Source organism: Coleofasciculus sp. B1-GNL1-01 (assembly GCF_040220235.1).
Lineage (GTDB): Bacteria > Cyanobacteriota > Cyanobacteriia > Cyanobacteriales > Coleofasciculaceae > Coleofasciculus.
In genome coordinates this window covers 1-83,480 of the sequence record NZ_JAVJTO010000075.1, presented here as the reverse complement: position 1 = coordinate 83,480, position 83,480 = coordinate 1, and the positions used below count along the sequence as shown (strand labels likewise).

Genomic DNA, 83,480 nt, shown 5'->3' with positions numbered 1-83,480 from the left:
GACGAATTGGAAAGAGTTATTAATTCTCTCCAGTCAAGTTATTTAGATGTTTGTTTTGGAGGAGAAACTGAGCCGGATATCTCTGGGGAAAATGAGGGAGTTAAAGACGAGTAAAACTTTTCGGTCATAGTCCAATTAATTGCTCTTCATTAACTTCAAATTATATTTGCGTAAAAGTTACGCAAATGCATTTTTTTTGTCCAAAGTCCAATAACTTAGAAAACTATGAGCATTCTTCTTGTCTCATTTGAAAACGCTATATTCGTTATTTGTCCTTTGGTTGATTAGGCAACCGCCTCGTATTGTTGGGACTCCGTCTCAACTTGCTGGAGAATCTCCATGGCTTCGGGTAGAGTCTCACAGCTATAATTCGCTTTGAAGTGAAAGGGTCGAACACGAGAGTCGGTCAGCACAGCCGATTCCCAGATGCACAGTTTGATCGGTTTTTTGGGATTGTTGGTGGCACTAATGGAGTATTGAACCATGGCAGTGCTTTTTTCTACAAAAGGTCGATAGTATCGCAGTACAAACTCAGGAGACTTTTTCTCTCCTTACTAAATTATGAAGGATAACCCAGCTTAAAGGTTCCTTCTGGCGAAGGATTTGCCAGAAAAAACAGTAAGGATGAAGGCAAACCTGAGTTTTATCCTTCATCCTTGTCCAATCTTGCCAAAACCCCTAGTTTCTGGCGTTACTGAACTGGACTTAACTCCCGTTCTGCCACCGCATCGGGATTGGCTTCGCGGGTATCCTCCTCCGAGGGTGGCACGACTTGCCAGAATTTACCGATGAAGTCCGACCAATTTGCCAGAATTGTCTTGGCTTTATCACTTCCGGTGCGGTCAACATGGGCTTGTATCAGGGCTTTTAGCTGCTGTTCCCCAGCCGATGTGGTTACCCGTTGCATCTTTACAATTTCAGGGTTGACTTTGGCTGGGAAGTTGCCATCTTCATCCAAGAAGTAGGCTAAACCACCTGTCATCCCTGCACCCACATTGCGCCCAACATGACCTAAAACGACAATCACACCACCTGTCATGTATTCACAGCAGTGATCACCAGCGCCTTCAATCACCGCTTGACCTTTAGAATTGCGGACGCCGAATCGTTCACCCGCCCAGCCATTGGCAAATAACGTACCGCCTGTGGCACCGTAGAGGCAGGTATTGCCGACAATTACGTTTTCGGCGGGGTTGTAGGTGGCTTCTGGGGGAGGCGTGATAATAATTTCACCCCCATGCATTCCTTTACCCACATAATCATTGGCTTCCCCAACTAGACGCAGAGTCATTCCGGGCAGATTGAAGGCACCAAAGCTTTGTCCGGCTGCACCTTTGAAGTTGAGGGTAATTTCGCCTTCAAAGCCAGTATCGCTGTATTTTTTAGCGATCGCACCCGCTAGACGTGCGCCAACTCCTCGGTCGGTATTCAGAACCGCGACATCTTTGGTGAGTGAGGTTTGGTTGGCGATGCAAGCTTGAATCTCTGGATCAGCCAGGAGTTGATCATCGAGAACGGGTCCATTACTATGAACCTCCTCATGGTTGAGGAATGACCGATCGCGACTTGTATCCGGTAAATCAGTTAAGCATTTCACCGATACGGTGGATGTCTTCGTTAACGCGATATCCTCGCGTTGTTTGAGTAAATCTGCCCGACCAATTACCTCATCTAACTTACGATAGCCTAACCGTGCCAAGAGCGATCGCACTTCTTCGGCGACAAAGTAGAAGAAGTTGACCACATGATCGGGGATTCCGGTAAACCGCTTGCGTAAATGGTCTTGCTGTGTCGCTACACCAACGGGACAGTTATTCGTGTGGCAAATCCGCGCCATGATACAGCCTTCCGCAATCATCGACACCGAACCAAAGCCATATTCTTCCGCGCCCATTAACGCCGCCATAACGACATCCCAGCCGGTTTTGAAGCCACCATCTGCCCGTAAAATCACGCGATCGCGTAGTTGATTGGTCATCAGCGCCCGATGCACTTCAGTGACACCCAACTCCCAAGACACACCCGCGTGTTTAATCGAACTCAGAGGCGATGCGCCCGTTCCGCCATCATGACCGGAAATCTGGATCACATCAGCATTTGCCTTCGCCACACCTGCGGCGATCGTACCAATGCCAATTTCCGCCACTAATTTTACCGACACCTTCGCCTCTGGATTAATTTGATGCAGGTCAAAAATTAACTGGGCAAGGTCTTCAATCGAATAGATATCGTGGTGAGGCGGTGGGGAAATCAGGGGTACACCAGCCTTAGACCGCCGCAACATGGCAATATAAGGACTTACCTTTTTCCCCGGTAACTGTCCCCCTTCTCCCGGTTTCGCACCTTGGGCGATTTTAATTTCCAATTGTTTGCCACTGATCAGGTACTCTGGCGTCACCCCAAAGCGCCCGGATGCGACTTGCTTCGTGGCGGAACTCGCCGTATCTCCATTCCGTAGTCCCTTGAGATGGGGCAATGTGGGCGAATTCCCCTGATTATCCACATCATCTAAGACTTTAAACCGAACTGGGTCTTCGCCCCCTTCACCGGAATTGGATTTCCCACCAATCCGATTCATGGCAATGGCTAAGGTTTCATGTGCCTCTCGCGACAGGGAACCCAAGGACATCGCCCCGGTACAGAAACGCTGGACAATCTCCGCCACAGGTTCTACATCCTCAATCGGAATCGGGGTGCGATCGCTCTTGAAGTCTAACAAATCCCGTAACGCCGTGACCGGGCGGTCTTCCAGGTATTTCTTATAGACATCATAGTGGTCATAAGCGGTCTTTTCCTCGTCAGTTTTGCCGTTTCCGTTTTTAACCGACGCATCCTGACCATTACCATTAAAAGATGCCACGGCTTTATGCAACGCCTTTGCCATCTCCGGGCTATTCATGTGATATTCCCCACCGGGACGGTATTGGATAAAGCCAAAGTTTTCCAGTTTCTTACCTGTCAACTCTGGGAACGCCCGTTGATGGAAGGCAATCACTTCCTGTGCCAATTCTGCCAGATTCAAACCACCCAAGCGGGAGGTTGTACCGCAGAAGGCTAAGTCTAATACCTCTGCACCAATTCCCAAGGCTTCAAAAATCTGCGCCCCTTGGTAAGACGAGAGTAGAGAAATCCCCATTTTGGACAGGATTTTCAATAACCCGGCTTCCACCGCCTTACGGTAATTTTTCTGGGCTTCTTCAATGGTTAAGGGTTCAATTTTACCCCGATCCATCAATTTCTGGGTCTTGGGATTCGACCACCACTGACGCACAGATTCCAATGCCAAATAGGGATGAATTGCTGAAGCCCCATAACCAATCAAACAAGCAAAATGATGGGTACTCCAACATTGCGCCGTTTCTACAACCAGAGAGGCTTTCATCCGCAACCCTTCGCGAATCAGGTGATGGTGAACCGCCCCCACTGCCAATAGGGGTGGAATATAACTGGTGTTTTCTCCTACACTCCCACCAATTTTATCGCTCAAAATCAGCACTTTTGAGCCAGATTTCACCGCTTGGTCGGCTTGGTCACATAATCGGTCAATGGCATCTTTTAACCCATCCGGACCCGCGCTAATCTCAAATAATGTGGAGAGTTCAGTCGTAGCAAACCCAGACGCTTTTACCGCATTTAACTCGGCTTCATTCAGAACCGGGGTTTTCAGTTTCAGCAATTGGGCATACTCGGGTTTAGCCTCTAGCAGATTCCCCCGTTGACCCAGTTCCATACTTAAGGACATCACCAGACTTTCCCGCAAGGGGTCAATTGGTGGATTGGTGACTTGGGCAAACCGTTGTTTGAAATAGTCATACAGCAGGCGCGGCTTATCGGAGAGGATGGCTAAGGGAATATCATCCCCCATACAAAATGTTGGTTCTTTCCCTTGACTCACCATCGGTTCCAGGATCATATCCAAATCCTCAGCCGTATACCCAAAGGCGGTTTGCTGCTGGAGTAAGGTTTGGGCGTCGAGTTGAGTTGAATCGGTAAACCCTTGAGGGGATAAAACCTGACGATGCTGTTTCAGCCAGTCGCCGTAGGGTAGCCGTTGGGAAACTCGCTGTTTGATGTCCCAATTTTTGAGAATTTCGTGGTTGGCTAAATCCACAGCAATCATCTGTCCGGGTCCAAGTCTACCCTTTTCCACAATATCTGCTTCGGGTAAATCTACGACACCCGCTTCTGATCCAACCACCACGTAGCCATTCCGGGTGATACTATAACGGGCAGGTCGCAATCCATTGCGGTCAAGGGTTGCACCAACGACTTGACCATCACTAAAGACTAACAGCGCCGGACCATCCCAAGGTTCTTGAATGCCGCTGTAATATTCGTAAAAATCAACAATTTCCGGATGATCCTGCAAATCGGGCTGATTCTTATAGGCTTCGGGCACCATAATCATCAAGGCTTCCAAAGGACTACGACGCGATCGCACGAGTAACTCGAATATATTATCCAGGGTAGCGGAGTCACTATTATCCGGAGCAACCGTGGGCTTGAGGTCTTCGATGTCGTTCCCCCAGACTGGATGGGATAAATCGGCTTCCCTTGCCTTCATCCAGTTAATATTGCCCAGCAGCGTATTAATTTCCCCATTATGTCCCAACAACCGCATCGGTTGGGCGAGGGGCCATTTGGGTAGGGTATTGGTGCTAAAACGGCGATGATAAACGGCAAAAGGGCTTTGATACTCCGGCTGTTTTAGGTCAAGATAAAATTCACCCAGTACCGCCGAACGCACCATGCCTTTATAGACAATTGTGCGACTTGAGAGGGAGCAAATGTATAAATCATCCGACCAATGAAGCGTACCATCGGCTTCTAAGGCGTTACCAATGCGACGGCGGGTTTTATAGAGAAGACGTTCCCGATCATCCCCAGCTTGATTGGGGCAGCTAACAATAACTTGCTCAATGTGTGGTTGATTGTCCAGGGCTTGAGGTCCCACAACTGACTCGTTTAGGGGAACGACACGCCAACCCAATACGGTGAAACCGTCGTGTTCAAAGACTCCGCCAACAATTTCCCGAACTTTAGCTGCTTTTGTCCCATCTTGGGGTAAAAATACCATACCCACCGCCAACTGATCGGTTGGTGGCATGGTGATTCCTTGTTCCTCAAACCAAGATGTAAACAATCCCCAAGGAATCGTCGTCATCAAGCCAGCGCCATCACCCGAATCTCGGTCAGCGCTACAACCACCGCGATGTTCTAAACAGGTTAATGCCGAAAGTGCCTGTTCAATCAGTTCATGGCTAGCGACACCTGCGACTGAGGCGATAAAGCCAACACCGCAAGCATCTCGTTCTTCCACCAACCATCGTTGTCCTGGATAGGCTACATCGTCTCGACTCCAAGATTGATGCTGTTGATTTGGGTTGATGCTCCTGTTTGTCATAAGATAGTTCCTAGTGTTATTGGTCATTGGTCACTGGTCATTCGTCACTAGAGGTAGGGGGGCAAGGGGTATAAACCTTGAAACCCTTGTCTGATCGTTAGTTGTTATCGCCCACCTTACGGTAACTAGAAATTGATTACCAGTGCGGTAAAATCTCAGTTCTATCCAAGTCGGCTACGTCATCGCCAGTTCCATTGAAAAACTGAAAAATAGAGAAATAATTGACGTTAATTCGCTCTCTAGTGATCATTGTGTGAGTCATCTCGTGTCCAGTTGGCGTGGTTGTCCTAATATTTTTATATATACGGTTGGCAGACGGAGTAGCATCAGCCACTAAACTACAGACCCAGAAGGGTCAGCCACTTTGGTTCTCAAATGAAGCTCTTTAGATGGGGAGATTGATCCTAGCGAAAATACTTGACTCTGGCAATCCCTTATGCCATGAGTTTAAACTATTAACCGATTAATCGACCTAGCTGCAAACAATTTTATCTGGAGGAGCCAAGAGCCTTGGTGTTTCCTTGCTCACTCTGGAGTAATGCCACATTTTACAATCCGTGGCATAGAATGAATAATGTGACACAAATAAAGCAGATGAGCGAACTATCCAAATCCGTAGAAGTACATTTGGGTCGTCAGGGGCGGTTAGTCATTCCGGCAGCGTTGCGGCGGTTGTTGGGGTTTGAGGAAGGGGATAAGCTAGTTGCCCGTGAGGAGGCGGGGCGGTTGGTGTTGGAAAAGCCAGAGGCGATTAAGCAAAAGTTGAAGGCACGGTTCGCACAGATACCCAAAAATCGCAGTTTGGTCGATGAGTTGATCGCTGAACGTCGCCAAGCCGCGAGAAAGGAAGAGACTGAATGACGGTAGTGTTGGATGCTTCGGCGTTGCTGGCTTATCTGAAGGGTGAGTCGGGAGAAGAGATTGTAGATGGCGTGTTAACCGAGTCAGTGATATCCAGTGTGAACTGGGCGGAAGTCGTGCAGAAGGCGATCGCGGGAAATCTACCCAAGCAAAACTTATAAATCTAAATAATCCCAAAGCGATAAACCAGGCTACGCGGTTCCCTGGTATGACGCTGGACTTGAAAAGGCTGAAAGTGTTGTTAAACCGTTGTTTCGTGGTTAAAAGTAGCTGTCACCGGGGAAAAATTACTCAAAAGTGATAATCCGTGAAAAATCCGAGAGTGATTGCGACTCAATCACTAAATCGTCCCCAAGTGAAACTCCCAACGGGTAAGAATTACAATAGCGCCAGGACTTGAGACTATCGCTTAAAAGTTATTAGCCGAAAGAATTGAACAAGGGGAACGCGATCGCTACCTAACCAGAAACCTGAAACGCTGTCGGGGGTAAAGGCGACAGATTCACCAGCTGGGCAGAACTGGCACAGTCAGATGATGATTGTGAGGATATGAGAGAAGTTGCTCAAACGACCATTTATAGCAAGTCGCTAGGCGTGTATTTACAACTCCCTTCTCTGAAGCTAAGTCCAGATGGGATGTTCGTACAAACAAAGTGTAACTAGACCAGCGCGAAGCGCTATAACAAAGAGCCAGCCGGGGAGAGTTCACATCCGATTCTGCCAATCCCCACCGAAAGCTTTAATCAATTCTCTTTCCAGCATCAGGTAATGGATATTTCCCCGGCTCAGTCCAATATGGTTGAGAAGGCGATCGCACTTTGGCGGAGTAGGCAGGCGAAAATATAGGGTTCGTGTCACCGGACGCAACCTAGTAAAACTGTTAGTACTGAAGAATGGAAACAGATGCACTTAATCTTATATCTGATTTAAGGATTTTATAATTTGTACTGTGCGGCAGGTGTATTATCCAAGAAACAGCGTTGCTAAAAACACAATGTATACCACTAAAGCTGCGTAACCAATATAGTCGGCATTGTTGAATGACTTGTGTTTAAGCATAAAGAATACTGATAAGAGCAACCATGTTATCCCATGGAAATATGCTAAAACAAAAAATTGCCAGCCGGTTGTGCCTGCACCTTGACTTGTTCCGTCACCGATTATCAAAAACACTAATCCAACAACTACAGAGATAATTGAAGCTGGCAGATACCACTTTTTCATAGCAAGTTGTCCCGAAAGCCAATCCGTTGAGCCTGTTCCGACTTCAGTTTTAATTGTACTTGGAATAATTGTTGCTATAGCAGTGATTAACATTGTAGTCCCAGTAAGCAGACCCAATATCAAACTGATTCTCAAACTGTTCCTGAACCCTTAACTATTATTGGTTCAGCCACAGCCCTTTGCATTGGAGCCTTACTCAAACGGGAGTCTTCCAAAAAATTGAACTAATTTTTTGAATAGACCTACAATACAGGAATTAGTTTATCGGTATGGTTAAACGTTAAGTCATCTCACACCAAAGCCAAGATTATGACCAAGGTCTTCTCACGGAATAAAGCCCAAATTGTGATAGGAATCTTAGCAATTTGCGCTTCATGTCTAGGTTTAGCCGCTCAACGTGTTAATTCTACAGAATCCCTAGTAATAGAAAGTCTAACCATGGGGGAAATTCTGCAACGTTTAGTCGTTCAGTCAACCCTTGAACTCGATCGCGAATTAGTAGAAGCTGAAGCCGTTACTTCCTCGTCTCAGACTCATAGATTCGCTCAAACCCCAACTCAAGTCGTTGGCGGGGGGACAAAACTCTCCTTAAATGGTCGAATCGTACCCCTTGCTTGGAAACAGTGGCAGGTTGGGGAAGTTATACGCACGGGTATCAGTGATGTAGGAGTTCAACACCTCTTCGGACTAGAATTGTTGAGTACCCGCAATTGGACACAACAACCGATACAGTGGTTCTCTAATCCCCTGACTACGCCCCTCTTTTTCGTGGCTCACCATCGTGATGCTTATCGCTATTTAGATGTTACAGAGTTGGCTCAACAGGTGGGATGGCAATTTCAAGGTCAAGGAGATACACTCGCGCTAACGTCTATACCTGCACAACTAGACAGTATTCAACAAGAGACGCTGCTATGGGGATTTAGAATTGTCCTTGATTTAGATCGTCCCACACCTTGGCAAGTGAGCAGAAGCCCTGGTGAAGGAGCAATTATTTTAGAAGCGATCGCGAATCCATCCCTGATTGAACAGTTTACCCCGCCCCCGGTCGTGGAAGATGAGGAGGATGAGGAAGTTGAGGAAGTTGAGGGAGATGAGGAAGATAATGAAGCCTTAGACAATCAACCGACTATCCAAGTTGAAACCAATCAGACTAAAACCACTATCGGGGTTTCGATTCCAGATGGTCTACAGTTACACGTTTTTAGTTTACCCAACCCCAATCGCTTAGTCATCGAACTTCGTCCCAATGCCATGGTGGAAAAAGATATTCTGTGGGCGCCAGGTATTTGGTGGCGTCAGCGGACTGTGACTCTGGGTGATACTCGATTTCCTTTGGTGTGGCTAGAGGTTGATCCCAAAAATCCGCAAGTTAATCTGAAACCGATGTGGAGTAATCCCACGACTCAAGTGGGAACCGCCCCCCTGATTAAAACCGCGCAGTTATGGAAAGCTGCTGCTGCCATCAATGGTGGCTTTTTTAACCGCAATAATCAACTGCCCTTAGGTGCAATCCGCCGGGATGGACGCTGGTATTCTGGACCCATTCTCAACCGAGGTGCGATCGCCTGGACGGATCAGCATCAATTTAAATTTGGACGCCTCAGCCTTCAGGAAACCTTAATTACCGCCAATGGAAAACGTTTCCCAATTCTGTTTCTGAATAGCGGTTATGTGCAAGCCGGGATATCTCGCTATACCCCAGAGTGGGGCGAAACATACACCCCATTAACCGATAATGAAGTGATCTCGGTTGTGCAAAATAACCAGATTACGGCTCAATTACCCGGAGGAGTCGCAGGTGAGGAGTCGTTTTTTATTCCAGTTAATGGCTATCTACTCACGGGTAGAGGCGGTGATTCAAAAGTTGCGGTAAGTACTCTACCGATTGGCACACAAGTCCAGATTGAACAGAAAACCTTGCCGACTGAGTTTAATAATTATCCTCATATCCTGGGTGCAGGTCCCTTGTTACTGCAAAATCGCCAAATTGTGTTAGATGCCACAGCCGAAAAATTTAGTAATGCCTTTGCTCAACAATCTGCCATTCGGAGTGCGATCGGGATCACGGCAAATGGCACGCTAATTATTGCCGCTATCCATAATCGTGTCGGTGGCAGAGGACCTAACTTGACCGAAACGGCACAGTTAATGCAACAACTCGGAGCAGTTGATGCACTCAATCTAGACGGTGGCAGTTCTACTGGACTCTATTTGGGTGGTCATCTTCTAGATCGTTCTCCCTATACAGCCGCCCGTGTTCACAATGGTTTGGGACTCTTCCGACCCTATAAGTAGGTGGACACAATAAAAGCTAACGGTGGAGATTGTCATTTGTCATTCGTCCTGTGTCCTTTGTAAGGGTTTGAGGCTTATTTACAAAACTTAATAAGTGTACCATTCTGTTGTCCGACTCCTTTCTTAAAGTTTCGATAAAGCTCAAGCCTCTAAATGTGAAGACTTCCTACAATTTGACGTATCCAGCCCCTAATGCATGCAAAATATAAGCTGAATTTGCTAATGTTAATTGTGGCTGGCTTTTGTGTTGTTGATAACCGAGCAATAGCTCGATATTCGATAAACTGTTTTTACACGCGATTAACAAAGCCGTAACTATTTTCAGGAGAAATACTATGGTTCAGCAAGCAGTTCCTCAAGATTCGGCGATCACCCTACCCAGATCGTTGACTGCCGAAGGCGCTGCCGCTACAGAACTAAGACCTTGGGGTTCATTTACTGTTCTGGAAGAGGGGCGAGGATACAAAATTAAGCGTATTGAGGTGAAGCCTGGTCATCGCCTCAGTCTGCAAATGCACTACCATCGTAGTGAACACTGGATTGTGGTCAGTGGCATGGCGAAGGTTATTTGCGGGGATAAGGAATTATTGATTCATCAAAATCAGTCCAGCTATGTTCCTCAAGGACATGCTCATCGCCTAGAAAATCCGGGTGTTATTCCGCTGGTATTAATTGAAGTACAGAATGGCGAGTATCTTGGCGAAGATGACATTATTCGCTATGAAGATGACTACGCCCGCAGCGAGTCCACCTCACAATAGGTTGGATTGTCTGAAGTAGCTAGCTAATATAGCACTACGCATTAAGGTTAGGACAATACAATTGGGTGAAAAGGCAACAGGCAACAGGCAACAGGCAACAGGGGAATGTCCTAACGTATCCCCGTAGGGCTATACTGCTGACCTGGGCTTGACTAGCTTGACGCCAAATTTACTCCTCCCTAATACTAGGGGAGGAAATTTTTTTGCCTGTTAAGATGATTTCTGACCCAGGACAAAACCAATGATTACACTGAGTCAAGCGGCGATCGCTGAAATTAGACGCCTACAAACCAAGCGCCAGCAACAGCAAGCTCGATTACGCTTAGGCGTGAAGCCAGGAGGATGTGCCGATTTATACTATACTCTGGAGTTTGATGATGCCGTCGGAGCAAGCGATCGCGTCTATGATTGTCAAGGCGTCGCTGTTGTCGTAGATGAGGCAAGCATCAAGCATTTAACTACCCTCACCTTAGATTATTCCGAAGATCTCATGGGCGGTGGGTTTCGCTTTTATAATCCCAATGCCATTGAAACCTGTGGCTGTGGTAACTCGTTTCGAGTTAAGACGTGAGGAATGATCCTAGGTTGAATGGGTAATTAAAGGACAAAGGACGTAGCTTGCTTCTCAAGGAAGCGAGTATGACCAAGGATTAATGATCAAAAAATTGACATTGTTGCCTAAAAGTCAGTACAATCAGAATTTGTCAATACTTGCAAACGATTCAAGGAATATCACGCGCCTTAACTCATGCCCACTATCCAGCAGCTTATTCGTAGCGAACGTGCCAAAATTAAGGCGAAAACAAAATCGCCTGCACTGAAACAATGTCCACAACGGCGGGGTGTTTGCACCCGCGTCTATACGACAACCCCTAAGAAACCGAACTCAGCCCTGCGGAAAGTGGCAAGGGTGCGTCTGACATCGGGTTTTGAAGTGACGGCGTATATTCCAGGGATTGGTCATAACCTTCAAGAACACTCGGTCGTCATGATTAGAGGAGGACGGGTTAAAGATTTACCCGGAGTTCGATATCACATTATTCGAGGAACTCTAGATACGGCGGGTGTGAAAGATCGCAAGCAGGGTCGTTCCAAGTACGGAACCAAGCGTCCTAAGTAAACCAAGAGAACTTTTCTAAATCTGCCACAACCCTGCTAGACTTACCCATAGCGGTTTGTTTTGGGTAACTTGATCAGGAAAATAGGGAGATGAAGTGGCTTGCTTTTTTCAAGCAAGTCCTAAAGACTGGAGAAAAAATAATCAGTTCCAGGATAAATAGTTAAATTTGCCGTGTATGTATTTTGTAAAGGCTTACTATGTCTCGTCGCACAGTTGTTAAAAAGCGCCCAGTCCCCCCTGACCCGGTTTATAACAGCCGTCTGCTTAGTATGATGGTGCGCCGGATTATGCATCATGGGAAAAAATCAGTAGCATCTCGGATTATCTATGACGCCTTCAAAATTATTGAAGAACGCACCGGAAAGGAACCGCTAGAGGTATTTGAAGAAGCGGTACGGAATGTCACGCCTTTAGTAGAAGTGAAAGCCCGTCGGGTGGGAGGGGCAACCTATCAAGTTCCCATGGAAGTTCGCTCAGAACGCGGAATAACATTAGCCATGCGCTGGCTGATCCAATTTTCCCGAAGTCGTCCAGGGAGAAGTATGGCGAGTAAATTCGCAAATGAGCTGATGGATGCGGCAAATGAAACAGGGAATGCCATTCGTAAGCGGGAAGAAACCCATCGGATGGCAGATGCCAATAAAGCGTTTGCTCATTATCGCTACTAATTCAGTAAGCTGATGACGGACAGCGCCAAGGCAGGGTAAAGGTTAATTTTGGGGATTTCGTGGGCAAAAAATAACGTCGCTGTCTGAGTTTCTGAGGAGCGAGTAGGATAACGAACAAAGGACAAATCCCTAAAAAGTTAAACAAAGTATAGAATTGTAAAGAGATAGTAACGCAACGTGTAAACTTGCGGCACAGACGAAGGAGGTAGCTGTGGCACGTACCATCCCGCTTGAGAAAATACGCAATATCGGGATTGCCGCCCACATTGATGCGGGCAAGACAACAACAACAGAACGAATTCTGTTTTACTCAGGAATCGTTCATAAACTAGGCGAAGTCCATGAAGGGACAGCCGTGACCGACTGGATGGCGCAAGAGCGGGAACGGGGAATTACAATTACTGCTGCTGCCATCAGCACGAACTGGCTGGATCACCGGATTAACATCATTGATACACCGGGTCACGTAGACTTCACGATTGAAGTTGAGCGTTCGATGCGGGTTTTAGATGGTGTAATTGCTGTGTTCTGCTCAGTGGGAGGTGTCCAGCCCCAATCGGAAACCGTGTGGCGTCAAGCCGATCGCTACCGGGTGCCGAGGATTGCCTTTGTCAACAAGATGGATCGCACGGGTGCTAACTTTTTCAAAGTATACGATCAACTCCGCGATCGGCTACGTACCAATGCGGTGGCGATCCAAATTCCCATCGGCAGTGAAAGTGATTTCCACGGGATTGTCGATCTTGTGCAAATGCGTGCCCGGATTTATACCAATGACCTGGGTACGGATATGCAAGACACCGAAATCCCCCAAGAGGTTCAAGAGCTAGCCCAAGAGTACCGAGTCAAGCTGATCGAAGCTGTAGCTGAAACCGATGAAGCGCTCTTAGAAAAATATCTGGCAGAAGAAGAACTCACCGAAGACGAAATTCGCTCTGCCCTGCGTAAAGGTACAATTGCCGGCACGATTGTTCCCGTGCTGTGTGGTTCAGCCTTCAAAAATAGAGGAGTACAGTTACTCCTCGATGCAGTGGTGGACTATCTACCCTCTCCGCCGGAAGTTCCGCCAATTCAGGGACTATTGCCAGATGGGACACCGGACAACCGACCAGCAGATGATGAAGTACCCCTATCGGCGCTGGCATTTAAAATCATGTCAGACCCTTATGGTCGTTTAACCTTCATGCGGGTCTACTCCGGAGTTCTGCAAAAAGGTAGCTATATTCTCAACTCCACCAAAGATCAGAAGGAGCGTATCTCCCGGCTGATTATTTTGAAATCCAACGAACGTATTGAGGTCGATGAGTTACGCGCTGGTGACCTTGGTGCGGCAATTGGTCTCAAGCAAACGACCACGGGTGATACAATTTGTGGCGAAGAAGCCCCGATTATTTTGGAATCGCTTTATATTCCAGAACCGGTGATTTCGGTAGCCGTAGAACCCAAAACCAAGCAAGACATGGAGAAGCTTTCCAAAGCCCTCCAAGCCTTATCGGAAGAAGATCCGACATTCCGGGTCAGTATTGACCCAGAAACCAATCAAACCGTGATTGCGGGAATGGGTGAACTTCACCTAGAAATTCTGGTTGATCGGATGCTGCGGGAATTCCGAGTTGAAGCGAATGTGGGTGCCCCTCAGGTGGCTTACCGAGAAACCATTCGCAAATCCGTGCAAGCTGAAGGCAAGTTCATCCGCCAAAGTGGCGGTAAAGGTCAGTACGGTCATGTCGTCATTGAATTGGAGCCAGGTGAATCCGGTAGTGGGTTTGAATTTGTCTCCAAGATTGTTGGTGGTTCCGTACCGAGAGAATTTATTTCCCCGGCTGAGCAGGGTATGAAAGAAGCCTGCGAATCGGGTATCCTAGCTGGGTATCCCCTCATCGATGTCAAAGCCACATTAGTTGATGGTTCGTACCACGATGTTGATTCTTCGGAAATGGCGTTCAAAATTGCTGGTTCGATGGCAATTAGAAACGGCGTAACGAAGGCTGCACCCGTGTTACTCGAACCGATGATGAAAGTGGAAGTTGAAGTGCCTGAAGACTTTCTCGGAGATGTCATGGGCGATCTCAACTCCCGCCGTGGTCAAATTGAAGGGATGGGTACCGACGAAGGTATTGCCAAAGTTTCTGCTAAAGTTCCATTAGCCGAGATGTTTGGTTATGCTACGGATATCCGGTCAAAAACCCAAGGTCGAGGTATCTTCTCAATGGAGTTTAGCAACTACGATGAAGTGCCTCGTAACGTGGCTGAAGCTATCATTGCTAAGAGCAAAGGGAACGCATAACTAAGAAAAGGAAAACGTAATTCATGGCACGCTCAAAGTTTGAAAGGACTAAACCCCACGTCAACATTGGCACAATTGGTCACGTAGACCACGGTAAAACAACGTTGACGGCTGCCATCACCATGACTCTGGCTTCATCAGGTCAAGCAACCGCCAAGAAGTACGAAGAAATCGATGCGGCACCAGAGGAAAAGGCGCGGGGGATTACCATTAACACCGCTCACGTTGAGTATGAAACGGCGAATCGCCACTACGCTCACGTTGATTGCCCAGGACACGCTGACTACGTGAAAAACATGATCACGGGTGCGGCTCAAATGGATGGGGCGATCCTGGTGGTTTCCGCCGCTGACGGTCCGATGCCGCAAACACGGGAACATATCCTCCTTGCCAAGCAGGTAGGCGTCCCCAACTTGGTGGTCTTTTTGAATAAGAAAGACATGGTGGACGACGAAGAATTACTGGAATTGGTGGAACTGGAAGTCCGCGAACTCCTCAGTGATTATGAATTTGATGGAGATAATATTCCCATCGTGGCAGGTTCGGCGTTAAAGGCGCTTGACTCTCTTACCTCTAACCCAAACATTAAGAAGGGTGATGATGAGTGGGTTGATCAGATCTATGCGTTAATGGATGAGGTCGATGCTTACATTCCTACCCCAGAACGGGATGTGGATAAGCCCTTCCTGATGGCAGTTGAAGATGTCTTCACCATCACCGGTCGGGGGACAGTTGCCACGGGTCGGATCGAGCGCGGTAAGGTCAAGATTGGCGACGAAGTTGAGCTAGTTGGACTCCGGGATACGGTCAAGAAAACCGTCACCGGCATTGAGATGTTTAAGAAGAGTCTCGATGAAGGGATGGCGGGTGACAATGCCGGAATTCTGCTCCGAGGTGTTGAGAAGAAAGATATTGAGCGAGGAATGGTAATTGCCAAGCCCGGTTCGATCACGCCTCATACTCAGTTTGAGTCGGAAGTCTATGTCCTCAAAAAAGAAGAAGGAGGACGTCATACTCCATTCTTTTCCGGTTATCGCCCTCAGTTCTACGTTCGTACCACCGATGTGACGGGAACAATCAGTTCCTACACCGCTGATGATGGTAGCAATGTGGAAATGGTTATGCCGGGAGACCGAGTAAAAATGACCGTGGAGTTAATCAACCCGATCGCGATTGAACAAGGAATGCGCTTTGCCATTCGTGAAGGCGGTCGCACCATCGGTGCAGGTGTTGTCTCCAAAATCCTCAAGTAGCCCTGTTCTCACTCCAAAGAGTAGGAGCAGAGAAGCTGATGCTTTTCTCTGCTCCTTATTCTCTGTGTTGGCAAAACGTTATGAATTCCGAGTGTTGAGTTCTGAGTTCGGGAACATTCATGCAACTCTCAACACTTAAAGCTCCTAATTATTTCAGAACCTAGACAACTCAAAAAAATGGCAACGATTCAGCAGCAAAAAATTCGGATTCGTCTTAAAGCATTTGATCGGCGATTACTAGACACTTCATGCGAAAAGATTGTGGATACAGCAAATCGCACCAATGCTGCCGCCGTCGGTCCAATTCCCTTACCAACCAAACGTCGTATTTATTGTGTCTTGCGATCGCCCCACGTTGATAAAGACTCGCGGGAACATTTTGAAACTCGTACTCATCGGCGACTTATTGACATTTATCAGCCATCGTCCAAAACCATTGACGCCCTGATGAAACTGGATTTACCGGCTGGTGTGGATATTGAAGTGAAGTTATAGGGTGGAAGATGAGAAGGGTAGAAGGGTAATGCTCTTGCCCAAATCAGTACAGGCAATAGACATGCCATAAAACCGGACAAGATATGAGTTAGTACAGCTTTAACGGATTTTGTGGCTTCTTGTCCCCAAAAAATCCGTTAAAGTAGGTAAAGAAGCGCAGTTACCCTTTTCACCAAGGCACAATGGCATCCTCTTCCTCAATTGCTGTTAGAGAACTTCCTTTGTTTCCACTGCCAGAAGTGGTTCTATTTCCGGGACGTCCTCTGCCCCTCCATATCTTTGAATTTCGCTATCGTATCCTGATGAACACGATTTTGGAGAGCGATCGGCGTTTTGGGGTATTAATGTGGGACCCGGTGCAAGGTCAACCCGCCGCCGTTGGCTGCTGCGCTGAAATTATACATTTCCAGCGTCTGCCTGATGATCGGATGAAAGTCTTAACCCTGGGTCAGCAAAGATTTCGGGTTTTAGAATACGTCCGAGAAAAACCCTATCGTGTCGGATTGGTGGAATGGATAGAGGATCAACCCTCTCAAAAAGACTTAAAAGAAATTTCCACATCCGTTGAGCAATTGCTGCGAGATGTTGTCCATCTTTCTGCCAAGCTGACGGATCAGAAAATCGAGCTGCCCGAAGACTTGCCAGACCTTCCCTTAGAACTATCGTATTGGGTAGCGGGCAATCTTTACGGCGTCGCCTCGGAACAACAAGCGTTGTTAGAAATGCAGGATACAGCAGCCCGTTTGGAACGCGAAGCGGAAATACTTACCTCCACGCGCAATCATTTGGCTGCCCGTACAGTTCTTAAAGATGCATTTAATTAAGCTTAATTCTCTAAGCTTAATTCTCAATCAGCGCGGTTGAATCAATGGGTATGACGCTGTAGCTGCCAAAAATTTTCAGAATTTCTGTATGAGAGGCAGCTTCTGAGAGTGCCTCTTGCACCAACGGTGTAGAGGTATCGGCTTCTAAATCAATAAAGAAAAGATACTCACCCAGCGATCGCTTCGTCGGGCGAGACTCAATCCGACTCAGGTTAATCTCTCGCTGGGCAAAGGCTTGCAGGGGTTTAACTAAGGCTCCCGGCACATTGGCGGGCGTGCTAAACGCTAGGGAGGTATGACTACCCCCAGGAGACGATTGCTGACCCACAATCCAAAAACGAGTACAGTTGTCTGGATAATCATTGATAGCCGCCGCCAGGATAGGTAATTGATAAAGCATCGCCGCCCGTTGAGACGCGATCACGCCTGCCGTATAGTCAGTATCCAGATGCTGTAAGGCTTCTGTGGTTGAATTGGTGGGTACGAGTTGTACCAAGGGTAGACTGTTTTCTAGCCACCCTTGACATTGGGCAAGGGCTTGAGGATGAGAATAAACGGTTTGGATTGCCTGAAGACGAGATGCCCGTGATAACAGGGCATGTTGGATTGGCAACACCAATGCCTGTTGAATTTGTAGTTGATCGAGTTGCCACAGCGTATCCAACGTAATCGTGACACTGCCTTCAATGGAATTTTCCACAGGCACCACCGCCAAATCTGCTTGCCCCTTGGCGACGGCGTGCAGAGTTTGGGCAATGCTGGGATAAGGACATAACCAGGCTTTTGAATCACATTCACGGGTAAGAGTGCGACAGTAAGCTAATGCTGCCGCTTCTGCGTAAGTCCCTGGTGGTCCAAGATGGGCAATTGAAATTGACATAAACTGCGTTTTAGTTTATAATTTAATGCTTTATTTGTTTTCAGTAATGAGGTTTAATAATTTCCGTCCTTAGGACTAAATCATTGCTCCGATCGAGGAACTGAAAGTCTTCTATAGGAAGATAACGGTTGGCGAGCATAATTTCTACAATTGGAGTAAGGATTAAGTTACATGCTGTAGTCTCATTTACGAGACTCGCTCATCCCCATAACCTTAAAAAATTCCCCCCAGTTATGTAAATAAACTTTAATTAAAGTAAGATTAACTTTAAGAAACTTAGACAAAACCCAACGTTGCTCTCACCCTATGACCAGCCAGTTTACTGCATCCCAATCCGTAGAACTTGCCGTATCTGAACAACCCATCCCGATTCAGCACTATTTACGTCAACCTCAGCGCCTGGTACACGCGATCGCTGATCCGAATCTGATCGAGCAACTGAGTCCAGAGCAGTTTCGCCTGAAGATGCGTCCATTGCATTTTCTGTCCTTAACCTTTCAACCACGAGTCATTCTCAAAGTTTGGGCAGATAGTGACGGTACAGTTCATCTGCGATCGGTAGATTGTGACATTCCTGGATTAGACTACATCAATCAACGCTTTACCCTGGAGGTCAAAGGAAAACTCTATCCTGAGCAACAGCAAAACACCACTCGGCTTAAAGGTAAGGCTGATTTAAAGGTTCGGGTGGATATTCCCTTTCCTCTCTCGATGACACCCCAACCCATTATTGAAACAACCGGAAATGGATTACTCAAAAGTGTGTTGCTGCGAATTAAGCAGAAATTAATGCATCAACTGCTATTGGATTATCGGCAATGGGCTAACGCGGATCGCCAAACCCTGGCTCAACCTAACTCTCAGCATCTTGCACCCGCTGATAATCCCAGCATTTAGTCATTTGTCAGGGAACAGGGATATGGAACGGGGATATGGAACAGGTAAGGTAGAGTTTTGAGTTAACTTCCTCATTTTCCCATCTCCCAGACGCGCCATGGCACGTCTCTACATGGCTCCCCCTGCTCCTGCGCTCCTGTACACCCCAACTCCCTCATTTTCCATCCTTGAGTTGACAAGGACGAAAGGAACGGCGATGCTGGGGCGAAGGTCCCAACTGTTGGAGGGCTAAACGATGTCGTTGAGTTCCATATCCCTTATTAGCGGCTAAGTCATAATCAGGATACTTCGTCGCTAAACGCCCAACTAAATCATCACGCCAGACTTTCGCCACAATGCTAGCCGCTGCGATTTCCAGCGATCGCTGATCTCCTTTAATCAGACTTTTTTGGGGTACAGGTAAGCCTACCAATGCCTGTCTCCCATCAATCAAACATAAATCAGGCTGCACTTTTAACTTAAGCACAGCCCGTTTCATTGCCAACAGAGAGGCTTGTAAGATATTAATTTGGTCGATTTCAGCACTGGTGGCATAACCAATCCTCCAATCGACGGCTAACTCTTGAATCGCTTGCGCCAATTTCTGGCGTCGTAGACGAGTTAACTGTTTACTATCTTTCATTCCAGAACCAGCCAAATTGGGCAGAGTCGATGCGGGTAAAATAACCGCTGCTGCCACAACCGGACCAAATAAAGCGCCACGCCCAACTTCATCGACTCCGGCGACCAATTTGCGATCGCCTGATAGTTCGGGTAGTTGACAATAGTTAGCCGAATTTTCCATTTTCATGGATTCTTACTATGCTCTGCCGTTACATAAATAAGACCTCCCCCATGGAACAAAAAGCGAAGCATTCTCTGGCTTTCCTGTGCCAAAAAAGCGAAGCATCCTCTGGCTTCCCCCTTTTTAAGGGGGACGGGAGGGGGATCTATAAGGGGGGAATGAGAGGGGCTAGGGGTGAAGCCTAACTTGGGGGGTGATACCCAATCCGCTTTTGAAACCCCTTTATCCCTTACTCATTCTCCATTGCTGAAGAACGGCGGCGGCGACGGCGAATCAAAGGCGGTTTTGTTTCTGATTCGCTGGTTGAGGTTGAATCAGCCGATGATTCTAAATCAGCATCAACGGCTTCTCCAGAAGAAGTAACCAGTACTTTGTCTGAACTCTCTTCTGAGTCTGACTCCTCTGATGGGTGAGACCTATCCTCCCATGAATCGTCAGTGGTGTCATTATCAGTGGTGTCATTGTCAGGAGTGTCATTGTCAGAAGAATCCGATTCAGCTTCTCCAGGAAGCACCACCGAAACCATAACTGATCGGGGATTTCTAATCTCCTGATCTAACCGCACTAATGGTGAAATACCCATCAAAGCATAAACATCCTGTTCTTCCGGCGTCATCTCAACCTGAATAACTTCCGGCGGTTCCATTTCTACCACCGACCGAATGAGCTGGGGTTTGCCCACTCGTTCACTGGAGTCTGACACGATGGGACGTTCAACAGATGTCGTATCGCGCCTCGTCCCCTCTACATCTTCACTCACATCAGAGGAACGTTGAGACAAGGTAATTGGGCGAACATTGCTGCTCTTGGCTACAGGTTCATCCTTGGAGATTACATCCTCCAGGCGGCGACGGCGACGGCGGCGATTAGTGCCATTGGGGATTCCCCGTTCTTGATAACTCGGATGATTGAGTTCAAGTTCATCCGGTTCATTAAAGCCAGGGATATCCAGGGGTTCTGGAAGATCAGAGGTTTCTGGGATGTCAACGCGAGAAATAGGCTCTGGCTCTTGCTGTACTTGAGGTTCTGGCTCACCGGGAAGATGCACCAGATGTCCCAATCCACCACAGCTTGGACAAGTGCGACCAAATAATTCGTAAATATTTTGACCTTGGCGCTTGCGGGTGAGTTCGACTAACCCCAATTCTGACAATTGGGCGATTTGGGGTCTGGCTTTGTCCATTTTCAACGCTTTGTTGAAATGTTCCAGAACTTGTAATTGATCACGCCGCGAGTCCATATCGATAAAGTCCACGATGATTACGCCAGCAATATTACGTAGGCGCAATTGGCGGGCGATTTCTGTCGCGGCTTCGCAGTTAGTCCAGAGGACGGTTTCTCGCGCCGTAGCGGAACGGGTAAAGGAACCGGAGTTTACATCAATAACGGTTAGCGCTTCCGTCGGTTGGATAATAATATAGCCTCCCGATGGCAGATCAACTCGTGGCTTTAAGGCTTCTCGAATCGCCGCATTAATACGGAAATAATCGAGAATTGAGAGGCGATCGCGGTGATGGTCAATTAAAACCCCTTCCGGTGATCGACCGCCACTCCAGCTTACTAACTGCTGTTTTACCCGTTTGACCCCAGTATTGGAATCAACCACAATCCGATTCACATCCGCTGTGTACATATCGCGGAGGACTCGTTGGATAAAATCATCATCGCGATTAAGTAGAGCTGGCGCTCTGGTGGAAGTTGCCTCCTGCTGGATGGCTTCCCACTGGCGTTGCAGCGCCTCCAAATCCTCCATTATCGCTTCTTCCGCTCTGCCCTCGGCTTCTGTGCGAACCAATAATCCCATCCCAGCGGGTTTAATCAGCACAGCCAAGGCTCTGAGGCGATTACGTTCGTTTTCGTTCTTTATCCGTCGGGATAAATTAACCCCTCGTCCATAAGGCATCAGCACCAGATAACGACCTGGTAAGCTGATATTTCCGGTCAGCCGAGGACCTTTATTGCCCGTCGGCTCCTTCATCACTTGGACTAAGACTTTTTGCTGCGGGGTAAGCAGTTCCGTAATCGCCCCGGAGCGACGTTTAAGTCGCAGAGGACCCAAGTCAGTGACATGAATAAATCCATTGCGTTCGGCATCACCAATATTGACGAATGCGGCATCAATGCCTGGTAAAACGTTTTCGACAATACCGAGATAAATATCACCGACTTGGTGGCTGCCCGTGGCAACGACAAGTTCTTGGATTTGATCTTCTGAAAAAACAGCAGCCAGCCGATATTGCTCTGCAATAATAATTTGCTTTGCCATTCAATTCCCTCAAAATTTGGCAGTACGCTCAAGTACTGAAGCTTGGTCTTTGTTGAAATTTTAGATAGCTGATTAGTTTAGAGAACAGGCAAACTAGCCAAGCTTTAATAATGCTTGAATGCTTGTCTGAGTTACCTTTTTCACCAAAAATCTTAAATCGCATACCTAAAATTGATCGGTCACTCTTACTTTGGCTACCCTTTATGATTCTGAAAAGCAAAAACTTTAGCTTTACTTAGAAAACGTAAATCGTGATCAGGGAGTGACTGAAGACTACTGACACTCTCATGGATCTACTTTTTCTCCAATGCTACAGGTAGCCAATGTCATGCCCCTTCGCCCAAGGGCAAGCATTGGAGTTTGGTAACGTGCAAGTCAAAAGTCTGGAAGTGTGAATCAGTTACGGACAGTATCTATGAGATAGTTTCTACAGGTCGAACCTAGTGTCACTGTAGGTACGCAACTGTTTCCTTAATTCTACATTATACTGCTTCGATTGTTGATTGTTAATGGGTAAGACTATCAGTTTAGCTGTGAGGGGGTTATCGGTGCTGGGGAAGCTGGGAAGCTGGAGAAGCTGGGGGAGATGAGGAAGCTGGGGGAGATAGGGAAGAATTGTCCCAATCTTTAATCACCAATCCCTAATCACCAATCCCCCTAACTAGACCGACGTTTTAGGGGTTTGAGCTTGACGCAAGGATTCAATTGTCGCGATCGCGTGTTGGGCAACCCGATCAATTTCCTCGGCTGTATTAAAGCGTCCAATGCCAAACCGGACTGAGGCATGAGCTAAAGGTTTTGAATGTCCTAGTGCTAAGAGGACATGGGATGGCGCTACGTGGCTTGATGAGCAAGCTGAACCCGATGACACGGCGACAACAGGCTGTAATCCCAACAGTAGGGCAGAACCATCCACTCCCTCAACAGAAATATTAAGATTTCCTGACAATCGCTGTTCTGGATGACCATTCAGGTGAATTCCCCCTAACGGAGACAGGGTGTTCCAAAGCTGTTCCCGTAACTGGCGGAGGCGTTGAGATTCAGAGGCTTGTTCAGCGAGTCCGAGTTCCACGGCTTTGGCAAAACCCATGATTTGCGGCGTGTAGAGGGTACCCGAACGGATTCCCCGTTCTTGTCCCCCTCCCTGAATTTGTGACGCTAACTTAACTCTAGGGTTACGGCGGCGGACATAAAGCACCCCAATCCCCTTAGGACCATACAGTTTATGGGCAGTGAAGGACATTAGGTCAATATTCATCACCTCAACATCCAAAGGAATTTTACCAATCCCCTGGGCAGCGTCGGTATGGAAGAGTACCTGATGCTGGTGACAGAGTTCTCCAATTTCAGCTAGGGGTTGTAATACGCCAATTTCGTTATTGGCAGCCATCACCGAGACTAAAATCGTATCGGGACGAATTGTTTTTTCTAGCTGGGTTAGGTTGACGAGTCCATCCTTTTGGACAGGCAAAAATGTGACCTCAAATCCTAAGTCTTGTAAATAGGTACAGGGATCAAGTACGGCTGGATGTTCAGTTTGGACGGTAATGATATGACGCCCTTGACTGAAATAGGCTTCAGCTACCCCTTTAATTGCTAGATTATTTGCTTCTGTTGCACCACTGGTGAAGATGATTTCCTTTGGTGTAGCGTGGATAGCCTCAGCAAGGGTTTGTCGTGCTTGTTTTACCGCCGCTTCTGCTTCCCAACCATAAGCATGGCTGATACTGGAAGGGTTGCCGAAATGTTCTCTAAAATAGGGCAGCATCGCCTCTAGCACCCGTTCATCCATGGGGGTGGTGGCGTGGTTGTCAAGGTAAATGGGACGATGAGACATAGTGAGTAAGTCGGTAGGGACAGTTTAAGTTAATGGCGGTGATCGTCATTTGTCATTCGTCATTTGTCATTTGTAAGGGTTTGAGAGTTGTTTACATAGCTTGGTATGGTTAAGTTTATTTCCATCAACCTACCTAGATCGTCATTAGTCATGTCAAGGAATAGGGTATTTAAATTGATTATTGATCAATCATCAGTACCAAAAACAATTTGATCAGGATGAGAATTTGCCACCATATAAACGAGGGCTTGGGGTACACCATTTTATCACAATAAATCTGGGTGGAAATCATGACAATGTATTATAAACCTCTTAGTGTGACCCTGAGCGGGGCGCAAGGATGATGCCCCTACCTACATACATACAATGGTGGAAGAGGTTGTAGGTTGGATTAACGCTTGAGACTTAACAAGGTTGAGGAACCCAAGCCCTGACGACGAACAACAATTGATTTTTTTGTTTTCAATGATTATCAAAGATTAATAGAGATAATCAGCAAATGAATTGTTGGCGATAGGAGCATATAATCTTTAAGTATTGGGTAAGGGCGACACGCTTGCACAAATCAATAGATGTGTCCACTCAATTTGATCGGATCGCCCTTTACTCAATCGAATATGGCAGAAAGTATTTCTTTAAAATTATGTGTTTGTCTTGAGCTGCTATCTTAGCGATCGCGCTTTTGTTAAGATACATTTAGGGTTCTGGAAAAAAGCACCTTAGTGGAGAGAGACGCTGATCATGTCCGACTTGGTAACCCAAGAGACAACATCCCAAACTGTGGTAGGCTGGGAACCATCCATGCCGCCAACTGACTTAATCTTTGATGATGGAGAACCGTTGGAAAGTAATCGCCACCGTATTGCTATAAATGTCCTGATTCGATCGTTGCAGCAAGCCTATCTTGACCGCAATGATTTCTATACCAGCGGTAATATGTTTATCTATTACAGCAGTGAACAGGCGCGGAACCGAGATTTTAGAGGACCCGATTTCTTTGCCGTATTAAATGTTGACGGGACGACTGAACGGCAAGGTTGGGTTGTGTGGGAAGAAGGGGGACGTTACCCTGATGTAATTGTCGAATTAATGTCTCCTTCTACAGCATCTATGGATACGGGGACAAAGAAAGATATTTATGAGCGTATTTTTAGAACACCGGATTACTTTGTTTTTAATCCCTTTGATCCCAATTCCTTACAGGGTTGGCATTTGGATGCGTCTCAACAATATCAACCGTTAGTTGGCAATGAACAGGGTTGGCTGTGGTGTCAGACATTGGGGTTATGGTTGGGAACTTGGCAAGGAACGATAGACCGAGAGACGGCGGTTTGGTTACGATTTTATGATCAAGAGGGTAATCTTGTTCCCCTACCCGAAGAAGCGGCTCAACAGCAAGGGCTTCACCAAGGGACATTACGACAGTTATTGCGTATCCTTGCTACTCGCTTTGAACAGGTTCCGCCAGATATTGAGCCACGTTTACAGGTACTTGAAGTTGATCAATTAGAGGATTTGGTGACGGTGGCTTTGACAGCACAAACCCTGGCAGAATTTGTTAGTAACGTACCGGAAGGTTCATGATAGAATTAGACGCAATACGTCCTATCGGACAGGCTTTGCTTTCCGCGATCGCACTCTTTTACCCGTGACACTTTCAACCCAAGAACTCGAACAGGTTCGGGCGACTTTTCCCGATTATCCAGCCAAATTAGAGAATGGACGAATTATTTTAAGTCCACCCCTATCCTTACCCTTTACCCCCCATGACTTGGAACGGGTACAAGCAACGTTTGATGACTATGGGATGGAATTACGGGGAGGTCGAATCATTATCATGTCCCCTTGTATTGTTAATTGTGGGGGAATGGCGTCCGCGATAGCAAGGTCTAATTTTGGCTTTGCTTTGATGAATTGGGTTAAAACGGGTTCTGATCATCCCTTGGGTTATGTTTTAGGACGCTGCGGTTGGATTTTGCCGAATGGGGATGTGATTGAACCGGATAACTGTTTCATTCGCGCTGAACGAATGCGGGATTATATGCGCCAGAATGGATTGACAAAGTTACCCGAATCATATCCAGAATTAGTACCAGATTTAATCATGGAATGTTGCTGCTGTACAGAAGCGGAAACTGATCCGAGTTCATATCAGAAAGCGAAGCTGCAAATGCTGATTGAAATGGGGATGGCTGTGGGTATTTTTATTGAACCAGAGACAGAGCAAACGGTAACAGTTTATCAGCAGGATCAACCGGAAATGGTATTGAGAGATGGGGATGTTTTGACGATTCCAGAGTTGCTTCCAGGTTGGGAATTGCAAATTGTGGAACTATGGGAGACTTGAGTTAAAATATAACATTCTATAATGATGTCTAAATAAACCAAACTATGCCGCCACATTAGATACAATAACTCTATCTAAATAAACAATCATTACTGCACACTCCATACCTTGATTGTACCATCGTGACTACCGCTGATTAAGGTTTTACCATCGGGACTAATCACCAATGATGTTACAGCGTCTAAATACTTAGTTAGGGTATTAATTTCTTGCTGAGTAGTTAAGTCCCAAACTTTGACTGTTTTATCTTCACTGCCGCTAAACAGGGTTTTTCCATCAGGGCTAATTGCTATAGATAAAACAGAACCTTTATGCCCAGTCAGAGTGTAGAGCAGTTCTCCACTCCTCAAATTCCATACCTTGATTTCTTTATCCCGACTGCCACTAATCACAGTTTGTCCGTCTGGACTAATTACGACAGCGAAAACTACATCTGAGTGACTTTCAAGGATTTGATCTGGCAACACAATAATTGTTTTGTCATAACTACCACTGACGATGGTTTTTCCATCTGGACTCACTGCTATAGACGTTACACCACTTGAATGCTTGGTATGAGTGTGAGTACATTTTTGATTGTTTATATCCCATATTTTAATAGTCTTATCTCCGCTCCCACTAAAAAGAATATTATTGTTTTTTGGGTGAAAAGCAAGGGACATAACCTGTCCAGAATGCCCAGTCAAAACTTGAGTAGCTTTTTGATTTTCTAAATTCCATACTTTAATTGTCTTGTTTACAGTACCACTAGCGATAATTTTTCCATCTGAGCTGATGGCTACAGACAGAATACCCTCTCCATGATTAAAAGAATGAGTTTCTTCTTCATTTGCTAAATTCCACACTTTGATCATCCTATCTTCGCTACCACTAACTAAGGTTTGTCCATCAGCACTGATAGCTAATGAGGTAACAGAAGCTGAGTGGCAAGAAGATAAATCACCGAAAACATGATCGGCTATAAAGTTTTGCCAATTGGTTGCAGTCGGTGATTGGATCGGTTGTCGTTGTTGTGTGTTTGGATACAAAGTTTGCTCAATCTCTGCCAACCGTGCCAAAATTGCCTGGGTATCGGCGGGGCGTTTCTGAATTGGACGAGCCATCAGTTGATTGATAAAATCTCCTAGGATAGAAGAAATTTGGGGAGCTTGATCACGCCAATCCTCTAACTCATCGGTATAGATATCGTGGCGATACTGATCGCCAAGGTTCAGAGGATGTTCACCCGTCAGTAAATGGACAAAAGTACGACCCAAGGCAAAAAAATCTGATTGGGGAACAGCACTACCAATGACTTGTTCGAGAGGAGAGTAACCGTCAGAAACAACTTTGGTCACTTGTCCTGCTGCTTGTTTTTGCTCGTAGGTTCCTGTAATTTCTCGCGCTATGCCAAAATCAATTAATACCAGTCCTCCATCTGGCTTGAGCATAATATTCGATGGCTTAATATCTCGGTGAAAAAGCTGCTGTTGATGAACGGCGTGTAGTGTGTTGGCGAGTTGAATTAGCCAATCAATCGCTAACTTTTCACTAATGGGGCGATTATCCCGATTTTCTAACCACTTTTCCAGATTCTCTCCCTCAATTTTCTCCATGACCAGACAATAGACGGGTTCTTGACTATTTTTAGGGTAAAAAGTGAAGGATTCCTCTGCTTGGGGAACTCCGGGATGATGCAGCCGAGTTAATACTTGGGCTTCTCGCTGGAATTGTTCTACAGGTTTTGGTTCATTTTTACTCAGAACTTTGATAACTTTAGGAATAGTGGTGCGATCGCTAACTTCATAGGTCTTAGCAAAACCGCCTTCGCCCAATAGATTTATAACCCGATAACGTCCCTCCAATAGCAATTCAGACTGACAACTTTGGCAATAGAGCAGATTATCGGGATTATCGGGATTCTGACACTTGGGATTGATACACAGACTCATCAGTTCAGCGAATATGGGTCATGATCGATAGTGTAGCGTTATCGATTCAGAGATTGACAGATAAATGCTGTCGAAATCCTGTTTGTCGAGCCTTGGCTTGGCTATCGTACTGGCGTGGCACACCTTATTTGATGGATTAGATTCGACTTGTAGTAGGGAACTTTAGCCCTATATCCTGTTGGGTTTCCTGTGATCAACTCAACCTACAATCTATTCCACCATTTTAGCTGTGTCAATCCAGTAGATCTTTATATGAATCCGGCTGAGTAGCCAATGACGCTGACTATCCAGGAAACTGAGGGAGTGGTTCGCGATACGTCCTATCGGACACGCTTTGCTTTGCGCGATCGCACTCCTGACACTTCCAGATAGGATAGATTAAGCAAGCGAAATGCACTCTTTCTGGACGAAGCAAAAGCGAGACGACCAGATATTGCTATTATTGAACGACCCAAGACTTTCTTTGAAGATCGACCCAGCCGAGGGATTACGACTAAACCATTTATGATTGTTGAGATTGCCTCAAGTAATTGGTCTACGGATTTGGTGGACAAACAAGAGGAGTACCAAGCAATCGGAGTGCCGGAATATTGGATTGTTGATTATTGGGGTCAAATTCCAGCTAAATATTGCTGGCGCGGGAAGGGGAAGAAAGTTATTGTGCTAACGCTGGGTAATGGGGAATATCAACGATGTGAGTATTTGCCAGGAGAAACTATTCCCTGTCAAACATTTCCTAACCTTACTTTAACAGTCGATCAGGTGTTGGCGGCGGATGCCGAGGATATCCTTTAGGAACAATGCATATCAAATAGCCCAAAATTCTTAGTAGCGATCAAGATGCTCGCACTACAAGGGTTTCGTCATTATTGACATTAGGGTTTAAATACTAAACAGCTTAATTTTGCTCCTATGGAGTGATGCACAAGCTCGTCAGTTTAGCGAATATAGAGTCATGATCGATAGTGTAGCCTTATCGATTCACTCTAAATGAGATTATTTCCCCATGCGTCAACATCCAACCGCGATCGCACTTATTTCACTCCTGTGCTTAGGGAGTACGGCTGCATTAGCCGCTAAGACTAAGCTATCCCCGACACCGACTAAAGACTTATCCTTTGAGTTGAAAGCGGTTGATAACCACTTTGACCCCCATCAACTCGAACCAGGAGAGGAATTTATGGGTCTAGAAGTCGTTTCGGTTCAAGCTGACTCATTACCTGAGTATGGTGTAATTGGTCGAGTCCAATTTCGAGGTCAAATTGCTCTCACTGGGACTTATGAACCTAATCATCAGCTTCCAGGAAACACCAAGATCCCCTGTTTTGTTGTTGATGAAGCCGCCGCCAAACAGCTACCCAGATTTCGGGGCGATGATCGCCAAGTTTGGTTTTGTTTCAATAATCCCGAAGTCGCTAAACAGCAATTGGGTGGACAGGGTACTCAACCGAAAAAAGCGATAATCGCGATCAATGATTATGAGACGGTTTATTATCCCTCCGATGCCTTTGATACTGCTACTTTGGTGCGGGTAATTACTCAAGAGTAATTGTCATTTGTCATACTCGCTTGGCGAGAAGCAAGCTACGTTATTCGTCCTTGGTTAGGGGAATTAACGTTTTGATATCATATCAATCCATATCGTTTCATACCTGTAATTATTGGTAAAAAAGACTTACCCTTCTACCCAGCTTTGCGACTAAACACCCATACCAATAACAGCATGACTACTATCACCAACGCCGCAGAAATAAGTGATAAACTGATTATCTTGCCCAACCCACCCATGACGGGAATACCACCGATCGCGATCGCTAATCCTAATGCAAATCCTGCGGCTGTGGCGGGTTGTTCTGGCATCAGGTGGGCTGTGGCGGCTAATGTAACTGGGATACTCGATTGTAATAGCGCCACGGCTGGCAGTAAGGTAAACAAATGATGTCCGCCAATTACCAGTAACAGGCTGGATAGGGCTAAGGTTCCCATTGTCCACAATCGCCACCCCCAAGCTGTTGCCCAAATTCCTGCCAAAATTTTACCAACAGCGGCAGCGATCGCGATCGCAATTAAAGCTGGAATATTACCCTGTAGTAGAAAATCAAAGCTAGTCCAAACTAGAGACGTTAACGCGATCGCACTCAATAATATCAGCAAGACTAAATCCTGATCCACAACCGCCGATTCCTGAACCAAGTCAGGATCAGAAGTTTGACGATAGGGAAGTTTAGGCAAAGGTATTCGCGCGATCGCTATCATGATCATACAAAGTAGCGATACCAATAACCCTGTCCCTTCATATCCGGCTAATCCTAACCCACCACCCACCGCTAATCCTACCACCCCTGGTGCAGCAAATAATCCCGCACCCAGAGTCGATTTAGGCGTTACCCAAACCGCTATCGCCCCCCCGCCAACATGAAACGCGGCTGAACCGATTCCCGCTAAAATTATCGCGAATTGGGGTTGCCAATTGGCTGAAACTAGCGCCAGACTCAGTAGCAATAATCCCATTAAAACAGCAATACGGGGACGTTTGAGTTTATCGGTGATCATCCCAACTATGGGCTGATACCCAAAAGCTAATCCGTTGTAAAGTAAGATGAGAAAACTACTTTGTTCTAGGGATAGCCTTTGCAGTAAAGTAGCCAGTAGAAAACCTGCGGCTGCATCAGCACTACCATGTGCCAATCCTAAAACAGTTGGTAAAATATACCGCTTATTTTTAGGAATACCAGGAATGCTAAAATTCATAATTCTTCAATATAGAAAAGATGAACCCGATGGGCATTGAATTTTACCTTCTATGAGTTGAGGATTATCTGGAGGAACTATAGAGGGTTGATCAGTTTGGCAAATCCCACGCAACAAGTCATTTTCAGATTTCTCGTTAGCTACCACGATTATTGCCGTGTAGCTTTTGAATGTTTCACGTTTTGCTGTAACTTTTACAGTTGTTTTATCTAGATCAGCAGAGAGTTTAAATTGGTGGAATTCATTTTCTATTGTACGGTCATTCATCAATTGAATTTTGGAAAAACCAAAAGGATGCTCTTCAGTAGAGCCTGTCAATTCTTTAAATGTAGAAGCAAATTGTGAATTTCTACCATAGAAGTCATATTGGTAACTTAAGATCGTAGGAATTACCTGTTTAGCTTCCCAATGGGCGCGTTCCGGATTGGGTTGCCAAAGTAAATTTGATGGGTAGCTAACTGGAAGCAAGACGAAGAAAAAAATGGCGTAACTAGCTAAATTACTCAAAAAAGTGGCTAGAAATAAGTTTCCCTCTGGATTCCGACTATTTTTAGGTTTAAATAGAGAAATGTATAAGCTCCATTCAATTAAGCAAGAGAATACAAAGAAAATAGGTAAACTAAAGACAGCTGTTCCTGGACTGCCAGTGTACATATTATTAAACGCGAAGGGAATACCTATAATTGATGTAGCAATGTTGGCAACTAGAGTCATAATTAGGACTTTATATATGCCTAATTTAACTTTTGAGCGGAACTTGAATAAACTCCAAATAACCAGGGCTTCGACAGGAATAATACTGAAAATAATTGCGACATTACCTGTCATATTGAGAATTTTTGGGGCAGCGATATTGGCAAGTACTATCATTGGTGATTGGTGATTAGGTAAGAGTATTTGCTTGGCTCAAGGACATGGTTTTGAGGTACATCTGTAGGGAATGGTTTAGGAAGTTTCGTTTCGTTATTAATTAATGATAGCCTTGGCTCAAAACCCGCTCTGACTAGATGTTTCAGATGTAACCTGCTACATTGAGACTACCCTCATTTTTCCTATCTTCCGCATTGCTTATTTTACCCCCCAAATTTTAATCACGTCATTCTGGCTACCACTAGCTAGAGTTCGTCCATCTGGACTAATTGCTACCGCTAAAACTGCTTCTATATGATCACTAATCGTGTGCAGGACTTCACCTGTCTGTAAATCCCAAACCTTTACAGTTTTATCGTTACTTCCACTAAGAATTCGGCGTCCATCTCGGCTAATTGTCACTGAAGTAACGGTTCCCGCATGACCCGTCAGTGTGCGAATTTCCTCTCCTGTTCTCAAATCCCAAAGTTTAATCGTTTTGTCAATACTGCTACTCACCAATATTTTCCCATTGGGACTAATCGCCACGGAGGTAACGCTACCTGCATGACCTGTGAGTATTTTCCGAGAACCAATCCAAATCGTACCATCAGCACAACCACTAACCAATCGTTGACCATCTGAACTGATGGCGAGGGAATATACCCAGTCTGATGGTTCGGTTAGGGTGTGTAGTTCAGTACCGTTGTTAATATCCCAAACTTTAATTGTTGTATCCTGACTACCGCTATAAATTCTCTGTCCGTCAGGACTAATTGTCACACAATATACTCGGTCAGAGTGACCTTTTAGAGTGTATCGTTCCTGCCCATTTTTCAGGTTCCACACTTTCAGCGTGCGATCAAAACTCCCACTCACCAAGGTTTGACTATCTGGACTTATGGCTACCCCATGCACCCAGTCAGAATGACCTCTAAAACAGGAGAGTTCCTCTCCATTGCTTAAATCCCAGACGCGCACAATTGTATCACCGCCACCACTAATTAAAGTCTTGCCATCGGGACTCATCGCTAGGGAGTAAACGGTTCCCTTAGGTCCTGCTAACCAAAGACCGAGGATTTGTTCTTCGTACATTAATTTATCCGATCGCGGCAAAAATTTTGTCGATTCTCTGGTAATCTATAAACTCAACAGCAGGGGCGTCTCGTGTCACACTCTCAACCATCGGCGATCGCACTAGGTAGCAACTTGGGGGATTCCCGTGCCATCTTAGAGGCGGCTATAGTCATGTTAGCGAAAACTCCCGGTATCACGGTCACGTCTCAGTCTAGCTGGTATCGAACCGCCCCCGTGGGTCCACCGCAGCCAGATTATCTCAATGGTTGTGTGATTCTAGAGGTACAGCTAACCCCCCACGATTTGTTACAAACCCTTCTCAGCATCGAAAACCAATTCGGGCGAGAACGGCGGGAAAGATGGGGACCGAGAACCCTAGACTTAGATATCTTATTATTCGATAATTTAATAATAGACACTCCTACCCTACAAATCCCCCACCCCCGGATGACGGAACGAGCCTTTGTCCTGGTTCCTTTAGCCGAAATTGCCCCCGACTGGATCGAACCAACATCCGGATGTGCGATCGCAAAACTCGTACAAAGGGTAGACTGTTCTGGAGTTCACCCCGTATAGTTAGACATGCCTCAAGGTCAAGAACCCCCTCAACTACTCAGACAACGCTTTGTTTATCAGGGACGCAAATTTAACTTTGAAGTTAATCACCTGCGTCTTCCCAACCAAGCTAAAGGCGACTGGGAATGCGTTCGTCACCCCGGTGGGGCGCTAGCGGTTCCGGTTACCCCAGAAGGGAAACTGGTTCTCGTGCGTCAATATCGGTTTACCGTACAACGGCGGTTATTAGAGTTTCCGGCGGGTACTGTGGAACCTTTAGAAGATCCTGAAACCACAATCCAACGGGAAATCGAGGAAGAAATTGGATATCGGGCGCACCGTTGGCAATCTTTGGGGAGTTTTCCCTTAGCACCAGGATATTCTGATGAATATATTTACGCATTTCTAGCGCAAGATTTAGAGAAATTGCAGACACCGCCAGGATTGGATATGGATGAAGATTTAGAAACGGTGTTGATGACACCTGAACAATTAGAAAAAGCAATTCATGGGGGGGATGCGGTTGATGCGAAATCGATTTGTAGCTTTTACCTAGCGCGTCCGTTTTTGCAGCAATAAGCTGTCATGCATTTAAATTGGGTATTAGTAGCGAGCAAGATGCAAAGCCTTCGGCATGGCTTCGCTAAACGCACTACAAGGCTTTCGCCGTTATTGATATTAAGGTTTAAATGCCGAACAGCTTAGTGGGTTAATTGTTTTTGAAGATATCCGGGAAACCTTAGGGGCGCACGGACGTGCGCCCTATCCAACCTGTATCTTATGCTAACAGTTAGGTTACACAATAGGGTTGTGTGGCGAACATTGTAGAGACGTTACTTGCAACGTCTTTACAACCTGAACGGAAAAGATATTATCTTAATTTGGTGCTTGATGATTGGGTTCGTAGTAAGGGCTTTAGCCCTATTTGGTTGGGTTTCCTGGCGTCAACCCAACCTACAACTTACTTCTGCCCTCTGCTTTATTCCCATTATAAACTACCTGAAACTAAGAAATTATAGCAGTCGCCGGGGTCATTAGGACATCAAACGTTATAATTAACAGCGAAACCAGAAAGGCAAAACCCGCCCCTACCAATTCAAATTTCATCATTCATGACTGATCTGATTCTCTTCTGGCATCGCCGTGATTTACGAATTTCTGATAATATTGGTCTGGCTGCGGCTTGCCAAAAAACCCAGAAGGTGATAGGAGTTTTTTGTCTTGACCCAGATATCTTAGAACGGGATGATATCGCCCCAGCACGAGTCACGTACATGATTGGCTGCTTACAGGAGTTACAACAACGCTACGCTGAAGCTGGGAGTCAATTGTTAATCCTGCATCAAAACGCCAGTCAAGGAATTCCCGCCCTAGCTGACGCCCTCAACGCCAAAGCGGTAGTCTGGAATCGTGATGTGGAACCTTATGCCCAAACGCGCGATCGCACGGTACAAGATGCCCTAGAAGAAAAAGGAATTGCGGTTGAATCATTCTGGGATCAACTCTTACATGCCCCCGGAGAAATTCGCACCAATTCCGGCAATCCTTACAAAGTTTATACCCCATTCTGGAAAAACTGGAAAGACCAAGCCAAAGCCGCCCCCGCTGAATCCTTAAAAAATGGGGAAGGACTTACCGAAACAGAACAGGATGTGGTTAAGAAAGTTGGCGTAATGGAGTTACCTACCGCTAAAGAATTAGGGTTTACCTGGGACAATTCACTAATGCTAGAACCGGGAGAGAAAGCCGCCCAGGAGAGACTAGAGGAATTTTGCGATCGCGCCATTGACGACTACCAACACCAACGCAATCTCCCCGCCATTGATGGTACATCCCGACTCAGCGCCGCCCTCAAATTTGGGGCGATCGGAATTCGCACAGTTTGGCAAGCGACACAAACAGCGATAGAACGTAGCCGTAGCGATGAAACTCGTGATGGTATTCAAACCTGGCAACAGGAATTAGCTTGGCGAGAATTCTATCAACACGCCCTTTATTTCTTTCCTGAATTAGCCTCCGGACCCTATCGCGATACCTTTGAAAATTTCCCCTGGGACAATAATCAAACCCTGTTTCAAGCCTGGTGTGAAGGCAGAACGGGTTATCCGATTGTTGATGCTGCCATGCGCCAATTAAATCAAACCGGATGGATGCATAACCGTTGTCGAATGATTGTTGCCAGTTTTTTAACGAAAGACCTAATTATTAATTGGCAATGGGGCGAAACATATTTTATGCAAACGTTATATGATGGTGACTTAGCGGCTAATAATGGCGGCTGGCAATGGAGTGCATCCAGTGGGATGGACCCGAAACCCTTGCGAATTTTTAATCCCGCTAGTCAGGCACAAAAATATGACCCGGATGGGGAGTATATTCGCCAATGGTTACCGGAGTTGAGTTCACTGGATACTAAAGACTTGGTGACGGGAAAAATTCCGGCGGATGAACGGTCGAGTTGTGGCTATCCTGAACCTATTGTCGATCACAAAAAGCGACAGAAAGAATTTAAACAGCGCTATCAGCAGCAAAAAGGATAGTTATTCGTCATTTGTCATTCGTCATAAGCTGTTATGCATTTAAATTGGGTATTAGTAGCGAGCAAGATGCAAAGCCTGCGGCATGGCTTCGCTAAACGCACTACAAGGCTTTCACCCTTATTGACATTAAGGTTTAAATGCCGAACAGCTTACTCGCTCCCTTGAGAAGCAAGCTACGTCTTATGTCATTTGTCATGGGTTTGCTTCCTCATCTCCCCCAGCTCCCCCAGCTCCCCCATCTCCCTCATCTCCCCCACACCTTATCAGGGGACATCCCATGGCATAATAGAGGGCATTTGCTCAACACACACACTCATTGGGTACAACGGCATCCGTAGTACCACCTGCTTTATGGCAGTGTATACTTTATCGTTCATTTCTTCGGGAGCGCGAGGCTAACGTGAAGATTTTGGTGGTTGGCAATGGGGGACGCGAACACGCCCTCGCCTGTAAACTGTTGCAATCTCAACGCATTAAACAAGTAATCTGTGTTCCTGGCAATGGGGGTACAGCGACAAATCCACAGTGTCAGAATCTGTCTTTACGAGTGGATGACTTTGCCGGAATTGCTCGGTTTGCTTTGGTTCATAATATTTCGTTAGTGGTTGTGGGTCCGGAACTGCCGTTGGCATTGGGGATTACCGACTACCTGCGTCGTCAAAATTTGGTGGTTTTTGGTCCCACTCAAGCGGGTGCCCAAATTGAATCGAGTAAAGCTTGGGCAAAAACGTTGATGCAGTCGGCTGGCGTTCCCACTCCGGCGTTTGCTATGTTTGCCGATAAGGATGAAGCGATCGCATACCTGAAAGAGCAAGATGCCCCAATTGTCGTCAAGGCAGATGGTTTGGCAGCCGGAAAAGGGGTTACGGTAGCTCAAACCATTGAAGAAGCAATAGCGGCGGTTGAGTTCTTGTTTAAGAATAAGTTTAATGCCGTGGTCATCGAAGAATGCGTCACGGGTCAAGAAGTTTCTGTCTTGGCACTAACCGATGGCATCACGATTCGTCCCTTATTACCCGCTCAAGACCATAAACGGATTGGTGAAGGTGATACAGGACCAAATACAGGAGGAATGGGCGCGTTTGCTCCCTCTCCCCTGGTGAATCCTAGCTTGATGGCACGGATTGAGCAAGACATTCTCCAACCCACAGTTAAGGCGTTGCAGGAACGAGGAATTGACTATCGGGGGGTTCTCTACGCCGGATTAATGATTACGCCTCAAGGTGATCCCACGGTTCTGGAGTTTAATTGTCGCTTTGGTGACCCAGAAACTCAAGCGATTTTACCGTTGTTGGAAACGCCCCTGCACGAGTTACTCTTGGCGTGTACTGGGCGGAAACTGGCAGAATTGCCCTCAATTAGCTGGCATCCTGGGGCGGCGGCTTGTGTGGTGGCGGCGGCTCAAGGATATCCAGAGGCGTATCAGAAGGGTCATGTTATTAATGGGATTGAACAAGCCCAGGAACGGGGGGCTACGGTATTTTGTGCGGGAACTCAGTTTAAACAGGAACAGATGCTAACCGATGGTGGGCGCGTGTTAGCGGTGTCAGCAACTGGAGAAACCTTAGAGAGTGCGATCGCCGCCACTTATCGGGCGATAGACTGTATTGAGTTTGAGGGAATGTACTATCGTAAAGATATTGGTCATCGCTTCACTCAAACCTAATTTGTCTTATGTCTTATGTCTTATGTCATTCGTCATTTGTCCTTGGTTAGAACTTACGCATTGACAAAACCCAGTCCCGGTTAGGATAGAGAGAGTCGAGTCGTGCTTGCCGTTATGAGAGAAACGAAACCCCTAGACGAAATTATTCAACAACTGGATGCCCTTTCTCTAGACCAGTTATTAGAGGCTCGGACAAAAATCGATGGATTGATTGAATCAAAATACTTGCTTCCCAGTGAAGAGATTGGTGAAGAAATTATCATATTATATTCTCCTCGGGGCAGTTCTGTAAAAACCTATCAAAGAACCATTTAATCAACGTAGCTAATATGTGCTACGCTAATTTTAGCAGACTAAACAAAGCGATGATTACCTCCTATCAATACCGTCTTAAGCCTACATACGAACAGCGATGTCGTTTGACTCGTTGGCTCGATATGTTGCGCTACCAGTACAACTGGCTATTGGCGGAAAGATTCGACTGGTGGGAAATGAACCGTAGTCCAATCAACGCTTGCTTTCTAACTTGCAGTATTGCTCAACCAAAAGAACAGCCAGAATACTACGGGCAAAAACGTTCTTTGGTACAGCTAAAGCAGGAACGTCCTTGGTATAAAGACATCCATGCTCATGTACTTCAGGATGTAGTGAAGCGGGTCGATTTAGCCTTCAAACGATTTATAGGAGGCGATAGCAAGGGAAAGCGTAGTGGCAAGCCTCGATTTAAGGGGAAGAATCGTTATCGAACGATGGCTTTCCCTTCCATTAAGTCTGAGTGCATACAAGGGAATCGAATTGTTCTCCCAAAGATGGGAGCTATTAAGTTCATCCAACACCGACCAACACCGGATGGTTTTGTGGTTAAACGAGCGCTAATTACCAAAAAAGCTGATGGCTGGTATGTCACCTTAACTCTCTCAGACAAGTCTGTGCCTGATACTCCGACAAGAGACATTCAGCCAACAGAAGAGAATAGTATTGGTGTGGATGCAGGGCTGGAATATTTTGCTGCTTGTTCTGACGGGACTTTAGTTGAACCTCCAAAGTTTTATCGCCAAGCTGAAGACAAGCTCGCCCAACTTCAAGTCAAAAGGGAATTAAGAGCAAAAGGGACCAGAGCTAGGCGTAAACTGAATCAGCGTCTAGCTAGACTTCATCAACGTATTGCCAGACAGCGTAGGCAATGGCATTACGAGTTAGCCGGAGAACTACTAAACAAGGCTGATGTGGTTTTTGTCGAAGACCTCAAAATCTCCAATATGAATCGGCGCAATAAGCCCAAACAAGATGAACAAGGCAACTTCCTTCCCAATCGGCAATCTCAAAAGTCAGGCTTGAATAAAAGCTTTGCTGATGCGGGGATAGCGGAATTCCTCAACGATATCTTGTCTGACAAAGCTGAAAAAGCTGGTAAGCAGATTGTCAAGGTAAATCCTGCGGGTACATCTCAACATTGTGCAATTTGCTTAAACCGGGTTTCTAAATCTCTATCTGATCGGTGGCATGAATGCCCTCATTGCGGTGCTTCTATGCCACGAGATCTGTGTTCAGGTATTTTAATCAAAAAAGTGGGGTTGGGCATCGCCTCACTCAAAAACGCGAAGTCTCGGGAACGGGATGGAGAAGCCCGCGCTCTATCCGTAGGATGAGCGTCGGGAGTATGTCACAGAATTAAGATACATTAAGAGAACGTTTCCGTTTAATGCTGATCAACCCATTTTGCTGGCTTTGCTGAAAACCTTCCGAGAAATACTGGGACGATGGTGGTCGGAGTTTACTCTCCAGACCCGACTAATGGCGGCGGCGACCTTAGCCGTCTCCCTGATTATGAGTGGCTTGACCTTTTGGGCAGTCAACACGATTCAACAAGACGCCCGGGTGAACGACACTCGTTTTGGTCGGGATTTGGGTCTACTGTTGGCGGCGAATGTCGCCCCTCAGATTGCTGAAAACAATCTCACCGAAGTCGCTCGCTTTTCTCACCGTTTTTATAGCAGTACCTCTAGCGTGCGCTATATGATCTATGCGGATGAGGATGGCAGAATTTTCTTCGGCATCCCCTTTTCTGAATCGGAAGTCCACAATTCTCTCTCTATTCGACGCCGGATTCAGCTTCCCGAAGACTATGCCAAAAACTCCGACTTGCCCATGGTTCGGCAGCATGTCACCCCAGATGGGGAAGTGACGGATGTTTTTGTCCCCCTCACCCATGAAGGGAACTATCTCGGTGTTTTAGCCATTGGCATTAACCCCAATCCCACCGTTGTCGCCTCCTCGAATTTGACCCGGGATGTCACCATTGCTGTGTTTATCTCAATTTGGGTAATGGTGATTCTGGGCGCTGTATTTAATGCCTTGACAATTACCCAACCGATTAAAGAACTGCTCACGGGGGTTAAAAATATTGCCGCTGGGAACTTCAAGCAGCGCATTGACTTACCCCTAGGCGGAGAACTGGGAGAACTGATTTCCAGTTTCAACGATATGGCAGAACGCTTAGAGCGTTATGAGGAACAAAATATTGAGGAATTGACCGCAGAAAAAGCCAAACTGGAAACCTTGGTGTCTACGATCGCGGATGGTGCTGTATTAATCGATACCACATTGAACGTGATTTTGGTCAACCCGACGGCGCGGCGTATTTTTGGCTGGGATGGACATACCCTGGTTGGTGAAAACGTACTGCATCATCTCCCCTCAGTGGTTACCTCTGAACTAACCCGCCCCCTGTATCAAATTGCTAGCGGCGAAACGGCGGCGGAACGGGAAGGGGAGGAGTTCCGTATTACGCTGAGTGAACCCACACCCCGTACTGTGCGAATTCTATTGACGCGGGTGTTTGACCAATACCGCGAGAGTATCAAAGGCATTGCCATGACGGTGCAGGATATTACCCGTGAGGTGGAACTGAATGAGGCAAAGAGCCAATTTATCAGTAATGTGTCTCACGAACTGAGAACGCCGTTATTTAACATCAAATCATTCATCGAAACCCTACACGAATACGGCGAAGATTTAACTGAAGTCGAACGGCAAGAATTTCTAGAAACGGCGAATCGGGAAACGGATCGTTTAACTCGTTTGGTTAACGATGTTTTGGATTTGTCGAGACTGGAAACATCCTGTCGTATTTATCATTTTGAACCCGTAGATATTGCTGGACCCGTGGAGCAAACTCTCCGCACCTACCAGCTTAATGCCAAGGATAAAGGGATTGAACTGGTACAGGAAATAGCGCCTCACTTGCCTCCCGTGTTAGGGCATTATGACTTATTGCTGCAAGTCTTTGATAACTTAGTAGGTAACGCCCTGAAATTCACAGAATCCGGTGGACGAGTTGTGATTCGTGCCTATCCCCTAGAACCCAATCCCCATCATCCGGATGAAATTCCCCAGGTTCGAGTGGAAATCTCCGATACAGGAATTGGGATTGATTGGGAGGATCAAAACAACATTTTTGATCGATTTTTCCGCGTCGAGAATCGAGTTCATACCCTGGAAGGGACGGGTTTAGGGCTTTCCATTGTCCGCAATATTGTTGAGAAACATCACAGTCGGGTCTATTTAGTTAGTGAAGTGGGGATTGGTACAACCTTCTGGTTTAATTTGGATGTGTGTACCGAAAAAGATCAATCAATTGAGCAGTCTTCAGAAGACCACTTACTGACAACAGAAGACCACTTACTCTCAACCGAGACGGACGAGACAGCCGCGTCTTTGACGTAACGTTTCACCGATTATATGACAATTCGGATGGCACAAGAATCGGATAGCCCGGAACTAGGACAATTGTATCAAGAAGCGGTACTCGCGAGCGTTTTACTTGGATCACAAGCATTAAAGAACCTCAAAAAATCTAATTCCATTTTTGTTGAACGGCGATTAAATTAAATGCGTGACAGCTTATCAGGAGTTAGAGAGTAAGGTAAACCCAATACTAACCCCAACCAATCCCAGTAACCCAACTACGGCTGGGTGACGCTGACACCACAATTTTGCCGCTTGTAAGGGGCTACGACGCGGCATATAAATCGGTTCAGGTTCGAGCGGAGACTGGTCTTTATCCGTGTAAAGGGTACATTCCTTAGCATAAGGACGTTGAGGAAACGTACAAGTATCATCAGCATGATAGAGACAGGTTTGACACAAATACTCCTCTTCCACGGCTCGGTGTAACGTAATACCCGGATGACCGTAGGCTTTGAGAATCATGCCGCAATGAGGACAAGTAATTTCTTGATTACTGATAGATTGATGGCAACGGGGACAATTGGACATCAGGTCTAAACGTTAGCTGGGTGTTTGGGGAAATTTTCTCACTTGATATTCACTCGTCTGAATCATCTGAGAATCGTTGCCAAACTCTTGCTCGAACTGCTGTTGGGTTTTATCCAACTGCTCTTGGGGAATGGCTTTCCACTGTTCGCGGCTTGTCCAACGAATGATCAGGATGACTTCGGTGGGTGTTTCTGGCTCAATCCAGACTTCTTTGCTGATAAATCCGGGACAGCGAGCCAGCATTGGTGTCCAGATTTCGGCATCTTTCTGAATAAAGGTTTCTCGACGTTCGGGCGAGACTCTCATTTTAAGATACTCAATTACCATATAAAACGCTTGATCGGTTACTGGGCAAACGGTTGAATCATACCAAGTTCAAGTCACAGATAGACGTTTCTCTGCCCCTGCCTCTCTAGAAGGGCGGGTAAATACGGCAGCAGTTGTGGGCAAGATAGCACAAAATGGAACTGGGGGTTGGAATCAACCTCCCTTCCCCTATCCTGGGGTTAGCACCGAGTTACAGGAACAGCGTATGGATAATAGAGATTGGCTGAAGCAGTTATTGATGGTTGGTGTAGGCACAACGTCAATGGTTGCAGACAAACTACGAGAAGTTAGCGATGAATGGGTCAAAGATGGAAAAATTAATCCAGAGCAAGCCCAAGGATTCGTTGATGATATGGTGCAGCAGATCAAATCGGAACAAGGTAACTTTGAAGTCAACATGGAACGACAGCTACGGCATCTGTTGCAGGAGTTAGGTGTGCCTCGGCAAACAGAAGTGGATGAATTGCGGGGGCGCATTGATAGGTTGGAACGTCAAGTGCGGGATCTAGAAAATAAGCTGTGGCGTTAATCAAACATTAATCAAACATTGTAATAGGAGGATAGATTTTGAGAGATATTCTAATCAGCTTAGGTGTTATTGTTGCCTGTGGATTGTTGTTGGTCGTGACTCAACTCAGCCGTGGGAGTGCAACCGCCGACGAACTCAACCCAACCCAACCTCAACCCCTAACCCAAGTTACCCAGGCTAAACCAATCCCTGAAAATCAATCAATTGCTATGAGTACGGATTCAACTGAGGAACAGAACACCGAGCAGGAGGTTGTTACCACACCATCGGGTTTGAAATATATCGAACTCAAAGAAGGTGAAGGCGCACAACCCCAAAAAGGTCAAACCGTTGTGGTTCACTATACCGGAACCCTGGAGGATGGCACCAAGTTTGATAGTTCCCGCGATCGCAACCGTCCCTTTTCCTTTAAACTCGGTGTAGGACGGGTGATCAAAGGCTGGGATGAAGGCGTTGCCACGATGAAAGTGGGCGGACGGCGACGGCTGATCATTCCCCCGGAATTAGGATATGGTTCCCGTGGTGCAGGTGGCGTGATTCCACCCAACGCCACTCTAATTTTTGATGTGGAATTACTAAAAATTAGTTAAAAACTTGTCCAGCCTTTCCTAATCAGCTAGCTCTCTTCTAACTTGAGCGTTGGTCCTTGGGTTTCCACCCAAGGCGGCTGGCGAGACTCCCAAATGACGAATGACAAATGACGAATGACTAAATAATCACTGATTGGGATTGGCAAGATTGCGGAAGCGAGTATACTGAGGGTCGAAAATCAACTTCACGACCCCAATTGGACCGTTGCGATGTTTAGTAATAATCACTTCCGTGATCCCTTGATCAGGCGTATCCGGATGGTAATACTCATCCCGGTACAACATAATCACTAAGTCCGCATCTTGCTCAATCGAACCCGACTCTCGCAAATCGGACATCATCGGTCGCTTATTCGTCCGCGCCTCTACCCCTCGACTAAGCTGAGATAAGGCAATCACAGGAGTATTCAGTTCGCGGGCTAACCCTTTGAGAGAACGGGTAATTCGAGACAGTTCTTGGACTCGATTTTCACTACCACTCCCTTCCATTAACTGTAAGTAATCGATCAAAACCAATCCCAGCGTTCCCCCTTGTTCCGCCTGGAGACGCCGCAGATTTGATCGCATCTGCATAACGGTAGGATTAGGCGTATCCTCGATATAAATGGGTAATTCTGATAACGTTCCCAGAGCATGGGAGAGGGGTTCCCATTGATTTTGAGTAATTCGCCCCGTTCGCAAATAGTTGCTTTCAATGCCCGCCTCGCTGGATAAAAGCCGCTGGACTAATTGCGCCTTGGACATTTCTAAACTAAAAATTGCGACAGGAAATCGGTTAGCAATATTGCGAGCCATAGCCAACGCAAAGCTAGTTTTACCCATTGAGGGTCTTCCCGCCACAATAATTAAATCAGAACGCCCAAACCCACCCGTTATCGCATCCAAGTCATAGAAATTAGAGGGTATACCGGGTAAGGCAAGTCCTTCATGAAGCGTTTCGATTTCCTGAAAGGCTTGAATTAATGTCTCAGAGATTGGCACTAACCCTTGTTGTGGACGCACCTGGGTCAAATTGAAAATTTTCTGTTCCGCTTGCTCAAGCACAAAGTCCAATGCCATCGGTGTCTCGTAACCCAATTGAACAATCTCATTTCCCGATTGGATGAGTTGACGGCGCAGGTACTTATCCATCACCAACGCTGCGTAGCGGTCAATATTCACGGCTGACACCGTGCGTTCAATTAACTGCGCTATCTTGCTCTGACCCCCCACCTTGTCTAATAATTTATGGTCATACAACCAAGAGGTAACGCTCATGAAATCCGTTGGCTTACCTTCATGGTGCAGAATGAAGGCAGATCTATAGATTTCTTGGTGAGCGCTAACGTAGAAGGCTTCTGGAGATAATAAATCTACCACTCGACTCATTGCTTCAGGATCAAGCATGATCCCACCCAAAATAGACTCCTCCGCCTCGATGTTTTGAGGCGGTACAGAGCTAGGGATGATTGAAAGGTCAAAGTTTGAAGCCATCGCCAGAGATAGCGAGTACAACAAGGCAGAGGGTAGGGGAGCAGGGGAGCGGAGGAGCAGAGGGCGGTAAGGTTAATACTACTCGCAGGAAACTCTAATTTAATTTCCTCTGTCTTTGTTCCCCTAGACGGGCGGGTTTAGTCAAGACATTGCCAAAACGTTATCGGTAAAACCTGCCCCTACATCCGGAGTAGAGACGTAGCATGCTACGTCTCTACACTAGAATGCTACATCGGAGCAACGTGAATTTCTATAACCGCCGTAACTTCTGGATGCAGTTTGACTTGTGCCTTGTAGAAACCGAGCTTGCTGATATCGGGAAGCGTGATTCCCCGACGATCTACCTCTTGGTTTGTGGTTTCTTGAATGGCTTCTGCTACATCAGCTGCTGTAACCGTACCAAAGATTGCCTCTTGTTCACCCACTTGCTTACGGATGGTAAAGCGACCTATGGTTTCTAATGCTGTCTTACGGGCTTCAGCTTGCTGCTTTTCTTCGAGTAAACGTTGTCGCTCTTGTTCTTTGCGCCGCTCAACTTGCTTGAGAATACCAGCAGTGGCTAATGTTCCAATCCCATGGGGAATTAAATAATTACGAGCATAGCCAGGAGCGACATCTACCAGTTCGCCGGATTTGCCTAGTTTCCTAACGTCTTGATTTAAAACTAACTGTACACGTTTTGCCATTGTCTTTTTTGGGTACGGGCTATTTAACTTAGATACTGATGCTCACTCAGAATTTCAATCATACGAAAATTTGCTATCCGAGTGCAACTCCTGGTGTAGAGACGTAGCATGCTACGTCTCTACTGGGTTAAAACTGATCCTTCATTCCCCGCAATCGGGCAAAGGTTTGCACGGGTTCTGTACTCTTAACTGCTTCTTGGAGTGTCGGTTGTTCCCAGCGCAAAAAAGGATTCGTCAGTTTTTCGACGCCCAGTAAGGAGGGGACTGTTGCCTCTTTTCGACGACGAGCTGCTTCAACGTCAGTATAACGGCTTTGCAGGTCTGGGTTGTTGGGATCAACGGTTTGGGCAAATTTAAGATTCTTTAGGGTGTATTCATGGGCGCACCAGACATGGGTGTTGTCCGGTAACCTTCGCAGCTTACTCAAGGAATCAACCATTTGCTTGGGTGTCCCTTCAAAAAGCCTGCCACATCCTCCGGCAAATATGGTGTCACCACAGAATAATTCACCCACATCATCGCTGGTGACAGGGGGAAAATAGTAGGCAATATGTCCGCTCGTATGACCGGGAACAAAAAAGACTTCAGCCGTGCGATCGCTAAACTGAACCTTGTCTCCCTCTTGTAAAAATACCTGTTGTCCCGGAATTCTGCCCCGATCTTGGGTTCCCCCATAGACACAGACATCAGGGTATCGCTGAATTAATTCTTGATTTCCACCCACATGATCCCAATGATGATGAGTGTTAAAAATTGTTACTAACTCGGCATCTAGTTTTTCCAGATGCTGTAATACAGGTTGAGCCTCGGCTGGATCAACCACAGCAGCAATATTCTGTTTGGGTTCATGCAGCAAAAAGATATAGTTATCTGAAAGGGCTGGTAGTCGATGGACTTGCATATTGAATCGTTCTTCCTCAGAAAAGTCTGCTATCAATCATTTTCCCTATTCGACAGATAAACCACCTCAATGGCAAATCGTGTCAATAGGCATTAGATTAGAATGGAAATACTCAAGAGCCTTTAACCTTCATCCTATCTCTACTGCCACTCACTCAGCTTGAGATGACGAACCTCGGTTAACTAGGCTATCGTAGTCGAAAATCTAGGTCACCGCTAAAAAAGACTAACCGCCCATGGCAGGAACTGTTCAACGCCCCTCTAGTCCCGCGATCGCCCCAATTGTTGATCGGATTCTCGATACAGGTCAATTGAGCCGTTGGGAGTATCTTCAGTTGGTGACTACGATGCTTTCTGACTATAAAGTTACAGACGAGGAACGTAGTTATATTAATCGGGTTTTGGATGAACGGCAGGTTGGTCGTGTGCGGTTTTTGGAATAGCCATGCTCAAGATTTACTAATGCGTCACCTGTGTCATATCTTTAAATTAGTTATTTCAAACGAGTGGTCAACAAAGTTTCTATATTAGCTCCGGATTTATCAGGTGGAGGAGGGACTAGAGCCTATCTCCTCGGGCAGGTATTACAGCAGCTTAACTACGACGTTAAAGTTGGCGGTTTTGTGTTCGGTCAACGTCTATATCCTGTACCACCTGCGACGCTTCCTGTTCATTGGGTAAGGGGTTATAATTATCCTCAAATTTTGCATTCAGCCAGAAATTTGCTCAAAGAAATTGAAGGAGATATCATCTATGCCGTAAAACCCCGACCAACAAGTTTTGGTCTAGCCTTATTTAAACGCCTACAAACCCATCAGCCCATCATTTTAGACATTGATGATTGGGAGTTAAGTTGGTTTGGTGCAGGTCAGCGGAAATATCATCCCACAATCAAACAATTGGCGAGAGACTTACTCAAACCTAATGGTGTTCTGCGGTTTCCCGATCATTGGCTCTATTTGCAGTGGATGGAGAAGCTGATTAATCGAGCCAATGCTGTAACGGTTGATACGCAATTTCTCAAACATCGTTTTGGAGGTATCTATCTTCCGAATGGAAAAGACACGAAACTATTTGATCCTCAGCGATTTGATCCGGAAGTCAGTCGAGCCAAATATGGTTTGTCCGGTTATCGAGTACTAATGTTTCCCGGTACAGCACGTCCTCATAAGGGTATTGAGGATGTTTTATTGGCACTAGAGCAATTAAATCAATCCGATTTACGGCTGGTTTTAGTTGGAGGTCGAGATATTGGAGACGGCTATATCGAGCATCTCATGGAAAACGGCAAACGTTGGATCATTAAACTGCCATCAACCCCTGTGGATCAAATGCCCGAAATTGTAGCCGCTGCTCATCTGGTTGTTGTGCCTCAACGAGATACAATTACAGCTCATGCCCAATTCCCAATTAAGCTGACAGATGGTATGGCAATGGCTAAGCCAGTTTTATCTACCCGCGTTGGCGATATTCCAGAAATTTTAGGAGACACAGGTTATTTAGTCGATGCTAGTTCTCCTGAGCAAATAGCTGATAAAATTCAGTGGATATTTCAGAACTTTAGCGATGCTAGTGAGCGAGGTAAAAAAGCTCGGGAAAGATGTATTAAATACTACAGTACAGAAAAAATGTCAAAAATACTTGCTGGAGTTATTAATCATTTATAGACCAATAGTGTAAATTTTAAATTAACTTAATTTGGCTTATGCAAAATTGCCATATTAACCAGTTACAATCCAGTTAAAACACAATGAAATCCAATCGCTAGAATTCCAAAAATTACGCTCTATGGCTTCCAATTTATTATCAAAAGTTATTAGACGATATCCAGCTCGAGTAGCGACAACGGTTCTCTTAGGATTATCGGGTGGATTATTTAACGGTGTAGGGACAGCGCTCATTGCTCCTATCGTTTTAAATCTTTTAGGGATAGATTTAGACTTAAAGAGTGGTCCGCCAATTCTTCAGGCGATCATGGCTCCCTTTAACAACCTGCCAGAAAATTATCGGCTGGTAGCAATGGCGGGAGCTATTGTCGGACTCATTATTTTAAAAAATCTTTCTAATTATGCCAGTACATTAGCCTCTAGTTCGTTAAGACGCCGAATTACCTGTGATTTACGGGAAGCTGGCGTGAAATTATTGCTTGATGTAGATATCGATTTTTACTCTCGCATGAAAGTCGGTGATCTTGTGAATCGCCTAGGTACAGAAATTGGTCGAGCCGCTGGGGAAGTCAGTACCCTACTAAATATGATGGTGACGGTAACGAATGCCCTAGTGTTTATCGCCTTGCTACTGGCTCTTTCCTGGCAATTGACATTAGCTTCAACCGTTTTAGTGGCGATTGTTGCCTTAGTCAACCAATACTCGATTAGCCGTGCCAAGGTATTTGGTAAGCAGCTATCAAATATGTCAAAAGCGTATTCGATTGCTGTGCTAGAAACGTTGAGCGGAATTCGGCTCGTTAAAGCTACCGGTAATGATGAGAGAGAGTATCAACGAATCCGAAAGTTAATCCGCGATCGCGAAAAGGCGGATTTTAGATCTCAAGCAAATAATGCAGCCATTGGACCCGTCGGTGAAGTGACTAGCATTGTCGGATTGCTGGGAATTGTGTTTATGGGACGAATATTTTTTGCCAGTCAGATCGAGGCTCTATCAGCGGTATTGCTGAGTTTTCTTGTCTTACTACAACGGCTGTTACCGTTAATTTCCCAGTTAAATAAAGCCAGGGGTTCCTTAGCCAATAGTTCAGCCAGTGTGGAAGTGGCACATGACTTCTTGCGCCTAGATAATAAGCCCTTTATGAAACCGGGTTCTCAGCCTTACCATCCCTTAAAAAAAGGAATTCATTTTCATCAGCTATCCTTTGCCTATCCGACTCAACCGAACAAGGTAGTGTTAAAAGAGGTTAATTTAGACTTACCTCGTGGGACAACGTTAGCGTTAGTGGGAGCATCAGGTGCGGGCAAATCAACGTTAGCCGATTTATTACCACGATTTTATGATCCCACAGCGGGACGGATTACCCTAGATGGAATCGATTTGCGGGAGTTTGATATTAAAAGTCTCCGCAATAATATGGGAATTGTTAGCCAAGATACCTTTTTGTTCAATACCTCAGTTCACGATAATATTGCCTATGCTCGACCAGATGCTTCCGAAAAAGATGTAATCGAAGCCGCACGACGGGCGAATGCCTTAGAATTTATTGAACAACTCCCTGGAGGGTTGGATACGATGATTGGCGATCGCGGGGTGTTATTATCAGGAGGACAGCGTCAGCGCCTTGCCATTGCTCGCGCTATTTTACAAAATCCGGATATCTTGATTCTGGACGAAGCTACGAGTGCATTAGATACGGTTTCGGAGCGTTTGGTGCAAGAAGCGCTGGAGGAATTGAGTCGCGATCGCACAACTCTGGTTATTGCTCACCGCCTTTCCACTGTGCAAAACGCCGATCAAATTGCGGTTTTAGAGAAAGGGTGTGTGATGGAAGTCGGGAAACATGAGGAACTATTACGCAAAGGAGGATATTATGCACGGTTGTATCAGATGCAATTTGCTGAACATCCTCAAAGTACGCCCACCACAAATCCTGCTTTAATGAAAGCATCTCACGAAGTCCGAACCATGCTCAATTCCATGCTCGGTTCCATCCGGTTGTTAGCGGATGACTTGGTGGATACCCCAGAAGAGGAAAATGAATTACTAGAAGAATCTTATAGTTCAGCTATCAATATTCTTAATACCATTGAATTATTTGAGAATAATGCTAAGGTTGCCAAAAAATAGGTCGCCTTTTATCGCTGTTAAGCCACCCCTCGACTTGACACATCCTTGGTTAATCACAGATGATGATTAATTGCGTGTATATTCCTGCTCGGATCAGGTCAAGATATACCAAAAGCGGCTCAAAACCTGAGAGCGACAGCGATTTATCGCTCCTCTCTAGGAGTCAGATTACGGCAAAAGCTGTCATGGTGAGTACAACGGCAAGCTAAACATGACTTGCGCTGGTGTACTTTGAACCCTAACAGCTTAATACCTCACTCCCAACTCGCCAATGAGCTAGCTACCTGTACGGCTACATTTAAGGACAATTCCATGAGTTACGCAATTATTGAGACAGGCGGAAAACAACTACGAGTTGAACCCGGTCGTTTTTACGACATTGAACTCCTGCCCGTTGAACCCGAAGAAAAAGTCACCATTGAACGGGTGTTGCTGGTTGAAAATAATGGTGATGTCACCATTGGTCAGCCTTGGGTTGATGGAGCAACGGTTGAAGGCACGGTAATGCGACATTTTCGCGATCGCAAAATCCTGGTCTACAAGATGAAGCCGAAGAAGAAAACCCGCAAAAAGCGGGGACATCGCCAGGAAGTTACCCGTCTGATGGTTGATGCTATTAGTATGAATGGTTCAGTGTTAGCGGGTACTAGCGCTGAATCCACAGAAACATCGACTCCGGCGACGCCTGTGGAGGTAATGCCAACTGAGGCTGAGGAGTCAGCCCCTGAAGCAACATCGGAAACTGCTTCAGAATAAGAATAGGAATCCACTCACACCATTAAAAACAAGAGGAGACTATGGCTCACAAGAAAGGTACAGGTAGTACTCGTAACGGTCGTGACTCTAATGCCAAGCGGCTAGGAGTTAAACGCTTTGGCGGTCAAGTTGTCAAAGCCGGTAACATTTTAGTGCGTCAGCGGGGTACCAAATTTCACCCCGGCACTAATGTTGGTCGTGGCAAAGATGATACTCTATTTGCCCTGATTGATGGCACGGTGACGTTTGAGAGAAAGGGCAAATCTGGCAAGAAAGTCAGCATTTATCCAGTTGCGGCTGAAGCTGAACTGGCAACAGCTCAGGTTTAGGTTTGTAGGTTGGGTCTCTTCCCTAGACCCAACCTACCCCCTGAAGCTAGCTCAGTTGTAACCCAGTTCATGTTAAGATCCATTTCAATTCTGAAAATTCGCTTAGAAAGGAAGACTTAACTATGGAAGCAGCCATGCTGTTGGCAAAATTGCCTGAAGCCTACTCTATCTTTGACCCTATCGTAGACGTTCTCCCAGTCATCCCCGTCTTTTTCTTGCTGCTAGCCTTTGTTTGGCAAGCGGCTGTGGGTTTCCGGTAAATATCATTAAAATCAATTATGGCAAGGACACCCAGTTAGGGGAAATGGCACTGACTTTAGAGTTTGTAGTAAGCGAGGCGAAGGCTTCTGGCATGCTTCGTGCCTACTACGAACCCAGCTTAAGTCAGCAGCATTCCAGTTAGGGGTGTCCTGATTCATAGTCCACAGCTTTATATATTTAGCTGCGTCCGCCAATCGTTTTCTGAAACGCCGATCGCTCACTAAGGCGTTTAATATAGTCTGAGATAGCTGGGTACTCACTCAGGTCAAGCTGTAACATGATCGGGATATAACTCAAATACGATCCCACAGCCACATCAGCGACACTAAACTGATCTCCCAACAAGAACGGTTGATTCTGTAAACGTTGCTCAAGCGGGGGAAACAATTTCGGCATTTCCCGCTCTCGACTCGCCTCCACAAAAATTCCCGGACCAAGCGTCGCATTGGCAAACAAAATCCATTGAGCGATGGTTGCTTGCTCCTCCAATCCGTTCAGGTTGCCATATTTTTGAGCCAGGTAGAGCAAAATCGCTCCCGACTCCCACAGTTGGAAATCCTCATCCATAATAGCTGGGACTTTACCCATGGGATTAATCGCCAAATAATCCGGCTGGTGATGTTCTCCAGCTTGCATGTCCAACAGTATATAGTCGTAGGGAACGCCCAGTTCTTCTAAATACCACTGGACAATTGACGCCCGACTGCGGGAGCCACCATAAAGTTTCAGCATCGTCGTTTGGGTTATAGAACTTTGTGAGTGTATTCGTGCTGTTTAACGTCGTCTTCCTTACGCACAACTCGTATCTGATTCAGCACCCGCTTGCGTTCGATGGAGTAATTGAAATCATTGCGCGTTGTACCAGGGGGAATGTGGGCTTGTGCCTCCGGACGAGTTTTGTAGGTGCGAGCTGCTGCGATCGCGCGGGCGATAAAATCGTCGCAAAAATGAGCCTCTGCGGGAAATTCCGGCGGTTTTTCTGGGGTGTCACCACTGATCACCTCGCCCAGTGTGGTGCCATGCGCCATGGAATAGGAGGTCGGAATCCCTTTGAGAACTGCCTCCAGAGCCGCCGAGGGAATCGGTTCCAGGATTTTCACCTCCTCAACTTCACCCTCTTGTTTCAAGAAGCAGGTGGCTAACCCTACCACTAAATAGTTATCCGCACTAACGTCAGGAGCATTCTGTAATGCTGTTGTGGTTGCCATATTTTCAGTGTCCTTAACTATTCCCAACCCAAACCAATCAGTTACTTGGGTTGCATTTTACCACCTTCTAGACGGGACATTCTGTATCTGGGGGTCAGACTGGGCAATCACTTGCTGGGGAATGTAAAGAAACGTTGCAGATTTCTGGCATGTTACCGTTAGCCCTGTAAGGATGGGGGACGGAGCATCGCCAGATGGCAATCAAGGTTTGAGTGCTGATTGCGATTGTGCCAATTTTTGTAGGTTCACACAGCTAGCGGGGTGAACAACACCCAGGATAGAGGGAATGACTCAGCTTCATTCATTAAGATTTCAGGAAAGCAGCTAAGCTGTGCTGTAGATTTCTCATAGAACATCAATACGTTGGGTTGGCTGGTGATTATTAAGAGGAGTAAAGACGCCTCAGGAAGTGACACACCGACACCAACTCGCGGGGTGCAGCCAGACTTAAGGTTGATTGTAGATAGACCGCAGGTGTTGTTGGAGGACGATTATGAACGCTCATGTATTTATCAAAGGCGATGAAGAGAATAGACAATGGATTCCCATGTCCCGTCGGAAACCCCAGCCTTTACCCACGATTACACTAACCCATCGAACCCCTGACCACCTTTCGATTAAAAATTTACGCACCTCAGCTCAACGCAAAGCCAAACAGGGAGAGTACAGGAGTGCGATCGCGCTTTTGAGTCAGGCAATTAAACATCATCCTACCCACGCCATTGACTATAACAACCGAGGATTGATTTATTTCCAAATGGGTCAGCGTCAAAAAGCTTTAGATGATTATAACCGAGCCTTACAGCTCAATCCCGAATTGGACAGTGCTTACAATAATCGTGGCAATTACTATGCGGCTACGGGACAATTAGCCAAAGCACTCGCCGATTACGAAAAAGCATTGGATCTCAATCCGCGTAATGTTCGCACTTGGATTAACCAAGCCATCACGTTTCGGGAACTAGGGCTTTATGACCTCGCCATCGAAAACCTGGACTTGGCTTTAATCCTGGGATGCCTACAAAACCACATCTATGCCGAACGAGGTCGTACCTATCATCTGCGGGGAGACTGGAACTGCGCGATCGCTGACTATCAACGCGCCCTCTCTCAACTCCCTGTGTCAGGAAACTCGGGTCGCCTGCGCCAGAAAGTTGAAACCTGGATGGGTGAGTTACTTGATCCCTTAAGCGCATGAATTTAAACCTCAACTGGGGGTTGAAACTGTTCCCTATTCCCTCTCCCCACCCCAAAATTTATTCAGCAGCCCCTATTTAGTTATCGGGCATAAGACGCCGATCTTCCCAGACGACTTGACGCTGATTTGGATCAACCCGATAACTTTGATCTTGCATAACTCGTCTAGCTTGTGCCGGATCAAACGCTTCGCCGAAGTCATTGCGGAGTTTCTGAACCCGGCTTTGGGTGCGTTTCACTTCTGATCGTACTTCTTGCAACTTCGCCTTTTGGGACAGATGATAGGGCAACAGTTGTGCCAATCCCGCGATCGCGGCAGTACAAAGAATCAGATTTACCACTAATTTAACCGTAATTTCACCCGCCACGACGGAGTAGGAATGCCGCCGAGGACGACGCTCTTGGCGAGGAACCCTGCGGCGGGTTGGTAAAGGTTGCCGAGTGGGTCGAGAGGTTGGGATTGCATTCATCTCAATAAAAACTCGCTGGAGACTCCCGTTATCGTCTTTGATTTAGCGGCAGAGGAAAGCTCGGCAAAAAGTATCGCTTTCCTTGTAAAAAAGTTGGTAAGACCCCTACCGCCTTATTGACTAACGACGTTTGACGCGCCAGCGTTCGCCTCTCGTCTGGATCGTTACAGACTCGTGCTTTTAAACTGTACGCCTAGGGGCTGATGGAACGTATGTCCGTTGCCAAAATGATAACAATCGCTAACATTTTCGTCCGGCTTCATCATGGCAGTGTCGGCACTCACCAGTCCAAAGACTGACACGACCGAGCTGGTCGTCTAAAGTTCAGATCATAGACGAAGAGTTTTCCGCAGGCAATACTCTGCTGAGGATAGTCAGATACCTTACAGCATTTTGCTGCCATTATCCGGAATTATGAGATGAGGGGTGCAACTCAAACCGTATCCACAAGACAAGGGTTGACATCACACCCCTCATCCTCGCCAGTTCCCAGCCCGATTGAGAATGAGAACTACTTATAGAGTTCCGTAGCTAGACGGAAGGCTAAGATACCGGGAATGAGCGCTACGACGAGAGCGACGAAAATTTGGGTATCTGAAAGGGACATGGTTTACAAGCTCCTAATTAAACATCAATATGACCTTTAGTCTACTGGCTATTGCTCCGTTTTCGGCAGAAATTTCGGGCAACACGTTAAGATTAGTTAACAGAAGGACTCATAGTTGCCGAGCAAGTGCAGCTTACATCCTCGTCAATACTCGAAATCATTATTTATTTCATTAATGCTGGATCAAGTTTTTAAGTTACCGTTCAATCTAGGAATAGAAGCCCCCTTAGTCCTGCTGATTTTGGTTGCCCTCGAAGCCGTGCTGTCAGCCGATAACGCGATCGCGCTGGCAACAATTGCTCAAGGGTTAGAAGACAAGCAACTTCAGCGACAGGCGCTGAACTTTGGCTTGGTGGTGGCTTACATTCTGCGGATTAGTCTGATTCTGACGGCAACGTGGGTGGTCAAGTTTTGGCAATTTGAACTCCTCGGTGCTGCTTATTTGCTTTGGTTAGTCTTCGAGCATTTCACCTCAGAGGAAGATGAACAACATCACCATCATGGACCCCGATTTACATCGCTGTTACAAGTGATTCCTCTGATCGCCATTACTGATCTAGCATTTTCCTTAGATAGTGTCACCACCGCGATCGCAATTTCTGACCAAATCTGGCTGGTTCTGGCAGGTGGCACTATCGGTGTGATTACTCTACGATTTATGGCAGGATTATTCATCCGCTGGCTACAGGAGTATGTCAACCTGGAGGATGCGGGTTACATTACAGTTGGTCTAGTTGGATTGCGACTTTTGGTTCGGGCGATTAATCCCGAATTCGTGCCGCCCGAATGGTTAATGATTACCATTATTGGCTTGATCTTCCTGTGGGGATTTGCCCAACGCACGAATGAAGCAGGCAACTCACTACCAGAAGCTAATGAACAGCTTGAGTAAGTAGGGGGGGAATTTCAAGTTAACGGTGAGGATCGTCTTTTGTCATTTGTCATTCGTCATTCGTCATTCGTCATTTGTCATTTGTAAATTTTCTTCCCCAGCTCCCCCAGCTTCCCCAGCTCCCCCATCTCCCCCATCTCCCCTCAGGAAGGCATTACCCCGGCGATAATCGCGGCTAAAATTGCCACACCAAAGGCGACGCGATACCAGACAAAGATCCAAGTGTTCTGAGTTTGTAGGTAACGAATCAGCCACGCGATCGCAGCATAAGAAAATACGGCTGATGATATCACGCCCACGGTGAGAGGCATGAATCCCCCCTCCCCGACTCCAGATTCTAATAAATCCTTTAACTCGACTAACCCGGCTAGGGTAATCGCGGGGATACCCAGCAAAAAGGAAAAGCGGGCGGCTGTTCCTCTTTCCAATCTCATAAACAAGCCCGCTGTAATCGTTGAACCCGATCGCGATACGCCAGGAACGAGTGCCAAGGCTTGAGCAAATCCCATCAAGATGCCATCCTGCATCCCCAACTTATCGAAATTGCGCTCTCTCGTACCGATCTTTTCGGCAACGCCCAACAGCAGCCCCATAAAAATCGAAGCACAAGCGATCGCAACGGTACTCCGTAGGGGCGAATTATCAAAATCGGGAATAAATATCTTAATTAACAAGCCACAGAAGACAATCGGTAACGTCCCCAAGCCGATACCCACCGCCATGCGAAAATCGTTGGCTTGGTAATCCTTCCTCTGAATCGCTTGAATTGTACCTGTGGAAATTTGCCATAAGTCTGACCAAAAATACCACAGCACGGCGGCAATACTTCCCAGTTGAATGATTGCTGTAAAAGCTACCCCCGGATCACCCCAGCCTAATACCACCGGCACTATTTTTAAATGCGCTGTACTGCTAATCGGGATAAACTCCGTTAACCCCTGCACCATTCCCAGGATCAATGCCTGAACTATGTTCATCTGGGAGGTGGATTGGGTTGTGGGTACGGCGACGTCTGTGGATAAGCTGGTGGCAAAACTCTTCAACGGTATGGTGAGTAAGGCACTCAGAAGGCTAATCCTGAAAAATTTGAACCACCGCCACTGCAATTTGATCATGTAAGTAGTCGGATAAGTAGTCGGACATAATTCAAGTTGAGCATGAGGACAAGAGAACAGGGAACAGTCAGGAGCTGAGGCTTGCTTGTTAAAATTCCCAATCCCTAATTACTTATTACCAGTCACCCGCTTTAATCGGAATTCTGGCATAGCTTGATCGCGATCGCAAACTTTCTGGAGGTGCTAGCCGTACCCTATAATAGGATGTATATCCCCCTAGGGGGGATAATGCTCATGATATATTGAGATATGTAAACATAAGTAAAGAAAATTAAAGAAATCGTGTTTCGCAATAGTATGTTTTCTAATACATCCTCCAACTACTCCAATCCATCAGAAGAGGTTTGGCTTTTGATGCCAATCCGTAGCCCCCTAAATGGTCTAGGTATAGGCTCAAAAGCTAGAGTTCAAGGCTGGTGGCTGTTTGCGGCTGCCTCATTTCTGGTGTCTGTCCCTGTGTTTGTGCAAGCGCCATTAGTCCGGCAACTTCCCTGGTTGAGTTTACTGTTGACCTTAGGATGGATATGGCTGGGATTTAAGCTACTGGCGCGTCCAGGGATGCGAGTATGGGGAGATTTGTTACTAGGTTTTAGTTGGTGCTGGCTAGCTGGTTCAATCTATTGGGGCTGGCTGCGGGCTGAACCTCTGTTACATTTACCCATCGAAGCCATTGGTCTACCGTTTGCCCTTTGGGGGTTATGGCGGGGGAGAGGCGCTGTAGGTAATTTGTTTTACCTGGGTTCTCTGTTCGGGACAGCTCTCACCGATGTATATTTTTATTTAACGGATTTGATTCCCTACTGGCGTCAAATCATGGACGTTGATCCAGCCTTGATTACCCCGATCTTGCAAGAGGCGATCGCACAAGTACAAACCCCTTGGGGAATTAGCTGGGCAGCGGTTTTAGGATGTACACTAGGATTAGTAGGATGTGGGGCATTGACCCGAGGGCGATTGCCGTGGTGGGCATTTAGTGGGGCAGTATTGAGTACAATTTTGGTAGATAGCCTATTTTGGCTAGCAGCTACACTGCAATAAAAGCTCATGAATGTCTACAGTAAACAAATATTGACATCAAACCATAAGGACAGTGAAGTTTCCGGAATCACTCGTTTGGCTTCAGAATGCATCTACTAGGATATAGACTTAATCCTCTGTTTATTTTTTAACCCGTCGTTGCTTCTGTGCCTGTGGTGACTCTACGATCCACTCCCTATTTACTTCTACCGACTGAGACAGGTAACCGCTACCTCCCCCTGGTGGGTAGTAACTGCTGGACAGTTGGTCGCGGAGATGATAACAATTTTGTCCTCTCAGATCGCTGGATTTCCCGAAATCACGCGATGTTACAGTGTACTGAAACTGGTGATTTCTATCTAATCGATTTGGGAAGTCGCAATGGTTCTTTCGTGAATGGACGCCGAGTGAGTATTCCGGTGACATTACGAAATGGCGATCAGCTGATGTTTGGTCAGACTGAACTGGAATTTCATTCGCCATCCGATACCCGTAACCGCGATCGCGACTATAGCCAACCTGCAAGTAGTGAAACTCTAACCTCTACGTTACATGTGCGCCGCCTCATGTCGGTGATGGTGGTTGATATCCGTGACTTTACGGTTCTAACTCGCCAACTGGATGAAAAGATTCTCTCGGCTGTGATTGGCACTTGGTTTCGCCAATCGGGAAATATTATCCGCAAATCGGGAAGTTGGGTGGATAAATATATTGGCGATGCGGTGATGGCAATTTGGTTTCATGGGCATAAAGGGGTGAGTAAAGACGAAGCCATGAATGTGTTGCAAGCAGTTAGCGATTTGCACCGGATGACGGCATCCCTTTCCAGTCAATACCCCCTCCCTTTCCCGCTACGCATTGGCACGGGAGTAAATACGGGTTATGCGATGGTGGGAAATACGGGCAGTGGAGATCGCCCGGATTATACAGCAATTGGCGATACAGTGAATGCAGCGTTTCGTCTGGAGTCGGCGACGAAACAAATTGGTCTGGATATTGCTTTGGGAGAAGATACCTATAGCTATCTGGAACAGCTAGGATACAACAATCTGGGTTTTAAACAACATATTGTTAGCCTGAAAGGGTATGAGAAGCCAACCACCACTTATGCGGGAACCTATGCTGATCTGAATAAGTTCTTAGCGACTCGCTGTTCGGAAAACTTGACCTAAATATCGCTCTGAGTAGCTATAACTGACATTAAATAGGGTCTGCTGAATAAGTCTTGTGGTGGGGAGAGGCAATAGGCAATGGGCAATGGGCAATGGTTTCAACCCTCTGTCGAGGGAAAATTCGGCGCTGAGGTCGGCAAAAATTCCAGGATGCAAGAGAATGGTAGTGTAAAAACCTTGCACTTGTTGGGTCAAAAAATGGCTTGAAACCCCTATCTAGTCTACCTTACACACTTAGGTAGCAAGCCCTAAATACCTCGGCAAATTTAGCAATTACTACGGGGCGAACTTGGTCTACGGTAATATTCGGAATAAACTGGGCAAGACTCCCCACGGGTTTATCGGCAATTCCACAGGGAACGATGCGCCCAAACCCGCTTAAGTCCGGGCAAACATTTAGGGCAAAGCCGTGCATGGTAATCCAACGACTGACTTTAATGCCAATGGCGGCAACCTTGCGTCCCTCAAGCCAAACACCAGTCATCCCAGTTTCGCGATCGCCTTTGAGTCCATAAACCGCCAATACCTCAATTAAGACGGCTTCTAACTGTCGCAGATACCAGTGTAAATCTTGCTGATAATATCGTAGATTGAGAATGGGATAGCCGACGAGTTGACCGGGACAATGGTAAGTGACTTCACCTCCCCGTTCTATACGGTGAACCTCCCAGTCCGCTTCTGCGGGGTTGAATTTGAGGAAGTCTAAAGAAGCACCTTGACCTAAAGTATAGACGGGTGGATGTTCCATTAATAAGAGAACATCATCAAGGGTGGGATCGTTAATCCGTTGTGACAGGAGCGATCGCTGTTGTTCCCAGGCGACGGTATATGGTATAAGTCCTTGATTGTATAGTAAGCATTGACGTTGTGCCATTCACGTCCTATTTACTGAAGATAACTTATCTATTATGAAAGACAAACTTATCTATTGGCTAAATCAGTTATTAGTCGCTGATTTCTTCCTGGTTTTATTCAGCTTCTTCTGGTTCGCGATCGCACTGTTGGGGCGATCGGTGGGTGTTTCACTGGGATTAGACGTGTGGTATAGCTTGTGGAATCCTGTCTTTACGCCCGCGATCGGTCTTTTAATGGCAGGTGCGCTGTTTACTGGACTGATGAACCAGATTAACAAACGCTTGAATTCAGATTGAATTCTGCCAAATATCTGGAAACGCCACCGCCAAATTGTCGCCAAACTGTAGTGGCGTGGCACACCCTTTAGGCTTGGCTCTATTGGCACACAGCCTTAACTTATCACCAATGATACCATTCCATTCCCCGTTCTGTTTGCTATCTGCTCCTGAATCAAGTAAGCCATAATAACAAAGGTGGTTGCTCAAATCAGTCAGATATGGAACCCGTATCAATCATGCTTGGTGGATGGTTAGGCGAATTTGCCACACTAAAGATTGCGGAAACGTTACTCACTGGAGTTCGTAGTCAACTTAATCCTCAAGATTTAGACAAAGCCTTAAACGCGGCGACGAAAACAGCACAGGAACAACATAAACGATTATTCTATCGCTGTCCCCCCGATTTTATCCCTCGATTTTTGGCACAGTTTTTTAAGGGGGCTGGATTAGTGGAGTTACAGAAACCCCTGAATAATCAAGGAACGCCAGATGTTGATTATTTAGTCGTTGCCTTTACCAAAGCAGCAAAACAAGATTCTAAGATGAACCAGATTGACGAGTCTTTGGTTCAGCCGTGGATGGAGGTATTTGTTCGCACTTATTTTCAGCGAACGACGGAGTATTTAAGGTTTCAGGTAGCGAAAGCTGATTATTGTGAGCAATTGGTCAATTGGTTTGATGATGTTAAGTTTGCCGGGATTTCCGTCGCCGGACAAGAGATAGAAAAGTCTGAACATCTTGCCCAGATTTTTGTTATGCCGGATGTAGTGGAAGAACAGCAAAAATGGGAGATTTTGCATTTTTCAGGATATGGATCATTGGAGAATCATCAACCGGATTTGCTCCGCGAGTTAAAAAACCGTGCAGGTAGACGGTTTAATGCACAGCAGTTGTTAAGTGGAGAAATCGAACATAATACTTTAGCTTTTTCCGAATTAGTGCCATTAGATGCTTGCAGATCGGGAAACAATATCCCTCAAAGGAAAAGTCGTCCTAAAATTGTGCTGTTAGGTGCGCCCGGTTCGGGAAAAACCACGTTAATGAGTTATTTTGCCGTGATGCTGGCACAGCAAAACAATGTCTCGACTGATTCCGCTGCGGTTGACCATTCCAATCCCCACCAGCCCCCCTTAAAAAGGGGGGAGATAGGAGAATTACACAATAGAGATAGTGATAAAAACGCATTAGGGTTAAATACCACTATAGATTGGCTGCCAATTTTAATTAAAATTCGTGATTTGGCTCGACAACCGGACATCAGTATTCTCGATTATGCGCGGCAGTTTGCTGAAGATACGATGGCAGTGAAAGCTTTGCCAGAGGGATTTTTTGACTATTGGTTAGAAGATGGGCGGGCGCTGATTTTATTAGATGGCTTGGATGAAGTTGCCGAAGATGCTAAACGTTATCAGGTGGTGCAGCGAATTGAAAATTTCCTGGGACAATATAACCAAAATCGCGCCATTATTACCTCGCGTCCGGCGGGATATAAGCGAGATTTCTTTAAAACCCAGGAATTTCCGCACTATCAGTTACAACCTTTTAATGATGACCAGATTGAGGAATTTATTAACCGTTGGTATGATAGCCGCGTTCCCGATAAAGCAGAAGCCGAGCGGCGTAAACAGAGTTTAAGAACGGCATTGTCCGATAATCCCCGGATTCAATTATTGGCACGAAATCCGCTGATGTTAACGATTATTGCCCTAATTCACCGCTATCAAGCTCATTTACCGAAAGAACGGTACAAGCTGTATGATAAGGCAGTGGAAACACTGTTAACCTCCTGGGATGCTAATAAAGAACTGACGAATCAGACGGAATTAAAATATCTAGAGTTGGATGATTTACGGCGGTTGATGGAAATCCTGGCATATTGGATTCACACCCAAGGAAGTAGCGAGGATAAAGAGGGCGGAACCCTAATTGAAAAGGATGATTTGATTGATCAGTTGAGTCGAGAGATTCAGACGCTGAAACAGATTCAACGCTATGAGGCAAAGAAAGAGGCGGAGCGGTTTGTCAATTTTATCCGAGAACGCACGGGATTATTGAATGAACAAGGGCAAGATTATTATGCCTTTGTGCATAAGACGTTTCAGGAATATTTGTGCGCTCAAGAGATTGACTATCAAGCGGATAATGAGGGAGATTTTGATATTATTCTCGATCATATTCGAGAGCATCTGCATGATTCCCATTGGCGAGAGGTTTTGTTGTTGTTGATTGCCCAGCAAAAGCCGAAAAAGGCGGCGAAAGCGATTCGGGCGATTTTGCAGAATAAGAGTGAATATGAGTTATGGCTGCATCGGGATTTATTCTGGGCTGGCACGTTGTTAACGGAAAATATTAAGGGGTTGAAGGGGGCTGATAAGGGTTTAGTTGAGGAGATTTTTGCGGGATTGGTGGAGTTGGAGGTGAGTGATGAGGCGCGGGTTGGCAGGAGAGTTAGCCAGCAGGTTTACGAGATTTTTTGCCATTTGAATGAGACGGAGTTTGAGCAGCAAGCGCTGGAATTTTTGAAGGCAAGGGCGGAAATGATTGATAAAGGGCGATTGTTGAAATATCGGGCGGTGTTGGGAGAACAGGAAGCAGTAATTGATATTTTGCTATTGCGTTTAGAAGATGAGAATGCTGATGTGCGTAAATCGGCAGCCTTTGATTTAGTTGAGTTGGGGCAAGGTTCGGAAGAAGTAGTCAATGCTTTGCTTTTGCGCTTAGATGATAAAAATTACGATGTGCGTTTCGGGGCTGCCTATGCTTTGGGCGAGTTGGGGCAGGGTAGAGAACAGGTAATCAATATCCTGCTTTTGCACTTGGAAGATGAGGAGTCTTTTTTTCGCCCTTCAGCAGCGTATGTCTTGGGTGAGTTGGGGCAGAGTTCAGAAAAAGTAGTCAATGCCCTACTTTTGTGCTTGAATGATGACGATTTAGATATGCGTTCCCCGGCAGCCTTTGCCTTGAGTAAATTGGCGCAAGATTCAGAAAAAGTAGTCAATGCTTTGATTTTGCGCTTAAATGATAAGGATATTCATGTTCGTTTCTGGGCGGCGTATAGCTTGAGTCTGATAAAGCAGGAGCAAAGTAAAGAAAAAGTAGTTAATACATTGCTATCAGGTTTAGATGATGATGATTTAGATGTGCGTGACTTTGCTGCCTTTGCCTTGGGCAATTTGGGGCAGGGTACAAAAACAGTAATCAATGCCCTGCTTTTGCGCTTACATGATGACGATTCCAAAGTGCGTTACTCGGCTGCCAATGCCTTGGGCAAATTGGGGCAAGGTACAAAAACAGTAGTCAACGCTCTACTTTTGCGCTTAGATGATGACGATTCTGACGTGCGTTTATCGGCTGCCAATGCTTTGGGTAAATTGGGTAAAAATAACCCTGATATTCTGCCACTTATCGTGCAATGGATTGAGCAGCACCAAGATTCAGACTATATCGGCTGGGGGATTGATGCGCTGTGGGATATGGTGGCAACGGATTAACAAGCACGGTTCGTCACCTTGTCGTGGCGTGGCACACCTAATCTGATAGATTATTTTGCCCAGAAACCGTAGGGGCGCACCGACGTGCGCCCGATTTAATCGTCATATCTATTCCATTTTGGTGGGTTACGGCGGATATCAAATTTAATGGTTATTTCTTCAATTAAATACCGCCTAACCCACCCTACGTCTGACGTGCGCTTGATTTAATCGTAATATCTATTCCATTTTGGTGGGTTACGGCGGATATGAAATTTAATGGTTATTTTCTTAATTAAATACCGCCTAACCCACCCTACTGACTCTGCACTTGCTTTATGATTGGTGGGTTACGGCGGATATCAAAATTTAATGGTTATTTCCTCAATTGAATACCGCCTAACCCACCCTACGATGAGGTTTCGTTGGGGCTTACGTTAAGCGTGACTCATGACAAGTGGTTTATGAGAAAATTTTTGCAAAATTTTAAGCCTATATTTCGCTTCACTTGTCAAGTTTTAAATTCTGTGATCAAATGGAAAAACGGCTTATGGTTTCATCACCCTTTTCCCCTGATGTGGCACAACAACCGACACTCCATTCCCGACAATTCCCCGGAGGTTAACCCGCCTGCGATGTCTAACTCTAACTCCTATTCTCAACCCGTAACGGATGAATCAACATTTAGCGATCGCATAACGATGACAAATCAGGCGAATTCGGGAAATCATGATTGGTTGGCGCGTTTTCAGCACCATAGCAAACTGTTGATGGCGTGGGTTGAGCCGGGGAACTTCGCTCTGTATTATGCCAATCATGCCTTTTGCCGCTTAACCGGGATTGATGCTCCCACGGGGAACTTACAACACCAGGGTATTCACCTATTTGATTTATTTATAAACGTTGATGCTAAAACCCTCGAACAGTTATATCGGCGTCATTTACTGGCACTAATATTACGAGATGTATATAAAATTAATCATAGCCAATGGCGCTTTTTAGATGAACCTGTTATCGCGACTCTCGATAATTCCTCCGATTCCGAACCCCATTGTGTGCAATTTTGGCTGCGTTCTCAACATTTAACGGTTGAACGGATTAATCCAGAACTTGATGAATTTTCGGATATCGATTTCTGCCAACAACCGATTCGACAAATTATCCTTAATCCCATCTGGGAACAACGTTTAAATTTAGAGAATTATCGGGTTAGGGGTCAGCTTTTGTGGGAAGGATTAGATATTACCCACCAAGAAACAATTCGACAACTGATTAGCCTCCTGGTTGAACGTGACTCCCTATTGCGTTCTGAGAAGTTTCGCCAGTTCGATCAAAAAATGCGATCGCTGTTTCGCGCTGATCAGATTCTGTTGTTGCGGGTGAAGCGCCAAGAGGTAAAACTGTTCACCAGCGAAAATGACCAATTGATCCAAACCGAAGTCTATACCTGGGATTCTTTGAAAGGTTCCCATTTCCAAGCCGCCGCCCAAGCGAATCAGGTTTGGATTGTCGCCAATTTAGAGAGTCATTGTCAAACGGAATGTGAGCAAGCCTTGTTCAACCAAGGTACTCGTTCCCTCTTACTGATTCCCCTCACCGTTTCGGCGGCTGACGCTGAAACCCCCAGCCAAAATTTGATGGGAATGGTAGGGTTAACCAGTGATCAGGCGGATAATTTTGATTCCCTGGATATCAACCATGCTTGCGCCTTAATCCCCGCCTTAACCGCCGCCCTGCGTCAAGCAGCTCAAAGTCAATTTAATCATATCCATCCCGCCGTAGAATGGCGGTTTCTGGAAGAAGCGGAACGCCGCAGTTGGGGACTTCCCCCAGAACCGATTGTGTTTACGGATGTCCATCCCATGTATGGGATTTCCGATATTCGGGGTTCGTCGAATGAACGAAATCGGGCAATCCAAGCCGATTTACTCAGCCAGTTTAATTTGGCAATGGCGATAGTGGATGCGGCGAACCAATCCCAACCGCTGCCCTTGTTGCAACAATTGCGCCTGGATTTGTCCGCTTATATTGAACGGTTAGACAAGGGAGTGACGGTGGATGAAGAGGTGACAGCGATTAAATACTTAAAGGATCATCTGGAAATTTATTTTGAATATTTCCAAGACTGTGGCGACGCGGCGGTTGACGCGGTAAATGCCTATAAACAAGCGTGCGACAATCCTCATGAATGTATTTATACCGCACGCGATCGCTATGATCGGATGATTTATGAGATTAACGAACAACTGCGCCAAACTTTGGAACGATGGCAAGTGCGGATGCAGCAGATTATCCCCCACTACTGTGATCACGAACTCACTGATGGGATTGATCACATGATCTATGTTGGAGCTTCGATTAACGCGCAGTTTACTGTATTCCATCTCCATTGTCTGCGCTACGAACAGCTACGGGCAATCTGTGACTGTGCTAGAACCTGTTTTCAAATGCGCGATCGCTTTGACACACCCTTACAAGTCACTCATCTAGTATTAGTCCAGGAAACCACGGTTGATATTTTCCACGACGAACAAACGGAAAAAATCTTCGATTTACGCAGCAGCACCCGTGACACCCGCTACGAAATCGTTAAAAAACGGATTGATAAAGCCCTCGACGCTACCACCCAAACTCGCATCACCCAACCAGGGATGTTGACTATCGTCTATTCCAGCCAAACGGAGTGGACAGAATATCAACAATACTTACGCTTCCTCGCCCGTGAAGGTTGGGTTGATTCCCATATCGAATCCAGCACGGTGGAAAAATTGCAAGGAATCACAGGACTCAAATTTGCCCGTGTCCGCATTCTGCCTGAATCTGAGCCATCTTCTCCAGAGGAGTAGACAAGAGGAGAGGAGCAGGGGAAGCAAGGGAAGCTGGGGGAGCTGGGGGAGCTGGGGGAGCTGGGGGAGATAAGGAATTAATTTCAAACTATGCCCTTGAGCGCAGCGAAGAATCAAGTCTTTACTGTTCCCTGTTCCCTGTTCCCTGTTCCCTGTTCCCTCCCCTCACCACAAAACTTATTCAGCAGCCCCTACTTAACAAAGCGAAGAGTTTTTCCCCACCCCCGTACCCTTGGCTGTGATCTAGCTTAACTTGTCTTAGTGATCAGACAACTTGTCTGTCAGAGCCGCTTATGTGTTTAAATTTTGACATTAAGTTTTGTAAATAAAGCAATTCTGTAGTGTTTGTTACAGAAATTATCTGTTATAGTTATTTTGTAAGGAAAAATTCAGTCAAATATCACTAAAGCAATCGGAGGATACACAAATGTCTACTCAAGAACAAGCCAGAGCATTAATGATGCGTCACCATCACGCCGTCAAGAACAGGCAACAATCGATGCTCAATAGAGCAGCTAACGAAGTCGGTTTCGATGTTGATAACGTCAACTATTGGGATTTAATTCAAGGCAAACCCAATTCTGGTTTCCGGACTAGCTATGATCGCAGTCGTGCTTCCTTAAGCTAAACAATGTTTTAAAGTTCTAAGAGATAAGGAAAAACTCAATCAAATCTCACTAAAGCAATCGGAGGATATACAGATGTCTACTCAAGAACAAGCCAGAGCATTAATGATGCGTCATCACCACGCCGTCAAGAACAGACAACAATCGATGCTCAATAGAGCAGCTAATGAAGTCGGTTTAGATGTTGATAACATCAACCACTGGGATTCAATTCAAGGCAAACCCAATTCTGGTTTCCGGACTAGCTATGATCGCAGTCGTGCTTCTCTAAGCTAACGCTTCACTTTCTAAGATATGCAGCCTCTCAAGATAGAGATTTGCATAACTTAGCTGGACTTTTCTCATAAAACTCTTTCGAGGTAACGAAATCTCACGGATCACTGACCGTGAGATTTTGAATTTGGGTGGGTTGAGCGAAGTCGAAACCCACCCTACGGTATATTTCCACAAATGATTTAGCTGGCTTCTTTTCGGGAACGAGTATGACGAATGACAAATGACAAATGACAACCCTACCGTGAGAAGAATCCGCCACTCAAACGTTTAATTGCCAAACCTGCCACCTCTGAATACTTCAATTCCCCGCATAAAATTTGCAGCATAATCAGAGTCGCTGAAGGTCTCTTCACACCTACCTTATAGCCGATTTTCGGAAAACCATAGAAAGCACCAGCTAACCGTTTCGCCCAAACCATCTCGTTACCCCATTCGTCCTGAATCACCTGGGTATAGTGGGTTAAAGCATTGGTTTTACCGCCTAAAGCTGCATCAATTGCCTCCGCCGCTTTCACGCCACTAAAGATAGAGGGACGAATACCTTCAGCCGTAAACGGATCAGCCAAACAAGCGGTATCCCCAACCAACAGCGCGTTTTGCCCATGTAACTTTTGGTTTCCATCCCACAGACACATGGGATGACTGTGAACTTGACAGAGTTTCGGATCAATATTGAGTTGCTGAATATACTTCGTGCCTATCTTTTGTAAATCTTGCTTGTCATTCCCCTTAAACGTCCCCACACTAACCGAATAGCTATCGGTTTTTGGAAAATTCCAGATGTAGCCATTTTTCACTTGCCCAAAGTCAAAATGGATCGTCGGGTCACTGCTTGTGGGGGCGGGATTGGGGGCTTCTAGCGTCACCGCCATCCGTTGGGGACGATCTTTAAAGCCTAACCATTTTGCCATAGGACCATTGGCACCATCCGCCGCGATCAGATACCGGGCTGCCATCGGTTCATTGGTTGTGTTAACCTGCCAGCGATCGCCTTTAAATTCAATACCCGTGACAGTGGTTTGGTCTTGCAGTTGAGCGCCTTGCTCTTTTGTCTGTTCGATTAAAAACTGGTCAAAAACATCTCGCTGTACCATCCAGACGGGTTTTTGTTTTTTGAGATTGACCTCCACCGGATCATCCATTTGCCAGGTGTAGCGAACTCGGCTTACATTGAGTGCGATCGCAGGTGCAAGATCAAAATCAAACCACTGTTGCACGCTTGGGGACACACCACCACTACAGGGCTTGTATCGGGGTAAAGAATCTTTTTCTAGAATCAGTACCGAACGCCCTCGCTTGGCGAGGTGGTAGGCGGCGGTTGCTCCAGCAGGACCTGCCCCAACAATAATGCAGTCAAACATTAGGCTTTATGGATTAAGAAACTCATGAGTGCGGTTAGGAGGTATTACTGTGATATTTAGTTTAAACCTCTGACATAGTTTACCAAGAAACTGAGGAATTGGTCATTGGTCATTGGTCATTGGTCATTCCTCCTCCGTCCTTTCCTTCCCCATCTTCCCCTACTTATGAAATGGGGTTTGGAGACCAAACCCCTACAATTCCCATCTCCCCCATCTCCCCTATCAAACTGGAGAAGCGGGCAAGATGCCCGCCCTACTGCTGCAACTTTACCTCAATGGGATGTTGCCGCCACCTTTAAACTGTGGTAATGTCCTTCTCTTTTGCCGCTAACAAATCATCAATTTTAGCTGTGTACTTGTCCGTCAATTGCTGAATCTGATCTTGCAGATCACGAGATTCATCTTCAGAAATTTCGCTACTTTTCTCCTGTTTACGAACCGAGTCAACCGCATCACGACGAATATTCCGGATAGAAACTTTCCCTTCCTCCGCTAACTTACCCGCCATCTTCACAAATTCCTGGCGGCGTTCACTGGTTAAGGGGGGAATATTCAATCGCACGACTTGACCGTCATTATTGGGGGTTAAGCCGATATCCGATAAGGAAATCGATTTTTCAATCAGAGTCAGCGTACTCTTGTCATAGGGTTGAATCGTAATCGTGGTAGCATCTGGCGTATTAATGCTTGCCAGAGACTTCAGGGGGGTGGGACTACCATAGTATTCCACCATTACTCGATCCAACAGACTCGCATTCGCCCGACCGGTACGAATGGTATTGAAACCCCGTTGCGTTGCTTCAACGGCTTTCTTCATTTGGCTTTCAGCGTCAGCTAACTTCACAAAAACCTCCCACAATTGTTCCGACAGATTCTCCTTGAACAGCACGGCGGATATTACCCCGCCCTGTCAAATCAAATACCATAATTGGGATATTATTTTCCTTACATAAAGCGATCGCGGTACTATCCATTACCCGCAGATCCTGAGCGAGGACATAGTTATAGGACAGCGTGTGATAGCGGCGAGCCTGGGGATTTAGTTGGGGATCACAATCATAAATCCCATCGACTTTCGTGGCTTTAAAGATCACTTCCGCATCAATTTCGGCGGCTCGCAAAGCCGCTGTTGTGTCCGTGGTGAAAAAGGGATTCCCTGAACCTGCACCAAAAATTACCACTCGCCCTTTTTCCAGGTGACGAATGGCACGACGACGGATATAGGGTTCTGCCACTTCTTGCATCGCGATCGCGGTTTGCACACGGGTAGGTATTCCCATTTGCTCTAAGGCATCTTGTAGAGTCATGGCATTCATGACTGTGGCAATCATACCAATATAATCACCCGTTGCCCGATCCATTCCGCCAGCAGCCGCTTTCAAACCGCGAAAAATATTGCCACCACCGACGACGATTGCCATTTGGATGCCACTTGCCACGACTTCGGCGATTTCAGCAGCGATGTCCTGAACGACTCCTGGATCAATGCCGTAGCTCAGTTTGCCCATCAAGGCTTCACCGCTCACTTTTAGTAAAACCCGTCGGTATTTCATCCCCATGCTACGACTCTTTCTTTCTTGACTATTGCCTTGCCCATACGATAACAGTCTACCGATTATTCTGACAGAGTGCTGTGACTTGAACGAACTTTGATTCTTGTTAACACCCGTGGTGCTAAAATACGAATTCTTATGGTATTCACGAGTTCCAGTTAACTATTGCTGGTGCCAGGTAACTTCAAATACTGATTCTCCCCAGCTTCTCCGCTGCTCTGGCTCTATCTGTTCACTAGCGACGCCATACTAGGGGACTACCCAAGGTGGGAGTTGATTGGGGCGAGATTGTTTCCCCAGCCAGTAAAGCCGCGATCGCATTCTTGACGTAAGCTTCGTTTACAGCTTCGGGATGTTGGCTATTATCGTCAATTTGACCCCTGTAACGCAAGACTCCCTGTCCATCAATCACAAAGGCTTCTGGGGTTTTTGAAGCGCCAAATCCTTGTGCCACGTCCTGAGTTGGGTCCCACAGGTAAGGAAAATTCAACCCTCTACTACTCGCAAACTGCTGCATTTGACCAAAACTATCTTCGGGAGATTGGTTAGCATCATTGGAGTTAATGCCAATCAGGATAAATCCCTGTTCCCGAAATCGGGTTTGCAGTTGTTTGAGTCTGTCTACATAAGCGGCAGAGTCAGGACAGTTATTACTCAAGAAAATTACCACCACTCCTCGCCACTTTTCTAGATACCGGGATAGGTGGTGAACATCCTTATCAGTGCCTAAAAGCTCAAAATCGGGAGCATAACTGCCAATGGGTGTGCCGTGTTTTTCCTTCAGACTCATATCGTGTTACGGTGTGTGTTTGACAATGTGTTCGTTTTTTCCTTTTTCCCGTTCCCCTTTGCCGATCATCCTGGATCAGGCAGTGAATTTCAGCCATCGCTACCACCTTTGTGCCAGAGTTTGATAGCCGATGAGTTTGTAAACCAGTTTAGCGGCTGTAAATTGGGAGACCACTGAATCAACCACAGGAGCCAACTCCATTACATCGCAACCGATGACCTGATGGGTTTCAAACAATCGTCGCAAAAAGGTTAGGAGTGCATACCAATGCAGCCCACCCGGTTCAGGAGTGCCAACCCCTGGCATTGAAGCCGGATCAATGCCATCTAAGTCAATGGTAATAAATACTCGCTCTGTTGGGATAGTCGCGATCGCTTCCTCTATCCAGTGGGGATTTTGGGCAATGTGTCGCGCCCAAATTACGGGGATAGATTTTTGTTTAATTAAGTCGGCTTCTTCTTGACAAAGACTGCGAATGGCGACGGGTAATGTCGGTAGTCCCATGTCCACAATTCGACGCATCACACAGGCGTGGTTATAAATTGAGCCTTCGTATTCGTGGCGTAAATCTCCGTGGGCGTCTATTTGTACTACGGTAAAGGGTTCGTGACTCCTTTGGCGGTAGGCGTCTACAAGTCCCGTGGTAATGCTATGTTCACCCCCAATCGCAATCACAAATTTACCATCATCGATAAGCCCAGATACGGTGTCGCGAGTATCCCGAAGCATTGTCTGGGCAGAAATCTGTTGTCCACCTCTAGTATCTGCGATCGCGCCATGGGTATAAATCCTGGCATCTTTACAGATTTCCCGTTCCAACTCATCATCGTAGTATTCAAGCTGGATTGACGCCTCCAAGAGCGCATCGGGTCCATTTTCTGTGCCTTTACGATAGGTTGTGGTTGCCTCGTAGGGAATCGGCAAAATAACCACTCGTGACGCTTTGTAGGATGCCTGAATTTCCGATCCCAGGAACGGGATAACAGCAGCAGACGTTTGCACCAACATAGGGGACGCACCAAAGAATTTCTTAAGGTTAATTTTGACACAAGACGAGTTTTGAGTGTAGAGACCTGCCATGGCGCGTCTCTAGAACGTCAGTCTAGTCATAGGGGTTAGTGCTGGAGAAGAAGTAGAGATATTCCGCCAGAACGTCTGAGTTAATTTATTACAAAATATAAACAGTAAACCTGTACTCTTGGAATCCTCATGACCTTTCCCTCCTCCACCCTACCCAAACGCCCTGAAAGCGACACTCACATCTGGACATGGCGCGGGTTTCCCATTGCCTATCAAGTCCACGGCAATTCTGGACCAGCGGTAGTGATGGTGCATGGCTTTGGCGCGTCTTGCGGACATTGGCGTAAGAATTTACCCGTATTAGCCGAATCCTGTCGATGCTATGCCATTGACTTAATTGGCTTTGGTGCTTCTGCCAAACCGATACCAGGACTTGAGGTGGAGTATACCTTTGAAACCTGGGGACAACAAGTCCTTGATTTCTGCCAGGAAGTCGTAGAGACTCCAGCGTTTTTGGTGGGGAATTCAATTGGTTGTATTGTAGCGATGCAAGCGGCTGTGGATTGTCCAGATAGGGTATTGGGCGTTACCCTGATCAACTGTTCCCTGCGGATGCTACACGATCGCAAACGAGTTACATTACCTTGGCATCGGCGCATCGGCGCTCCCATGGTACAACAGTTACTGGGGATTAAGTGGGTAGGACAGCTCTTTTTTGCTCAACTGGCGAAGCCACAGGTAGTGCGGAAAATTTTATTGCAAGCATATCGCAAATCCGAGGCAGTGACTGATGAATTAATAGACTTGCTGATGAAACCAGCAGCTGATGTGGGGGCGGCTGATGTGTTTATCGCATTTACCCGCTATTCCGCAGGACCTCTAGCCGAAGACTTATTACCTCAGTTACAGTGTCCCACACTGATTTTGTGGGGAACCGATGATCCTTGGGAACCCATCGCAGAAGCCAAAGAATGGGTCAATTTTCCCGCCGTGGAACAATTTGTCCCCTTAGAGGGTTTAGGTCATTGTCCCCAAGATGAAGCCCCTGAGGTGGTTAATCCTATTTTGCAGGATTGGATTGCCCAGCATTCAGTTTAGTTTCGTCATTTGTCATTTGTCATTTGTTGCCCTAGTTACCTCATCTCCCCCATTTCCTGTTCCCCCCTAAATAAAATGACTATTGAGAATTCTTTCAAAAAAGACTATCCTTTGACTGGTGAGTAGATAATTAGAGAGTTGGAAAGCAAGGAATAAGCAGCTAAGGGTGAGCAAGCGTGCTAGAACACCGATTTAGTTATCCAACTTAATCAAAAAATGTAACATTAGCTACTAAACAACCCTTTTTGTTACTGTTGACTTTATTGCTACCGCCATTTTGCAGATTGCATCGACGTTCTAGACCAGGGGTGTGTAATGAGTATAAAGGATAAGCTAGGTAATTCTCAGCAGTCACAGACAGTGAAGATCGCGACGGCAAGAAAGCTATCCAAACTCTGGGCAAAAAAGTATGTCCAACAACACAGTACATCAGACAAAACGTGGCAGTCGAATTCTCCAGGGTTACGAGCTGTTATAGCGCAGCGGTTGCTTGATTCCTTGCGATCGGTAACGATTCAAGCTTGGACAAAAACCGAAGCCTTACTCTGCCAACAAATCAAGCGACAAGGTATTAACTATCGCTTAATTGATCCTTGGCAAATTACTAAAGATACTTACTCAATCTATGAAAAAGTATTGCTCGCTTATGCCGATCAAGTCATCCCCGAACGTTTATGTTTATTTTTAGCATCAGATTTAGGTCGCATTCGACACAATTATACAGCAATTGATCCCAGAGTGATTGCATTTGTTAGTATGCAGTTTCACTATAGTGGTCAGTTACTACTGAAATCACTGTCACCTCAAGAACAAGCTACAGTGAGTGTTTATTTCCAGGTGATTGATGATTGTCTGTATATGCCCTTACAACGACTATACAAAACTGCCGCCAACTATGATCATCAATCATTAGCGCTGGTTTCTCTACGGAAAATATTACCGGAGCAAGCATTAATTGCTCAAGAAATTGCTACCCGAATTAGCGATTTACATCCACACTATCACTGTCATAGTGGTAGCTTAGTGGATTCTACGGTGAAATCTTCTAGTATTCGAGATGTGGAAATGTTCCAGATTTACCTGTGGCTTTGTGTTCTGGAAAAAAGTATTGCGCCCATCCAACAGGAATTGTTTCCCTTGTGTGTGATGCTTTACCCGACTCTAAATGTAGGGTGGGAATTAGTCCGGCAAATGATTCATCTGTTAGGGCTAGAATTTGGGAAACGTTTGTCTCAGCAGCAAATTTCGCTTGTTTTACCCTATTTCCAAGTGTTATGGGAAATGTTTTCTCCTGAAGTATTTCCCGAATCTTTGCCCATTGCAGCGTTGGAAAATTCGGCGTAGTTGGCATTTCATTTATAGCACTACGAGGATACGTTAGGACATAAGTTGATCCCAAGAGGGAACAGGGAACACCTCGACTTACCTCGACTTACTTCGGCTTCGCTCAGTAACACGCTCGGTAACACGCTCGGTGTGTCACAGGGAAAAGGGAACAGTACAGAATGTCCTAACCTGTCTTGGTACTGCTATATAGCAAAAGGCAGAAGGTAGAAAATTTCTTACTGCTAAATGGTGTTAGATCATTACCGATATCTGATGTCGGGCGACCCGATAAAATTAATCGGTGGGTAGTTTTAGCGGTGTGCGGCGGGTCGCCCCTACAATATTTAGGGCTTGCTGAATTAAGAAGGGCAAAGGACGAATGACAAAGGACAAATAACCTCCTACATCATATTCAGCGGATCAACATCAATCGTCAAACTCACATCCGGCGGACAAATCCGCTGCAACGCCGCCACATCGGGTAATCCTACCGCTACATCTGGCGGAAACTTGAGCAAAATCTGCCACCGATAACGACGGGCGATTCGCATAATCCCCGCCGGGGCGGGTCCTAATATCTCATACCCAGAACCCGCTTGACTCAACCAATCTGCTAACCTCTCCGCCGCCTTCTCAACGTTTATCTCCTCCAACCCACTCAATCGCAATAAAATCAAATGCCCATAAGGAGGATAATTCAACGCTTCTCGTTGTGCTAATTCCGCCTCGGTAAACACCTCATACCCATGGGTTTTCACCGCCTGAATCACCGGATGTTGAGGTGAATAGGTTTGGACAATCACCTGACCCGGATCATCCCCCCGACCCGCCCGACCTGCGACTTGGGTTAAGGTTTGAAAAGCGCGTTCGGCTGCCCGATAATCAGATAAGTGTAATAATCCATCAGCAGCGACAACTCCGACTAAGGTGACTCCTGCTAAGTCTAATCCCTTGGTTAACATTTGTGTCCCGATTAATAAGTCCGCTTCCCCATTGGCAAACTGAGTTAACAGGGTTCGATGCGCCCCCTTGGTACGGGTGGTATCACTATCAAAGCGAATCACCCGTAAATCAGGAAATGCCTTAGCCAACTCCTGAGTCACTCGCTGTGTACCACTACCAAAAAACTTGAGGTAAGGTGAACCACATTCGGGACAATTATTAGGATGGGCGGTTGTGTAGTTGCAATAGTGACAACGTAAGAGTTGATTCGCCCCCTCATAAGCATAGTGATAGGACAAGGACACATCACAGTCCGGGCATTCCATCACATATCCGCAACTGCGACAGGAAACAAACGTACTATGTCCGCGACGGGGAATAAATAAAATCCCTTGTCGTTGCTTTTGTTTCAACTGTTGTAATTCATCTTGGAGAGAACGGCTGAAAATAGAACGATTCCCCTGCTTTAACTCCTGTCTCATATCCACAATTTCCACAGGGGGTAAGGGGCGAGATTGGATGCGTTCAGGTAATGAAAGGTAATATTTTTGGTTGAGATTGGCTTGTTGACCGTTGACAGACACCCAGGTTTCCAAAGAAGGAGTGGCTGAACCCAAAACTAGAGGACAATTGTCCAATTCCGCCCGCCATTGGGCAACGGTACGGGCATGATAGGTGGGAGGAAGACTGTCTTGCTTGAAACTGGAGTCGTGTTCTTCATCTAATATAATTAGACCCAATTTGGGTAACGGCACAAAAACAGCCGATCGCGTACCAATGACGACCTGGGGTTCTCCACTTAAGACTTGTCGCCAGGTATCATACCGTTCCCCATGGGATAACCCACTGTGATACACATTCACCTTTTGACCAAACCGGGCGCGAAATCGGTCGGTAAGTTGCGGGGTTAGCCCAATCTCTGGAACTAATACCAGGGCAGATTGTCCCGCCCTTAACAACGGCGCGATCGCTTGTAGATAAACTTCGGTTTTCCCGGAACCCGTTACCCCATGCAATAGCACTTGGTTATACTCATCCAAACTTTGAATCGTTTTCAACGCATAAGTTTGCGTATCTGTCAATACTTTAGGGCGATCATCTGCCACATTTGGCTGATCCAAGGTTCTGAGAATTTCCCGGTATTCAACGACGACATACCCTTTTTCTGCCAGCTTGTTAACAATAGAAGACGTAGCATGACAGACTTGCAATAACTCATTCAGCCACATATCCCCACCCCGACGCCGCAGTACATCTAATACTTCCCGTTGTCGTTCGGTGATATCAGATTCAAAGCCATCCGCGACGAGAGTGACAGCTTTCTTCAGCTTCGGGCGAGACGGTTGGGGCGGTTTCAAATAACTTTCCACCCAGCCGCGTTTAAGTAAATCTTTTACCCCGCGACGCGCCCCTTTCACCTGGCGTTGTAGATAGGCGACGCTGTAATCTCCTTCCGGTTGGGCGTCTAAGACTGCTAAAATCTGACGCGCCGTTCGACCGACAAACGTATCTGCATTATCAGGAAGCGCCTCACGATGCAGACGAACTCGCCGTTGCGATCGCATCAACAATCCCGGTGGTAATGCCCCCCGAACTACGGATATCAGGGGTGTGCAGTAATACTGCGCCACTTGTTCCAATACCTGCCAATAGGATGTCCCAAAAAACCCAGTACAGACAACATCCTCCACCTCCCGGATTTTCGCCAATGGCACATCAGCAGGGGGAGAAGCCAGTAACCGAATTGCGATCGCCCCCACCTGTCGGTTATTCAATGGCACCGTTAAAATATCTCCCGGTTTAACCGACAAATCCGCCGGGATGCGGTACGTCAACAGTCCCTCGAGTCCCGGACAATCCACCAGCGTCTCCACCCAGCAATTTTGATCACCACCGGATTCATAAGTTGCTTTTGGTTCTGCCACAATTAAACTGGTCGGGGAATCAGACACAACGATAACCTCTCAATTTTTCTCACAGCGACTGGGGGAATATCGATGATGGTAGTGGGTGGCTTCTTTGCCATCGCGACTCCAAAACCACGGTATTTAATCGGTTTGACTCTGACTCATTAACTTCAAAGATAAATGCTAACATCAGTTATTGGGAAAACTTATCTCTTGATCGGGACTCCCGTCCTCCTGTAAATGGGGTCAATCCAGAAATCCTCCTTAAGCACGACACCATTAGAACTTGGCGGTTTCATCGATAATCACCTAGCCAAATTTTAGAGAACGTACATTGTAGAGCAAAAGGCAGAAAGTAGGGGCACGGCAATGCCGTGCCCCTACAATAGGTGGCTTGCGCCTGATTTAACCGTCAAATCTATGCCACTATTTTAGCTGTGCCACGCCAGATTAGAAGTTTTTAGCCGTGTGAGTAATCGGATCAAACTCAAATCGTTGCTGATACTCCGTTTTTCCATAAAGATTAAATGTAATCGTCGGTTCGGTTCCCATCACTTCTACATGGTGAATCGCATCAGGCATAAAGCTGATAATATCGCCAGGAACCAGAATCTGTTCACCCACCTTTTCGATGCGATCGGGCAATTCTGAATCCCTAGTCCGTCGCCAAAATGTATTTTTTTCTTCACCACTGATTAACGCCACCACTCCCCACGCCGCATGATTATGAATCGGAGAGACTCGTCCGGGTAACCAAACTACAGTCTGCACAGTTAAGGGGAATTCTGGTTCATCGTAAAGCATCAAGACAGACCAGCCTGTATCGGGATTCGGTTCGCGATATTCACCCTGTAGCCAATAGGAACTCGTCAGTAAACGGCGGACTAACGGGCGAATTTGTTCTAGGCGTTGGCGATCATCTTTGGTGGATTCGAGAATATCTTCTACATCGGTGAGAAATCGATAAAGTCGATAATAGCCTGTAGATGTTTCACTCTCTTGGGGATTGCAGGCTAGACAGTCTCCATTCTCTGTTACTAACCAATCACTACTTTCCATCATTTATTTTATAGCTAGAGTATAATCAGGGGCAATTTTTTATCAGGTTTCGCCATACCGTCAATTTTGACAAATTAATTTAGGGAAAATCTGAGTTTTTCCTGAGAAAATCTCGGTTTATCCTGAACCTCCCTAATCCAACCAGCAATCGTTGACCCCAGTCTCAGCGAATCCCAAGCTGTTTTTAAGGGTAATTTAAGGTTCTTAAGGTTAAGTATTGCCTAAGCCCTGGCAGACTTCCGGGCGATGATGTACCAATCTTTGTATCACAGAAGCCAGAAGAGAATGAAAGTTAACTACATTGCGACACTCACCATTGCCTCTATTCTAGGTCTGGGGCTAGCAACGGGTTGTGGTAACCCCTGTGCCGCTAAACCTGGACCCGAAGGCGGGACTGAAACTCAAGCAAATCCCTGTGCGGGTAAAGAGAACCCTTGTGCGGGTAAGGCTAATCCTTGTGCTGCGAAAGAGAACCCCTGCGCGGGTAAAGCGAATCCTTGTGCCGCGAAAGAAAATCCCTGCGCGGGCAAGACGAATTAATCAGCATTTAGATTGACGACTTCTGTTACGCTTGCTTTACCATTGAACCACTATCTGTAGGGGGACGACATGTCGTCCCCCTACTCTTTTTAGAATTGCCTGTTGCCTATTCCCTAACATCCATCCTGTGACATTTGAGGTGAAGCATGGGGAATATACCGATACACGCCTGTGAACGCAACACCGACTTGTGAATGTTCATACACATCTCTTCGTTGTGTATGACTGAGTAGAGATAATTAAGATAAGAATTAAATTAAACATTGTTTCTGGTTGTTTAAGAGGACAGTATAACCGCTGTTAATTTAGGCGAATACCAGAATTGATTATCTCCCTCAAGACTCATGAAAACCCTGACAAAATGGATAGCGATAGGAACCCTCGAACTAATCTTCTGTTTTTGGCTTTTAGGTAATGCTGCGACTCTAGTTAGTTCTCCCAGTGACCAAAAAGTTTGGTTAGGCGTCAGTTATTACGTCGTCGGATTACTGGTTGTACCGGGAGTTTCTGTCAGTCATGTCGTCGCCAGACTTCATAATGCTCAAGTTCGACACAAGCAGATAAAAGAAGCTTTCCCAGATTGTGATGTTTCCTTAGTTGAACTTTTGGATGTCAACTGAAGAAAATATCAAGTTTATCTCCTCATCAGTTGCACAATATGTAGAGACACATAGACTGGCATTTTTGTATGTAATTAACCAAAATTTGTGCTGAACAGCATTTACACGTCGGATACGTTTAGTCAACCATTCAAGACCATGAAAAATCTACCTCAGCGTTTCTTCAAACTTACTGGAATTACGGCTGCTTTAGCAATTATTGCATCGGGTTGTGGTGCGGTTCCGGGAAGCAGTGTCAAGCGAATTCCCCCTGGCTATGTTGGATTAAAAGTCGAGCTTTACGGTAAAAATCGGGGTGTGCAAAATGCAACGATTAGTACAGGTAAAGTTTGGTATAATGGCTACACTGAAGAAATTGTCGTTTTTCCTGACCACGTTCAGTATTATATCTTAACGGCTTCAACGGAAGAAGGCTCTCCAGTTGATGAAAGCATCAGCTTTGGTGTCGGTGGTACAACGGTTAATGCGGATGTCTCCCTGTCCTACTTTTTCAACACCCGGAAAATTAAAGACTTTTACGGGAAGTATCTGAAAGACCCGGATCAGTTTAAAGCTACCCTAGTTCGCAGCGAAACTCGTAATTGCTTTAACCAGTCGGCAACTGGATTAAAACCGGAACAAATTGTGGGAGATAAGCAGGGACAATTACTCAAAGATGTTCAAACTTGCTTGAACAATAAATTTGGTTCAGTTGGTGTTACGTTTGATTCCGTCGGCTTTGTCAGTAAACCTCGATTTGACGAGTCCATTGAAGCCCAAATAACCGCCCGTTTCCAAGCTGAACAGCAAGCCGTAGCTGCTAAAGCACAGCTTGAAGTCGCCGAAGCGGAATCTAAGCGGAAAATTGCTGAAGCGAGGGGAGAAGCTGAAGCCTCTCGGATTAAAGCTTCAACAGTTTCACCATTAACCATTCGTTTGCGGGAGTTAGAATTGCAAGAGGAAATGATTAAGAAATGGGATGGAATTCTACCTACGTATTTAGGTGGAACAGCACCATTTCCGTCCTTCGATCCGAATGCGGGTCATTCGCTACCGTCGGCGAGTACAGCGAAGAAGTGATTGGTCATTTGTCATTTGTCCTTTGTCATTTGTCTAAGAGTTTGATAGCCAGGGAAAAAGTCCACAAGTGATAAAGGGAGTTACTTAAGCGAATTTGGTATTAGATCCCCGACTTCTTGAGGAAGTCGGGGATCTGTCAGCAGTTAAAAAGTGAATGTGGTTCTCACTGTACCAATCACGGCATCGCTGTTATCTGAATTTTGGTTGGGAGAGGTTAACCAAATGATACCCGGTGTGATCGAGAGATTATCGCTCACTTGATATTTGTAGAACCCTTCGATATGATAAGCAAAATCTCGATTAAAGTTGTTGGTTCCTCCGGGAACGTCCAATCCTCTCAGCGTCGGTTCTGCACCCGCAACAATGGCAGCTAAATTCCCCTCTTTTCCTAAATCAGGGAAAACTAAACCTAACGCAAAATTCCAAATATCAGCATCGCCTAATCCAATTAAACGGGCGTCAGTTTTACCAACCCAGCCATTAACCAAAAAGCTAGGACTAAATCTGAGGGAGGCTTCTATTCCGTAAGAGTTACTAACAACTGGAGTGCTGAGAGTTTCGGCTGACAAATTGGTTACATTGGCTAATTGTCCTGGATTGAGATTAGCAAAGGCTGTACCTGTTCCACCTAACAGAAAGCGTCTGGCACCATCTCCATCATTAAAACTGCCATCGTCATAAGCATGAACATAGGTTAATCCAATTTTAAACCGACTGCCATAAACGATTTGGGCAATTCCGGAATAATTCCCGTTGAACAACCCATTATCCTCTCCAGGATTACTGGCGGTATTGGAAATGTATCCCAAATCTACTCTCAGATTATCACTGGGTTTCAGCGCGATCGCAGCCCCTGCACCAAAGGGTCCAATCCGATAAATGGGGTTCCGTTCCGCGAAGCGGGAAATGGCATTAGAACCGCCAGCGCCACCTTCTAAGTAAGGGTTCACAGTATCTGAGTAATAGTGGTGTAAGCCATTATTTGCCACGATTTGTACGGTGGCTTTGTCTCCCAGGGGAAAGCGGTAGCGCAGGATGTCGATAACAACATCATTGCCAGCAGGACCATCATAGGTGAAGCGTCCTTCTTGACTACCACCTGACCCATCGTCATACGTTACACCGCTTCTTGCCAGTAATGGGGTTGGATTACCCGCTTGCAGGCGAGTTTGCAGCATATCCTTCCCGGTGAAGCTAGTTAGGAAGTTGAGGCGAACGCGATCGTGAAAAACGGTATTTACATCGTCGCCAACTTCATCCCCAAACGCATCCGCCAAACCAAAGATAACTTCCCCTGATAGTTTTGTGGTTGTGGAAAATTGATGGTCTTCTAAAAACGCCACTCGACCTTCTAAATTATCAACTCGCGCTCCTAAGGTGGCAAGTTCTGCTTCAAATTCTTCGACTAAACGCCGTAGCGTGGGCAATTCTTCAACGTTATCGGGAACGTTGCCAATTAAACGCTCAATTTGCTGTAAACAGGCATTTAATCCAGCCGCAAATTCATAGCGCGTCATCGCCCGATTACCGCGAAACGTGCCATCCGGATATCCCGCAATACAACCATACCGTTCAACAAGCGATCGCAAAGCTTCATGCGCCCAGTCTCCGGGGGACACATCTCGCAGTTGGGAAACGTTGGTTATTTGTCCCATCCCCTGATTTTCGCTAGTATCCAGTCCTAGAGAGGGTACAGGAGTTTCCGGTGTCGCGGATGGGTTTAATGTCTCTTCTGTCTCCATCGCTGCATCTGGAACCGGAATCTCTAGATTCAGTGGCGTTTGGGCAATTGAACTCGGCTGTTGGCTATTATCCCTTCGGGTAGGTTCACCTGCGATCGCGGCGGTAGACAGCCCAATTATTATCCCTAAAATTGTCGGAACATTAAGGAAGGCAATCCTAAAAACTTTAGCTTGATTCACGTTCGTCTCTCACACCAAATAGAGTTTTTTGTGAGATTAGCCAACCGGATAACTTTCCCTGGAATTTTTTGTTCCAGAGACTTTATCCTGTCTGGGTTAATCTCAGGTTAACCTTATCGGCGCTATCTGCTTTTTTTGTATTAATTGATGCAAAGTGTCCTGTTTCTATGCAAAAATTGAATCAAATATATCCGTTTACTGCAAATCAAGCTCCATAAGCGCAGGTTGAGAGGTTTTATTACTGGAGGAGTCGCGCTAAAGCAAAAGGTATTGCTTTATTCTTCTTGATCCAGTTCCTTCAGCTCCTCTCTGTATTTCTCTACTGCTGACTGCAGTAGCATCTGAGCCATCGGAATACCTATTTTTTCAGAGATAATTTTCAGTTTCCTGTGAAGGTCATTTGGTATCGTCACTTTGAGTTGCTTGTTTTTCTGGCGGTCAATAGGCATTTGACAATAGGACTTAGACACCCCATAAGAATAGTTGGTAAAAGTATAGTCAAATATAGACAGACTAAATTTCATTGCAGAAATTCCCTTCGCTTTTACTTTGAGAGATTAATTCTCCTTGGGTGAACTACGCACCTCTCTATCCCATAGCGGTTAAACTTATGGGAATGCTTTTCGTAAAATATTGTAGGAACCTATAACATCAGATTGAACAAGAACCCCCTTGTCTGTACGATATAAACCTCGTTTAATTCTTTTTCCACTAAAAACGGGTTTCTCAGTAAGCTCTCCATAAACGGGGAG

The 83,480-nt window shown here is 46.1% G+C and carries 78 protein-coding genes and 3 pseudogenes; 47 read left to right on the top strand and 34 right to left on the bottom strand.

Going from position 1 to position 83,480, the window contains the following annotated elements; all coding sequences use genetic code 11:
* Positions 1-284: 284 nt before the first annotated feature.
* Both RID53_RS18800 and gltB read right to left on the bottom strand, forming a co-directional pair.
* Complete coding sequence (locus RID53_RS18800) at positions 285-485, bottom strand: hypothetical protein (RefSeq protein ID WP_446389535.1); 201 nt, start codon at positions 483-485, stop codon at positions 285-287.
* Positions 486-691: 206 nt separating this feature from the next.
* On the bottom strand, positions 692-5,404 hold the full coding sequence (gene gltB, locus RID53_RS18795) for a glutamate synthase large subunit (RefSeq protein WP_446389541.1): 4,713 nt from the start codon (positions 5,402-5,404) through the stop codon (positions 692-694).
* A 594-nt stretch (positions 5,405-5,998) separates the two neighbouring features.
* Between gltB and RID53_RS18790 the strand changes: the two genes are divergently transcribed.
* Complete coding sequence (locus tag RID53_RS18790; RefSeq protein WP_044209065.1) at positions 5,999-6,265, top strand: AbrB/MazE/SpoVT family DNA-binding domain-containing protein; 267 nt, start codon at positions 5,999-6,001, stop codon at positions 6,263-6,265.
* Positions 6,262-6,408: pseudogene (locus tag RID53_RS18785) on the top strand (PIN domain nuclease); the annotation flags it as partial. The gene RID53_RS18790 and the pseudogene RID53_RS18785, both read left to right, overlap by 4 nt.
* Before the next feature lie 562 nt (positions 6,409-6,970).
* Here the strand turns inward: RID53_RS18785 and RID53_RS18780 are convergent.
* Together RID53_RS18780 and RID53_RS18775 are read right to left on the bottom strand one after the other, a co-directional pair.
* Positions 6,971-7,123 (bottom strand): hypothetical protein, encoded by a 153-nt coding sequence (locus tag RID53_RS18780; protein WP_446389534.1) that lies wholly within the window; start codon positions 7,121-7,123, stop codon positions 6,971-6,973.
* Between the two features lie 105 nt (positions 7,124-7,228).
* A complete protein-coding gene (locus RID53_RS18775; protein ID WP_446389533.1) occupies positions 7,229-7,582 on the bottom strand; it encodes a hypothetical protein in 354 nt (117 codons plus the stop codon).
* A 48-nt stretch (positions 7,583-7,630) separates the two neighbouring features.
* On the opposite strand from RID53_RS18775, the pseudogene RID53_RS18770 reads away from it, so the two are divergent.
* The 10 genes and pseudogenes from RID53_RS18770 to RID53_RS18725 form a co-directional block, all read left to right on the top strand.
* Positions 7,631-7,717 (top strand): annotated as a pseudogene (locus tag RID53_RS18770) (PEP-CTERM sorting domain-containing protein); the annotation flags it as partial.
* Between the two features lie 81 nt (positions 7,718-7,798).
* Positions 7,799-9,787: a phosphodiester glycosidase family protein gene (locus RID53_RS18765; protein WP_446389532.1), complete on the top strand. Its 1,989-nt coding sequence runs from the start codon at positions 7,799-7,801 to the stop codon at positions 9,785-9,787.
* A gap of 335 nt (positions 9,788-10,122) precedes the next feature.
* Positions 10,123-10,548 (top strand): phosphomannose isomerase type II C-terminal cupin domain, encoded by a 426-nt coding sequence (locus RID53_RS18760; RefSeq protein ID WP_446389531.1) that lies wholly within the window; start codon positions 10,123-10,125, stop codon positions 10,546-10,548.
* Positions 10,549-10,789: 241 nt separating this feature from the next.
* Complete coding sequence (locus RID53_RS18755) at positions 10,790-11,119, top strand: HesB/IscA family protein (RefSeq protein WP_446389530.1); 330 nt, start codon at positions 10,790-10,792, stop codon at positions 11,117-11,119.
* A 177-nt stretch (positions 11,120-11,296) separates the two neighbouring features.
* A complete protein-coding gene (gene rpsL, locus RID53_RS18750) occupies positions 11,297-11,668 on the top strand; it encodes a 30S ribosomal protein S12 (RefSeq protein WP_006103254.1) in 372 nt (123 codons plus the stop codon).
* Positions 11,669-11,865: 197 nt separating this feature from the next.
* Positions 11,866-12,336 (top strand): 30S ribosomal protein S7, encoded by a 471-nt coding sequence (gene rpsG / locus RID53_RS18745; RefSeq protein ID WP_006103261.1) that lies wholly within the window; start codon positions 11,866-11,868, stop codon positions 12,334-12,336.
* A 211-nt stretch (positions 12,337-12,547) separates the two neighbouring features.
* Positions 12,548-14,623 carry an elongation factor G gene (gene fusA, locus RID53_RS18740; RefSeq protein WP_446389529.1) on the top strand — a complete coding sequence of 692 codons (2,076 nt, stop codon included), beginning with the start codon at positions 12,548-12,550 and terminating at the stop codon, positions 14,621-14,623.
* Between the two features lie 23 nt (positions 14,624-14,646).
* Complete coding sequence (gene tuf / locus RID53_RS18735) at positions 14,647-15,876, top strand: elongation factor Tu (protein ID WP_446389528.1); 1,230 nt, start codon at positions 14,647-14,649, stop codon at positions 15,874-15,876.
* Between the two features lie 177 nt (positions 15,877-16,053).
* Positions 16,054-16,371 carry a 30S ribosomal protein S10 gene (rpsJ, locus tag RID53_RS18730; RefSeq protein WP_044208966.1) on the top strand — a complete coding sequence of 106 codons (318 nt, stop codon included), beginning with the start codon at positions 16,054-16,056 and terminating at the stop codon, positions 16,369-16,371.
* A 182-nt stretch (positions 16,372-16,553) separates the two neighbouring features.
* Positions 16,554-17,195 (top strand): LON peptidase substrate-binding domain-containing protein, encoded by a 642-nt coding sequence (locus RID53_RS18725; protein WP_044208968.1) that lies wholly within the window; start codon positions 16,554-16,556, stop codon positions 17,193-17,195.
* Positions 17,196-17,211: 16 nt separating this feature from the next.
* On the opposite strand, the gene pheA is transcribed toward RID53_RS18725, so the two are convergent.
* Positions 17,212-18,075: a prephenate dehydratase gene (pheA, locus tag RID53_RS18720; protein WP_446389527.1), complete on the bottom strand. Its 864-nt coding sequence runs from the start codon at positions 18,073-18,075 to the stop codon at positions 17,212-17,214.
* 306 nt (positions 18,076-18,381) lie between these two features.
* On the opposite strand from pheA, the gene RID53_RS18715 reads away from it, so the two are divergent.
* On the top strand, positions 18,382-18,972 hold the full coding sequence (locus RID53_RS18715) for a DUF1997 domain-containing protein (protein WP_446389526.1): 591 nt from the start codon (positions 18,382-18,384) through the stop codon (positions 18,970-18,972).
* 154 nt (positions 18,973-19,126) lie between these two features.
* On the opposite strand, the gene RID53_RS18710 is transcribed toward RID53_RS18715, so the two are convergent.
* The 3 genes from RID53_RS18710 to RID53_RS18700 all read right to left on the bottom strand — a co-directional run bounded on the left by RID53_RS18710 (position 19,127) and on the right by RID53_RS18700 (position 23,859).
* Positions 19,127-19,762 carry a ribonuclease HII gene (locus RID53_RS18710; protein ID WP_446389525.1) on the bottom strand — a complete coding sequence of 212 codons (636 nt, stop codon included), beginning with the start codon at positions 19,760-19,762 and terminating at the stop codon, positions 19,127-19,129.
* A gap of 223 nt (positions 19,763-19,985) precedes the next feature.
* Entirely contained in the window at positions 19,986-22,022 is a 2,037-nt protein-coding gene (locus tag RID53_RS18705) for an Rne/Rng family ribonuclease (RefSeq protein ID WP_446389524.1), read from the bottom strand.
* Positions 22,023-22,683: 661 nt separating this feature from the next.
* Entirely contained in the window at positions 22,684-23,859 is a 1,176-nt protein-coding gene (locus tag RID53_RS18700) for a cysteine desulfurase family protein (RefSeq protein WP_446389523.1), read from the bottom strand.
* A 741-nt stretch (positions 23,860-24,600) separates the two neighbouring features.
* Between RID53_RS18700 and RID53_RS18695 the strand changes: the two genes are divergently transcribed.
* A complete protein-coding gene (locus tag RID53_RS18695; protein WP_446389522.1) occupies positions 24,601-25,443 on the top strand; it encodes a Uma2 family endonuclease in 843 nt (280 codons plus the stop codon).
* Positions 25,415-26,206 carry a Uma2 family endonuclease gene (locus RID53_RS18690; protein WP_446389521.1) on the top strand — a complete coding sequence of 264 codons (792 nt, stop codon included), beginning with the start codon at positions 25,415-25,417 and terminating at the stop codon, positions 26,204-26,206. The genes RID53_RS18695 and RID53_RS18690 overlap by 29 nt, the downstream gene beginning before the upstream one ends.
* Before the next feature lie 89 nt (positions 26,207-26,295).
* Here RID53_RS18690 and RID53_RS18685 read toward each other — a convergent pair whose 3' ends face one another.
* Positions 26,296-28,137, bottom strand: coding sequence for a protein kinase domain-containing protein (locus RID53_RS18685; protein WP_446389520.1), 1,842 nt, complete (start codon positions 28,135-28,137; stop codon positions 26,296-26,298).
* Positions 28,138-28,539: 402 nt separating this feature from the next.
* Between RID53_RS18685 and RID53_RS18680 the strand changes: the two genes are divergently transcribed.
* Both RID53_RS18680 and RID53_RS18675 read left to right on the top strand, forming a co-directional pair.
* Entirely contained in the window at positions 28,540-28,932 is a 393-nt protein-coding gene (locus RID53_RS18680) for a Uma2 family endonuclease (protein ID WP_446389540.1), read from the top strand.
* A gap of 211 nt (positions 28,933-29,143) precedes the next feature.
* Entirely contained in the window at positions 29,144-29,686 is a 543-nt protein-coding gene (locus RID53_RS18675) for a hypothetical protein (RefSeq protein ID WP_446389519.1), read from the top strand.
* Positions 29,687-29,820: 134 nt separating this feature from the next.
* On the opposite strand, the gene RID53_RS18670 is transcribed toward RID53_RS18675, so the two are convergent.
* The 3 genes from RID53_RS18670 to RID53_RS18660 form a co-directional block, all read right to left on the bottom strand.
* Positions 29,821-30,888 carry an MFS transporter gene (locus RID53_RS18670; protein ID WP_446389518.1) on the bottom strand — a complete coding sequence of 356 codons (1,068 nt, stop codon included), beginning with the start codon at positions 30,886-30,888 and terminating at the stop codon, positions 29,821-29,823.
* A gap of 6 nt (positions 30,889-30,894) precedes the next feature.
* Positions 30,895-31,758 carry a type IV pilin-like G/H family protein gene (locus RID53_RS18665; protein ID WP_446389517.1) on the bottom strand — a complete coding sequence of 288 codons (864 nt, stop codon included), beginning with the start codon at positions 31,756-31,758 and terminating at the stop codon, positions 30,895-30,897.
* Positions 31,759-31,956: 198 nt separating this feature from the next.
* Complete coding sequence (locus tag RID53_RS18660; protein ID WP_446389516.1) at positions 31,957-32,832, bottom strand: WD40 repeat domain-containing protein; 876 nt, start codon at positions 32,830-32,832, stop codon at positions 31,957-31,959.
* 72 nt (positions 32,833-32,904) lie between these two features.
* On the opposite strand from RID53_RS18660, the gene folK reads away from it, so the two are divergent.
* From folK to nblS, 8 genes are all read left to right on the top strand, one after another.
* Positions 32,905-33,390: a 2-amino-4-hydroxy-6-hydroxymethyldihydropteridine diphosphokinase gene (folK, locus tag RID53_RS18655; protein WP_446389515.1), complete on the top strand. Its 486-nt coding sequence runs from the start codon at positions 32,905-32,907 to the stop codon at positions 33,388-33,390.
* Between the two features lie 6 nt (positions 33,391-33,396).
* Entirely contained in the window at positions 33,397-33,948 is a 552-nt protein-coding gene (locus RID53_RS18650) for an NUDIX hydrolase (protein WP_446374664.1), read from the top strand.
* 258 nt (positions 33,949-34,206) lie between these two features.
* Positions 34,207-34,407 (top strand): hypothetical protein, encoded by a 201-nt coding sequence (locus RID53_RS18645; RefSeq protein ID WP_446389514.1) that lies wholly within the window; start codon positions 34,207-34,209, stop codon positions 34,405-34,407.
* A 74-nt stretch (positions 34,408-34,481) separates the two neighbouring features.
* Positions 34,482-35,909 (top strand): FAD-binding domain-containing protein, encoded by a 1,428-nt coding sequence (locus tag RID53_RS18640; RefSeq protein WP_446389513.1) that lies wholly within the window; start codon positions 34,482-34,484, stop codon positions 35,907-35,909.
* Between the two features lie 400 nt (positions 35,910-36,309).
* Entirely contained in the window at positions 36,310-37,575 is a 1,266-nt protein-coding gene (purD, locus tag RID53_RS18635; protein ID WP_446389512.1) for a phosphoribosylamine--glycine ligase, read from the top strand.
* A 114-nt stretch (positions 37,576-37,689) separates the two neighbouring features.
* Positions 37,690-37,890: a hypothetical protein gene (locus tag RID53_RS18630; protein ID WP_446389511.1), complete on the top strand. Its 201-nt coding sequence runs from the start codon at positions 37,690-37,692 to the stop codon at positions 37,888-37,890.
* A gap of 50 nt (positions 37,891-37,940) precedes the next feature.
* The gene (locus RID53_RS18625; RefSeq protein ID WP_446389510.1) at positions 37,941-39,224 is read left to right on the top strand and encodes an RNA-guided endonuclease InsQ/TnpB family protein; all 1,284 of its coding nucleotides are present in this window, start codon (positions 37,941-37,943) and stop codon (positions 39,222-39,224) included.
* A gap of 70 nt (positions 39,225-39,294) precedes the next feature.
* Positions 39,295-41,301 carry a two-component system sensor histidine kinase NblS gene (gene nblS / locus RID53_RS18620; protein WP_446389509.1) on the top strand — a complete coding sequence of 669 codons (2,007 nt, stop codon included), beginning with the start codon at positions 39,295-39,297 and terminating at the stop codon, positions 41,299-41,301.
* 180 nt (positions 41,302-41,481) lie between these two features.
* Here the strand turns inward: nblS and RID53_RS18615 are convergent, their stop codons facing one another.
* Positions 41,482-41,853 carry a hypothetical protein gene (locus tag RID53_RS18615; RefSeq protein ID WP_446389508.1) on the bottom strand — a complete coding sequence of 124 codons (372 nt, stop codon included), beginning with the start codon at positions 41,851-41,853 and terminating at the stop codon, positions 41,482-41,484.
* 12 nt (positions 41,854-41,865) lie between these two features.
* Entirely contained in the window at positions 41,866-42,180 is a 315-nt protein-coding gene (locus RID53_RS18610) for a TIGR03792 family protein (RefSeq protein WP_446389507.1), read from the bottom strand.
* Positions 42,181-42,385: 205 nt separating this feature from the next.
* On the opposite strand from RID53_RS18610, the gene RID53_RS18605 reads away from it, so the two are divergent.
* Complete coding sequence (locus RID53_RS18605) at positions 42,386-42,709, top strand: phasin family protein (RefSeq protein ID WP_044209078.1); 324 nt, start codon at positions 42,386-42,388, stop codon at positions 42,707-42,709.
* A gap of 38 nt (positions 42,710-42,747) precedes the next feature.
* On the top strand, positions 42,748-43,299 hold the full coding sequence (locus tag RID53_RS18600; protein WP_006103150.1) for an FKBP-type peptidyl-prolyl cis-trans isomerase: 552 nt from the start codon (positions 42,748-42,750) through the stop codon (positions 43,297-43,299).
* A gap of 126 nt (positions 43,300-43,425) precedes the next feature.
* On the opposite strand, the gene dnaB is transcribed toward RID53_RS18600, so the two are convergent.
* From dnaB to gloB, 3 genes are all read right to left on the bottom strand, one after another.
* Positions 43,426-44,772, bottom strand: coding sequence for a replicative DNA helicase (gene dnaB / locus RID53_RS18595; RefSeq protein WP_446389506.1), 1,347 nt, complete (start codon positions 44,770-44,772; stop codon positions 43,426-43,428).
* A gap of 227 nt (positions 44,773-44,999) precedes the next feature.
* Positions 45,000-45,458 (bottom strand): 50S ribosomal protein L9, encoded by a 459-nt coding sequence (rplI, locus tag RID53_RS18590; RefSeq protein WP_006103244.1) that lies wholly within the window; start codon positions 45,456-45,458, stop codon positions 45,000-45,002.
* 127 nt (positions 45,459-45,585) lie between these two features.
* The gene (gloB, locus tag RID53_RS18585) at positions 45,586-46,359 is read right to left on the bottom strand and encodes a hydroxyacylglutathione hydrolase (RefSeq protein WP_446389539.1); all 774 of its coding nucleotides are present in this window, start codon (positions 46,357-46,359) and stop codon (positions 45,586-45,588) included.
* A 235-nt stretch (positions 46,360-46,594) separates the two neighbouring features.
* Between gloB and RID53_RS18580 the strand changes: the two genes are divergently transcribed.
* From RID53_RS18580 to RID53_RS18555, 6 genes are all read left to right on the top strand, one after another.
* A complete protein-coding gene (locus RID53_RS18580; RefSeq protein ID WP_446389505.1) occupies positions 46,595-46,801 on the top strand; it encodes a hypothetical protein in 207 nt (68 codons plus the stop codon).
* A gap of 63 nt (positions 46,802-46,864) precedes the next feature.
* Positions 46,865-48,025: a glycosyltransferase family 4 protein gene (locus RID53_RS18575; protein WP_446389504.1), complete on the top strand. Its 1,161-nt coding sequence runs from the start codon at positions 46,865-46,867 to the stop codon at positions 48,023-48,025.
* Between the two features lie 121 nt (positions 48,026-48,146).
* Complete coding sequence (locus RID53_RS18570) at positions 48,147-50,156, top strand: ABC transporter ATP-binding protein (protein WP_446389503.1); 2,010 nt, start codon at positions 48,147-48,149, stop codon at positions 50,154-50,156.
* A gap of 312 nt (positions 50,157-50,468) precedes the next feature.
* Positions 50,469-50,912, top strand: coding sequence for a 50S ribosomal protein L21 (gene rplU / locus RID53_RS18565; protein ID WP_446389502.1), 444 nt, complete (start codon positions 50,469-50,471; stop codon positions 50,910-50,912).
* Between the two features lie 41 nt (positions 50,913-50,953).
* The gene (gene rpmA, locus RID53_RS18560; RefSeq protein WP_446339739.1) at positions 50,954-51,241 is read left to right on the top strand and encodes a 50S ribosomal protein L27; all 288 of its coding nucleotides are present in this window, start codon (positions 50,954-50,956) and stop codon (positions 51,239-51,241) included.
* A 122-nt stretch (positions 51,242-51,363) separates the two neighbouring features.
* On the top strand, positions 51,364-51,501 hold the full coding sequence (locus tag RID53_RS18555) for a photosystem II reaction center protein K (RefSeq protein WP_006103223.1): 138 nt from the start codon (positions 51,364-51,366) through the stop codon (positions 51,499-51,501).
* A 178-nt stretch (positions 51,502-51,679) separates the two neighbouring features.
* Here the strand turns inward: RID53_RS18555 and RID53_RS18550 are convergent, their stop codons facing one another.
* Both RID53_RS18550 and RID53_RS18545 read right to left on the bottom strand, forming a co-directional pair.
* Positions 51,680-52,234: a glutathione S-transferase family protein gene (locus tag RID53_RS18550; RefSeq protein ID WP_446389501.1), complete on the bottom strand. Its 555-nt coding sequence runs from the start codon at positions 52,232-52,234 to the stop codon at positions 51,680-51,682.
* A gap of 11 nt (positions 52,235-52,245) precedes the next feature.
* Positions 52,246-52,710 (bottom strand): hypothetical protein, encoded by a 465-nt coding sequence (locus RID53_RS18545; protein WP_446389500.1) that lies wholly within the window; start codon positions 52,708-52,710, stop codon positions 52,246-52,248.
* A 493-nt stretch (positions 52,711-53,203) separates the two neighbouring features.
* On the opposite strand from RID53_RS18545, the gene RID53_RS18540 reads away from it, so the two are divergent.
* On the top strand, positions 53,204-53,908 hold the full coding sequence (locus RID53_RS18540) for a tetratricopeptide repeat protein (protein ID WP_446389499.1): 705 nt from the start codon (positions 53,204-53,206) through the stop codon (positions 53,906-53,908).
* Between the two features lie 76 nt (positions 53,909-53,984).
* Here RID53_RS18540 and RID53_RS18535 read toward each other — a convergent pair whose 3' ends face one another.
* Entirely contained in the window at positions 53,985-54,377 is a 393-nt protein-coding gene (locus tag RID53_RS18535) for a slr1601 family putative cell division protein (protein WP_446389498.1), read from the bottom strand.
* 511 nt (positions 54,378-54,888) lie between these two features.
* Positions 54,889-54,984, bottom strand: coding sequence for a photosystem I reaction center subunit XII (psaM, locus tag RID53_RS18530; protein WP_446389497.1), 96 nt, complete (start codon positions 54,982-54,984; stop codon positions 54,889-54,891).
* A 175-nt stretch (positions 54,985-55,159) separates the two neighbouring features.
* Here psaM and RID53_RS18525 point away from each other — a divergent pair, with 175 nt between their 5' ends.
* Positions 55,160-55,876, top strand: a complete 717-nt coding sequence (locus tag RID53_RS18525; RefSeq protein ID WP_446389496.1) for a TerC family protein — start codon at positions 55,160-55,162, stop codon at positions 55,874-55,876.
* A gap of 143 nt (positions 55,877-56,019) precedes the next feature.
* Here the strand turns inward: RID53_RS18525 and RID53_RS18520 are convergent, their stop codons facing one another.
* Entirely contained in the window at positions 56,020-56,991 is a 972-nt protein-coding gene (locus tag RID53_RS18520; protein WP_446389495.1) for an undecaprenyl-diphosphate phosphatase, read from the bottom strand.
* A 354-nt stretch (positions 56,992-57,345) separates the two neighbouring features.
* Between RID53_RS18520 and RID53_RS18515 the strand changes: the two genes are divergently transcribed.
* Positions 57,346-58,029, top strand: a complete 684-nt coding sequence (locus tag RID53_RS18515) for a DUF3120 domain-containing protein (RefSeq protein WP_446389538.1) — start codon at positions 57,346-57,348, stop codon at positions 58,027-58,029.
* A 152-nt stretch (positions 58,030-58,181) separates the two neighbouring features.
* A complete protein-coding gene (locus RID53_RS18510; protein ID WP_446389494.1) occupies positions 58,182-59,180 on the top strand; it encodes an adenylate/guanylate cyclase domain-containing protein in 999 nt (332 codons plus the stop codon).
* Positions 59,181-59,406: 226 nt separating this feature from the next.
* Here RID53_RS18510 and lipB read toward each other — a convergent pair whose 3' ends face one another.
* Positions 59,407-60,054, bottom strand: a complete 648-nt coding sequence (gene lipB, locus RID53_RS18505; RefSeq protein ID WP_446389493.1) for a lipoyl(octanoyl) transferase LipB — start codon at positions 60,052-60,054, stop codon at positions 59,407-59,409.
* A gap of 34 nt (positions 60,055-60,088) precedes the next feature.
* Between lipB and RID53_RS18500 the strand changes: the two genes are divergently transcribed.
* The gene (locus RID53_RS18500) at positions 60,089-60,331 is read left to right on the top strand and encodes a hypothetical protein (protein ID WP_446389492.1); all 243 of its coding nucleotides are present in this window, start codon (positions 60,089-60,091) and stop codon (positions 60,329-60,331) included.
* On the opposite strand, the gene RID53_RS18495 is transcribed toward RID53_RS18500, so the two are convergent.
* On the bottom strand, positions 60,323-60,547 hold the full coding sequence (locus tag RID53_RS18495) for a hypothetical protein (RefSeq protein WP_446389491.1): 225 nt from the start codon (positions 60,545-60,547) through the stop codon (positions 60,323-60,325). The genes RID53_RS18500 and RID53_RS18495 overlap by 9 nt on opposite strands.
* Here RID53_RS18495 and RID53_RS18490 point away from each other — a divergent pair.
* From RID53_RS18490 to RID53_RS18475, 4 genes are all read left to right on the top strand, one after another.
* The gene (locus tag RID53_RS18490) at positions 60,532-63,804 is read left to right on the top strand and encodes a sister chromatid cohesion protein PDS5 (protein WP_446389490.1); all 3,273 of its coding nucleotides are present in this window, start codon (positions 60,532-60,534) and stop codon (positions 63,802-63,804) included. The two genes, RID53_RS18495 and RID53_RS18490, sit on opposite strands and share 16 nt — an antisense overlap.
* Before the next feature lie 443 nt (positions 63,805-64,247).
* Positions 64,248-66,629 (top strand): GAF domain-containing protein, encoded by a 2,382-nt coding sequence (locus RID53_RS18485; protein WP_446389489.1) that lies wholly within the window; start codon positions 64,248-64,250, stop codon positions 66,627-66,629.
* 427 nt (positions 66,630-67,056) lie between these two features.
* Complete coding sequence (locus tag RID53_RS18480) at positions 67,057-67,257, top strand: hypothetical protein (protein WP_446379798.1); 201 nt, start codon at positions 67,057-67,059, stop codon at positions 67,255-67,257.
* 73 nt (positions 67,258-67,330) lie between these two features.
* Complete coding sequence (locus RID53_RS18475) at positions 67,331-67,531, top strand: hypothetical protein (protein ID WP_446389488.1); 201 nt, start codon at positions 67,331-67,333, stop codon at positions 67,529-67,531.
* Between the two features lie 236 nt (positions 67,532-67,767).
* On the opposite strand, the gene RID53_RS18470 is transcribed toward RID53_RS18475, so the two are convergent.
* From RID53_RS18470 to speB, 5 genes are all read right to left on the bottom strand, one after another.
* The gene (locus RID53_RS18470; RefSeq protein ID WP_446389487.1) at positions 67,768-68,892 is read right to left on the bottom strand and encodes a geranylgeranyl reductase family protein; all 1,125 of its coding nucleotides are present in this window, start codon (positions 68,890-68,892) and stop codon (positions 67,768-67,770) included.
* A 295-nt stretch (positions 68,893-69,187) separates the two neighbouring features.
* Positions 69,188-69,736 carry a ribosome recycling factor gene (gene frr / locus RID53_RS18465; RefSeq protein ID WP_446389486.1) on the bottom strand — a complete coding sequence of 183 codons (549 nt, stop codon included), beginning with the start codon at positions 69,734-69,736 and terminating at the stop codon, positions 69,188-69,190.
* The gene (gene pyrH, locus RID53_RS18460) at positions 69,723-70,451 is read right to left on the bottom strand and encodes a UMP kinase (RefSeq protein ID WP_044209940.1); all 729 of its coding nucleotides are present in this window, start codon (positions 70,449-70,451) and stop codon (positions 69,723-69,725) included. The genes frr and pyrH overlap by 14 nt, the downstream gene beginning before the upstream one ends.
* 229 nt (positions 70,452-70,680) lie before the next feature.
* Positions 70,681-71,235, bottom strand: a complete 555-nt coding sequence (locus tag RID53_RS18455) for a thioredoxin family protein (RefSeq protein WP_446389485.1) — start codon at positions 71,233-71,235, stop codon at positions 70,681-70,683.
* Positions 71,236-71,334: 99 nt separating this feature from the next.
* Entirely contained in the window at positions 71,335-72,243 is a 909-nt protein-coding gene (gene speB / locus RID53_RS18450; protein ID WP_446389537.1) for an agmatinase, read from the bottom strand.
* A gap of 201 nt (positions 72,244-72,444) precedes the next feature.
* Here speB and RID53_RS18445 point away from each other — a divergent pair, with 201 nt between their 5' ends.
* Both RID53_RS18445 and RID53_RS18440 read left to right on the top strand, forming a co-directional pair.
* Complete coding sequence (locus RID53_RS18445; RefSeq protein WP_446389484.1) at positions 72,445-73,353, top strand: alpha/beta fold hydrolase; 909 nt, start codon at positions 72,445-72,447, stop codon at positions 73,351-73,353.
* Between the two features lie 315 nt (positions 73,354-73,668).
* The gene (locus RID53_RS18440) at positions 73,669-74,697 is read left to right on the top strand and encodes a hypothetical protein (RefSeq protein WP_446389483.1); all 1,029 of its coding nucleotides are present in this window, start codon (positions 73,669-73,671) and stop codon (positions 74,695-74,697) included.
* A 383-nt stretch (positions 74,698-75,080) separates the two neighbouring features.
* On the opposite strand, the gene priA is transcribed toward RID53_RS18440, so the two are convergent.
* Together priA and RID53_RS18430 are read right to left on the bottom strand one after the other, a co-directional pair.
* The gene (priA, locus tag RID53_RS18435) at positions 75,081-77,573 is read right to left on the bottom strand and encodes a primosomal protein N' (protein WP_446389482.1); all 2,493 of its coding nucleotides are present in this window, start codon (positions 77,571-77,573) and stop codon (positions 75,081-75,083) included.
* Between the two features lie 405 nt (positions 77,574-77,978).
* Positions 77,979-78,587, bottom strand: a complete 609-nt coding sequence (locus RID53_RS18430; RefSeq protein ID WP_446389536.1) for a cupin — start codon at positions 78,585-78,587, stop codon at positions 77,979-77,981.
* A gap of 285 nt (positions 78,588-78,872) precedes the next feature.
* Here RID53_RS18430 and RID53_RS18425 point away from each other — a divergent pair, with 285 nt between their 5' ends.
* The 3 genes from RID53_RS18425 (at position 78,873) to RID53_RS18415 (ending at position 80,806) form a co-directional block, all read left to right on the top strand.
* Positions 78,873-79,127, top strand: a complete 255-nt coding sequence (locus RID53_RS18425) for a hypothetical protein (RefSeq protein WP_446347319.1) — start codon at positions 78,873-78,875, stop codon at positions 79,125-79,127.
* Between the two features lie 344 nt (positions 79,128-79,471).
* Positions 79,472-79,747 carry a hypothetical protein gene (locus RID53_RS18420; RefSeq protein ID WP_446389481.1) on the top strand — a complete coding sequence of 92 codons (276 nt, stop codon included), beginning with the start codon at positions 79,472-79,474 and terminating at the stop codon, positions 79,745-79,747.
* Positions 79,748-79,885: 138 nt separating this feature from the next.
* Positions 79,886-80,806: an SPFH domain-containing protein gene (locus tag RID53_RS18415; RefSeq protein WP_446389480.1), complete on the top strand. Its 921-nt coding sequence runs from the start codon at positions 79,886-79,888 to the stop codon at positions 80,804-80,806.
* Positions 80,807-80,949: 143 nt separating this feature from the next.
* Here the strand turns inward: RID53_RS18415 and RID53_RS18410 are convergent, their stop codons facing one another.
* From RID53_RS18410 to RID53_RS18400, 3 genes and pseudogenes are all read right to left on the bottom strand, one after another.
* Complete coding sequence (locus tag RID53_RS18410) at positions 80,950-82,728, bottom strand: iron uptake porin (RefSeq protein ID WP_446389479.1); 1,779 nt, start codon at positions 82,726-82,728, stop codon at positions 80,950-80,952.
* 275 nt (positions 82,729-83,003) lie between these two features.
* Positions 83,004-83,252 carry a hypothetical protein gene (locus RID53_RS18405; RefSeq protein WP_446389478.1) on the bottom strand — a complete coding sequence of 83 codons (249 nt, stop codon included), beginning with the start codon at positions 83,250-83,252 and terminating at the stop codon, positions 83,004-83,006.
* A 20-nt stretch (positions 83,253-83,272) separates the two neighbouring features.
* Positions 83,273-83,480, bottom strand: a pseudogene (locus RID53_RS18400) (IS200/IS605 family accessory protein TnpB-related protein); the annotation flags it as partial.

Coding starts and splice junctions, on each gene's coding strand:
- RID53_RS18800 (WP_446389535.1), bottom strand. CDS start 485: ATGGTTCAATACTCCATTAGTGCCACCAACAATCCCAAAAAACCGATC.
- gltB (WP_446389541.1), bottom strand. CDS start 5,404: ATGACAAACAGGAGCATCAACCCAAATCAACAGCATCAATCTTGGAGT.
- RID53_RS18790 (WP_044209065.1), top strand. CDS start 5,999: ATGAGCGAACTATCCAAATCCGTAGAAGTACATTTGGGTCGTCAGGGG.
- RID53_RS18775 (WP_446389533.1), bottom strand. CDS start 7,582: ATGTTAATCACTGCTATAGCAACAATTATTCCAAGTACAATTAAAACT.
- RID53_RS18765 (WP_446389532.1), top strand. CDS start 7,799: ATGACCAAGGTCTTCTCACGGAATAAAGCCCAAATTGTGATAGGAATC.
- RID53_RS18760 (WP_446389531.1), top strand. CDS start 10,123: ATGGTTCAGCAAGCAGTTCCTCAAGATTCGGCGATCACCCTACCCAGA.
- RID53_RS18755 (WP_446389530.1), top strand. CDS start 10,790: ATGATTACACTGAGTCAAGCGGCGATCGCTGAAATTAGACGCCTACAA.
- rpsL (WP_006103254.1), top strand. CDS start 11,297: ATGCCCACTATCCAGCAGCTTATTCGTAGCGAACGTGCCAAAATTAAG.
- rpsG (WP_006103261.1), top strand. CDS start 11,866: ATGTCTCGTCGCACAGTTGTTAAAAAGCGCCCAGTCCCCCCTGACCCG.
- tuf (WP_446389528.1), top strand. CDS start 14,647: ATGGCACGCTCAAAGTTTGAAAGGACTAAACCCCACGTCAACATTGGC.
- rpsJ (WP_044208966.1), top strand. CDS start 16,054: ATGGCAACGATTCAGCAGCAAAAAATTCGGATTCGTCTTAAAGCATTT.
- RID53_RS18725 (WP_044208968.1), top strand. CDS start 16,554: ATGGCATCCTCTTCCTCAATTGCTGTTAGAGAACTTCCTTTGTTTCCA.
- pheA (WP_446389527.1), bottom strand. CDS start 18,075: ATGTCAATTTCAATTGCCCATCTTGGACCACCAGGGACTTACGCAGAA.
- RID53_RS18715 (WP_446389526.1), top strand. CDS start 18,382: ATGACCAGCCAGTTTACTGCATCCCAATCCGTAGAACTTGCCGTATCT.
- RID53_RS18710 (WP_446389525.1), bottom strand. CDS start 19,762: ATGAAAATGGAAAATTCGGCTAACTATTGTCAACTACCCGAACTATCA.
- RID53_RS18705 (WP_446389524.1), bottom strand. CDS start 22,022: ATGGCAAAGCAAATTATTATTGCAGAGCAATATCGGCTGGCTGCTGTT.
- RID53_RS18700 (WP_446389523.1), bottom strand. CDS start 23,859: ATGTCTCATCGTCCCATTTACCTTGACAACCACGCCACCACCCCCATG.
- RID53_RS18695 (WP_446389522.1), top strand. CDS start 24,601: ATGTCCGACTTGGTAACCCAAGAGACAACATCCCAAACTGTGGTAGGC.
- RID53_RS18685 (WP_446389520.1), bottom strand. CDS start 28,137: ATGAGTCTGTGTATCAATCCCAAGTGTCAGAATCCCGATAATCCCGAT.
- RID53_RS18675 (WP_446389519.1), top strand. CDS start 29,144: ATGCGTCAACATCCAACCGCGATCGCACTTATTTCACTCCTGTGCTTA.
- RID53_RS18670 (WP_446389518.1), bottom strand. CDS start 30,888: ATGAATTTTAGCATTCCTGGTATTCCTAAAAATAAGCGGTATATTTTA.
- RID53_RS18665 (WP_446389517.1), bottom strand. CDS start 31,758: ATGATAGTACTTGCCAATATCGCTGCCCCAAAAATTCTCAATATGACA.
- RID53_RS18660 (WP_446389516.1), bottom strand. CDS start 32,832: ATGTACGAAGAACAAATCCTCGGTCTTTGGTTAGCAGGACCTAAGGGA.
- RID53_RS18650 (WP_446374664.1), top strand. CDS start 33,397: ATGCCTCAAGGTCAAGAACCCCCTCAACTACTCAGACAACGCTTTGTT.
- RID53_RS18640 (WP_446389513.1), top strand. CDS start 34,482: ATGACTGATCTGATTCTCTTCTGGCATCGCCGTGATTTACGAATTTCT.
- RID53_RS18630 (WP_446389511.1), top strand. CDS start 37,690: ATGAGAGAAACGAAACCCCTAGACGAAATTATTCAACAACTGGATGCC.
- RID53_RS18625 (WP_446389510.1), top strand. CDS start 37,941: ATGATTACCTCCTATCAATACCGTCTTAAGCCTACATACGAACAGCGA.
- RID53_RS18615 (WP_446389508.1), bottom strand. CDS start 41,853: ATGTCCAATTGTCCCCGTTGCCATCAATCTATCAGTAATCAAGAAATT.
- RID53_RS18610 (WP_446389507.1), bottom strand. CDS start 42,180: ATGGTAATTGAGTATCTTAAAATGAGAGTCTCGCCCGAACGTCGAGAA.
- RID53_RS18605 (WP_044209078.1), top strand. CDS start 42,386: ATGGATAATAGAGATTGGCTGAAGCAGTTATTGATGGTTGGTGTAGGC.
- dnaB (WP_446389506.1), bottom strand. CDS start 44,772: ATGGCTTCAAACTTTGACCTTTCAATCATCCCTAGCTCTGTACCGCCT.
- rplI (WP_006103244.1), bottom strand. CDS start 45,458: ATGGCAAAACGTGTACAGTTAGTTTTAAATCAAGACGTTAGGAAACTA.
- gloB (WP_446389539.1), bottom strand. CDS start 46,359: ATGCAAGTCCATCGACTACCAGCCCTTTCAGATAACTATATCTTTTTG.
- RID53_RS18580 (WP_446389505.1), top strand. CDS start 46,595: ATGGCAGGAACTGTTCAACGCCCCTCTAGTCCCGCGATCGCCCCAATT.
- RID53_RS18570 (WP_446389503.1), top strand. CDS start 48,147: ATGGCTTCCAATTTATTATCAAAAGTTATTAGACGATATCCAGCTCGA.
- rplU (WP_446389502.1), top strand. CDS start 50,469: ATGAGTTACGCAATTATTGAGACAGGCGGAAAACAACTACGAGTTGAA.
- rpmA (WP_446339739.1), top strand. CDS start 50,954: ATGGCTCACAAGAAAGGTACAGGTAGTACTCGTAACGGTCGTGACTCT.
- RID53_RS18555 (WP_006103223.1), top strand. CDS start 51,364: ATGGAAGCAGCCATGCTGTTGGCAAAATTGCCTGAAGCCTACTCTATC.
- RID53_RS18550 (WP_446389501.1), bottom strand. CDS start 52,234: ATGCTGAAACTTTATGGTGGCTCCCGCAGTCGGGCGTCAATTGTCCAG.
- RID53_RS18545 (WP_446389500.1), bottom strand. CDS start 52,710: ATGGCAACCACAACAGCATTACAGAATGCTCCTGACGTTAGTGCGGAT.
- RID53_RS18540 (WP_446389499.1), top strand. CDS start 53,204: ATGAACGCTCATGTATTTATCAAAGGCGATGAAGAGAATAGACAATGG.
- RID53_RS18535 (WP_446389498.1), bottom strand. CDS start 54,377: ATGAATGCAATCCCAACCTCTCGACCCACTCGGCAACCTTTACCAACC.
- psaM (WP_446389497.1), bottom strand. CDS start 54,984: ATGTCCCTTTCAGATACCCAAATTTTCGTCGCTCTCGTCGTAGCGCTC.
- RID53_RS18525 (WP_446389496.1), top strand. CDS start 55,160: ATGCTGGATCAAGTTTTTAAGTTACCGTTCAATCTAGGAATAGAAGCC.
- RID53_RS18520 (WP_446389495.1), bottom strand. CDS start 56,991: ATGATCAAATTGCAGTGGCGGTGGTTCAAATTTTTCAGGATTAGCCTT.
- RID53_RS18515 (WP_446389538.1), top strand. CDS start 57,346: ATGCCAATCCGTAGCCCCCTAAATGGTCTAGGTATAGGCTCAAAAGCT.
- lipB (WP_446389493.1), bottom strand. CDS start 60,054: ATGGCACAACGTCAATGCTTACTATACAATCAAGGACTTATACCATAT.
- RID53_RS18500 (WP_446389492.1), top strand. CDS start 60,089: ATGAAAGACAAACTTATCTATTGGCTAAATCAGTTATTAGTCGCTGAT.
- RID53_RS18490 (WP_446389490.1), top strand. CDS start 60,532: ATGGAACCCGTATCAATCATGCTTGGTGGATGGTTAGGCGAATTTGCC.
- RID53_RS18485 (WP_446389489.1), top strand. CDS start 64,248: ATGAGAAAATTTTTGCAAAATTTTAAGCCTATATTTCGCTTCACTTGT.
- RID53_RS18480 (WP_446379798.1), top strand. CDS start 67,057: ATGTCTACTCAAGAACAAGCCAGAGCATTAATGATGCGTCACCATCAC.
- RID53_RS18475 (WP_446389488.1), top strand. CDS start 67,331: ATGTCTACTCAAGAACAAGCCAGAGCATTAATGATGCGTCATCACCAC.
- RID53_RS18470 (WP_446389487.1), bottom strand. CDS start 68,892: ATGTTTGACTGCATTATTGTTGGGGCAGGTCCTGCTGGAGCAACCGCC.
- pyrH (WP_044209940.1), bottom strand. CDS start 70,451: ATGGGGATGAAATACCGACGGGTTTTACTAAAAGTGAGCGGTGAAGCC.
- RID53_RS18455 (WP_446389485.1), bottom strand. CDS start 71,235: ATGAGTCTGAAGGAAAAACACGGCACACCCATTGGCAGTTATGCTCCC.
- speB (WP_446389537.1), bottom strand. CDS start 72,243: ATGTTGGTGCAAACGTCTGCTGCTGTTATCCCGTTCCTGGGATCGGAA.
- RID53_RS18445 (WP_446389484.1), top strand. CDS start 72,445: ATGACCTTTCCCTCCTCCACCCTACCCAAACGCCCTGAAAGCGACACT.
- RID53_RS18440 (WP_446389483.1), top strand. CDS start 73,669: ATGAGTATAAAGGATAAGCTAGGTAATTCTCAGCAGTCACAGACAGTG.
- RID53_RS18430 (WP_446389536.1), bottom strand. CDS start 78,587: ATGGAAAGTAGTGATTGGTTAGTAACAGAGAATGGAGACTGTCTAGCC.
- RID53_RS18425 (WP_446347319.1), top strand. CDS start 78,873: ATGAAAGTTAACTACATTGCGACACTCACCATTGCCTCTATTCTAGGT.
- RID53_RS18420 (WP_446389481.1), top strand. CDS start 79,472: ATGAAAACCCTGACAAAATGGATAGCGATAGGAACCCTCGAACTAATC.
- RID53_RS18415 (WP_446389480.1), top strand. CDS start 79,886: ATGAAAAATCTACCTCAGCGTTTCTTCAAACTTACTGGAATTACGGCT.
- RID53_RS18405 (WP_446389478.1), bottom strand. CDS start 83,252: ATGAAATTTAGTCTGTCTATATTTGACTATACTTTTACCAACTATTCT.